The following is a 114818-nucleotide window of genomic DNA, read 5'->3' on the forward strand; positions in this document are numbered from 1 at the left end:
TGCAGATAGAAAGCGTCTTTTTTCCAATAGATATAGCTTTCCTTGAGCTGCACCCGTCCGGCACGGATGGCTTTCACTTCCCAGCCTTCCAACACCAAACCGGCCTCGATTTGGTCTTCGATAAAATAGTCGTGAAAAGCTTTTTTGTTGTTGGCAATACTCATAATTCTGATTCTATACTGTTTTCAGACGGCCTATTTTATAGCGGAACAGTGTAATTTTCCACACAGGCCGTCGGCGGCGTGGTCAAAATGCCTGAACCAGGCAGAAACGGGGCAGCGTTTCGCCATTAAGGGAAACGGTTTCGGCAAACATGGCCGACGGACGCACCCACAAACCGTAGTTGCCGTAAAGCGCACGGTACACCACCTGCTCTTCTTCGGTTTCACTGTGGCGGGCAACGCCGATAACTTCGTAAAGATTACCTTTATAGTGGCGGTAAATACCGGGGATGATGGCACTCATTGGATAATTAGTTTTGGAGAATGTTGAAAATAATAAAAACCGACGGGAAAACCCGCCGGTTTTTACGGCTGATACCTGAACACTCGCTTAGGCGGCTTGGATATTAGCAGCTTGTTTGCCTTTAGGGCCGGTGGTTACGTCGAAAGAAACACGTTGGCCTTCTTTCAAGGTTTTGAAACCTTCCATGTTGATCGCAGAGAAGTGAGCGAACAAATCTTCGCCGCCTTCATCCGGAGTGATGAAACCAAAACCTTTAGCGTCGTTAAACCATTTTACGATACCGGTTGCCATTAGAACTTCCTATACTTAAAAATTAACAAAAACAGCAAAATAAGGCAATACGGAAAACTTAAAAGTTTCGAGTTTCCCCAAAAAAACATTTATGCTTACTTCGAGTGCCAAGCTCTGCTTAACTGTCTTTTTACATTTGTTAAGGGGCTACGTCAAGCAATGATTGGGAAAAAGTGCAAAATTTATTAAAATAAGACAAAATGCAACAGTAAACGGCACATGCCGCCCAAACAATACCGATTTTAAGGAACATAAAATGAGTCATGCACACACCGACCGCGAACGCGGCGAAACTTTGGCCGAGGATCGGCAAACCGTCCGTCCGCCCAAACGCTTCGGCGTGTTTTTGCTGAATGACGACTACACTACTATGGATTTTGTGGTCGAAATATTGAGCGAAGTCTTTATGCTCGGACAAGAGCAGGCGGTGGCGGTGATGCTGCTGGTTCATCACGAGGGGAAAGGTTTGTGCGGCACTTATACCAAAGATATTGCGCAGACCAAACAGCAGCAGGTGATGCAGCGGGCAAAGGCAGCGGGGCACCCGCTGCAATGTATTGTAGAAGAGGTTTGAGCCATGATTTCACCTGAATTGGAACGGATTTTACAGCAGCTTTACAGCGATGCCCGCCGCCGGCGTTATGAATTAATCGGTTTGGAACAGCTTTTGCACACGCTGATGACGCAGGACGAACATGTTGCCGTGGTGTTGAAACAGTGCGGTGCCGATTTGGCACGCTTGGAGCAGCAGCTTGACACCAGCATGGAAGAAAACACGCCGAAAATCCCCGAAGGACGGGAAGATGACAGCGAAACGCAGCCGACTTTGGGTTTCCAGCGGGTGATTCAGCGGGCGATGGTGCATACCCAGTCGGCAGGCAAAGACAGCGTCGAGCCGCTGGACGTATTGGTGGCGCTGATGAACGAAACCGACAGCCATGCAGTGTATTTTCTGGCACAGCAAAACATCAACCGTTTGGAAATTCTGCGCTGCATCGCCCACGGTCTGGCAACCGAACAACGGTTTTCAGACGGCCTGATCGAGAACGAACATGCCGAAAGCGGCGGCGATGCTTTGGCGGATTATACTTTGAATCTGAACGAAGAAGTCCGTGCCGGACGAATCGACCCGCTAATCGGCAGAACGCACGAAATGGAGCGGCTGGTGCAGATTTTATGCCGCCGCCGCAAAAACAATCCGCTGCTGGTCGGCGAAGCGGGCGTGGGCAAAACGGCGCTGGCGGAGGGGCTGGCATATCGGGTGGTGCATGGCGATGTGCCGGATATTCTCAAAGAAACCGCGGTTTACGCCCTCGACATCGGCGCTTTGCTGGCGGGAACAAAATACCGCGGCGATTTTGAGGCACGGATTAAGGCAGTATTAAAACGGCTTGAAGCCGTGCCGAATGCCGTATTGCTGATTGACGAAATCCACACGCTGGTCGGTGCCGGCAGCACCGGCAGCAGCCATGTCGATGCCTCCAATCTGTTGAAACCGGCACTGGCAAAAGGCAGCCTGCGCTGTATCGGGGCGACCACTTATGACGAATACCGCACCGTTTTCGCCAAAGACCATGCCCTGAGCCGCCGTTTTCAAAAAGTGGACATTGCCGAGCCGAGCGTGGCGGAAACCGTGCAAATTCTCAACGGCTTGAAACCGGCATTTGAAGCCTTCCATCACATCCGCTACACGCAGGACGCTTTGACGGCGGCGGCGGAGCTGTCGGCACGCTACATCAACGAGCGTTTTTTGCCTGATAAAGCGATTGACGTGATGGACGAAGCCGGTGCGGCGCAGAAAATCCTACCGAAATCCAAGCAGAAAAAAATCATCGGCAAGGCTCAAATCGAAGCCGTGATTGCCAAAGTCGCCCGCATTCCCGAAAAAAACGTATCGCACGACGACAAACAGGTTTTGCAGTTTTTGGCACGGGATTTGAAAAATATGGTGTACGGGCAGGACAACGCCATCGAAGCCTTGGTGTCGGCGGTAAAAATGTCCCGTTCCGGCTTGGGCTTGCCCGACAAACCCATCGGCAGCTTTCTGTTTTCCGGCCCGACCGGTGTCGGCAAAACCGAAGTGGCCCGCCAGTTGGCATTTTCACTGGGCGTGCCGCTGCAACGCTTCGATATGTCGGAATATATGGAACGCCACGCCGTTTCCCGCCTAATCGGCTCGCCGCCCGGCTATGTCGGCTTCGAGCAGGGCGGTTTGCTGACCGAAGCGGTCAATAAGCAGCCGCATTGCGTTTTGCTGCTGGACGAAATCGAAAAAGCCCACCCCGATATTTTCAACATTTTATTGCAGGTAACCGATGCCGGTACGCTGACCGACAACAACGGCAAAAGTGCCGATTTCCGCAATGTGATTCTGATTATGACCACCAACGCCGGTGCGGAAAGCCTGAGCCACCCGAGCGTGGGCTTTACCGGCAAACGGGAACGGGGCGATGAAATGCAGGCCATCAACAAACTGTTTACGCCGGAATTCCGCAACCGCTTGGATGCCATTATCCCGTTTGCCCCGTTGGACGAAGACGTGATTGCCAAAGTGGTGGACAAATTCCTGCTGCAGCTCGAACACCAACTTTCCGAGAAAAAAGTCAGCGTAGAATTTACCGCCGCCATGCGCCGCTATCTGGCAGAAAAAGGCTTCGACCCGCAAATGGGCGCCCGCCCGATGCAGCGCCTGATTCAGGAAGAAATCCGCAAACCGCTGGCAGACGAACTGCTGTTCGGCAAACTGGCAGACGGCGGCAGCGTGTGTATCGACCGAGACAGTAAAACCGACAAAACGGTATTGAAGTTTGATTAATGATTGGCTGAATTTTGCTTCAGCAGATAAAATGAGGCCGTCTGAAAATTGGAACCCCGATTTTCAGACGGCCTTGTATCGTGAATCCACTATAGTATAGTCGGTAATTTGTGGTGAATTATTCCGCTTTCAAATCCACCAGCCTTGTTCCCGCTAAAAAGTCGTAGAGAAACTGGCGGTCGGGGTTGAGCCATGCAAAACCCCATGGAAGAATCAGCCAAAACAGTGAGGCGGCAAAGGCGGGCATGGGCGGGATACCGAACTGTTGGCGCAGGGCGGCGTATGCCAGCAGGGGGATAAAGACGATAAACACGCTGGCCCAGAGAAAACGGCTGCGCAGCTGCGGCAACGGCGGTTGCACGCCTTGTTGGTTGCAGAGGCCGATTTTCCAAGTCTGCATCGCCAGCGTTTGCCCTTTTTTCAGCCAGTTGCTGCGGAAATAATACCACCAACCCGCCTGCATCAGCAGGGCAGTAACCAATCCGGAAAGATAGGTTGAAACGGGATTAAGGGCAATGGCGGAGATACCGGCAACAATGGCGGTTACGGCGGTTACGGCGCTGACCAGCAGCAATTCGTACACCAAGGCGGCAAAGCGGCGTTTGAGGGGGGCGGTCGGAAACGGGGTCATAGCGCAGATTTACTTTTAAAATAGGACAAGGCGGCAAACTGAAGACAGTAGAGGTAATCTGATACAGTTAGCCAACGCCGCTCTATTCCGTGAATTAACTGTATTTCTAGCACACATTCCTAATTCATTCAGCCCGTCATAAACTAATGCAAGCTAAATGTCAGAAAGCCTGCCTGCGGTTAATCCGCAGACAGACTGCGTGCGTGTTCGTCTGAATCAGCGGTGCGGACGGCGCTGGCCTTTGGCCTGACGTGCCGCCATTTGGTTCATTTCCTGACGGCTCGGGCGTTTTTTGAACAGGGCGTGGGCTTCTTCCACCGAGCATTTTTGTGCCAGACAAATCAGGGTAACGGCATCTTTTTGGTGTTGGCCGCCGCTGTGGTACATCCGGCGCAGGTTGGCTTCGTTGAGTCGGCCTTTTTCAGGGTCGATGTCGAATTTTTTCAGGCGTTCGATAAATTGGCGCTGCTGGCGGCGGGAGGTCCAGAAAAAGCCGCCGACTGCTGCGGCTGCAATGATAACGGCCAATAAAATGGCCAGCGGCCATGAATCGACAATCAATACCAAAATCAGGCTCAAGACGGCGGTTGCCAGCAACAGCAGCCCGCCTAAGCGGATTTTTGTTTTTTTATCCATAGGTTAGGTTCCTTAAAAATTTGATGCCGTCTGAAAAGTGAAACGGCGGCACTCGATATAATGGGCGCTATTTTACCGTACTTTTTCAGTTTCCGCTGCTCTGTTTCATGCGGCCAATCCGGCAACCAGTTGTTTGAATTCCGCCCATGCGTCGCCGCTTTCTGCACCTTTGATCATACGGTCGATTTTGGCACAGGTTTTAAGCGCGTCCAGCAGTCGGGCAACGGAAATCCGTTTGGCGGTCTTTGGTGCCAGCGTCTGTTTTTCGCCCCACAGGCGCAGGCTGTTGCGCAGTGCGGCGACATTCTGCCCCTGCTTGAGGGCGGCGGTCAGCCGAATCAGCATCCGGATGTCTTCTGCCACCGCCCACAACAGCAATACCGGTTCTTCGCCCTCTTCTTCCAAACCATCCAACAGGCGGTTGGTGCGCACGGCATCGCCGCTCATCCATGCGCCTGCCAGTTGGAACACGTCAAAGCGTGCCACGTTGGCGACGGCGGCCTCGGCATCTTCGATATTCAGCACATGATTTTTCGGGTGCAGCAGCGCCAGTTTGTCGATTTCCTGTTTGGCGGCCAGCAGATTGCCTTCCACCCGTTCAGCAAACAGCGCCAAAGCGTCTGCCTCAATCGCCAAACCCTGCTTTTTCAGACGGCCTTGTATCCATTGCGGCAAGGCGGCGGTACTGACGGCTTTGGCTTCCAACACTTCGCCTTTGGCGGCCAATGCGCCAAACCATTTTGCCTGTGTCTGCGCCTTTTCCAGTTTGGGCAACAACACCACGGTTACGGTATCTTCGGGCAAATTGGCGGCTAGCGTCTGCAGGGCTTCGCCGCCGTTTTTGCCCGGTTTGCCGTTGGGAATATGGACTTCCAGCAGTTTCAAATCGGCAAACAGACCGATGCTGCCCGCCGACTGCAACAATTCCTGCCAATCAAAATGAGTATCGGCGGTATAGACTTCCCGATTGAGATAACCCTGTCGGCGGGCGGCGGCACGCAGAGCGTCCAGCGCTTCAATCCGCAGCAAATCTTCTTCGCCGTGAATGATATACAGCGGCTTCAGCGGTTTGCCGGTGTCGAGGGACGAAATATCCGCCATCAGTCTGCCGCTTTCATAAATGTCAGGCGGCGGACGATCTGTTCGGCGGCATCGGCGTACATTTCCGACCAAATGGTCTGCCCTTCTTCTTCCTTACCCAACACTTCGCTGTCGGTATAGTTCATGGTGCGGTGGGCATACACCTCAAACGGTTCGCCCAGCGGCTTGCCGTGTCGGCTTGCCTGCGCCCGCACATGCAGCGTCAGCAGATATTCGTTGATGTCGGCGGCACGGGTAATGGTGTACACCTCCCGGCGGTTATCAACATGGGTAACAGCAATGTCGGCTTGCGCCTGATTTACCGCCACCGGCATACCGTCGGCACGGCGCAAAGCGGTTTCCAACGCTGCCTGCAATGCGCCGCCGCTGACCGACCAATGCTGATACGGCAAATTGCCGGACAGGCCTTGGCTGCCTTTGAGATGGAATCCGCAGGCGGAAAGCAGCAATGCGGCGGCAATAACAATGATTTTTTTCATAAGGTTTTCTGTTTCCGAAAAATGGGGAACGGGCAATGCGGCAATCCGGAATTAAACGCCGCTTTTATCCAGCCAAATCAGGCTGACCATGCGGCCGGTCTGCCCGTCTCTGCGGTAGGAAAAAAAGGTATCCCGTTCCAAAACCGTGCAACGTTCGCCGCCGTAAACCAAATGCACGCCTTCCCTACGCAGCGTCATGCGTGCCAAGGCGTAAATATCGGCAAGGTATTTGCCGCCGCCGATGTCGCTGAATGCGGTTTCGGCTTCGGGCATCTGCCTGCAGAATGCGTCGGCAACGTCCTGCCCGACTTCAAATGCGTCCGGCCCGATGGCGGGACCGAGATAGGCCATGATTTCTTCGGGCGCAACCTTCATGGCACGCACGGTATTCTGCAACACGCCGCCCGCCAAGCCCCGCCAGCCGGCATGGGCGGCGGCAACCACCGTTCCGGCACGGTCGCAAAACAACACCGGCAAACAGTCTGCCGTCATGCTGGCGCAGGCGGCAAGGCCGCTGTCGTCCACTGAGGCATCGGCATCGGGCGTGTCGTGCAGCGCATCTGCGGCCCGCACCACGGTAGCGCTGTGGATTTGGTTGAGATACGCCACCGGCACGCCGACCTGCTGCTGCACAATTTCCCGATTTCGCTCAACGTGTTGCGGATTATCGCCGACATGCGCACCCACATTCAGCGAGGCAAACACGCCGCCACTGACACCGCCGTTGCGGGTGGTAATCAGGGTTTTCACAGATTTTGGCGCCGGCCAGTCTGCCGTCAGAAACGGCGTATTGGGAATGTGAATGCCCAAGGTTTCGTTTAATGTTTTCATATTGTTCCTTTTTCAGACGGCCTTGCCGTTTGAGGCCGTCTGAAAATGCACGCAATGCGGCGTTTAATCCCGAACGTACACCACTTCTACATCGTAGTCGTCTTCGTTCCAGTCATCGTCGTCATCGCAATCCAGCTTGTCCTGCCACTCTTCTTCGTGGCTCAGGGAAGAATCCAAACCGGCTTCCAAACGCAATACCGACAACAGATGATACATGTCTTGCGGCATCGGTGCTTCAAAAGAAACGGTTTCCTGCGTTTTCGGGTGGACAAAACTCAAGCGGTAGGCATGCAGCGCTTGGCGCGCGCCCAGACTTTTCACCGCCTCTTTCGCCACCTCGCTGCACGGGTGGCGGGGATTACCGTACACCGGATCGGCCGCCAGCGGGTGGTTGGCTTCCCGCATATGCACCCGAATCTGATGGGTGCGGCCGGTTTCCAAAGCACATTCAATATAGCTGTGCGCCGGATAACGTTCCAACACTTTAATATGGGTTACTGCGGGTTTGCCGCCGTATTTGACCACCGCCATTTTCAGGCGGTTGTGCGGATCGCGACCGATTAAGGTATCGATTTTGCCGTCAAACGGCACAACGCCGTTGGCAACGGCACGGTAAATCCGTTTCACCGTTCTCGCCTGAAGCTGCTGCACCAGCGCATTTTGTGCCGGCAAGGTTTTGGCCACCACCATCAGACCGCTGGTTTCTTTGTCCAAACGATGCACAATCCCCGCCCTCGGCACTTGCGACAATTCCGGACAATGCGCCAGCAGACCGTTGAGCAGCGTGCCGCTCCAGTTGCCCGCCGCCGGATGGACGACCAAACCCGCCGGTTTATTGACCACAATCACGGTATCGTCTTCGTAAACAATATCCAAATCCATGGCTTCGGGCGCAAACGCCAAATTTTCTTCACTCGGACGTACGGTAACTGTGATAAACTCCCCACCGATTAATTTATCTTTCGGCAAAGCCGGTTTATCGTTTACAATAACTGCGCCGTCTTTAATCCAGGCGGCAAGGCGGCTGCGGGAATAATCCGGCATCAGTTTTGCCAGTGCGGCATCCAAACGTAAACCCGCCATTTCCAAAGGTACGGTTAAATTAACACAACTTTCTGTTTCAGGGGCTGCCGAAAAGTCCGAATCATCGCTATAATCGGCTTCATTATCAAAGGAAGTATTTTGCATGAAAAAAATTCTTTTAGTAGTTTCTCTAAGTGTCGCACTCGCTGCCTGCGCCAATACGCAAAAAGGCACAGTCGATAAAGATGCCCAAATTACTCAGGATTGGAGTGTAGAACAACTCTATGCAGAAGCGCAAGACGAACTGAACAGCCACAATTATACCCGTGCCGTCAAACTCTACGAAATTTTGGAATCCCGCTTCCCGAGCAGCCGCCATTCGCAGCACTCGTTGCTGGATACTGCCTATGCCTATTATAAAGACGGCGAACGTGAAAAAGCGCTGGCCACGATTGCCCGCTTCCAGCGCCAGTATCCGCAGCACCCGAATATGGACTACGCCCTCTATCTGCAAGGTCTGACCGCTTTCAATGAAGACCAATCCTTCCTCAACAAGCTCGCCTCGCAAGACTGGGCCGACCGCGACCCGAAAGCCAACTTGGAAGCCTACCGTGTTTTTGCGCAACTGGTGGCACAATACCCCGACAGCAAATACACGCCCGATGCCGTCGTCCGCATGGCCAAACTGGTTGACGCACTGGCCGGCAACGAAATGGCGGTTGCCCGCTATTATCTGAAACGGGGTGCCTATATCGCCGCCTCGAGCCGGGCCCAAAAAATCGTCCAACGCTACCAAAACACCCGCTTTGTCGAAGAAGCGCTGGCGATGATGGAACTCTCATACAAAAAACTCGGCAAACCCCAGCTTGCCGAAGACACCCGCCGTGTGTTGGCACACAACTTCCCCAACAGCCCGTTTCTGCAACACGATTGGAAACCGGACGATATGCCTTGGTGGCGCTACTGGAAATAAGTTTCCGCAAAACAATACAAAAACCGCTTCCGATATGCTCGGAAGCGGTTTTTGTATTGTATCGCAAATTAACTGAATTGAATTTGCTGGTTCTCCCCCAATTCAATTCCAACCTGATTTTCAGACGGCCTCAACTCATCAGCTCAAGCCGTCTGAAAAGTGCTTATTGCTCTGATTCCCTGTCGGCGCGCTTGCCCAGCAACAATGCCGAGATAAAACCCAAGCCCAAGCCGAACATCACGTAATAAGCGGGCGACAGGGGCGAACCGGTCTGCTGGATCAGCCAAGTAACGATGAATTGGGCAAATCCGCCAATCAGCAAAACAGCGGTGTTATATGAAAGTGCCAAGCCCAAGCCCCGCACCTGCGGCGGAAACAGTCCCGCCATCACCGTGCTGAACACGGCGAAAAAGGCGGCAGCGCATACGCCGGCAATCAGTTGCACCGCAATCAGCTTTTCTGCGGAAGGTGCGCCCGACAGCCAAGCATATAAAGGATAAATCAGCAGCAGGAATGCGCCCAGCGACAGCGTTAAAATTTTTCTGCGGCCGATTTTGTCGGAAAGCAGGCCGAATAAAGGGGTCAGCAGCACCACCCACACCGCTCCGACCAGCTGTGCCTGAAATGCCTGTTCCAAGGTCAGCCCCAAAACTTTCACGGAATAAGTTACCAAATAGGTAAACGTGATATAAACCGTAACCGTTGCGGCGGCAACCAAACCAATGCCGATGAAAATTTCACGCCATGCGGCACGCAGGGTCGGCCAAACCGCCGTTTTTCCGCCCTCGTTCCGCTGCTGCTGTTTGGTTTGCTTGAATACTTCGGTTTCATCGAGCTTGCGGCGGATATAGACGGCAACCGGAATAATCACCAAACCGAAAATAAACGGAATCCGCCATGCCCACGCCTCGATTTCTGCCTGAGAAAACAAGGCGGTCATCAATGCACCGGCTGATGCGCCCAGCACCAAACCGATCATCTGCCCCGTCATCTGCCATGAGCCGTAAAATCCCCGCTTGCCTGGTGGTGCCATTTCAATCAGCAGTGCAGTGGCCGTGCCGAATTCGCCGCCTGCGGAAAAGCCCTGCATCAAACGTGCCGTCAATACCAGCAGCGGTGCCAGTATGCCGACAGCCTGATAAGTCGGTGCAAACGCAATCAGTGCCAGCGATACCGCCATCATGCCGGTTACCAACACCATCGCAGCCTTGCGCCCTTTGCGGTCGGCATATAATCCCAAAATTACGCCGCCAATCGGGCGCATAAAAAAGCCGACCCCAAAAATAGCGGTCATCAGCAAAATACTGTTGAGTTCCGAACCGGCGCTGCCGTCCGCCGCCGGTGTCGGGAAAAACAGGGTTGAAATAATCGGTGTCATAAATGCGAAAACGAGAAAATCATACCATTCCAACGCATTGCCGATAATTGCCGCCGCCAGATTGCGGATTTTGGCTGTTGTTGATTGCATCGTCTCTCCTTTGAATTTAGAATAGCTATACATTTCTTTACCAAGTTTCCCACGCTTTTAACATTTTGACAATATTTAACCGGCAATCTTGCATGGTCGGGAAATATATAATGCAGCAACGCAGGTTTCTGCGATACAAAGGAAAAAACCATGTCCGAAATCCTCACCAGCCGCCAATGGCTGGAAAAACTGGTCGCATTCGACACCACCAGCCGCCATTCCAATCTGGAATTAATCGAAACCGTCAAAAACTATTTGGAAAGCTACGGTTTGCGGGTATGGCTGGCGGGCAATCCCGAAGGCACCAAAGCCAATCTGTTTGCCACCCTGCCCGATTCAGACGGCAATACCCAAGGCGGCATTGCTTTGTCGGGACACACCGATGTCGTGCCGGTGGACGGTCAGCAATGGAGCAGCGATCCGTTTGTATTAACCGAACGGGAACAACGCCTCTATGGTCGAGGCTCATGCGATATGAAAGGCTTTATCGCCTCGGCACTGTCGTTGGTGCCGGAATGGGTGCAGCAGAAACGTGCCAAACCGATTCACTTCGCCCTCTCCTACGATGAAGAAGTCGGCTGCGCCGGCGCACCGGTGATGATTGAAGCCATTCAGCAAAAAGGCCAGCAGATTGACGGCTGCATTGTCGGCGAACCGACCAATATGCAGGTGATTGTGGCACACAAAGGCATCAACCTGTTCAAATGCAGCGTCCACGGCAAAGCCGCCCACTCCTCATTGACACCCAAAGGCTGCAACGCCATCGAATACGCCGCCAAACTAATCTGCCGCATTCGGGAAATCGCCGACCATTACCGGCAAAACGGCCCGTTTGACGAGCAATACGACGTTCCGTTCCCGACCATGACCACCAACCTGATTCAGGGCGGCATTGCGGTGAACACCATTCCCGAACAGTGCAGCTTCCAATACGAATTCCGCAACCTCCCCGGCATTCCCGCCGAAAAAATCCAACAGCAGGTTGAAGACTATATCCAAAACGAACTGCTGCCGAAAATGCGTCAGGAATACAGCAGCGCCGACATCGCCATCGACCGCCAAGCCTCCGCCCCCGCATTGGAAGCCGCCGAAGAAGCCGCCATCACCGCACTGGTTCGTGCCTTAAACGACGACCACACCATCCGCAAAGTCGCCTATGGTACAGAAGCCGGACTGTTCCAAAAAATCGGCATTCCCACCATCGTCTGCGGCCCCGGTAGTATCCAGCAGGCACACAAACCCGATGAATTTATCGAAATCGCCCAACTCGAAGCCTGCGACCGTTTTTTAAGAAAACTGGTTCAGGCAATGTGATAAGGGAATGATAATAAAGCCGTCTGAAAATCATGTTTTCAGACGGCTTTATCGTGCATTTACCAAAAAATATAGTTAAAACACCGAATTTTCTGTACAAATCGGCAAGCTAAGTTGATCCACCTGCACTTTGTTCCCCGTCCCGCTGGCGGGAAGGGGTTAGGGGAAGGGTGGCTCGCTGTGGTGTCATATTTTTTCGGTTGATTTACTATATAACAGCGTAACATACCCCTATCATGAATTACTCGGAAACTGAAAAGCCGTCTAAAAACTGAATTTTCAGACGGCTTTAAATTTGGTGCCGGCACCAAGAGTCGAACTCGGGACCCCCTGATTACAAGTCAGGTGCTCTACCAACTGAGCTATACCGGCTAAGAAGTCGGCATTATGCCGATAATCTGCCCATTTGGCAAGCGGTTTGAACGAGATTTTTACTGAATTTTATCAACCCGAATGATTTTTAAAGGAAATTAGTTTTATCAACCCGACTGCATTTCCTGCTCTAAGTCTTGATTGACGCATCATGCCGTCTGAAAACCGCTGCCTTTATTCAGACCGCATGGTGCATCACTTATTTTTCAGACGGCCTGCCGGTTACCATGCGGTTAATCTGCCAATCCAAAAATTCGGTGTAGGCACTACCCCGCTGAATCACAGCCTGATCGGCCTGCGGCACGGCTGCCGCCGCTGTTTCGGCAAGCAGCGGCGCTTTGCCGTTCCACGGGTAAAACATTTTGCTGACCTGATGATAAAAACCGTTGTCGGTAATCAGCACTTCCGGATTGTAGCCATAGCCGCACCATGCCGAATCGGACGTTGCGGCGGTCAGATTGCAGCCGGTTTGGTAATACGCCCGCTGCGACAGGCTGAGTGCATAAAGGGTCGGCATGATGTCTTTATGCGAACCGGCACGTTCGGGCCGGTAAACGGCGTTGCTTCGGTATGCCTGCGGCACATACAGATAAAACGGTACGCCGTGTCCCAATGCGGTTTCGTTCGGTTCGGGATAGCCGATGGCGCGCATATTGTGGTCGCCGGTCGCAGCGATAACGGTATCGGCGGCATGTTGTTTGACATGGCCGATAAATTTGCCGAGTTGGTCGTTGCTGTATCGGAAAGTGTTGAACACTTCGTTTAATTCCTTACCCGAAGCCAGCGCCGACAGCCGTTGCTGCTCGGCCGCCGTCAAGGCAAAATCCCGGGCTTGGTGTGGCGGCGGCAAGCGGTACGGCGGGTGGTTGGTTACCGACATCATCATGATGAATACCGGTTTGCCGCTGCTTTCTGCCTGCTGCAACACTTCTTCGGCATAGCGGAACATAAATTCGTCCGGCACGCCCCAAGTGGCGGCTTCAGCTTCCGGATAACGGGTTTTCAGTGTATTTTCGTCGATAAATTCATCTACGCCCAAATGCCGCAGAAAGGTATCGAAATCACGCCAGCCGCCGTTGCCCGCCGTGATATATACCGTGCGGTAACCTGCTTCGGCATACGGTTTAAACACATTGCTCGGAAATATTTTGTTTTTGGCATTGGACTGGCTCAAGTCCAAGCGTGGGCTGCGGACGAAAAAGCGGTGCAGCGTATCGCTGGTGCCGTCGCCTTCGGAAATAAATTTGCGGTACACCCAATCCTGCTGCCAATGGCTTTCCAAATCGCCGAGCAGGCGGCGTTGCGGGTTGTCGAATGAGAGAATGTGCGCACTCATGCTTTCCATCACCGCCAACACCACATTCGGCTGCCGTTTTTCTGCCGCCGGATTGACGGGAGTTAAAGACACAAACTGCTGCAAATCGGCTGAAGCATTTTTATCCAGCAGACGGCTGATAATCTGAATGCCGTCTGAATCCGACACTTTTTCAAAACGGCTGCTGTTGCGGTATTCCCGTGCCGCCCAATCCAAAGCGGTTAAAGCATTCGGCACCAATTTGTTGATACTGCTGTCTGCCGAGACCTGCGCCGCTGTTTGCCGCAGCGGAAATTTGCCGAACGAACCCCGTATTCCCACCGCCGTCAAAGCCACCGGCAACAATATCAATAACGCCCACGCCGCTTTCCCGACCGAACGCCCACCGGTCGGCAAACGCAGTTTCGGCAACAGTTTGGCAAACACCCAAGCCCCCGCCACTGCTCCGAGCAAACCCCGAATCACAGGATAATCCGACCACATGGTTTTCAAAACCGCTTTGGTATCTTCGTCAATCAATCCAAACACGAACACATCAAACGGCCTGCCATACACGCCGAAATAAAACCAGTTGCCGATTACCGCCGCCAACACCATCGCAAACAGAACGGTTAAGAGTTTAGGCAACAGTCGGCAATAATGCTGTACCCCGCCCCCGAACGTTACGGCGATGCCCGCCACAAGCGGCAACGCCACCAATACTGACGCATATTTGATGTCAAACAGCAGACCTTTCGTCAGCAGCGGTAGAAAATCGGCGGCAAACTGCTGCCGCACATTGTCCGAAACAAAATGAAACCACATCAGCAAACGTTCGCCCGTCAATACGGCCACCACGCTGCACCAGAAAATCAGGCAATTTTGCAATATGTTCCGATACCCGAAGAAACGCACTTTGTTATCCCTTTTGCAGACAGATTAAAAATATTCGGGCAAACGCTGCAAATGCCCTAACCCGAATTTTTCCCGATATTTCCGTTTATATTATTTAACAATATTGATTTTCAGACGGCCTTGCTTGCTTAGGCCGTCTGAAAATCAGAGATTTAACGATATTCCACCGACCATGCCACTTCGCTGCCGGCACGCATCGGCACTAATTCTTCGCTGCCGTAGGCAATGCTCGGTGGAACGCTTTGGCTGCGTTTGACCAGCGTCAGGGTGTCGGTATTTTCGGGCAAGCCGTAAAAACGGGCGCCGTTTTTTGAGGAGAAGGCTTCGAGTTTGTCCAAAGCGTCAGCCTGCTCGAATACTTCGGCGTAGAGTTCGATGGCGGTCATGGCGCTGAACATGCCGGCGCAGCCGCAGGCGTTTTCTTTGGCGGTTTTGGCGTGCGGTGCGGAATCTGTACCCAAAAAGAATTTATGCGATTTTTCGCCGGTAACGGCGGCAACGAGTGCCTGACGGTGGCTTTCCCGTTTCAAAACGGGCAAGCAGAAATGGTGCGGACGGACACCGCCGACCAGTAAGTCGTTGCGGTTGAGCAGTAAATGCTGCGGGGTAACCGAAGCGGCGACGTTATCACCCGCTTCCATTACCAATCGTGCTGCTTCGGCGGTGGTGATGTGTTCAAACACGACTTTCAATGTCGGCACTTTTGCCAAAACTGGTTTCATAATCCGTTCGATAAAGGCGGCTTCACGGTCGAAAATGTCGATTTCGGCATCGGTTACTTCGCCGTGAACCAGCAGTAATACGCCCTGCGCTGCCATTTCTTCCAATACGTCAATCAGTTTGAACAAATCGGTTACGCCGGAATCGGAATTGGTGGTTGCGCCTGCGGGATACAGTTTGAAGGCGACAATGCCTGCGGCTTTGGCTTCGCGCACGGTTTGCGGTGTGGTTTTGTCGGTCAGATACAGCGTCATCAGCGGTTCAAACGTGCTGCCTTCGGGCAATGCCGCCATAATGCGTTGCCGGTATGCCAGTGCGTCTGCCACGCCGACAACCGGCGGTTTGAGGTTGGGCATAATCACGGCACGTCCCATTTGGCGGGCGGTGTATGGTACAACGGCTTTCAGCGCTTCGCCGTCCCGCAGGTGCAGGTGCATATCGTCGGGACGGATAATGGTCAGGGTTTGCATGATCGGGTTCCTTATCGGAGATTGTAAATATTTGAGTTATCGGTCTGTTTTCAGAAAAACAGCAGGCCGTCTGAAAACCGGCGGGCGGATTTGGCCCTTATTTCCGGCGGACAACCAAAATAAAAACGTCGTTTTCGGTGCGGGATTCCAGCAATTCATGGCCGGTTTGGCGGCAAAATGCGGCGAAATCGTCCGGCGCACCGGCATCAGTGGCCTGTACCGTCAATACTTCGCCCGTCTGCATTTGCGCCAATGCTTTTTTGGCACGCAGAATCGGCAACGGGCATTTCAATCCGGTTAAATCCAAAGTTTGGTTCATGGTCAGTTCTCCGAAGCAGCGGCATATTCCTCAATATGGTGAATGCACGATAGAGCGCCGCCAATATTTAAGATTGGGTTAATTATACCCCACTTGCTTGCACCTGCACGATGTAGCCCCTAAAATAAGCCGTTTCAAACTCGGAGAACCACCATGCGCCGTTTCAGCCTGTTTGCGCTCGCCCTTTTGACCGCCGCTCCGGCGATGGCGGTCAATTTCAGTGAAAAAGACACTTTGGTCAATACCCGTTATCGGGAAACCGATGCCGAAAAAGCCGCACGGATATTTGAAGAACAGCAAACCGAGCTGCCGCCGCTGCCGGATACTGCCCAAGGCAACTGGCTGGAGGTTTATGTCGGCGAAGACTACGGCAAAACCGCTCTGATTCTGACCGACAGTATCCGTGTTATGCCCTCGCCCGACAGCAGTATCCGCTATGTGCTGAATGTCCGTTCCAGCCAAGGCTACGATAATTTGACGGCGGAAGGTTTGTTCTGCGCCAAATCGTCTTTCCAATTCGGCGGCGACAAACGTTCGTCCTACAAAATCTTCGGCTTCGGCGACACCGCCAACAAGCGCTGGATTCAGCCCCGCAACAATGAATGGAAACTTATCGGCTCGGCCCTCAGCCGCAACGACCGCCTGCACGGGGCTATTTATGAAGTCTTGTGTTCAGACGGCGCACCGGCCGATGTTGCAACCGTTATCGACCGCCTGCAGCAACGTGCGGGACGTTATGCCCCGTCGATGATTCGTTCGGATAAATAAAACAGGGGCCGGTTAAAATTGGTTGATTACAAAGATATACTAAATATGATAAGTTTATTATTTGTCAGCATATTTACTAACGTTAAATGCCATAACATGTAGCAGTTACTTCTGCTTTTTATGCTTCTTTTTACTTTCACCAAAAGAAAACGACACGACAGGTTACAAAATGAACACAAAATTAAATTTTTTTCGAGGATTGGTTTTTTTAATGCCTGCTACCTTAGCTTTTAGTGCAAGTGTAGCTGCAGCTTCTCCAGCAACCAGCAAATCCAAGTCGCCTAAAGCTCATCCGATATACTATATGAAATCAGATAGAATAGGCGGACCCTCGCTTGAAAAAAACAAGGAAGAAGCAAGGCGGCTCGCCGCAGAATGGGCGAGCAAACCCGAAAACCAGCAAGAGTCGCCGGCTGTGCAGGAAATTCGCAGACAGGTTCGTGAAATCGACAGCAGGCCGACAACGTCCTCCTTCACAAGTGAAGATAAAATGACTCCGGAAGAACTTGCCAGACATAGAGATTTTAAATCAGGGCGCATTGTATATCGCAAAATGCGCCCCGCACCAAGCAAATATGTTCCGGCCGCCTCTGGAAAAATAACTTCCCGTCTGCACTAGTTGCTGCTTTTCATCTGAAGTTACAGCTATTGAACAGGGGTATTTAAAAAATGTACGGTTTATTAAGTGAATTCACTATAGCTTTAACATAAGTATAGTGGGTTCACTTCAAAAGACTACGGCGTTGGCTCGCCTTGCCGTACTACTTGTACTGTCTGCGGCTCGCCGCCTTGTCCTCTTTTGAATTAAACCCACTATATCAGATTTTTCATTTCAACAAATTTTAACCAGTCCCATAAAACACATAATCAGAGGCCGTCTGAAAATCAGCTTTTCAGACGGCCTCTATTTCAATCGGCTAAATTCGATTAACCGTGCAATGCACGTTTATCCACTGCCAATGCGGCTTCGTGCAACACTTCTGACAAGGTCGGGTGGGCATGGATAATGCGGGCGATGTCTTCGCTGCTGGCGGAGAATTCCAGACTTGTTACGCCTTCGGACACCAATTCGCTGACTACCGGCCCGATCATATGTACACCCAAGATGCGGTCGGTTTTGGCATCTGCCAACACTTTGATGGTGCCTTTGGCTTTACCCATTGCCAACGCACGGCCGTTGGCGGCGAAGCCGGATGTACCTTTGCGGTATTCCACGCCTTCGGCTTTGAGCTGCTCTTCGGTTTTACCGACCCAAGCGATTTCGGGATCGGTGTAGATAACAAACGGAATGTTGTTGAAATCGATATGCGGTTTCTGACCGGCAATGCGTTCGGCAACTGCCACGCCTTCGTCGCTGGCTTTATGCGCCAACATCGGACCGCGCACCACGTCGCCGATGGCCCAGATATTGGCCACATTGGTGCGGCAATCGCCGTCCACTTTGATGAAACCGCGCTCGTCTTTTTCCAAGCCGACGGCTTCAGCGTTCAGACCCTTGGTATTCGGAATGCGGCCAATGGCCACAATCAGTTTGTCGAATACTTCGGTTTTCGCTTCGCCGTTGGACAATTCGTATTGTACGGTTACGCCGTTGTCGCCGGTGGTGATTTCACCGATTTTCACGCCCAGATGAATTGCCAAGCCTTGTTCTTTGGTGAAGTATTTAAACGCTTCTTTGGCAATTTGCTGGTCGGCGGCTGCCAAGAAAGTCGGTGCGGCTTCCAAAATGGTTACGTCTGCGCCGACACGTTTCCATACCGAACCCATTTCCAAACCAATCACGCCCGAACCGATGACACCGAGTTTTTTCGGCACTTCGGTCAGATTCAGTGCGCCTTCGTTGTCCAACACGTTCACGTTGTCGATAGCGATTTGCGGCAACGGACGAGGTACAGAGCCGGTGGCAACAATCACGTTTTTGGCTTCGATAACGGTTTTTTCGCCTTTGTTATCGACTTCGATTTGGTAAAAATCGCCGTTTTTACCGGCAAACGAACCGATACCGAACAGGCTGTCCACTTTGTTTTTTTGCAGCAGGAATTTCACGCCGCCGGTGAGTTTGGTAACGATGGCGTCTTTGCGTTCAATCATTTTGGCGGCATCGAATTTGAGTTCGCCCACGCTGATACCGTGTTCGGCAAAATCGTGTTGCGCCGCATGGAAATGCTCGGAAGACTGCAACAGGGCTTTGGAGGGAATACAGCCCACGTTCAGGCAAGTACCGCCCAAAGCAGGCGCAGTACCCGCTTTATTCACGCCCGCATCGATACAGGCGGTTTTGAAACCCAGTTGTGCGGCACGGATAGCGGCTACATAACCGCCGGGACCGGCACCGATTACGACTACATCATATTGAGACATATACAATCCTTTGATTCTTTGCCGCTGAAATATTTTATTTTCCACAAAGCGTCAGCCTGTTGTCAGGAAAATACCGTTCAGCGACAGTTTAATCCGCCCGAAACACGGTTTTCAGACGGCCTGATAAATAAATCTTCCAAAACGCTTCAGACGGCAACTACCCTTTCAGGTAATGGCCGTCTGAAAACGGATTACAGGTCCAACAGCAGGCGTGCAGGGTCTTCCAGCGCATCTTTGATGGCAACCAGTGTCAGCACGGCTTCGCGGCCGTCAATGATTCGGTGGTCGTAAGACAGGGCCAGATACATCATCGGACGCACCACAACCTGACCGTTTTCTACGACGGCACGCTCTTTAGTGGCGTGCATACCCAAAATCGCAGATTGCGGCGGGTTGATAATCGGGGTGGACATCATTGAGCCGAATGTACCGCCGTTGGTAATACTGAATGTACCGCCGGTCAAGTCTTCCAAGGCGATTTTGCCGTCTTTGGCTTTTACGGCGTAATCCACGATGGCTTTTTCGATGTCGGCAATGCTCATTTGATCGGCATCACGCAGAATCGGTACAACCAAACCGCGCGGGCTGCCGATGGCGATACCGATGTCGAAGTAGCCGTGGTAAACGATGTCGTTGCCGTCAACGGAAGCATTGACCACCGGATATTTTTTCAGCGCTGCAACAGCGGCTTTCACGAAGAAAGACATAAAGCCCAGTTTGGTGCCGTGTTCTTTCTCGAATTTTTCTTTGTATTTGGCACGCAGATCCATAATCGGCTTCATATTGACTTCGTTAAATGTAGTCAAAATGGCGTTTTCTTGTTGCGAAGCCAACAGACGTTCGGCCACACGGGCGCGCAGGCGGCTCATCGGTACACGTTGTTCCAAACGCTGACCGGCAGCCACCGGCGCTGCTGCAGGCACAGATGCAGCAGCCGGTTTGGCGGCGGCATTTTGCACGTCTTCTTTCAGCACCCGGCCATCACGACCCGAACCTTGCAGAGTATTGACATCAACGCCTTTTTCAGCGGCCAGTTTGGCAGCCGCAGGCATAGCGGCGGCATTGCCTTGTGCCGGAGCTGCGGCAACAGGAGCTTCAGCAGCCGGTGCTGCAGGTGCAGCTTCAGTGGCGGCCGGTGCTTCTGAAGCGGTAGCGGCGGTATCGATGCGTGCCAACAGTTGGTCGGCGGTAACGGTTTCACCGTCTTGTGCCACGATTTCCACCAATACACCGGCTTGCGGTGATGGTACTTCCAACACTACTTTGTCGGTTTCGATATCGATCAGGATTTCATCGCGGGCAACGGCTTCACCGACTTTTTTCTTCCATTCCAACAACGTACCTTCGGATACGCTTTCAGATAACATAGGAACTTTAACTTCAATAATCATTTTGTTTCTCCGGTTGCCGCCTTTTCAGACGGCCTGTGATGTTCTCTTGCGGCAACCCTGCCGCAAGCTCGGGATAAGGGATGGCGGCATTCTGCATTTTGCCGACAGAATGCCGTATCGGGTTACTTGGTCAAAGCCTCTTCTACCAACTGCTTCAACTGGGCAACGTGTTTGCTCATATAGCCGACAGCCGGTGCGGCGCTGCTCGGACGGCCTGCGTAAGACAGTTTTTGATTGTCTGCCAACACGCCTTCCAAACGGTGGCGGATTTGATAGAACGCACCTTGGTTTTTCGGCTCTTCCTGCGACCAGATAATCTGTTGTGCATTCGGATATTTCGCCAGTTCGGCTTTGAGTTCGTCATACGGGAACGGATACAGCTGTTCGACACGGACAATCGCCACATCGTTTTCCAAGCCACGCTCTTTGCGGCCTGCCGCCAAGTCATAATACACCTGACCGGCACACAGAACCACCCGCTTCACGCTCTCATTGCTGCTGCGTTCGGCAACATCGCCGATTACCGGACAGAAACGTGAGCCTTCGGTAAAGTTTTCCAGCGGACTCATGGCATCTTTGAAACGCAGCAGGCGTTTGGACATAAACACAACCAGCGGTTTGCGGTATGAACTCAACACTTGGCGTTGCAGCAGATGGAACATTTGCGACGCTTCAGACGGCATAATAATCTGCATATTGTTTTCGGAACACAGCTGCAGCCAGCGTTCGACACGGCCTGAAGAGTGTTCCGGGCCTTGACCGTCATAACCGTGCGGCAAAATGGTGGTCAGACCGCACAAACGGCCCCATTTGGTTTCGCCGGACGACAAGAATTGGTCAATTACCACTTGTGCGCCATTGGCAAAGTCGCCGAATTGGGCTTCCCAAATGGTCAGTTTGTCAGGTGCAGAGCAGGCAAAGCCGTATTCGTACGCCATCACGGCTTCTTCGTTCAAAATAGAATCGATTACCAGGAAATCGCCGGTGTTTTCGCCCATGTGGCGCAACGGAACATAAGCGCCGTCGTCCCATTTTTCACGTTTTTGATCGTGCAATACGGCATGGCGGTGCGAGAATGTACCGCGGCCGGAATCTTCGCCGGAAATGCGTACGCCCGCACCCTTGGTCACCAGATTGGCATAAGCGATGGTTTCCGCCATACCCCAGTCGATTGGTTGCTTGCCAGCCGCCATTGCTTTGCGGGCTTCAATTACCCGTTTGGCTGTTGAATGCAGGGCAAAACCTTCCGGAACGGCTGTGAATTTTTCTGCCAAGCGTTGGATATCGGCCGCCGGCAAACCGGTTTCGACATCTTCCCGCCAATCCTGACCTTGGTATTTCGACCAGTCGATTTGGGTGCGTTGGAAGTTGCTCAATGTGGTTTGTTCGACATGTTCGCCTTTATCCAAAGCATCACGGTATGCCTGAATATAATCATCGGCTTCTTTGGCGGTTACCACGCCTTCGGCAATCAGCTGCTCGACATATTTGGCACGCACGCCCGGATGCTGCGACACTTTTTTATACATCATCGGCTGGGTCAGGGTCGGATCATCGCCCTCGTTGTGTCCCCATTTACGGAAACATACCACATCAATTACGATGTCTTTATTGAATGTTTTGCGGTAGTCCAAGGCTGCTTGAATGGCAAAGCATACACGCTCGGGATCATCGCCATTGACGTGGATAACCGGCGCTGCCACCATTTTGGCGATGTCGGTACAATGCACGGTCGAGCGGGTATCCCGCACATCGGAAGTGGTAAAGCCGATTTGGTTGTTGATGACGATGTGAACCGTACCGCCGGTGGCGTAACCACGGGTTTTGGACAGGTTGAACGTTGCCTGATTGACACCCAAACCGATAAATGCAGAGTCGCCGTGAATCAATACCGGCAACACTTTATCCCGGCCGTTTTCGCCCAAACGCTGCTGTTTGGCACGGGCGGAACCTTCCACCACCGGATTGACGATTTCCAAATGCGACGGGTTAAATGCCAGCGATACATGCATCGGGCCGTTCGGCGTGGCAATATCGGAACTGAAACCCATATGGTATTTCACGTCGCCGCTTGGGTGTTTGATTTCGGCACGGCCTTCAAATTCGGCAAACAAATCGCCCGGTTTTTTACCCAAGGTATTAACCAACACATTCAGACGGCCTCGGTGTGCCATGCCGATGATGACTTCTTCCACGCCGTCTTTACCGGCATTTTGAATCAGGTAGTTCAAGCCGGAAATCACGCTTTCGCCGCCTTCGATACCGAAACGTTTTTGACCGACGTATTTGGTATGCAGGTAACGCTCAAGGGTTTCGGCTGCGGTTAATTCTTTCAGGATTTCACGTTTTTGCTCGACATTGAAGTGAGGAGTCGATAACACGCTTTCGAAATAATTGCGAATCCAGCGGCGCTCTTCGGTACTCGGAATGTGCATATATTCCAAAGCCAGATGACCGCAATAGGTTTGTTTAAGATTGTTGATGATGTCGGACAAGGCCATTTTGTCTTGGCCTAAAAAGTCGCCGTCGCCCATGCTGAACGGTATTGCCATATCAGCATCGGTCAAACCGTGGAATTTGGGATTCAGGGCATCGGAATCTTTTGACGGAATCCGTTTCAGAGGATCAAGCTGCGCCGAACCGACACCCTGTATGCGGTAAGCAGAAATCAAACGCAATACGCCTACCTGTTTTTTCATTATGGCTTCATCCATGGCTGCAGCATTGCCGCCGGAAGTTTTTTGTTTTGCCAAATTGGCAAAAGACTCCCGAATCGGGGCATGGGCAACATCTGTGCCTACTGCGCCTTTTTGCTTGGATAATTCGGTGAAATACTGTTTCCAGTTTTCTTCCACTGAATTGGGATTTTCCAAGAACTGCTCGTACAATTCCTCGATATAAGGCGCATTTGAGCCAAACAGATAAGAGAAATTGAGTTTATCGTCCATCATGGCGTGTGCTCTTTTCTTTAAAGTATGAACAAAGGGTAGAAGTCCGTGTAAATCGCAACGGATTTCAGGCCGTCTGAAAATAACACTTATTCTACCCTATTTTGAACCAAACTATCCATCCGAATATTGAAATTAAAACGGTTTCATTATGTTTTAATTAATCCGGTAGCTTATTCAGTTCCAACCAAACATATCTATTCCGTTAATTCATTACGATGTTGTCAATTAACGTTGGTCGGCCGGCACATAGTCGCGACGCTCGGAACCGGTATAAAGCTGACGCGGTCTGCCGATTTTCAGCGACGGGCTGCCGATCATTTCGTGCCAATGAGAAATCCAACCTACGCTGCGTGCCAAGGCAAAAATCACGGTAAACATTTCAGTCGGAATGCCCAATGCAGACAATACGATGCCTGAATAGAAATCGACATTCGGATACAGTTTGCGCTCGACAAAGAACGGATCTTTCAGGGCAATCTGTTCCAATTCCATTGCCAGTTTGAATTTAGGGCTGTCTTCCAGACCCAATTCTTTCAGCACTTCATAACAGGTCTCACGCATAATGTTGGCACGGGGATCCATGTTGCGGTAAACACGGTGGCCGAAGCCCATCAGGCGGTATTTGCGCTGTTTCACGCCTTCCATGTATTCGGCAACGTTGCTGACATCGCCGATTTCGTCCAACATATTCAGCACGGCTTCGTTTGCCCCGCCGTGAGAAGCACCCCACAAGCAGGCAATACCGGCCGCAATACAGGCAAACGGATTCGCACCCGAAGAGCCTGCCAGACGCACGGTAGAAGTCGAAGCATTTTGCTCGTGGTCGGCATGCAGGATAAAGATGCGGTCGAGCGCTCGAGCCAATACCGGATTCGGTTTATATTCTTCACATGGTGTGGCAAACATCATGTACAGGAAATTTTCGGCATAGCTGAGATTGTTTTTCGGATAATTGAACGGCAAGCCGTTTGAGTAACGGTAACACATTGCCGCAATAGTCGGAATTTTGGAAATCAGGCGGTAAATCGCAATTTTGCGGTGTTCCGGATCGGCAATGTCCAAGCTGTCTTGATAGAAAGCCGACAATGCACCGACTACACCCACCATCATGGCCATCGGATGCGCATCACGGCGGAAACCGCGGAAGAACCAAGTTAATTGCTCATGCACCATGGTGTGGTGGCGTACGATATTGTCAAACTCTTCTTTTTGCTCGGCAGTCGGCAACTCGCCGTAAATCAGCAAATAGCAGACTTCCAGATAATCGGAACGCTCCGCCAGTTGCTCAATCGGATAGCCTCGGTAATACAGCAAACCTTGGTCGCCATCAATATAGGTAATCTTAGATTCGCAGCTTGCGGTCGATACAAAGCCCGGGTCGAATGAAAACAGACCGGTATCTTTGGTTAAGTTGCGGATATCGACAACATCATTGCCTAATGTTGCTTTCAATACCGGAAGCTCTAAGGTTTCTTGGTTTGGGGTATTTAATTTTACTGATTGAGACATCATGCTGCTCCTTTGTGAAGTGGGCGTTACTCTGCCGTTTGGCAGGGCTTGTCCGGCTGTCCGTTTTAACATGAGGGCAGCCAAACGGCTGCACCCATGAATCTTCAAACAACCCTATTTTCAGACGGCATCTGAAAATATTTTTATCTCTACTGCTTTCTGCAACGGGAAAATCTAAGCCTGTCTGATTCGCTGCAACATCGGAATCAAGTGGGCTTTATCGGTTTGCGCAGAACCGTTAATCAGTGCCAGAAGTTCCTGATCTTGAAATTCCAAAATTTCAACCAATTGCGCCAATTCCTGATTGTTCAGCTGCTCAAATTCCCGTTCCATAAACCGGCCGAAGACCAAATCCAGCTCCAACAGTCCCCGGCGGGTTTGAAAACGGATTTTCCGTTTTGCAGTATCATCAAACTCGATCATACTCAGATTGCCCGTTTCAACATAATTTCTTTAATCTTACCGATTGCACGGGTCGGATTCAAGTGTTTAGGGCATACGTCCACACAGTTCATAATGGTATGACAGCGGAACAGGCGGTATGGATCGTTCAGATTGTCCAAACGTTCGTTGGTAATGGTATCACGGCTGTCGGCAATAAAGCGGTAGGCATTCAGCAAACCGGACGGACCGACGAATTTATCCGGATTCCACCAGAACGAAGGACAGGCGGTCGAGCAGCAGGCGCACAAAATACATTCATACAAACCGTCCAACTCTTTACGCTCTTCCTGAGTTTGCAGGCGCTCTTTATCCGCATCAATCGGCGTATCATTGACCACATAAGGTTTAATCGAATGATATTGTTTGAAAAACTGGGTCATATCGACAATTAGATCCCGAATAACCGGCAAGCCCGGCAACGGACGGATTTGAACCGGCTGCTTCAGGCTGCGGATGTCGGTAAGACAGGCCAAGCCGTTTTTGCCGTTGATGTTCATACCGTCTGATCCGCAAATACCTTCACGGCAAGAGCGGCGGAAAGACAAGGTATCGTCTTGCGCTTTCAGTTTGACCAGAGCATCCAAAAGTTTTACATCGCTTGGCTCGATTTCAAGCTCGTAGGCCTGCATATAGGGTTTGGCATCTACATCGGGATTGTAGCGGTAAATTTCAAAACGGACTTTTTCCATAAAAAGTGTTCCTTTGTTGCAGCAGCCCGAATAATATTCTTATTGATTTCGGGCTGTCGGTATCGGTTGGAATGGCTGACGTTTTCAGACGGCATATCCGTTGGGAGGCCGTCTGAAAAGTGCTGCTTATCAATCAATAAACACGTTTTGCCGGCTCGATATAATCAACAGTCAGCGGTTTGGTGTGTACCGGTTTGTAAGTCAGCGTATTGGTCAGCGGATGATACAGAGTGTGTTTCATCCAGTTTTCATCATCACGCTCAGGGTGGTCGTCAGAAGCATGAGCGCCTCGAGATTCCTTACGGGCTTCCGCAGAAACCAGCGTTGCCTTGGCTACTTCGATCAGATTGTCCAATTCCAAGGCCTCGATACGGGCGGTATTCCATACTTGGCTCTTGTCTTTGATTTCGGTGCGTTTGACACGCTCGGCAATCGCCATAACTTTTTGCACGCCTTCACGCAGAATTTCATCGGTACGGAACACGCCGGCATGAAGTTGAACAGAGCGTTGCAGTTCACGGCGCAATTCGTCCACATTTTCACCGTCGGTCTGATTGTTCAGACGATCCAAACGCTGGGCAGTCAGCGCACTGGCATTTTCCGGCAACTCTTTCCAACCTTCTTGCTCTTTGATGAATTTAATCATGCTGTCGCCGGCAGATTTACCGAATACAACCAAGTCCAGCAATGAGTTGGTACCCAGACGGTTGGCACCGTGTACAGACGCACAGGCACACTCACCCGCTGCATACAGACCTTTTACCGGCACTTCGTATTCATCGCCTTGCGGCACAATCACTTCGCCCAGATAGTTGGTCGGAATACCGCCCATCATATAGTGCGTGGTCGGTACCACCGGAATCGGGTCTTTAATCGGGTCGATACCGGCAAACTGAATGGAAATCTCACGGATGCCCGGCAGTTTTTCCATAATTTTTTCTGCGCCGATATGGTCGATTTTTAGCAATACATGGTCTTTATTTTTACCGCAGCCACGGCCTTCGTAGATTTCCATCGCCATCGCACGGGATACCACGTCTCGGGAAGCCAAATCTTTTACGGTCGGTGCATAACGTTCCATAAAGCGTTCGCCGTTGGCATTCAGCAGAATACCGCCCTCACCGCGCACGCCTTCGGTAATCAACACACCTGCTCCGGCCACACCGGTCGGGTGGAATTGCCAGAACTCCATATCTTCCAAAGGAATACCGGCACGGGCGCAAATGCCCAAGCCGTCGCCGGTATTCATATAGGCATTGGTAGAAGAAGCATAAATACGGCCGCCGCCGCCGGTTGCGAACATCACAGCTTTAGCATGGAAAATGTACACGTCGCCGGTTTCCATTTCCATAGCGGTTACACCGACCACATCGCCGTCTTCGTTGCGAATCAAGTCCAAAGCCGTCCACTCGACAAAGAACTGGGTATTGGCACGGACGTTTTGCTGATACAGTGTGTGCAGCATGGCATGACCGGTACGGTCGGCAACGGCACAGGCACGCTCTACCGCACGTTTACCGTGTTCGGCGGTATGACCGCCAAACGGACGCTGGTAGATTTTGCCGCTTTCGACACGGTCAAACGGCATACCCATGTGTTCCAACTCAATCACCGCTTCCGGAGCGGCACGGCACATAAATTCAATCGCATCTTGGTCGCCCAGCCAGTCGGAACCTTTTACGGTATCGTACATGTGCCAGTCCCAACGGTCTTCCTGCACATTACCCAAAGAAGCGGAAATACCGCCTTGCGCCGCAACAGTGTGCGAACGGGTCGGGAATACTTTTGACAATACGGCACAATTCAAACCTGATTTTGATAATTGGAGGGCTGCGCGTAAACCTGCACCACCACCGCCGACAATTACGGCATCGAACTTACGAACAGGAAAACTCATTTTTACCCCCAGATTACTTTAACCGAATAAATCAAACAACCTACCAACCAAACGATGGTTGCCACCTGCAGAAACAGACGCACTCCGAATGGTTTGATATAGTCCATCCATAAATCGCGGATACCCACCCAAGCATGAAGAAACAGGGCGGTAAAACTCAACTGGGTAAACACTTTTACCCAAGTTTGGTCGAAAAACGCCTGCCATGCCGCATATTCTTTCGGCAGCAGCAGCAAAAACGCTACCAATACCACGGTATAAATCAGCATAATCACAGCAGTTGCACGCTGCATTGCCCAATCACGCAAACCGTAGTGGGCGCCGGTTAATTTACGATCTACCATAATAAAGCTCCAATCACCACAGTTAATACCAAAGCGGCTGCAAATACTGTTTTCGCCGTTGCACGGGCAGTATTCAGCGCCAGACCTTTATGGGCATCCAAGAGCAAAAAGCGGATACCGGCAAGCATGTGGTGCATATAGGCCCACAATACGCCGATTAAGGCCAGCTTAACCAAAGGATGCGCCACAAACTGGCGGTAAGACTCAAAGTCTTCCTGATGGCTCAGCGTACCCGACAGCAGCCATAATAAAACAGGCAGGGTAATAAATAAGACAACACCGCTGATACGGTGCAAAATAGAAACAATCCCCGGTATGGGCAAACGGATCTTAGGAAGGTCCAGAAACACGGGACGTGATTTGGCAGGCATGTTATTTCCTCTGCAATTATTTTTCTCAAAACCGAGCAGCTTATTACTACACAAAACTACACCCTATATAATTTACATCTTTTAGCACAATTTGAACAGTCTAATTTGCAAACAAATCGATAAATTTTATGAAATCTCATTCAAACGTCTCGATTTTGCTAGGTTTTATTTACTAGAAAATCTAGTTCTTCAGTATGATTCTGCAAAATATTTACTTTCAAATGATTGTTTACAATCCACTCTTTTGCACAAATTCAAATGGCTCTCGAAAACAGGCTGCTGATACATCTGCGCAACAACCTATCAATATGGACTAATGGGCATTTGGGATGACTTCCAGAGAACTTAGCTCCTAATGGACAAAAGGGATGATTTCTCATCCCTTTTCCTATTCCGAAATACCCAAAAAGTTCTCAATAAACAGCTTCTTCCCTTCAATCCCCAGTCCCAGATGACAGCGGTTTTTAATCTTTAATTCACCAAATTTACCTTCTAGCCGATTGGTCGTAGTCGGGATTGCCAATTCCTTATTCTGTTCACATGTAAACAGATAGATACTATATAGTGAATTAACCGAATTTCCAGCACGTTCCAAACCCAACACGCCCGTCATTCCGACGAAAGTCGGAATCCATCCAGGCGGCTTAGGTAACTGTTTTTTTCTTGACGGTTTCCGAACCTGATAGATGGATTCCGACTTTCGTCGGAATGACGAATCTGCTTGAAAATCGTACAGTTTATTAAGTGGATTTACTATAAGCCCCCCAACAAATCAAGCCTTATCCAGACACATTTTCGCATAGCGTTCTTCGTTAAAGGGTTGTTGGTACTTCAATACAGATTGGGCAATGGTCACGAGTTTACGCATCAGAGCCACAATCACGGCTTTTTTCGCCAGTTTATTACGCTCCAGCAAGCGTTGGACAAACGGGCTGTAAATACTGTCTTTATGTATGCCGAAGCAAAACACCATCGCAGGCATATAGAGTATCTTCCTCAAATCACTCTGTCCGATACGGGAGATACCGACCCGCTTATCTACACTCGTTCCCGATTGTCTGACCATCGGGGTCAGTCCGGCGTAGGTCGCAGCAGCCCTTCCATTTTTAAACCGAGTGCCGTCGCCCAGTATGGCGAGCAGCCAACAGGCTGTGGTTTTGCCGATGGCGGGAATACTGCTCAACAGACGATGGTTGTGTTTCAACTGCTCATCCTGTTTCACCAACTGATGAATATGCGTTTCAACAGTTTTGACTTCGCACTCAAGAAAAGCAATCAGACGTTCGGACGAAACCATTGCATACTCGTCCAACAGCATCTGCAGCCGGACTTTTTCTTTGGTCAGCGCTGCTTTTAAATGTTCGAGATGGCGAAGTTGGCGCAATAAGGCTTTTTCGTTATTGCCCTTCGGTTGCCACAGGTCAAATTCATGAACATAGCTTTCGGCTAAGCGGGCAAGTAATTTGGCATCCGCTTTGTCGGTTTTGGAACGTAAGTTCAAACCTTTGGCAAAGTTGGCGGCACATTTGGGATTAATCACCACTACTGAATGTCCGGCCGTATATAAGTATTCGCACAACCTTTCGTGATAGACGTTTGTCGCTTCCATCACGATATAGAGCGGCTTATCCGAAAAGCTGTTCAGCCATTCGCTCAGAGCAGCAAATCCTTTCGGATGGTTCTCAAACTGGTGGTGTTGATACACTTTTGCGGATTTTTTGACTGCGACATCGAACTTTAACTTGGCAATATCGATGCCGATAAAATAAAATGGGGTGTCCATCATGCTCCTAACCTTGTGAATGCAGACTATGCACAGCATGTCTATGATACTATTCGGGGTGTTTGGACATTGAAAACAGGCTTTTATCTACGTCGCGGGCTTTGAAGCCCAAGGTTGGCGTACAACTCTATTTTCAATCCCGCCCCTGATAGCTGCTTCTGTCGGGGGCTTTTTATTTTATCTTGTGGTTGGTGTTTCTTATACAAGGTGTGGTTAGCGAGGCACGAGCGTAACCCAACAAAATCTTATGTTTTAAGGTATTTCCAATCGTGTTGGGTCGCGACCCAACCTACGCCCGTTCTCTTTCTTAAGTGAATTTTCTATCGTCAAAAATGTTGACAATATGCCGCAGATGGTCTGACCAAATCGTTAAAAATCTCAAAAATTTACAAAATCGTCTATTTATTTTTTATTTTAAATCAAATATATATTTTAAAACCTATTAAATCGGTGCAGAAAAACGCTATTAATCATTTATTTTTCATTGCATTTTTTAACACTTTATGCTGAAATGTTTTGTGTACAACAGGCAAATCGATGATGTGCCTGATTTGCCTGATAACAGACCATAGGAGAAAAATATGGAAGCGTTAAAGCAGTTTTTTGATACAGTAGGCGGCTGGGTGTGGGGGCCGGTGATGCTGTGCCTGCTGGTCGGCACCGGCATACTGCTCACCGTATGCCTGAAAGGCCTGCAGTTTACCATGCTCGGCTATGCGCTCAAGCAAGCGTTCATGCCGCATAAACCCAAACACGACGGCAGCGACCACGAAGGCGATATTTCCCACTTCGGCGCACTAATGACCGCACTCTCCGCCACCATCGGTACCGGTAATATTGCCGGTGTTGCCACTGCGGTTGTTGCCGGCGGCCCCGGTGCAGTATTCTGGATGTGGATTACCGCCATTTTCGGTATGGCGACCAAATACGGCGAAGGCGTGTTGGCAGTGAAATACCGTGTCAGCAACAAAAAAGGCGAAATGTCCGGCGGTCCGATGTATTACATTGAAAAAGGCTTGGGCAAAAACTGGAAATGGATGGCATACGCCTTCGCTCTGTTCGGCACGCTTGCTTCATTCGGTATCGGCAGCTCGGTTCAATCCAATTCGGTGGCACAAGCCGTGGAAACCAGTTTCCATATCGCCCCCGCCTATACCGGCGTGGTCTTGACTATTTTCACCGCCATTGTCGTTTTGGGCGGTATTCAGGGGATTGCCAAAGCCTCATCATTTATTGTGCCTGCTATGGCCATCTTCTATGTGGTCGGCGGCTTGGTGATTATCGCCTTCAATCTCGATTTGGTGATGCCGGCGCTCAATATCATCTTCTCTGATGCCTTTACCGGACAAGCCGTTGCGGGCGGCGCACTGGGTACGGTAATCCGCTACGGCGTAGCCCGCGGTGTATTCTCAAACGAAGCCGGTATGGGTTCGGCACCGATTGCCGCCGCAGCCGCCAAATCCGACCATCCGGTACGCCAAGGTTTGGTGTCGATGACCGGCACATTCTTAGATACCATTGTCGTATGTTCGATTACCGGCATTGTTTTGGTAATGGGACTGCTTGGCGCAGGTGGGGAATTTATCAAACCGGAAACCAGCGGCGCAGCCTTAACCACCATTGCCTTCGGCAAAATGCTTCCCGGTGTCGGCAACTGGATTGTAACCATCGGCTTGATTTTCTTTGCCTATTCCACCATTTTGGGCTGGTGCTACTACGGTGAAAAATGTGCAACTTATGTATTCGGCGACAAATTCGCCAATATCTACCGAGTGATTTACGTTGCTTCCGTGATGATGGGTACCGTTATGAGCCTCGACTTCGTATGGCTCGCCGCAGACACCTTCAACGGCTTGATGGCACTCCCCAACCTGATTGCCTTACTGCTGTTGGCAAAAGTGATCGTCAGCGAAACCCGAGATTTCAAAGCCAAAATCAAAAGCGGAGAATTGCCGCATTGATTGGGTAACACTCAAAAACATAAAAAATCCATATTCTCAAATTGGGAATATGGATTTTTATTATGTGTACTGAATTTGGTAATACAATTTATAGAAAGGCCGTCTGAAAACGGGGTTAAAGTGGCCACGCCAAACTTAATTTAGGCATCGGGCAGCCGCCACATCCACAGTGCAGTTGTGATGCAGACTAGAGAACAGGCAGCGCCGAGCCACCAGTATTGCGGGAAACGCCAAAACAGCATAGCACAGGAAACCGCCATCATTGAAAATGCCAGATATTTGGCTTTGCGGGGAACGGCACGGCGGCTTTCCCAATTTTGCACCATCGGGCCGAAATAGCGGTGCTGCTTCAGCCAACGGTGGAATTTGGGTGAGGCTTTTGCCCAGCAGGCGGCAGCCAGCAACACAAACGGCGTGGTCGGTAATACCGGCAGAAATATGCCGATAATGCCCAAAAGCAGGGCGATTGCGCCGAATGTCCAAAAAATATAGCGCAAAATCATGGCTTAATCCGTTTTGTCCGAAGCCGTACCGTTTGCCTGATGAAACGGGCAGGCGGGTAAATCAAGTTCCGCCCAGCCGCTGTGTCCCATTTTATTCAACAACTCGATATTGCGTTCAAAAATCGCCGCCGCATCAGGAAATGCCTGCGCCGCTTTGCTGATGCTGTCTTCACGGATTAAATGCAGGGTCGGATAGGGTGAGCGGTTGGTGTAATTGCTGATGTCGTCCGCTTCGGTATCGGCGAATTGAAACTGCGGATGAAACGGCGCAATCTGAATCACGCCTTCCAAACCGTTTTCCACCACAGCAGAATCGGCAAGGTCAAGCATATCGTTGAAAACCAAAAAATCGTGAAACAGAGCGGGGTGAACCAATAATGTGGTTTCCAGCTCATCGGCAGGCGTTTGCCCCAAAAGTTGCAGCTCGCGATCCAAGTCTTCCAAAAAACCGTCCAAATGCTTGGCTTGGCTGACGGCAATCCGCACCAGATTTTTCACATGCGGCGCTTTGGCAAACGGGCAGAGATTCAGACCGATAACAGCTTTTTCCAGCCATTCACGGGTATGGGCGGCAACGGTTTCATCATCAGGAGGCGTGTACATAATCGGAACTTATTGATAATAATGGTTATCAATTATAGCAGAGGCAAGTAAAAGGCGGAACAAACGGCGGGATGGTTTACATTTAGGACTATAGTGAATCCACTTAAAAATCCATACAATTTTCCGATACCCCCGTCATTCCGACGAAAGTCGGAATCCATCTATCAGATTCAGAAACTGTCAAGAAAAAACAGTTTCCTAAGCCGCTGAAATAGATTCCGACTTTCGTCGGAATGACGGGCATGTTGGGTTTAGAATGTGCTGGAAATTTGGTTGATTCACTATATATCTTTGCCTGCCGTTTTGACGGCCGTTTTTGACCAGGGTGTTTTTGAGGCAAAAGGGGCATTTTTTGTATTTATTGGTAAAAAATCATGTTTTCAGACGGCATCAGTTAAATCAATTTCAAAACAGCCAAATGATACAAACAACAAAAAAGCCCAAACGATTGTTTGAGCTGGAATATTTGGTGCCCGGAGCCGGAATCGAACCGGCACGACCTGTTTAGGGTCGACGGATTTTAAGTCCGTTGTGTCTACCTATTTCACCACCCGGGCGCAGATGGATATAAAACTGGAGGCGGGGGCACGGATTTTAACCGGCCTACATAAGGATTGCACTCCTTATGGCATAAACACTCTGCCACCCCGCCGGAAGAATATGGAGGCGAGAGTCGGAATCGAACCGGCGTAGACGGATTTGCAATCCGCTGCATAACCACTTTGCTATCTCGCCAAAGAAATACCTATAGAAACATAGGATTTAACTTGGAGCGGGAAACGAGTCTCGAACTCGCGACCTCAACCTTGGCAAGGTTGCGCTCTACCAACTGAGCTATTCCCGCAATTTTTTAAAACGTATCATTAAAAGAGTGGAGCGGGAAACGAGTCTCGAACTCGCGACCTCAACCTTGGCAAGGTTGCGCTCTACCAACTGAGCTATTCCCGCATTTTGGAATGATACATTTAGATAACTTGGAGCGGGAAACGAGTCTCGAACTCGCGACCTCAACCTTGGCAAGGTTGCGCTCTACCAACTGAGCTATTCCCGCATTCATTAAATCTGAGTGGAGCGGGAAACGAGTCTCGAACTCGCGACCTCAACCTTGGCAAGGTTGCGCTCTACCAACTGAGCTATTCCCGCTCAAATTTAATGTTTGCCACTCTCCGTAGCAAAGAAGCCGCTATTATTATGGATTTCATTTCGGCCGTCAAGCATTTTTTCGTTTATTTTTTACTTTTTGATAACTTCCTGCCACGCCATTTTCAGGTAGTAAAACATCGACCACACGGTCAGCATAGCGGCAACACACATTAAAATATTGCCAATCATAATGAAATCAAAACGATAAAATTCATTATCCCCCAACAGCAGTAAAAATATCGCCAGCATTTGCGCCGCCGTTTTTAATTTGCCGATGGTGGCTACGGCAACGCTGTTGCGTCTGCCCATCTGCGCCATCCATTCCCTTAAGGCGGAAATGGTGATTTCCCGACCGATAATGATAATGGCGAAAATCACATACGTCCGCTGTTCGGCAACCAGCAACAGCAGCGCCACCGCCACCATCAGTTTATCGGCAACCGGATCGAGAAATGCGCCGAAATCGGAAGTTTGCCGCCACAATCGGGCTAAAAATCCGTCAAACCAATCGGTTACGGCGGCAACGGCAAAAATCAGGGCGGCGGCAAGGTTTACGGTTTGCGGTTCAATCCATGTGGTCGGCAAATAAAATAAAACCGTGAATATCGGAATCAGCAAGACCCGAGTCCATGTCAGCAAAATGGGAATATTCCAAGGCATTGTGCCGGTTCTCCTACTTAATATTTTATTGTCAATGAAAATGAAATCCGCCAATCTTGCGTTATTTGCGGTAAAACGGCAACGGCCAATATTTCGGCAAACCAGTTCGGCGGGTCGGGTCTGCCAGAAAGGGCTGCAGAATATTTCGGTACGCAGCCAGTTGGGGGGTATGGCGGTTGGCCGGTAAATAGCGGGCGGCATAATAATGTGCCAGAAAATCCGCCTGCTGTTCCATATTCAAGTCTGAAAAACAGGTGATTTCCGACAAGGGCGGATAACGGTATGCCCTGCTGCGGAAATATCCGCCGACCGCCATCAGCAGCAGCCCCGCCCACCATGTCCGGAAGCCTTTTTGATATTGCCAGACATGGGTTAATTCGTGAATCAGCCACATTTGGTATGCCACATCAGCGCAGGCAAAATCGGGCGGGAAATGGTTGCGCGGGAAATAAATATGGCCGTTGGGCGAAACGGCATTACGGCTGTGCGGCAAACCGGGTATGCCCCGATAAATTCTGATTTTCCGGTAATCGAGGCCGTCTGAAAACACCTTTTTGGCACAGGCAATTTCAGACGGCGTTAAATAGCGCCAGCGTTCAGCCACAACGTTGCTTCCGTTTCTGCCAGCGGCGGCATGTATGGCACCGCCACACCAGCAATACGCTGAAATAAGCGGTCAGCGCCAAGCTCAAGCCCAACACGGGAACGCCAATCAATAAAGGTTTGCCTGCGCCCAGCAGCCATTGCCACAGTTCGGCCAGAAAACTGCTGCCGTGCCAATCGGGGAACGCCCATTCTGCTTCACCGCCGCCCAAAATCGATGCGCCGATTCGGTAGGCGGCATAATAAAGCGGCATATAGGTCAGCGGATTGGTATAAAGCGTGGTAAACACTGCCACCGGTAAATTGGTGCGCAAAATATAGGCAACCATCAGGGCGCTGAGCATTTGCGTCGGCCCCGGCATCAGGCCGCAGAACATGCCCACCGCCACTGCCAATGCCGCCTGCCTGCGGTTGAGCTGCCAAAAATACGGCTTGTCAAACAACGGCGCAAACGGTTTGCTCCAGCGTGAAGCAAAAATCTGCTCTCTCGAAGGAAGATGTTGGCGCAGGGATTTTTTGGGTGTTTTGTTCATAAACAGTCGGCATCGTTTCCAGTGCACGAAAGCCGTCTGAAAACGAACATCATCGCAATAGTGGAATAAATACAGAACCCTACTTATTTTCCGCTCGCAATCATGCGATTTTCAGACGGCCTGTCTGCTATTCCGAAGCCTTGTTTTCAGGTGCAAACAGTTTGTTCATGGCCGTCAGATTGATGGCATTGCCCTGACTGACGATCCATTTTTCTTCCACCCGCCAAATGCCCGCCTGATCTTCCACCCGCACATACCAATGGTTGGCATGCGGCAAGGGTTTGAACACGGCATCGTATTCGGCACGCATTTTGCTGTTGTCCGGCGAGGCGGCTTTCAACGCCACCACTTGGTCGTCGGCTTTTTTGGTCGGGTGCAGCAACACCAGATTCAAAGGCGCTTTCGGATCGAAGTCGCCGCTAACAAATACTTTCGCTGCATCAGCATCGGGCGACACCAACACTTGCACCTGAATATGACGCTTAACCGCTTCTTCGTCCCGCCGTAACTCAATGTCGATGTGTTTACCGTCTTTATAATAATCATCGCTGACCAAATCGGTCATGTGTTCTTTGGCAACGAAAAACATCGCTACGCTGGCAATCACGACAAAAATCGGCCCCGCCATCAATACCCACGGCCAAATGTGTTTGTACCAAGGCTTGGCGGACTTGCTCTGTTTGGACATCATATTTTCTTATTCTCCAATAAATACAGCGTCTTCGGTAATCACGGTTTGCTCTTCAGCGCCGCTTTCGTGATAACGGAAGGTAAATTGCAGCGGGTGGCTGCCTTTGTCGGCATATTCCGGAATGGTGGATACCTGAACCGGCACGGTAACGGTTTCCCGAGGCGCAATTTTGATGCCGTCCTCCGGCAAGCCGGTCAGAGCAATATCTTCAAAACCGCTGACAGAAGCCGTTAATACCTGCTCCCGCTCGCTGTTGTTGATAATCCGCAGATTATAGGCATTTTCCAGCCAGCCTTTGCTGTTTTCCCGCACCATCACGCCACGGTCTTTCAAAATATCCACTTCGACCATTTTGCGGTGGGAAATGCCGACCAGAAATGCAATCACCACCACCGCCAATACCGCACCGTAACCCGCAACCCGCGGTCGTTTCAGGCGTTTTTTAATATCTTTTTCTTCGTATTCGTGTTCCAGCGCACCCTCGGTGGTATAGCGGATCAGGCCTCGGGGATAATTCATTTTATCCATGATTTCATCGCAGGCATCGATACAGGCGGCGCAGCCGATACATTGGTATTGCAGGCCGTTGCGGATGTCGATACCGACCGGACACACCTGAACGCACATGGCACAGTTGATACAGTCGCCCAAACCGGCTTCTTTGGGATCGACATTTTTCTTACGTGCGCCGCGCAGTTCGCCCCGTTCGACATCATAAGAAATAATCAACGTATCCTTATCAAACATGGCGCTTTGGAAACGGGCATACGGACACATATGCAGGCACACTTTTTCCCGCATGATGTGGGCGAAGAAAAAGGTAACAAAACCGTAAAACGCAGCAGCAAAAATCGCACCGCCGCCGGCATTGAATGTAAACAGCGCCGGTACAAATTCCCGAATCGGGTTGAACCAGCCGGCAAAGGTAATGCCCGTCCAAGCGCAAAACAGGAAAATCAGCAGGTATTTGGTGGCTTTGATGCGGATTTTTTCAAAATTCCACGGCGCTTTTTCCAGTTTCAAACGTTTGTTGCGGTCGCCCTCCACCAAGTTGTCGATCCACAACATGATTTCGGTATAAACCGTTTGCGGACAGGAATAGCCGCACCACAACCGCCCTGCAATCGTCGTCCACCAAAACAGGCCGAAGGCGCAAATCATCAGCAGCAGCGCCAGATAAATCAAATCGCCCATGCCCAGCGACAGGCCGAAAATATAGAAATGGCGGTCGGGAATATCAAACAATACCGCCTGACGGCCGCTCCAGTTGAACCACGGAATCACATAAAATACAAACTGGGTGGCCAAAACCGCCAAAATCCGCAGCTTGGCAAACCGCCCTTCCGCCTTTTTCGGGTGAATCCGCTCGCCGGCGGGGTGAATCTGAATCACGCTCGCCTGCGAATGAACCGCTTTTTTTCGAGAAGACCCGTCTTGTTCGGCTTGGCGGGCGAGTTTATTCTCATTTTCTGGTTGCATATCGGCGTTCCTTAAAATAATCGGCCTTTGTCGTACCGTACGGCCATTCAGGTCGGGCGGCGTTGCTGTTTTCAGACGGCCTTCGGGCGTTTACCGCCCTAAAATCAAATTTCTGAAATCATATCACTTAACCGCCTGCCAAAGCAAAATTATCCGCCACGTCCAAGCCCCAAACAGCGTATCCAAACCACTGATTTGATATGATAATTATTCTCAATAAGTAATTAATGAACTGATGTACTGCTACCAAGTTTTTGAATATGTTCCCGTATAGTGAATTACCCAAAAAATATTACAACCAAGTGAACCACCCTTCCCGCCAGTGAGACGGGGAACAATGTGTAGCGTGCTTGCCTAAGCATGCACGTATTCTTTAAATTCCACATGAATGCCGTCTGAAAACCGTAGGTTTCGCCAAAACGAGGGTAACGAGTTTCTGCGCAGCTAAAACCGAAGGTTTCGCTAAAACGAGCAAAGCGAGTTTCTGCGCAGCTAAAATCATGTTTTCAGACGGCCTCAAACGATACAAAAAAAGCCCGACGGGAAATCCGTCGGGCTTTTTGATGATCGGTTCATGCAAAGATTATTCGCCCAAATCCAAAACGGCGGAGGTGTAAACGTTTTGCACGTCGTCGAGATTTTCCAATGCGTCCAGAAGTTTCTGCATTTTAACGGCATCTTCGCCGGTCAAGACGGTTTCGTTTTGCGCACGCATGGTTACGTCGCCGTCTTGGGAAGTGAAGCCTGCGGCTTCCAATGCGGCTTTCACACCCGCCCAGTCGTTAGGGGCGGTAACCACTTCGATAATGCCTTCATCATCGACAATCACATCTTCGGCACCGGCTTCCAGAGCGGCTTCCATCAGTGCATCTTCATCGGCATCGGTAAATACCAGATAGCCTTGGTGAACGAAGTTGAACGCTACGCAGCCGTCGGTACCCAGATTGCCGCCGTTTTTGCTGAAGGCATGGCGCACGTCGGCAACGGTACGGGTTTTGTTGTCGGTCATGCAGTCCACCATCAGCGCTGCACCGCCGATGCCGTAGCCTTCGTAGCGCAGTTCGACATATTCCACGCCTTCCAGATTGCCGGTACCTTTGTCGATGGCACGTTGGACGTTGTCTTTGGGCATATTGGCATCCCACGCTTTGTCCATAGCCAAACGCAGGCGGGGGTTGGAAGCAGGGTCGCCGCCGCCGAGTTTGGCGGCTACGGTAATCTCTTTAATCAGTTTGGTAAAAATTTTGCCGCGTTGGGCATCGACACGGGCTTTTTTGTGTTGGATATTCGCCCACTTGCTATGGCCTGCCATGTAGATTCCTTTCGTTTTCCGCAACTTATCGCTGCAGCCTGAGTTAATTTTCAAGCGGTGGATTTTATCATAGTTTTACAGCACTGAAAAATGCCTGTTGTCGGGAAAGCGGAATTATGAATATTTTAATTATCCAAACTTTGCGGTATGATAGCCGCCGAATGCCGTCGTCGTAATGATGATTTTCAGACGGCCTTCCCCGCCCTTGCGGCCTGCTCGCTGCAATGGATACGGGAACGGTTTGCGGCGGGACAGTCGCCCGCTGCTTAATCTTATTTCTTATAAAGGTATTATTTATGGAAGCTCAACTGTCTGCACTGGTGGGTGCGGTCAATACTGTCCTGTGGGACTATTTACTGATTTATGCGCTGCTCGGTATCGGGCTGTTTTTCACGGTTTATCTGGGTGCGCCGCAAATTACCAGACTGGGAACAGGATTCAAATCGGTGTTCGGCGGCCTGTTTTCCAAATCGGGCAAGGATACCGACCAAAAATCGCTTTCTCAATTTCAGGCTTTGGCGGTGGCAATTTCCGCTCAAATCGGTACGGGCAACGTTGCCGGTGTCGCCACAGCGATTACGGCGGGCGGCCCCGGTGCGGTGTTTTGGATGTGGCTTTCTGCCGTTTTGGGCATGTCCACGATTTTCGCCGAAGCGGTGTTGGCACAAAAATACCGTGTCATCAGCCAAGGTAAATATATCGGCGGCCCGGCGTTTTATATCACCCACGGTTTGTCGCCGAAAATCGGAAAAGGGGCGGCACGCTTTCTGTCGGGCTTGTTCTCGGTTGCCCTGATTCTGGCCTTGGGCTTTATCGGCAACGCCACGCAGGCCAATTCGATTGCGTCGGCGGTAACGGTGGCGTTTAATCTTCCGGCCTTGGGGGTCGGGATTGCGCTGGCGCTACTGACCGGTTTGATTGTAATCGGCGGAGTGAACCGCATTGCCAATGTTGCCCAGTTTGTCGTGCCGTTTATGGCGCTGATTTATATTGTGTGCGCCGTGGTGATTCTGTTCCAATATGCCGATCATATTTATCCGATGATGCACGATATTTTCACCGCTGCATTCAATCCTGAAGCAGTTTTGGGCGGCGCTGCCGGTATCGGTATGTGCGAAGCCATCCGCTTCGGCGTGGCACGGGGGCTGTTTTCCAACGAAGCCGGTATGGGTTCGACCCCGCACGCCCACGCTACTGCAGATGTCAAACACCCTGTCCAACAAGGCATGGCGGCATTTATCGGCGTGTTTATCGATACCTTGCTGGTCTGCACCGCCACCGCTCTGATTATCCTGCTGACCGATGCCGGACGTTCGGGCTATCAGGGCGCAGCGCTGACCCAATATGCGTTTACCACAGCTTTCCCCGGCTTCGGTAGCCAACTGCTCGCCATCTGCCTGACTTTCTTTGCTTTTACCACCATTATCGGCTGGTATTATTTCGGCGAATCCAACATCCGCTTCTTATTCCGAGGCAAACACTTGGTGGTTTATCGGGGCTTGGTGCTGCTGGCGATTGTATTGGGAACGCTGGGCAAAGTCGATTTGGTGTGGAGCTTATCGGATATGTTCAACGGCTTTATGGTAATTCCGAACCTGATTGCCCTCTTCCTGCTGCGCCGTGAAATCCGTGCCGTTTACGATGATTATCTGACGCAGAAAAAAACCGGCGGTGAACCGATTTACCGATATGAAACGCACGAGTTTCACGAAAAATCCTGATAGCAAATTCACTATCTGAAACCAAAAAACCTTTCCGGCTATGGCTCGGAAAGGTTTTTTTGAGTGAGGCCGTCTGAAAATGCGGCTTCAAATCACATAAAAATAAATACAGACAAACTGCGCCAAGCTGCCTGCCATCACAAAAATATGCCAGATGCCGTGGCCGTGTTTGATTTTGGTATCATTAACAAACCAATAAATCCCCATGCTGTATAACACGCCGCCGGCTACCAGCCAAAACAGCCCCGCCGTTTCCAAAGCCTGCACCAGCGGATAAAGCGCCACCACAATCAGCCAGCCCATCACCACATAAATCAGCATCGACAGCAGCCGTTTTTCACTTTTACGCCCCAGCGTCAGTTCCTGAATAATGCCGAACAGCGCCAACCCCCACGACACGCCGAACAAACTCCAGCCCCAGCCACCCCGCAGCGTAACCAGTGTAAACGGCGTATAACTGCCCGCAATCAAAAGATAAATCATACAGTGATCTACCTTTTGCAAAATCAGTTTCAGCTTAGGCTTGGGGATACTGTGATACAGCGTCGAGCCGAGATACAGCAGGCACAAGCACAAACCGTACACCAGCGCACCGGCAAATTTATAGCCGTCAAAATGCGCCACCGCCTTGCTCATCAGCAACGCCGTTCCCGTTACCGCCATCATCGTACCGACCAGATGGCTGTATGCGTTGAAGCGCTCTCCCTGATACATAAACGTATTCTCATTCAAATAAAAAGGCTTACAGTGTACGGCAAAACGTTCAGATTGCGAATCAGGCAAATCATAAAAACAGGTTAAACCCCCGAATGCCCGCCCGATATTGTGTACTCCCTTTAAACACAGCCAACGCCGTTTATTCCAAAGCGGCTTCGCAATACGCCCGATAACGTTCCGCCAAACCATATAAAATCACCGCCGTCAGCCCCCAAATATCATAATCACGATACGGCAAAACCGGCGAATCAATGCTTTTTCCATTGTAATTCAACACACGGCTGCGATAATTTTCAGGATTGAGCGCCAATACCAGCGGCAAATAAAATACTTCCGCCACTTCGGCTGCATTCACCTCAATTTTCGGACTGCGGCGGCACAACGCAGGAACGGCATAAACTTCATAACCCGACGGCGTATAATCGGGCGGCAATACGGGAAACGTCTGCCACTCATGCGCCGCAATCCCGATTTCTTCCGCCGTTTCCCGCAAAGCCGTCGCCGTCAGACTCACGTCCAGCCCTTCCCTGCCGCCGCCCGCCAAAGCAATCTGCCCGCCGTGGTGCCGCAGCGAAGCCGCACGGCGGGTCAGCACAATCTGCCATTGCTGCTGATGATACACGCACGCCAACAACACCGCCGCCTGCTTGAAACATCTGTTTTCAATATCCAAAATACCGTTGCGGGCAAGCTGGGTCGGGCTGGCATAATCCGCAGCTTTGATAAGGAAATCACTAAGTTTTTCGGCGTTCATATCGGCTGATGGGAAAATGGAAAACATCATCTTATCACACCGGTTAAGCGGAAAAATATAGTGAATTAACTGAATTTCTCACACATTCCAAACTCAACACGCCCATTATTCCAACCAACGTAAGCCGGAATAATGGGTATTTGAAATATCGTATGGTTGATTAAGCGGATTGACTATAGTAAATCAATCAAAAAAATATGACACCACAGCGAACCACCCTTTCCCAATTCCTTCCAGCCAGCGGGATGGAGAACGGTGTGTAGCGTGCTTGCCTAAGCATGCACGTGTTCTTTAAATTCCACATGAATGCCGTCTGAAACGAAGGTAACGAGTTTCTGCGCAGCTAGAACCGTAGGTTTCGCCAAAACGAGCGTAGCGGGTTTCTGCAAAGCTAAAATCAGATTTTCAGACGGCTTCGACATAAAACTCACAGAACAGGTGCGTGTTTTGGCGCACACCTTACAAGTGCCGGATTAAATGGTATGGATTATTTAGTTAATCCACTATATAAACATCATTAAGCCGTCTGAAAATCAAGTTTTCAGACGGCCTATTTCTATTCTGTTTCCAAACAGTCAGACATAAAGAAAAAGGCTTCCGAAACTTGGAAGCCTTTTTCAAAATCTGGCACGCCCACGGGGAATCGAACCCCGGTTACCGCCGTGAAAGGGCGATGTCCTAACCGCTAGACGATGGGCGCAGAATTCTCAAGTGGCGCACCCGGAGCGATTCGAACGCCCGACCCTCTGGTTCGTAGCCAGATACTCTATCCAACTGAGCTACGGGTGCTTGCTTAAGAAAGATTGAATTATATATAGCCGGTTATTTTGCGTCAAGCCCTTTGCTGGAAAAAAATCAAAAAAAGTGTAAAATGCCGCTTTGTTGTTTGAATTTACAGGAAAAGAAAATGGCGGATATTTCGCACTGGCCTGCTCTGGCGGCGGTATTTTCCCGCTTCGGCCTGCCGGTTGCCGTGGTGGATTTGGAATCTACGGGCGGCAATTTTTATCAGGACAGGATCACCGAAATCGCCCTGATTCGTTTTGAAAACGGCAAAATCCGGCGCTATGAACAGCTGGTTAATCCGCAGCAGCCGATTTCGGAATTTATTGAAAACCTGACCGGTATTTCCAATGAAACCGTCGCCCATGCGCCGGCTTTTGCCGACATCGCCGCGGATTTGCTGCCGTTGTTGCAGCATTCGCTGGTAGTTGCCCACAACAGCCGTTTCGACCATACTTTTCTGCGCCATGAGTTTGCCCGTGCCGGTATCGATTTTGCCGGTCCGGCATTATGCACCGTCCAACTTTCCCGCCGACTGTATCCCCAAGAATACAAACATAATTTAGACAGCATTATCGAGCGTTTCGATATTCCGGTTGCCAACCGCCATCGGGCGATGACCGATGTTGTCGCATTGTGCGACTTTTTGGAACGCAGCCTGCAAGAACACTCACCCGATGAATGGCTGCAGCAAAGCCAATCGCTGCTGCGCCCCGCCATGCTGCCTTCAACCTTGCCGCCCGATTTGCAGGGGCAAATCTATGCCCTGCCCGACAGCGCCGGTGCTGCGGTATGGCTGGACGCACACAGTCAGGCATTATCGGTGGAAGCCTACGAACACGCCTATTCGGAAATTTCGGCTGCGTTCAGCCGCAAAAAACTGCCGCCCTATCTCCAAGCCGCCGCCCAAATCCGCTTTATGCCCGCCATAGGTACGCTGCACGCCTTGTGGCTCAAGGCACAGGCGGCACTGGAACACCGGCTGATGCCGTCTAAAAACGGCAAATACTTTTTCACCGTACAATTTACTCCGTCCGCCCAAGGCGTATTGCAGGCAAAAATCGTTCCCCTCAACAACGGTTGGCACGAACGCAAACCAAATGGTCTGTTTCTGCACAAAAAAGCCGCCAAACGTGCTTTGGCGGACTGGGCGCAAACCCACGATCTTTGCCCTGCCTTGCTCGATATTCTGCCGACCACCTACGCCGCCAACCAGCCCTGCCCCTTGCAGGCACTCGGAAGCTGCGACGGCAACTGCCGCTCAAGTTCAGGTATCGAGCGGCACAACCGTTTAATCGAACAATACGCACCGCAACTGCCCGTTGCCGACTGGGGCAAGCTGCATGAATTTGATGTAACCGAACGCCACCCCTTAAACGGCAAAAGCATCACCTTCCGCTGCAGCGGCGGTGCCATCGCCCTGCCCGACGGCCGCTGGTATTTTGACGACACCCTCCACGCCGCCCTCAAAGCTGCCGTGAAGAAAAATAAAGCTGATATTCAGCCGGTAAAATAACGGCTGAATATCCTGTAAACGTTCTCAAAATATATAGACAAAACAGCGTTTTCGCTATATGTTGCGGTTCACTGATTAAAAGAATTCAAACCATGACTCCGAAAATCATTTTTTTCGACATCGACGACACGCTCTACCGCAAATACACCGACACTCTACGGCCCTCCGTCTTGCAGGCGATGAATGCTCTCAAGGCCAAAGGCATACTCACCGCCATCGCCACCGGCCGCACGCCTGCCGCTTTTCCCGAAAAAATCAAACAGCTTATCCGCCAATGCGGTATGGATATGCTGATTTCCATCAACGGTCAATATATTGAATACCAAGGGAAAATGTTGCAATCCTATCCGATGGACGAAGCCGACATTCACGCCGTTATCGCTGTTTTGCAGCGGAAAAACATTCCCTATGCGTTTGTCGGTACACAGCATATTGCCGTATCCGAACGCAATACGCTGACCGAAAACACGCTTGCCAGTATTCTGACCGTCTGCCCCGAAGACCCGCATTATTACCAGAAGCATGAAGTGTACCAAATGCTGGCATTCTATCCGCCGCAACAAGATGGAGAAATCAGCCCCGACATCGAAGCACTCGGCCTGAAAACCGTCCGCTGGCATGAAAACGCCGTCGATATCCTGCGCAGCGGCGGCTCAAAAGCCGTCGGCATTGCCCACTCCGTTGCCAAACTGGGCATAGCAATGCAGGACGTAATGGCGTTCGGCGACGGTATGAACGACATTGAAATGCTGCAAACCGTCGGCTTCGGCGTTGCCATGGGCAACGGCGAACCCCAAGCCAAAGCCGCCGCCCGCCATGTCTGCCCGAGCGTCGATGAAGACGGCGTGTATCGGGGGCTGCAGGAATTGGGGATTATTGATTAAATGCCACCGCCAAAACGAAGCCGTCTGAAAACTTGATTTTCAGACGGCTTCGTTTGCATTGTGCAAATATAGTGAATCAACCAAATTTCCAGCACATTCTAAACCCAACATGTCCGTCATTCCGACGAAAGTCGGAATCTATTTCAGCGGCTTAGGCAACTGTTTTTTCTTTACAGTTTCTGAATCTGACAGATGGATTCCGACTTTCGTCGGAATGACGGGGGTATCGGAAAATTGTATGGATTTTTAAGTGGATTCACTATAGTTTCCGCTGTTGACGGCAATTAAATCTATTTGTTACCACAATAAAAATATTCATTTTCATCTGCTTAATAAAGAATATCCTGAAGAGTGGTTCGATTGGCTGAATCAAAAATTAGCACTTTTAGGCAGCTGTATTGAAAACGTCAAAATTCAAGGCAACTTTGCCGAGAATCATCATCTTCCCCATATCAATGAAGCGACTTATTATCGGCTGTTGATTCCGACTTTGGCTGCTGAAAAAGCCCTGTATTTGGATTGTGATTTGGTCGTTAATACAGATTTATTACCACTGTATCAGACTGATTTGGGCGATAATTATCTGGCTGCAACGGTGGACGGGGTATTAAATTATACTGATCATTTTTATTATGAATTCCCTGATTTAAAGCCCTATTTTAATTCGGGTATTCTGTTGTTTAATCAAGACAAATGGAAAAAGGAAGGTTTGGTTGAAAAAGCCTTGGCGATGGCGGGACAATATAATAATTTCTATAGTCAATCTACCTAAAATAAATTACAATTTAGCCGACATTGATTCACCCAATTCCTCCCCATGACCTACTCAACAGACTTCCGCAAACTCGCCCTAGCCAAACTCAAACAAGGCCTTTCCATCCGCAAAGCAGCCAAAGAACTCGGTATCGGCAGCGATACCCTGTTCAGATGGACAAAGAACCCTGTCCCCAAAGCCTACCCCAAAGACAGAAAACCTTTCAAAATCACAAAAGAAGCACTGTTTCTGGATGTAGAACAATACCCCGATGCCTATTGCTACGAACGGGCAGAGCGGTTTAACTGTTCAACCAGTGCTATTCATAAAGCACTGCAAAAATACGGTATCAGCCGAAAAAAAGACCAATAAACACCCAAAGGCAAATGTCCGGCTCAGAAGACGGTTTATCAGACTCAAACACCGTTTTCATCTGAAAAAACGTCCGATTGTCTGTTTGGATGAAAGTGGATTCAGAACCTCCGTCCACCGTCCTTATGGGTATGCACCCAAAGGCAGCCTTTGCATCAATACTTATGACTGGCAGGGACATAATCAGACCAATGCCATCGGTGCGCTATAGTGAATCCACTTAAAAATCCATACAATTTTCCGATACCCCCGTCATTCCGACGAAAGTCGGAATCCATCTGTCAGATTCAGAAACTGTAAAGAAAAAACAGTTGCCTAAGCCGCTGAAATAGATTCCGACTTTCGTCGGAATGACGGGCATGTTGGGTTTAGAGTGTGCTGGAAATTTGGTTGATTCACTATATATGGCGGACGGCTGTTTGCGGTCGGTTTGTTTGACTGCAGTATCAACAGCAGGATATTTGATACTTGGGTAGAACAGCTGCTGATACCGCAGCTTCCGGATAACAGTGTGGTGGTCATGGATAATGCGGCGTTTCATAAGGGTAAGGCCGAAGCGTTATTGAAGGATAAAGGCCATACTGTCTTGTGGCTTCCTCCTTACAGTCCCGACTTAAATCCGATTGAGAAGAAGTGGGCTTGGTTAAAGGCCAGACGGAGGAAGTTTGGGGTGATGTCTGTGGATGAGTTGTTTAGGGGTGTTATTTAAATTTGGTGGATTCACTATACATTTTCAAATCGGCTGAAAAAAAGATATTTAACGGTTGATTGGTCAACATGATAAGCCTAAAAAACAGAATGCAAAAAATTTTTCCCAACTATATCTGAAAACTAGGCCGTCTGAAAATCAGATTTTCAGACGGCCTAGTTTTCAATCAAACCAAATATTTGTATTGATTACAGCGCTGCCAATGCGGCGTTGAATGTGGCGCTTGGGCGCATGGCTTGGGCGGCGGCTTGGGCATCGGCGGCGTAATAGCCTTGGATATCGACTGCTTTGCCCTGAACTTCTGCCAATTCTGCGGTGATTTTGGCTTCGTTTTCGCTCAAGGTGGCGGCCAATGGTGCGAATTTGGCTTTCAATTCGGCATCTTGGTTTTGTGCGGCCAAGGCTTGCGCCCAATAGAGGGCAATGTAGAAATGGCTGCCTCGGTTGTCGAGTTCGCCGGCTTTGCGTTTCGGCGATTTGTCGTTCAGCAGTAATTGTTCGGTTGCTGCGTCCAAGGTGTCTGCCAATACTTGGGCTTTGCTGTTGCCGGTTTTTTGTGCCAGATGTTCCAGCGATACTGCCAGTGCCAAAAATTCGCCCAAAGAGTCCCAACGCAGGTGGTTTTCTTCGAGGAATTGTTGGACGTGTTTCGGTGCAGAGCCGCCGGCACCGGTTTCAAACATGCCGCCGCCGTTCATCAGTGGCACGATGGAGAGCATTTTGGCGCTGGTACCCAGTTCCAAAATCGGGAACAGGTCGGTCAGGTAGTCGCGCAATACGTTGCCGGTTACGGAGATGGTGTCCTCACCGTTTTTCAGGCGCTGCAGGGTGAATTTGGTGGCTTCTACCGGCGCTAGGATGCGGATATCCAAGCCGTTGGTGTCCAAATCGGCCAGATAGGTATTGACTTTGTTAATCAGGCTCTTGTCGTGCGGACGGTTTTCATCAAGCCAGAATACGGCGGGGGTGTTGCTCAGGCGTGAACGGTTTACGGCGAGTTGAACCCAGTCTTTTACCGGTGCGTCTTTGGTTTGGCACATGCGCCAGATGTCGCCGGCTTCGACTTCGTGCTGCATCAGTACTTTGCCGGAAGCGTCCACTACTTCTACTTTGCCGTCGGCTTGGATTTCAAAGGTTTTGTCGTGTGAGCCGTATTCTTCGGCGGCTTGCGCCATCAGGCCGACATTCGGCACAGTACCCATGGTGGTCGGGTCGAATGCGCCGTTTTCACGACAGAAGTCGATGGTTGCCTGATATACGCCGGCATAGCTGCTGTCCGGAATCACGGCTTTGGTGTCTTGGGCTTTGCCTTCTTTGTCCCACATGCGGCCGGAATTGCGGATCATGGCCGGCATGGAAGCGTCCACAATCACATCGCTCGGAACGTGCAGATTGGTAATGCCCTTGTCGGAATCAACCATGGCCAAATCAGGATTGGCGGCGTAAACGGCGGCGATTTCGGCTTCGACGGCGGCACGGGTTTCAGACGGCAATTTGTCGAGGTTGGCCAGCAGATTGCCGAAACCGTTGTTTACATTGACACCGGCGGCGGCAAGTTCTGCGCCGAATTTTTCAAATACCGGTGCAAAAAAGGCTTTAACGGCGTGTCCGAAAATAATCGGATCGGACACTTTCATCATGGTGGCTTTCATGTGCAGCGAGAACAATACGCCTTTGGCTTTGGCATCTTGCACTTGTTCTGCCAAAAATGCCAGCAGGGCTTTTTTGCTCATCACGGTGGCATCGATAATTTCGCCTGCTTTCAGCGCCACCGGTTTGCGCAGGGCTTTTTGATTGCCCTGTTTGTCGGTGAACAGAATCGATACTTCGCCCGCTTCGGGTACGGTAACAGATTGTTCGTTATGGAAAAAGTCGCCGCTTTGCATGGTGGAAACGTGGGTTTTGGAATCTTTGCTCCAAGCGCCCATGCTGTGCGGATTTTTCTTGGCAAAATTTTTCACAGCTTTCGGAGCGCGGCGGTCAGAGTTGCCTTCGCGCAAAACAGGGTTTACGGCACTGCCTTTAATGCGGTCGTAACGTTCGCGAACGGCTTTTTCTTCGTCGGTTTGCGGGTCGGCCGGAAAATCGGGAACGGCAAAGCCCTTGCTCTGTAATTCTTTAATGGCGGCGGTCAGCTGCGGCACGGAAGCGCTGATGTTCGGCAATTTGATTACGTTGGCATCAGGCTGTTTGACCAGTTCGCCCAGTTCTGCCAAGGCATCGACTACACGCTGCTCAGGCTGCAGAAATTCGGAGAATTGCGCCAAAATACGGCCTGCCAGCGAAATATCGCTGGTTTTTACGTCCACGCCGGCTTCTTTGGTAAACGCCTGCACAATCGGCAACAGGGATTGGGTTGCCAATGCAGGCGCTTCGTCGGTATGGGTATAGATAATGGTGGCTTTGCTAGTCATAGATATTCTCTTGTAGGTTGTTGGGGTTTTTCTTTTATACACCCGATGCAGCAGTTTGTGCCTTTCGGTATGCAATAGCGGTTTTATTATGGCATATTTTGCAGAATATGGGGAAGATTTTGGATATGGCTTATTTGTTGTCTGTTTTCAGACGGCAATATCGTGAAATAATCAGAAAAAGATTATAGTGAAATAACCTAAAAAATATGACACCGCAGCGAGCCACCCTTCCCCTAACCCCTTCCCTCCAGCGGGACGGGGAACAGTGTGCAGGTGGCATTAGCTTACTGGCTTGTACAGAAAATTCAGCGTTTTAACTATATACAACGCAGCGAACCACTCATTCCCTAAGCCCTTCCCGCTTTAGTGAACTCACTTTCTTAACAACATGCCGTCTGAAAACTGTTTATGTCTGTTTTCAGACGGCCTTACATAAAAACGGATACCCGTTTCAGGTATCCGTTTTTTGTTTTCACTGTATTACAGCGAACGTGCCACTTCGACAATGTCGAAACATTCGAGTTGGTCGCCTTCCAAGATTTCGTTGTAGCCCTTAATCATCAGGCCGCATTCAAAGCCCATGCGGACTTCTTTAACGTCGTCTTTAAAGCGTTTCAACGAAGAAAGTTCGCCGGTATGAATCACCACGTTGTTGCGGATCAGGCGGACGTGGGAATCCCGTTTCACTACGCCGTCGGTTACCATACAGCCTGCGATGTTGCCGACTTTGGATACGCTGATAACTTGGCGGATTTCCACAGTACCGGTGATTTGTTCTTTCTCTTCCGGTGCCAACATGCCGCTCATCGCTGCTTTCACATCGTCAATCGCATCGTAGATGATGTTGTAGTAGCGGATTTCGACGCTTTCGTTTTCCGCCAGTTTGCGGGCGGAAGCGTCGGCACGCACGTTAAAGCCGATGATGAATGCGCCGGAAGCAATCGCCAGATTGACATCGCTCTCGGTAATACCGCCCACGCCGCTGTGCAATACGTTCACTTTCACTTCGTCGGTGGACAGTTTTTTCAGGCTGCCCGACAAGGCTTCGTACGAACCCTGTACGTCGGCTTTGATAATCACCGACAGGGATTGGGCTTGGTTTTCGCCCATATTGTTGAACATATTTTCCAGTTTCGCCGCCTGCTGTTTCGCCAGACGAACATCACGGTATTTGCCTTGGCGGAACAGGGCGATTTCGCGGGCTTTTTTCTCGTCGGCCAACACCATAGCGTCTTCGCCGGCGTTCGGCACATCGGACAGACCAAGAATTTCGACAGGAATGGAAGGACCGGCTTCAGTAATTTGTTTGCCGTTTTCATCGGTCATGGCACGGATTTTACCGAATGCCGTACCCGCCAGCAGCATATCGCCTTTTTTCAGCGTACCACTTTGCACCAGCAGCGTTGCCACTGCACCACGGCCTTTGTCCAAGCGGGCTTCGACAATAATGCCTTTGGCCGGCGCTTCCACAGGTGCGGTCAGTTCCAGCACTTCGGCTTCCAGCAGCACGGCTTCCAGCAACGCATCAATATTCAGACCCTGTTTGGCCGATACATCGACAAACTGCACATCGCCGCCCCACTCGTCCGGCACGACTTCGTGCGCCGTCAATTCTTGGCGGATACGTTCCGGATTGGCGGAATCTTTATCGATTTTATTGACGGCAACCACCATCGGCACGCCCGCCGCTTTGGCATGGGCAATCGCCTCGATGGTTTGCGGCATCACGCCGTCGTCGGCGGCCACCACCAGAATCACAATGTCGGTCGCTTTCGCACCGCGGGCGCGCATGGCGGTAAACGCTTCGTGGCCCGGAGTATCCAAGAAAGTAATCACGCCGCGAGGGGTTTCAACGTGGTAGGCACCGATATGCTGGGTAATGCCGCCCGCTTCGCCCTGTACCACTTTGGCACGGCGGATATAGTCGAGCAGCGAGGTTTTACCGTGATCGACGTGGCCCATAACAGTTACCACCGGCGGACGTGGCAAGGCTTCGGCTTCCACCGCTTCCGCACCTTCGTCCAAGAAGGCTTCCGGATCGTCGGCGGCGGCCGGTTTGCCGATATGGCCCAATTCTTCCACCACAATCAAGGCGGTGTCTTGGTCGATGGATTGGTTGATGGTTACCATCATGCCCATTTTCATCAGGGCTTTGACTACTTCCACGCCTTTGACCGCCATTTTGTGTGCCAAATCGGCAACGGTAATGGTTTCGGGAACCAAAACTTCGTGTACCACAGGCTCGGTCGGTGCTTGGAAAGCATGTTGGTTCGGCTCAAGTTTGAGCTGTTTTTTGCCTTTTTTACCGCCGCGTACACGCTCTTCCTGAGCGGTATTGCGGCCGTTGCGGCCTTTGGCGGCCTTACCGCGCGGACGTTCGTCGTCGTGGTTGCGGCGTTCGTCTTTTTTGGCTTTGCCTGCGGCGGGTTTTTCAACAACAGCAGCAGGGGCATTTTCAGACGGCTTGCTCGGTTTGGCAGTACGGTTTTCCATCGACTTGCCTTGCTCGGCGGCTTTGGCATCCTGCAATGCCTGCTGTTTTACCGCTTCACGGCGTGCCTGACGTTCTTGTTTTTCACGCAGCAGGGCTTCCTGATGCGCACGCAGGGCGGCGGCACGGCGTGCTTCTTCGTCACGCTGTGCCTGTTCTTCGGCACTGACCACCGGCTGCGGCGTTTCTACCGGAGCGGCTTTTTTCACGTCTTTGCCTTTGGCGGCTTTTTCCGCTTTCGGTTTGGCGTTTTTGGCTTTTTCAGACGGCTTGTCTGCTTTTTCCGCTGCTTTTTCTACCGGTTTTTCAACTGGTTCCGCAGCAGCTTTGGTTTCGCTTTGTGCTTTTGCCGCTTTCAGTTTTTCCGCTTCGGCTTGGGCTTTGGCTTTTTCGGCCGCTGCTTTTTCGGCGGCTTCCCGCTCGGCCTGTTCTTTGGCGGCTTTTTCCGCTTCGGCCTTCTGCTGCGCCTCGGCTTTTTGTTTGGCTTGGGCGGCAAGTTCTTCGGCTGACGGAATCGCTACTGTGCGGCGGCTGCGGCGGGTTTCCACTTTCACGCCCGCTACTTGGCTGACTTCGGTTTTGGTACGGCGTACGCTCAATACCTGCCCGGCATCACGGCCGTTTTTCTTTTGCAGATAAGCGTTGAGCAGCTGTTTGTCTTCCAGCGTCAGACTGTCGCCGCCGCTGTTTTTTTCAACACCGGCACTTTTCAGCTGTTGCAATAAATCATCAACCGGTTTGTTCAGTTCGGCGGCAAATTGTTCTACTGTCGTGTTATTCATCTATCTACCCCCTTATTGGTTTTCGGCAAACCAGTGTTCCCGTGCCGCCAAAATCACTTTTTTGGCTTCTTCTTCGGTAATACCGGTAATTTCAATCAATTCATCCACTGCCAACTCTGCCAGATCGTCCCGGTTGGTGATACCGGCCTGCGCCAAGTCGTGCAGCATATCGGTATCCATACCGTCGAGCGTGCGCATGTCTTCCGCCACTTCGTCCAGTTTTTCTTCCGAAGCAATCGCCAGCGTCAGAATCGCATCACGGGCACGGTTGCGCAGGGCTTCTACCAATTCTTCATCGAAGCCGTCGATTTCCAGCAGTTCGGCGGCCGGCACATACGCTACTTCTTCCAAAGTGGCAAAGCCTTCCTGCACCAGAATATCGGCGGTTTCTTCGTCAAGGTTCAGATGTTCGGTAAACAGGCTGCGGATTGCAGCGTCTTCGGCGGCGTTGCGCTCGTCTGCTTCGGCAACCGTCATAATATTCAGCTGCCAGCCGGTCAAATCGGATGCCAAACGTACGTTTTGACCGCCCCGACCGATGGCCAGCGCCAGCTGGTCTTCCGCCACAATCACATCGACAGAATGTTTGTCTTCGTCAATCAGAATGCGGGTAACTTCCGCAGGCGACAGGGCGTTAATCACAAACTGTGCGGTTTCCGGCGACCACAGCACCACATCGATACGCTCGCCGGACAATTCGTTGGAAACGGCATTGACACGGGAACCCCGCACGCCGATACAGGTGCCTTGCGGATCAATGCGTTGATCGTTGGCTTTCACCGCCACTTTGGCACGCTGACCCGGATCACGGGCAACTTCACGGATTTCCAACAGGCCGTCGGCAATTTCCGGCACTTCCATTTCATACAGTTTCGCCAGAAAATCTTTAGACGTACGGCTCAAAATCACCTGTTTGCGGCCGGTGTTGCCGATTTCGTCCACCCGCAGAAACAGCGTGCGGATACGGTCGCCGGTGCGGAAGTTTTCACGGGGAATCATTTGTTCCCTCGGCAACAAAGCGTCCAAACGACCGATTTCGACAATAATGCCGTGGCGCTCGATGCGTTTCACCGTACCCATTACAATGTCTTCTTTGCGGGCCAAGAATTCGTTGAGAATCTGTTCCCGCTCGGCATCGCGGATGCGCTGCAGAATAATCTGTTTGGCGGTTTGTGCAGCTTGGCGGCCGAAGCCTTCGTTTTCGAGCTGCTCTTCGTAATATTCGCCGATTTGAATGGTTGTACCCGGAATTTCTTCCTGAATTTCTTCGATGGTTTTTTCCACGTCCGGATAGGTATAGTCTTCGTCGGCAACAATCAGCCAGCGGCGGAAGGTGCGGTATTCGCCGGTTTCACGGTCGATTTCCACACGCACGTCCATGTGTTCCCGGTTGGCTTTTTTCTTGGCGGCGGTGGACAGGGCAAATTCCAATGCCTCAAACACCACTTCCGCTTCTACGTTTTTCTCACTCGCCAGCGCTTCGGCCAGCTGCAACATTTCACGACTCATCTTGTTCAATCTCCAGTATCCGGTATGTTTTAAAATTTAAATTCGGGACGCAGACGCGCTTTGTCGATATTGCCGATTTCGATGGCAACGGTTTTGCCGTCAAACGAAAGGCTGACGGTGTCGTTTTCGCAGCCTTCGATTTTGCCGATAAAGTTTTTCTGTCCGTCAATCGGCAAACGGGTTTTGATTTTTGCCTGCTGTCCGGCAAAGCGTACGAAATCGGCGGCTTTTTTCAGCGGACGGTCCAAACCGGGGCTGGAAATTTCCAGACGTTTGTAGTCCACGTCTTCCACCATAAAGACACGGCTCAGGTGGTTGCTGACGGTGGCGCAGTCTTCAACGGTAATACCGCCTTCTTTGTCGATAAAAATGCGCAAATCGCCCTGCGCCGTCAATTCGAAATCCACCAGCTCATAGCCCAAGCCCGGTAGGGTTTTGTCAAGAATGTTTTGGATATCCATACTGCTCCAAAGGGTAGAAACAAAAAAAATGGCTCGAGGCCATTTTTCGATAAACTGTCGTTAAAATCGTTTGTTCCCGCACTACACCGGCATGTTTTGCCTAAAGAAACAAATGTTTTCAACTTTATGAAAAATTGCGGCTATTATAACCTGTTTCCGCAAAAAAAAGAAGCATTGATTTTAATCGGCTTTTTCCCGCTTTGACAGAGACCGGAAAACGGCATTTTCAGACGGCCTCGCCAACGCCGCCGCACTTGCGCAAACGCCCGGCTGTCTCTACAATCAAAACCCGTCTGTTTTGATTCTACAAAGGCCGAACCATGTCTGCCCCTGCGATTTACAACTTCTCCGCCGGCCCCGCCGTGTTGCCCGAAGCGGTGCTGCGTACCGCCCAACAGGAAATGCTGGATTACAACGGCACCGGTTTTCCGGTGATGTCGATGAGCCACCGCTCGGAAATGTTTATGAGCATTCTCCATCATGCCGAACAGGATTTGCGCCAACTTTTAAATATTCCGAACAACTATAAAATCCTGTTTTTACAAGGCGGCGCAACCACGCAGTTTAATATGGCGGCGATGAATCTGGCGCACGGTTTCAAACGTGCCGACGCAGTGGTAACAGGCAACTGGAGCCGCATTGCCTACGAACAGATGCAGCTTTTGGGCGATACGCAGATTCATTTGGCGGCACACGGCGGCGAGTTGTTTGACTATACCGACCTCCCCGCCCCCGATACTTGGGATATTGCGCCCGATTCGGCTTTTGTACATTTTGCCATCAACGAAACCGTCAATGGTCTGCAATATCAAGATGTACCCAAACTTTCAGACGGCATGCCGCCTTTGGTGTGCGATATGTCGAGCGAAATCCTGTCCCGCAGCTTTAATGTCGCCGATTACGGGCTGATTTACGCCGGTGCGCAAAAAAACATCGGCCCGTCCGGCGCAACCGTGGTGATTATTCGGGAAGATTTGCTAGAGCGTTGCCCGAAAAACATACCCAATGTGTTCAGCTATCGCGCCCATATCGAGAAAAACGGCATGTACAACACCCCCGCCACCTATCCGATTTACATTTCCGGCTTGGTATTCCGCTGGCTGCAAAGTCAGGGCGGCGTAAAAAAAATCGAACAGATCAACCGCATCAAAGCCGAAACGCTCTATTCCGCCATCGACAACAGCGGCGGTTTCTACACCAACAAAATCCACCCGAACGCCCGCTCCAAAATGAACGTCGTGTTCCAAACCCAAAGCAGCGAATTGGACAAAACCTTTGTTTTAGAAGCCGAACTGGCGGGGCTGAAACTGCTCAAAGGCTATCCTTCGGTCGGTGGGATGCGGGCCAGCATTTACAACGCCATGCCGCTCGAAGGCGTGCAGGCACTGCGTGATTTTATGCTGGATTTCCAACGCCGCTACGGCTGAAAACCGCCATCCGCCGCAAACAGGCCGTCTGAAAACGAACAAGTGGCATTTCCCACTGCGAGAACCCGATTTTCAGACGGCCTCAACGATGAGAACGGCTTTCAACAACCCACCGCACACGGCACTCCGTGTTATCCATTCTCATCATACATCACACAAAATTTGAATTTTTCACAAAGGTTTAACTTTCATTATGGACGCTTTGCAACTGCTGACTACCCGCCGTTCTTCCAAAAAACTGGCCGCACCCGCTCCGAGTGCCGAGCAAATCGAACTCATGCTCCAAGCCGCCACCCAAGTGCCGGATCACGGCAATATGCGGCCGTTCCGCTTTACCGTGATTCAGAGCGAAGACGGTCTGCAACGCTTCCGCTCGCTGCTGCGTCAAACCGTTACCGAATTGAATTTCGGCGAAGAATCCATGATTAAGGCTGAAAAAATCGGCAATATGGCACCGCTGGTAATCGGTGTCGGCTTCCGCCCCAACAAAGAAGTCGCCAAACCCAAACCCGAATGGGAACAAATGCTTAGCGCCGGTTGCGCCGCCTACGCCCTGCAACTGGCCGCCAATGCCCAAGGTTTCGACAACGTCTGGATTACCGGCCTGTGGACCAACAGCCCGTTGATGCGGGAAGCCTTCGGCTGCGGCGAAAAAGACAAAATCATCGGCCTGATTATGATCGGCACGCCGGCCGAAGAAACCGGCGGCGGCAAAAATACCGATTTATCGGAATTTGTGCAATATTGGTAAGGTTTGATTGAAAACAGGCCGTCTGAAAACCGGACAATCGGTTTTTCAGACGGCCTTTGTTTATTTATTCGATGGCGGGATTGGTTTTCCAATGGCGGCTTAACTGAATTTTGAACACATTCAAAATTCACCCCGCCCGTTATTCCGGCTTTCGTCTTTATACAGAAATTCGGCATTTCACCGATTAGCTTTCTTCCGCCGCCTCGTAAGCCTCGACAATTTTCTGCACCAAAGGATGGCGTACCACGTCTTCGCTGGTAAAGGTATGGAAATACAGCCCTTCCACATGGCGCAGTTTTTCCTGAGCGTCTTTCAAACCCGATTTGATGTTGCGGGGCAAATCGATTTGGCTGATGTCGCCGGTAATCACGGCTTTTGCGCCGAAACCGATGCGGGTCAGAAACATTTTCATCTGTTCGGGCGTGGTGTTTTGCGCCTCGTCCAAAATCACATAAGCGCCGTTGAGCGTACGCCCCCGCATATAGGCCAGCGGGGCAATTTCAATCAGACCTTTTTCCATCAGTTTGCTGACCCGATCGAAGCCCATTAAGTCATATAAAGCGTCGTACAGCGGCCGCAGATAGGGATCGACTTTCTGCGCCAAGTCGCCCGGCAGGAAACCCAGTTTCTCGCCCGCTTCCACCGCCGGACGCACCAACACAATCCGTTCGATTTGGTGTTTTTCCATCGCATCAACCGCCGCCGCCACCGCCAGATAGGTTTTCCCCGTACCGGCGGGGCCGAGGCCGAATACGACATCATGATTGAGCAGCGCACGGATATAGCCGTTTTGACGGGGCGTGCGGCCGCCGATACTCCCCCGCTTGGTGCGGAAATAATATTGTTGGTCGCGGTGTTGTTCCTGATGCTGCGCATCTGCGGTTTTGGCTTCCACCGCCGCCAACTGAATGGCTTCTGCTTCCAATTCGCCCTGCTCCGCCTGTTCCGCCAATGCCAGCAACGCCCGCCGCCCGGCATGTGCCAGCACACCCATAAAGGTAAAATGCTCGAAACGGCGGCTGATTTGGATATCCAGCGCTTTTGCCAATATTTCGAGATTGCTGTCCAAGGCACCGCACAGGCGCTGCAATACGGCATTGTCGATTTCTTCAAACTGCAAATGGACGGTATGTGTCATGAAACCAATATTCCCTGTCGAATCGGTAAAACCGCTATTATACGCCTGAATAGCACATGCAAAGCAAACATTTACCCGCCCACTGTTGAGCGGAAAATATTCGAAAATACGATTATTTTGCGCCCCAAACCTTATCGTTTTACCGTTTTCAGCAAAATTTGTTTAAAAAATCCCTGCTTTTGCAGCCGTTTTATGCTACATTTTGATTGTCAATATTTTAACGTTTCAAGATAAAAGGCAATCGGTTAGAATACTGTTTATAAAAACGCAACCCAAGCCGCCAGCCTTTGCACAATAAAATCAGGAGAAAACCATGCCCTCACCGCTTTCATTTATCCGCAACGATATTCAGGCCATGCAGGCGTATCAGATTGCGGATTTGCCGGAAAACTTTATCAAGTTGGACGCAATGGAAAGCCCGCATCACCCGTTTGCACACAATCCGGAATTATTGGCGCAATGGCAGATGCTGCTGGGCAATGCACCGATTCACCTGTATCCCAATCCGGCCGCCAGCGGTTTGCAGTCGGCGCTGCGGCAGGCGTTCGGCATTCCCGAAGCGGCGCAGATTGCACTGGGCAACGGTTCGGACGAACTCATCCAGTTTCTGACCATGCTGGTGGCCAAACCCGGAGCAAAAGTTTTGGGTGTCGAGCCGAGTTTTGTGATGTACCGCCACAATGCGGCGCTTTACGGCATGGAGTATATCGGCGTACCGCTCAAAGAAGATTTTACTCTGGACTTGGCGGCGGTGTTGTCAGCCGTGCAAACCCATAATCCGGCGCTGATTTTCCTTGCTTATCCCAACAATCCGACCGGTGTCTGCTTCAAGCGTGAAGAAATCGAAGCCGTGATTGCCGCCGCACAGGGCATTGTGGTGGTGGACGAAGCCTACGGCGCATTCAACAACGACAGTTTCCTTACGCAGGCGGGCAGCATTGAGAATTTGGTGGTGATGCGTACCATCAGCAAAATCGGTTTTGCCGGACTGCGTATCGGCTATGCCGCCGGCAGCCCGATGGTGATGAACGAACTGGCGAAAATCCTACCGCCCTACAATATGAACCAGCTCAGTCTGGCCAGCGCCAAATTCGCCATGCAGCACGCCGAAACCATCAACCGCACCGTTTCCGAACTGAAGGCCGAACGCGAACGCATGTATGCCGCATTATCGCAAATAAGCCGTCTGAAAACCTTCCCGAGCCAAGCCAACTTTCTAACCGTGCGTGTTCCCGATGCGCTCGAACTGTTTGAAACGCTCAAACAACACCGCATCCTGATTAAAAAGCTGCACGGCACCCACCCGCTGCTGGAACAGTGCGTACGCATTACCGTCGGCTCGCCGCAGCAAAACGATGCCGTGTTGGCAGTTATCCGCAAGCTCTACGGCTGACCTGTTCCCTTTATTTTATTGTCAAACAAATATCACGAGTTTTTTATGAACACCGTCCAATTACATTTACAAAACTTGCACCTGCTGATTGAAGAAGCCGGTTCTCTAAGCGCCCTTGCCCGCCAGTGCGGCTACGGCAAATCCGCTTCCCTGTCGCAACTCAAACGCCGCCTCGAAAGCCAATCCGGCGACGACAGCGCACGGGGCATCCGCCCGTCGCTGGCCGCCAAGCTGGAAAAAAGCATGAACAAACGCAAAGGCTGGCTCAACCGGGACCACAGCAAAGACTTGGAAAAAGCCCGTGCGGCCGAACAGACGGCTCAAGAAACCGAAAACCCGACCATGCCGTCTGAAAACGCCGTTTCCTTTACCGCCGCAGCGGGCGACCGCACCGCCACCGTTACCCGCAACACCAGCGAAACCCAAATTACCGTGTCCGTCAATCTCGACGGCAGCGGCTGCGGCCGTTTCGACACCGGCGTACCGTTTCTCGAACACATGCTCGACCAAATCGCCCGCCACGGCATGATCGACATCGACATCACTTGCAAAGGCGATCTGCACATCGACGACCACCACACCGTAGAAGACATCGGCATTACCTTGGGTCAGGCGCTGAAACAGGCCTTGGGCGACAAAACCGGCATCCGCCGCTACGGCCACGCCTATGTGCCGCTTGACGAAGCCCTGAGCCGTGTCGTGCTGGACTTGTCCGGCCGCCCCGGTTTGGTGTACAACATCGAATACACCCGTGCCTTAATCGGCCGCTTCGATGTCGATTTGTTCAGCGAATTTTTCCAAGGCTTGGTCAACCACAGCATGATAACGCTGCACATCGACAACCTGCGCGGCCGCAATGCCCACCATCAGGCAGAAACCGTATTCAAAGCCTTCGGCAGAGCGCTGCGCATGGCCGTGGAACACGATGAACGCATGGCCGGAAAAATGCCTTCCACCAAAGGCACACTGACCGCATAACCCAAACTATGCCGTCTGAAAACGAGCAAAGCGAGTTTCTGCGAAGCTAAAACCGAAGGTTTCGCCAAAACAAGCAAGGCGAGTTTCTGCGAAGCTAAAACCAAAAATTTCGCCAAAACAAGCAAAGCAAATTTCTGCGAAACCGAAACACCGTTTTTCAGACGGCCTACCCGCCCCACTTTACACCAAAACAAGGAGAAACATCATGCAGGAACACAATAAAATCGGCTGGATCGGCATGGGCCAAATGGGCATTCCGATGGTAAACCGTCTGCTCGACAACGGCATCGAAGTCGGCGTATTCAACCGTGCGCCGCAAAAAACCGCCGAAGCCGCCGCCAAAGGCGCTAAAGTTTACCCGTCCGCCCAAACCTTGGTGCAGGATTATCCGGTCATCTTCCTGATGGTATCCGACTACGCCGCCGTAAACGACATTGTCGAATCGCTGAAAAACGACTTGTCTGGCAAAATCATCGTCAATATGAGCACCATCGCCCCCAGCGAAAACCTGAAAATCAAAGCCGCCGTCGAAGCCTACGGTGGACAATTCGCCGAAGCGCCGGTATCCGGCTCGGTCGGCCCCGCCACCAACGGCACCCTGCTGATTCTGTTCGGCGGCGACGAAGCCGTGTTGAATCCGCTGCAAAAAGCCTTTTCCTTCCTCGGCAAAAAAACCTTCCATTTCGGCGCAGTCGGCAAAGGTTCGGGCGCTAAATTGGTACTCAATTCCCTGCTCGGCATTTTCGGCGAAGCATACAGCGAAGCCATGCTGATGGCACGCCAGTTCGGCATCAACACCGACACCATCGTCGAAGCCATCGGCGGCTCGGCCATGGATTCGCCGATGTTCCAAACCAAAAAATCCCTGTGGGCCAACGGCGAATTTCCGCCGGCATTCGCCCTCAAACACGCCAGCAAAGACCTCAACCTCGCCTGCATGGAAGCCGCTGCAGCCGGCAGCCGCCTACCCGCAGTGGAAACCGTTGCCGAAAGCTACCGCCAAGCGGTTCAATCGGGCTACGGCGAGCAAGACGTTTCCGGCGTATATCTGAAACTGGCGGAACAATAAACCGCAAGCCGTCTGAAAACACGACCCGTTTTTCAGACGGCCTCTCTACCTGAAATTGCTGACAATACCCGCATTGCAGGCCGTATTTTGTTACAATACGCAGATCATTTATCTATAAACAAAAGATTCAGCATAATGAAAACCGCTATCATAGATTACGGCATGGGCAATCTGCATTCGGTACTCAAATCGGTGCAGGCCGCACAAAAAATGTCCGGCAGCCCCATGGAAATTTATCTGACCGACCAACCCGAACAGGTTGCCGCCGCCGATAAAATCATTTTCCCCGGACAGGGTGCAATGCCCGACTGCATGGCGGCGCTGCAGCGCAGCGGCCTGCGCGAAGCCGTGGCCGACGGTTTGAAAAACAAACCTTTTTTCGGCATCTGCGTCGGGGCGCAACTTTTGTTTGAACACAGCGAAGAAGGCGACACCGCCGGTTTGGGCTGGTTTGAGGGCGAAGTCAGACGCTTTGCCGCCAATCAGCACGATGCCGGGGGCAACCGGCTGAAAGTGCCGCACATGGGCTGGAACACCGTCCGCCAAACCCGCCCGCACCCGCTGTTTGCCGACATCGCCCAAGACACCCGCTTCTATTTCGTCCACAGCTATTATTTTGCGCCGAAGCAGCAGGAAATCGTGTTGGGCAGCAGCGAATATCCGCACGAATTTGCCTGCATTGTCGGCAAAGACAATGTATTTGCCACCCAGTTTCACACCGAAAAAAGCCACGACGGCGGCCTTTTGCTGCTGCGTAATTTTTTAAACTGGCGGCCTTAGCCGTTTGGATTTTGCTGAAATTTCAGACGGCCTCGCAAACACCATTTACCACAGGAAACCAACCATGCTGCTCATTCCGGCAATCGATTTGAAAGACGGACAATGCGTCCGCCTGAAACAGGGTCTGATGGATCAGGCCACCGTATTTTCCGACACACCGGCGCAAACCGCCGCCCACTGGTTCAAACAGGGCGCACGCCGCCTGCATTTGGTCGATCTCAACGGCGCTTTTGCCGGCGAGCCGAAAAATTTTCCGGCGATTAAAGAGATTCTTGCCGAAGTTGCCAAAGACATCCCCGTGCAGTTGGGCGGCGGTATCCGTGATTTGGCAACTATCGAAAAATATCTGGATTTGGGGCTGACCGATGTGATTATCGGCACGGCGGCGGTGAAAAATCCGGCATTCGTCCGAGAAGCCTGTCAGGCATTCCCCGACCGGATTATTGTCGGCTTGGATGCCAAAGACGGCATGGTCGCCATCGACGGCTGGGCTACGGTTACCGAACATCATGTTATTGATTTGGCAAAACGTTTTGAAGACGACGGCGTAAACAGCATCATCTACACCGACATCGGCCGCGACGGCATGATGAGCGGCGTGAACATCGAAGCCACCGTCAAACTGGCGGAATCGGTCGCCATTCCGGTGATTGCTTCCGGCGGACTGACCAATCTGGACGACATTCGGGCATTGTGTGCCGTCGAACACAGCGGCGTGCAGGGTGCGATTACCGGCCGGGCTATTTACGAAGGCAGCATTGACTTTGCCGAAGCCCAGCAGCTTGCCGATACGCTGGCCGCCCGCTAACCCGTTTTCAGACGGCCTGATTTCAACCACAGGAAACCCGATATGGCATTGGCAAAACGCATTATTCCCTGTTTGGACGTTAATAACGGCCGTGTCGTCAAAGGCGTGAATTTTCTCGGCCTGCGCGATGCGGGTAATCCGGTTGACGTTGCCAAACGCTACAACGACGAAGGGGCGGACGAACTGACGTTTCTCGACATCACCGCCTCGTCCGACAACCGAGACACCATTTTGCACGTCATCGAAGAAGTCGCCTCGCAAGTCTTTATTCCGCTGACCGTCGGCGGCGGCGTACGCTCGGTGGCCGATGTGCGCCGCCTGCTCAACGCCGGTGCCGACAAAGCCAGCATCAACACCGCCGCCGTAACCAATCCCGATTTAGTCAATGAAGCCAGCGGCTTTTTCGGCTCGCAGGCGATTGTGGTGGCGATTGATGCCAAAGCAGTCAATCCCGAAAACACCCGCTGGGAAATCTTCACCCACGGCGGCCGCAGCCCGACCGGCTTGGACGCTGTCGAATGGGCGGTGGAAATGCAGCGGCGGGGCGCAGGCGAAATCCTGCTTACCTCGATGGATCGGGACGGCACCAAAGCAGGCTTCAACCTCCCGCTGACCCGTGCCGTCAGCGAAGCCGTGGATATTCCCGTGATTGCTTCCGGCGGGGTCGGCAACGTGCAGCACCTGATTGACGGCATTCGGGAAGGCAAGGCGGATGCCGTGTTGGCCGCCAGCATTTTCCATTTCGGCGAAGTCAGCATACACGAAGCCAAAGCCGCCATGCAGGCGGCGGGTATCGAAGTCCGGCTGTAATGCAGGCCGTCTGAAAATCAAGAGAACGCAATCATGGAACTCGATTTAAATTTAGGCCAATACCTGCTGATCGGCGCACTCGGCTTGGTTGCCGGTGTCATCAATATGATGGCGGGCGGCGGCTCGAACCTGATTTTGCCGGTATTGATGGTGTTCGGCATTCCCGCCGACATCGCCAACGGCACCAACCGTGTCGGCGTATTCATGCAGTCGGTTTCCGGCGTGTTCGGTTTCCATAAAGCCAAACGCCTACCGACCGAGGATTTGCCCGCCATCATCTGGCCGACCATGGTCGGCGGCCTGATTGGCGCATTGTGCGCCTCGTTTGCCCCCGTTGCCGTATTGAAACCGCTGCTGCTGCTGACCATGCTCGGCGTTGCCGCCTTGGTTGCCTTCAACCCCAACCTGCTGGTACACGCCCACGGTGTCGAACCCGTCCGGGTTGCCGACCGTCCCAATGCCCGATTGGCACTGATTGTTGTCGGCATGTACGGCGGTTTTGTGCAGGCGGCCACCGGCTTTATCCTGCTCCCCGTTCTCGCCGGCCTGCTGCGCTACGACCTTGTCCGTGCCAACGCCCTCAAAGTCTGCTGCACGCTCGGCTTTACGCTGGTGGCGCTGGCCATCTTCATCTCACGGGGACAAGTGATGTGGGATGTCGGGCTGGTGCTGGCCGTCTGCAGCGCCATCGGTGCCAGACTCGGCGTGAAAACCGCCATCAAGCTCAAGCAGGAAACCCTGCGCAAAATTTTATTTGTCATGACCTTGGTCGCCGTAGTTCTGGCACTGTTCGGCTAACCAACAGGCCGTCTGAAAACCGCAGGTTTCGCTAAAACGGGCAAACCACATTTTCAGACGGCCTCCCCTATCCAATATAAGAAAGCAACAAAATGTCGATTGAAACAATCCTGCAAGGCGTGAAATTTGACGAAAAAGGACTGGTTTGCGCCATCGCCCAAGATTGGCAAAGCAAACGGGTATTGATGGTCGCATGGATGAACGCCGAAGCCCTGCAGAAAACCGCCGAAACCGGTTTTGCCCATTATTACAGCCGCTCCCGCCAAAAACAGTGGCTCAAAGGCGAAGAATCCGGCCACACCCAAAAAGTACACGAACTACGGCTCGACTGCGACGGCGACGCTGTTGTTATGCTGATCGAACAAAACGGCGGCATCGCCTGCCACACCGGCCGGGAAAGCTGCTTCTACAAAATATGGCAAAACGGCGCATGGCATACCGCCGACCCTGTTTTGAAAAACGAAGCGGATATTTACGGCGGCAAACACCCTTAAACCCATGCCGTCTGAAAACGAGCAAAGCGAGTTTCTGCGCAACTAAAACCGTAGGTTCCGCCAAAACAGTTTTTCAGACGGCCTTACCCCATTTTCCAAGCCCCAAAACCATGAACGAAAACATTTTAAGCGAAATCCAAAACGTGATTGATTCACGCAAAGGCCAAAACCCTGACACCTCTTATGTTGCCCAACTGCTACACAAAGGCGGCGACAAAATCCTGAAAAAAGTCATCGAAGAAGCCGGCGAAGTATTGATGGCCTCCAAAGACAACGACCCCGCCCACCTGATTTACGAAACCGCCGACCTTTGGTTTCACAGCATGGTCTTGCTGGCACACCACGGTTTGCGTGTCGAAGATGTCGTCAGCGAACTCGCCCGCCGCCAAGGTTTGTCGGGGCTGGCCGAAAAAGCCGCTCGCACAGAACGCTGAAACTGTATTACAATCATGCCTATTCTACCGAAGTCCCACCACATACCAAAAACGATTCGGAAGCCACTATGAACAACTGCATTTTCTGCAAAATCGCCGCCGGCGAAATCCCGTCGGCAAAAGTATATGAAGACAGCGACATGCTGTGTTTCAAAGACATCAATCCGGCAGCACCGGTACACCTGCTGCTGATTCCCAAAATCCATTTCGACTCGCTGGCGCACGCCCAAGCCGAACACCAAACCCTGCTCGGCAAAATGATGCTCAAAGTGCCGCAAATCGCCGCAGAAGCAGGTCTGAGCAACGGTTTCAAAACCTTAATCAACACCGGCAAAGGCGGCGGGCAGGAAGTGTTCCACCTGCATATCCACATTATGGGTACACCGGCATAACGCAGCCTCAGTGCAAACCGTATTCACATTTATTTCACCTAAACAAAGGAAACCATTATGGGCAGCTTTTCCCTCTGGCATTGGATTATCGTTCTGATTATTGTCGTATTGGTGTTCGGTACCAAAAAACTACGCAATGTCGGCAAAGACTTAGGCGGCGCAGTACATGATTTCAAACAAGGCCTCAACGAAGGCACCGATGCTCCAAACGCCAAAAAAGACGACGTAATCGAACATAAAAAAGACGAAGACAAAGCCTGATTTCCATGTTTGATTTTGGATTAAGCGAACTTCTGCTGACCGGCGTTATCGCCCTGATTGTCTTAGGTCCGGAGCGGCTGCCCAAAGCCGCCCGTATGGCGGGCAATCTGGTCGGGAAACTGCAGCGTCTGGTCAGCAGTGTCAAACAGGAATTGAGCGTACAGGCGGAATTGGACGAGTTGCGGCAGGCAAAACAGGAATTCGAACAGGCCACCCAAGCCTTCCAAACGCAGCTTAAAGATACCGGCGACGGCCTCAACAGCAGCCTCGGCGAGATTTCAGACGGCCTCAAACCGTGGGAACGCCTGCCCGAGCAGCGTACGCCCGCCGATTTCGGCATGGATACCGCCGCCGATACGGCCGATACAATCGATACCGCCGCTGCTGAAACGCCTGAAGTGCCGACAGATGAAAACGGCCAGCCGATTGCCCCTCCAGCCGCCGCAGACGACGGCGATCAGGCGTGGAAACAATACCTGCTCGGCGGCGGCAGCCGCAACGTTCAGGAAGTCAGCTATGCAGAAATCCCAAGCACTGCTGCGGTTTCGTCAGGACTGCATACGCCGTCTCTGCGCCAGCAGGCGCTGCGCCGCAAACGGGACGCACGCCCGAGATTCCGTCCGCAACCCAAACTTCGTGTCCGCAAAAAGTGAGTAAACGGTGTCTGAACCTTCCAACGAACAAGTTACCCAGCCTTTAATCGAACACCTGCTGGAACTGCGCCGCCGCATGATGTGGATCGTCGGCGCGACCCTGCTCTGCTTTATCGCACTGATGCCTTTTTCCCAGCAGCTTTATTCGTTTGCCGCCGAGCCGCTGATGGCCAATCTTCCGGCCGACACCAGCATGATTGCCACCGATGTAATCGCCCCGTTTTTCGTGCCGGTCAAAGTAACCCTGATGGCGGCATTCCTGCTGTCGCTGCCGCACACGCTGTATCAGATTTGGGCATTTGTCGCACCGGCGCTCTACCAAAACGAAAAACGCCTGATTACGCCGCTGGTTTTATCCAGCTTCCTGCTGTTTTTTACCGGCATGGCGTTTGCCTATTATCTGGTGTTCCCCGTTATCTTCAAATTTTTAGCGGGCGTAACGCCGGTCGGTGTGAACATGGCGACCGACATCGACAAATACCTGTCGTTTATCTTGGGTATGTTTGTCGCCTTCGGCACGACTTTTGAAGTACCGGTTGTGGTGGTCTTACTGGCACGCATGGGCATTGTGGACGTGAAACAGCTCAAAGCCGCCCGCCCGTATGTGGTGGTCGGTGCCTTTATCGTCGCCGCCGTGATTACCCCGCCTGATGTGATTTCGCAAATCCTGCTCGCCGTGCCGCTGATTGCGCTTTACGAAGCCGGTATCTGGTTCAGCCGCTTTATCAGCGTCCGTGTTCGGGAACTGGAAGAAAGCAGGGAAGACAGTGATACCGAGTGATCACAGCCATATTTTTACCATATATAGTGAATTCACTATAGGCCGTCTGAAAATGCGATTTCCATCATCGCCGAGACCGCATTTTCAGACGGCCTGTTTCCCACCATTCCGATACTCCAGCACTATGAAACCCGACACCCTCCGCCATTGGTCTTATTTTTCCGCCTGCGCCAGCCTGATTGCACTGATTGCCCTCAGCCTGTCGTGGGAACTCTGGCTTTCGCCGCTGCGCAGCGGCGGTTCGTGGCTGGCATTGAAAGCCTTGGTGTTGTGTCTGCCGCTGCCGGGTATTCTCAAAGGCAAAATCTACACTTATCAATACAGCTCGATGCTGATTCTGATTTATTTCGCCGAAGCCGTGATGCGGATTTTCGATGCGCAAACCACCAGCCGTCTCTGCGCCGCTGCCGCCGTTTTGCTCTGCACGGTATTTTTCGCCTCCTGCCTGATTTTCGTTAAACAGTCCAAACAGAGAGCATAAATGTTTTCCCGCTTTTCAGACGGCCTCGCCGAGCGCTGCAGCCGTGATTTGCTGCCGCTTTATCTGTGTTTCGGCTGGATTGCCGTTGCCCCGTTTCTCTCGCTTTACCGTGTCGGCCCTTTATCCAGTTTTTATCTCGAAACCGCCTCGCTGCTGGGCGCAGTGTGCCTGCTGTTGCTGAGTGCCGCCAAAGGCCTGCTCAATGTCCGTCTGCCGCAAACCGCCGTCGGCCTAGTGATTCTGGCGGCATACTGGTGGCTGCAGGCACGCTTGATGAATCTAACTTATCCGGGCATGAGCGACATTGTGGTTTGGGGCTTTATCATCCTCGCCGCCGCCCAATGGTCGTTGCAGGGTTGGGTCAAACGTTACGGACAGACGGAAATCGCCGCCGCTTTGGCGTGGGCGCTGCTGATTGGTGCATTACTGCAGGCAACGGTGGCGTTTATGCAGTTTAAAGGCTGGGCAAACGCCGACTGGCTTAAAGGCATTATTGCCTACAGCGGCCGCGACAATATCAACGGCCAGCTCGGTCAGCGCAACCATCTCGGCCATTATTTGATGTGGGGGCTGCTTGCCTGCGCCTATTTGTGGTCGGAAAAACGGCTGAACCCTTGGTTCGGCTGCCTGCTGATGTTTGCATTGGCCGCCGTTTTGGGCTTGGTCAATTCACGCACCATTTTGGGCTATCTGATTGCCGTCGGCATGTTATTGCCGCTGTGGCGGATTTGGTTGGGCAAAGCCGCCAACCGCAGCGTGATTATTTTCGCACTCGCCCTGTTTGCCGCCGCCCTGTGCCAATATGCAGCCGGGCCGCTGTTGGAATGGCTGTCCGACACGCCTTACGAAACCGCACTCGAACGTGCCGCCAACAGCAGTTTTGAAGGTTCGGCACGCCAAACCGAATGGCTCAAAGCATGGCTCGCATTCAAAAACGCCCCGCTCTTCGGCCACGGCTGGAACGGCTATGCCGCCGCCGGTTTCGAACTTCACGCCCAAACCCAACAATTCAGCAACAATATCCTCAATGTACTGTTTACCCATTCGCATAATTTGGTTTTGCAACTGCTGGCCGAAATGGGGCTGGCGGGAACATTATTGGTCGGCGCAACCCTGCTTGCCGGTGCATTCGCCCTGCTGCGCCGTCCGTGCGGCAACGCCTCGTTTTTTGCACTGGCACTGATTGCCGTTTCCCTGTGCCACAGTATGCTGGAATATCCCTTGTGGTATTTCTATTTCCTCACGCCTTTTGCCCTCTTTTTCGCCCTCGCCCCCGCCCGCACCGCCGAAACCCTGCCGCCAAACCTGCTGCGCCGTGCAACGGCTGCCGTTTTCGCTTTGTGTCTGCTCGGCGGCATTGCCCGCACCACTTACGATTATTACCAACTGACCGGTTACGCCCGTATCAGCAAACAGTCTTCGCCGCAGCAAAATCAAACGCAAATCGAAGGGCTGCGCCGCATTGCCGCCGAAAACGCCATGCTGCGTTATTATGCCGAACTCGCCCTCTCCCGCCGTGCCGATCCGAGTGATGCCTTCCTGCCGGACTGGGCGGCGGCAACCGCAATCCGTTCCCTGAGCTACCGCCCGTATGCCACTGCCTATCAGGTCGGGCTGTACCAATACCGCCAAGGCGACACTGTTCAGGGTCGGGAATGGCTGGCAAAAATCTACCGCTATTATCCGTATATGATGCCGTTTTACACCGGAAAAATCGACCGCCTGCCGGTTTACCGCCCGCTGTTGGGCGAAATCCTGAACGCCTGCCAAACCTTTATCAGCCAACCCAAACATCCGACCACCAAACCCTGCAAAACCGGAAAATAGGCCGTCTGAAAATCGGCAAAGTAAATTTTCAGACGGCTAAACCCTTTGTTTTATCTAAATAAACACTTCACCGTACAGTACAGACCGAGCAAACGGTTTTTATCAATCTAAAATGTAAAGCCAAGCCCCGCCATTGCAAAAAAGCGAAAATACCGCTGATAAGAAACTATCAAAAAAACACCATTGCATGTTAAGATGGCATTTATCCGAATTTCGCCGCCGCCCTGCGGCCGCATATTGTGAAACACAACAGTCAGGCCACATCAGCGCATCTGACCGGCTGTTTCACCATACAACCACGAAAAGGAAAGAATCATGAGCCGAGTATTATTGGTAGATGATGACGCTTTATTGACCGAATTACTCACCGAATACCTGACCGCCGAAGGTCTGAACGTACACAGCGTATCCGACGGCGAAGCCGGTGTTCAGGAAATCCTGTCCGGCCAATACGACGTAGTCGTGCTGGATTCCATGATGCCGAAAATGAACGGCTTGGACGTGTTGAAAAACGTCCGCAGCCAAAGCACCATTCCGGTGATTATGCTTACCGCCAAAGGCGACGACATCGACCGCATTATCGGTTTGGAAATGGGTGCCGACGATTATGTACCGAAACCCTGCACTCCGCGCGAACTCTTGGCCCGTATCAACGCCATTCTGCGCCGGGCTCAACAAAGCAGCGAACAGGGCGGCACGCCCAACAGCATTGCCGTCAGCGATGTGGTGCTTTACCCGGCCAAACGTCAGGCAACCATCGGCGACAAACCGCTCGAATTGACCAGCACCGAATTCAACCTGCTGGAAGTGTTGATGCGCCATGCCGGACAAGTGGTCAGCAAAGAAACCCTGTCGCTCGAAGCGCTCGACCGCAAGCTGGCAAAATTCGACCGCAGCATCGACGTGCATATTTCCAGCATCCGCCACAAGCTGGGCGATGCCTCGCTGATTCAGACCGTCCGCGGCTTAGGTTATCTGTTTGTCAAAAACTAAGCACCGGCTGATGCGATGAGATTGTTCCAACACATCTTCGCCACATTTTGCGCGGTCATTATCTGTGCGATTTTTGTGGCGAGTTTTTCTTTCTGGCTGGTACAAAGCACCTTGGCGGAGAATCAGTTCAAACAGCGCCGCACCATCGAAACGGCGCTGATGAACAGCATGATTACCGCTTTCCGTTCGCGGGGCGACAGCGGCGCACGGGAAATCCTGATCGAATGGAAAGACAATCCCGTGTCCAATGTCGTATTCGTCATTGCCGGCGACGAACGCAAAGACATTCTTGCCCGCACGATAGACAATAAAACCATCGAGCGGGCGCGTTCGTTTGCAATGGAAAACCCCAAATCCGAGCTGGTGCATATCGAATACGACCGCTTCGGCGAAGAATACCTGTTTTTCATCAAAGGCTGGGACAACCGCCAAGCCAAGCGCCTACCCAGCCCGCTGTTTATCCCCGGCCTGCCGCTGGCACCGATTTGGCATGAATTTATCATTCTGTCGTTTATCATTCTGGTCGGGCTGTTTATGGCCTATATTCTGGCCAACAACATCACCAAGCCGATACGCATACTCGGCCGGGGCATGAACCGTGTCGCCAACGGCGATCTGGAAACCCGCATTGCTGCCGAAGTCGGCAATCGGGGCGACGAATTGGCGCAGCTTGCCGGACAATTCGACCAAATGGCGGAAAAACTGGAAAAACTGGTTGCCAAAGAACGCCACCTGCTGCACCACGTTTCCCACGAAATGCGCTCGCCGCTGGCACGAATGCAGGCAATCCTCGGCTTAATTCAGACCCAGCCGCACAAGCAGGAACAATACATCAAACGTTTGGAAGGCGAGCTGACCCGCATGGACACGCTGGTCGGCGAGCTGCTGACCCTGTCCCGACTGGAAACGTCTAATATTCCGCTAGAAAAAGAGCCGCTCAAGCTGATTCCGTTTTTAGAAAACCTGATTGAAGACAGCCAAAGCATCGCCGTGCAAAACCGCCAGCAGGTTGTATTGGAAACCGAGGCCAAAATTCCGGCAAACGCCACCGTCTGCGCCAATGAAAGCTATCTTTACCGTGCATTCGACAACGTAATCCGCAATGCCATGAATTACAGCCCCGAAGGAAGCACCATCAGCGTGCATATCCGCCAAGAAGGCAAACTCTGGCTGGTGGACGTAACCGACAACGGCCCCGGCGTGAGCGAAGCCCAGCTGCCACACATTTTCACGGCGTTTTACCGTGCCGATTCCAGCGCCAACAAACCCGGCACGGGCTTGGGGCTGGCACTGACCCAGCACATTATTGGCCAGCACCAAGGGCAAATCAGCGCCGAAAACGTGCAGCCCAACGGCCTGCGTATCCGCTTCAGCCTGCCCAAAGCCAAAGCCGCCGACAAAGTCCGCAAAAAACCGGCCTAACGGCACCACAGGCCGTCTGAAAATCCACACACCCATTTTCAGACGGCCTGCGTTTATCTTTATATAAAAATATAAAACAGTTTGCCACCTTACCGACAATAAAACCAAAACGCCAACGGAGAAACAACATGCCTCAAGCCATGCCCGGTTATTTCTTCACCCCCAAACACATCGTTTTGGTCGGTGCCAGCGAACGTGCCGACAGTCTCGGCGAACAGATTCTCACCTCGCTGCTCGGTTCGCCGTTTGACGGCACCATCACGCCGGTCAATCTGCGCCACAGATTTGTCGCCGGTATCAGAGCCTACACTTCGCCCGCCCACATTCCCGAAGGCGCCGATTTGGTGATTGCCGTTACCCCGCCCGACAGCTACGAAGCCCTGTTTAAAGCCTGCCGCAAAAAACAGCTTCACCACATTATTCTGATTCAAGACTGGCCGACCCTGCCCGAAGAGGCATGGCGCACCGCCCGCCAGCTGATTAAAAAATACCACGGCGAAGAATTAAGCATCAGCGTCTGCAATCCCGCCGGTTTCCAACTGCCCACCCAAGGGCTGAATGCCGGTATTCAAGACGATTATCCGGCCGGACACGTCGCCTTTCTCAGCGGCGACGATGCCGTCAGCCACGAAGTAACCCAAATGCTTCGGCGTATGAAACAGGGGCTTTCCCGCCATATCAGCCTGAATTTCGCCCTCACGCCCGTCAGCGCCGCCGACTGGCTCAACCGCTTCGGCCACAACCGCCACACCCGTGTCGCCGTTATTCACTACAACACCCTCGAAAACCCCCGCAAACTGTTCAGCGCCGTGCGCTACTTCGCCCGCCACACGCCCGTTATCCTGTATTGCACCCACGCCGCCGACAAAACCGAAAAAGCCGTATTAAACTGCTTGGCACGCCACAATAATTTCCTGCCCGTGTTTACCCCCGAACACCTCGAAAGCACTCTGCACGCCTATCTGGCGGAACTCAAGCCCGTGCAGCAGCTGACCGCATTGGCCAACACTCCGGCCGCATGGCTGCAGCCAACCGCCGAAAAATACGCCGTCCGCCTGCAATTACCGACCCGCAAACCCCGCCTCAACCAAGGCAATCTCGGCACTTACGCCACCGCCTCGGCCTACCGCAGCGCCGCCGTCGAACAGCTGCAAAAACCCGACTGCCAAGCTCTGCTCGCCGTGATTGCCGCCGACAGCGAACATCACGAAACCGCCGTCAGCCGGGTTTTAAAAAACCTTGCCCGCACGTCCGACAAACCCCTGCTTATCAGCAGCCGGTTTTCAGACGGCCTGCTGCACTTCTCCCATCCCGAACAGGCATTGCAGGCGCTTTCACTGGCCAATACGGTGGCACAACTGCAGCAGGAGCAGCAACAAACCGCACCGCCCGCCGCCGATAATCTGAAAACACCCGACCCTCAGGCCGTCCGCCAAGCAATTGAGAGCAGCAGTCCGTCCAAACTGGTGCAGGCGCTGCATCTGCCCAAATGCCAAAACCAGTGCCGGCACGAAGCCGTACGCCTGACCGCCTTCGTCCACCCACATTACGGTTGGACGGTCAGCGCCGTTTACCAAGGCAAAACGGCCGCCGTGCTGCCGCCGTTCAGCAGTTTGGATGCCCAATTTCTCGCCCAAACCGCCGACATCGTCGAATTTTCCCAAGAAATCAACCAGTTTCTCCACAGCCTGTCGGCATTGACAGAAACCGCCGACGATTTCGGCAACATCAGCCTCTGTTTCGGCAACGGTCAAACGGTCAGCAATATCCACTTTAAAAACAAAGCCGCCGCCAAACTCAAAACTGCCCAACGCCCGACCGCCGCCGAAATTTTCCGCAGTTTCAACATCAACAGCGCTACCGAATTTATCCGCCAAACCAGCGAAAGCGCAGCCGAACTGCTGTCCCACAAACCCGCGGCACCGCCCAAACCTGTCGGCATACAAAACGTCCGCGCGCCCTATCCCGCAGACAGCGGCAACTGGCAAACCACCGACGGAAAAACCGTATTTATCCGTCCGTTCCGCCCCGAAGATGCGGCCGCCAAACAGCAGTTTATCCGCAAACTGCCGCCCGAATCCCGCCAAACCCGCTTTATGGCTGCCATCAACGAGCTACCGCCCGCCACGCTGGCACGTTTCAGCCGCCTTGACTATCACGCCGAAGGTGCATATATCGCCGAAAATTCAGACGGCATCGCCGCCGTCAGCCGTTTCAGCCGCCTGACCCGGGACGAATGCGAATTCGGCATCACCGTTGCCGAAAAAATGCGCAGCAGCGGTTTGTCCGCCGAAATGATGCGGCGGATTATCCTTTTAGCAACACAACAAGGCTACAAGAGTATGAGTGCCGAAATCCTGAAAAGCAACACCGCCATGCTGAAACTTGCTGAAAAATCAGGCTTTACGCTCACCCCGTCCGCCGAAGACAAACAGCTTTATCAGGCCAAGCTGCGGCTTTTGCCGGACGAAACCGCCGACAGACACAACTTCCCACAAAAAAACTTGCACAAAAACCACAAATTATCCTAAAATAGGCAGTTTCTATATATCCGAATTTATCGAAGGACAAAAAATGGTAGTTATCCGCTTGGCCCGTGGTGGTTCAAAACACCGCCCTTTCTACAACGTTATCGTAACTGATTCACGCAACCGCCGCGACGGCCGCTTCATCGAGCGTGTCGGTTTCTACAATCCTGTTGCCAACGAAAAACAAGAACGCGTACGCTTCCAAGCCGACCGCCTGAACCACTGGATCGCCCAAGGTGCGCAAGTGAGCGATGCCGTTGCCAAACTGATCAAAGAGCAAAAAGTTGCTGCTTAATTGATTTTGCATGATGACTGACACTCAACAATGGGTAGCCATGGGCTACATTAAAGGCGTATTCGGCATCAAAGGCTGGCTGAAAATTGCCGCCAATACCGAATACAGCGACAGCCTCTTGGACTACCCTGAGTGGCAACTGCGCAAAGACGGCAAAACCCTGACCGTTGTTTTGGAAGCAGGCAAAGTAATGGGCGATGAACTTCAAGTTAAATTTGAAGGCATCGACGACCGTGATCAGGCATTTTCCCTGCGCGGTTATACCATTGAAATCCCACGGGAATCATTTGCCCCGACCGAAGAAGACGAATATTACTGGGCCGATTTGGTCGGTATGACTGTCAGCAACAAATCGGGTATCGTCTTAGGCACAGTGAAAAACCTGATGGAAACCGGTGCCAACGATGTTTTGGTCGTAGAAGGCGAATACGGACAGAAGCTGATTCCGTTCGTTTCCCAATACATCGAAAACGTCGATACCGGCAACCATACCATCACCGCAGACTGGGATTTGGATTACTGATGTTGATTCAAGCCATTACCCTGTTTCCGGAAATGTTTGACAGCATTACCGGACATGGCGTAACCGGTCGTGCAAACAAACAGAATTTGTGGCGGTTTCAAAGCATCAACCCCCGTCAGTTTGCCGACAACAAACTCGGCTATATTGACGACCGCCCTTTCGGCGGCGGTCCCGGCATGATTATGATGGCACCGCCCCTGCAGAAAGCGGTTGAAGCTGCCAAAAACGCCTCAGCAGAAAAAGCCAGAGTAATTTATCTTAGCCCGCAGGGGCGGCTTTTCAATCAGCAGAAAGCACAAGAATTGGCGCAACTGCCACATCTGATTCTGCTGTGCGGACGCTACGAAGGCATTGACGAACGCCTACTGCAAAGCAGCGTGGACGAAGAAATCAGCATGGGCGACTTTGTCGTCTCCGGCGGCGAACTGCCCGCCATGATGCTGATGGATGCCGTATTGCGGCTGATTCCCGGCGTATTGGGCGATATCCGCTCCGCCGAGCAGGACTCGTTTTCAGACGGCCTGTTGGACTGCCCGCATTACACCAAACCTTTAGAATTTCAAGGCATGGGCGTACCCGAAGTATTACGCTCCGGAAACCATGGCTTGATTGCCGAGTGGCGGTTGAAACAATCGCTGCAACGCACCTTGGAACGCCGACCGGATTTACTGGAAAAGCGTCGTTTAATCCCAAAGGAATCCCGCCTCTTACAGGAAATTCTGCAAGAGCAACGGGAAATCCAATCATAACTTAGGAAAAAACATGAATCTGATTCAACAGTTAGAGCAAGAAGAAATCGCTCGCCTGAACAAAGAAATCCCTGAATTCGCCCCGGGCGACACCGTAGTCGTATCCGTACGCGTAGTCGAAGGCAGCCGCAGCCGTCTGCAAGCCTACGAAGGCGTAGTAATCGCCCGCCGCAACCGTGGCCTGAACAGCAACTTCATCGTACGCAAAATTTCCAGCGGCGAAGGCGTTGAGCGTACATTCCAACTGTACTCTCCTAACGTAGAAAAAATCGAAGTAAAACGCCGCGGTGACGTTCGCCGTGCGAAACTGTACTACCTGCGCGGCCTGACCGGTAAAGCCGCCCGCATTAAAGAAAAACTGCCTGCACGCAAAGGCTAAAACACACAAACCCGCTGAATCAGCGGGTTTTTTATTGTCCGGTTTATTTCAGATTTATAGTTTGAATCCCAAATTTTCTATACCAATCAGATAAGCAATAAACCGTCTATCGTAAATTAGCCGAAAAAGTATTATATATAGTAAATCAACTGAAAAAATATGACACCACAGCGAGCCACCCTTCCCCTAGCCCCTTCCCGCCAGCGAGAAGGGGAACAGAGTGCAGGTGGACACCACATATTCCGACTGCCATTAGCTTGCCGATTTGTACAGAAAATTCGGTGTTTTAACTATAGTGATGTCTGCGGATGAATTGCTTAGGGATGTTATTTAAATTTGGTGGATTTACTTATTACCGTTTCCACTTTCTGGCTTAATTTGACGAGCGTGAAGGAAAAATAGGGACAGCCAGACAGTGGCATCAACAACCTGAGTGATGTAAACGATATTTAGGGTGTACAGGGAAGAGGCTGCTCCTGAATTCCGATACTTTTCCAGTTATTCCAATATAATAAATTCAATTTAAAAGTGAATTCACGATAGCAAATCACCCCGCCCAACGATATAATCCCCATTCCCCCATTTTCAGACGGCCTATCATCATGTTACTCACCCTGCAAGACTTTCCCCGCCAAGACCCCGCCGAATTTCTCTACACCCTCAGCGCCGCCTGTCTCGAACACACCGAGCGCCTCGGCGATACCGATATGGCGTGTCTGAACGACGAACAGCACACCCTCACCGCCTACTGCTATCTCGACAGCCAAGTGCAGGAAGGCGGTTTTGTGCAACTGATTGCCGAAGGCTACGGCGAATACATTTTCAACAACCCTCTTGCCGACAGCCTGCGCCGCTGGCGGATCAAACCCACGCCGAAAATCCTCGACCAAGCCAAATCCCTGTATCAGAAACACGGCGGCGATATTGAAAAACTGTCCGAAAACGGCACGCCTTTGGACGAAATCCGCAAACAATTCCCCGAATTTGAAGAGCTGGACGGCGACTACTACGAAACCGCCGACACCGACCTCGCTGCTGCAGCCGGGTATGTCGCAGCAAATTGGGCAAAATTTGCCGAGCTGGCTGAGTAATATGAAATTATGGACTAATGGACATTTGGGATGATTTTCAGAGAACTTAGCTCCTAATGGACAAAAGGGATGATTTCTCATCCCTTTTCCTATTCCGAAATACCTAAAAAGTTCTCAATAAACAGCTTCTTCCCTTCAATCCCCAGTCCCGGATAACAGCGGATTTTAATCTTTAATTCACCAAACAAATAATCCCGGTATGTTTCGTCCCAACCCTCCAATGCCTGTTTGAAAGCAACTGCATCTGTATAAAAGATATTGTCGCTCAGTCGTTTTAACGCCCGGGAAGCGGCCGATTTCGGTTTTGAAGTCAGATAGCGGCGTATGGTTTGTTGTTGGTGGAACTGACACAATTGGAACGGTATATCGGGAAACAGAGCCGTAATACCTTTAAAGCCGTCTGCAATAATGCTTTGAATATGGATGCCTTTGTCGATAATGGAACATAAACCTTGGTGGTAATGGGCAAGTATTTCATGTCGGACATAGCTGATATGGACGATGCTGCCGTCCAAACTGTTCATAAATACGGTAACGCCGAAGCTGCGTCCGAAATAAGTTGTATTCATTACGATGTTGGCAACCGGATGGGGAAGACGGGAGTGAATCAGCGAAGCCTATCTGATGCGACGGCGGATGGTTTTGATGCGGCAGTGATGGTGTTGTGCCAGATGGGAACAGGTTTGTTTGTGATGGATATATTGGTACAGTAAAAGCCGGTTATCCGGTCTTTCATTCTGTGGGCGATACCGTTTGCATTGGGAACATTTATATCTTTGCCTGCCGTTTTTACGGCCGTTTTTGACCAGGGTGTTTTTGAGGCAAAAGGGGCATTTTTTGTATTTATTGGTAAAGAATCGCTGAAAGTACCATAATTCGGTGCTTTCAGCGATTTTTATCATCTCAAATGTCCATTAGTCCGAAATTTTTAATCTCCCAACAATATTTTTCAAACACTCAACAGAACAAATTGAACACATTGATTGGAAATAAAAAATAATTTATTATATTTCAATATCAATATTTCTTTAGAGGAGTTTTTTATGCTGAAAAAGACATTATTAACCTTAGCCAGCCTGTTTTTATTAAACGGGTGTGCTTCTATGAAGCAAAACAATGTTACCGCTGGAGATGTCGTTACTGATACTATTGCCGCTCCCTTTGCAGTTTTAGGGTTGGCATTTGGCGTTCTTGATGATATTGATCGATGGACACAAGGCAAAGATCCTCAATCAACTAAAGCGGTCATTGAGTCTATGAAAAATATCAAACGCCGATATAAAAGTGATTACCCTACATTAGAAGATCAAATTGATTTAAGCCCAACCAGCCTAAAGCGGGCTTGGGAAATATTCAATAATTATCAAGATTATAGCAGTAGATTTAATTCCCTGTCTAATAGCATTCCTTCTTTATTAGTAGAACAAGAAAAATATGAATCTAACAAAGATCAATATAGCAAAAAAATTGCATCGCTAAATTCCGAAATACAAAGTTTGAAATCACAAATACAATCGATTCCGGAATTAAAGAAAAAAATGCTAGCTACCAAATATAGCTCTTATTCTGAATGTCAATCAGTCTATGCAGGTGATTTTATTGTCCCACCAAGTATCAATGGCACGTCAAGCTACCACCATTTTCCACAATATCAAACTGTATGTCATGAAGTAGCGCGTACCGCACAAGAACACAAAGAACATCAAAAAGAATCTTTACTATCATATGATAGAGAAATAAAAAATTTAAAAGAAAAAATTATAAAAAAACTGCATGACAAAGAAAAATTGTTAGATGAAAGACAAAAAAATTATGAGAAAGCTAAATATAAGCTACAAAATACACAAAATGAAAAGAAAAAATCTGAAGAATATTTCAAAAAATTTGAACTTCTTGCTCAACAAGAATGCCAACGCCTGACAAAAGGAAAAGATATTAAGTACAGCTACTTTGACCATTCTGTCAAACGTTATCGCAATTATATATTACCAGGAAATATAAACTGTTTAGAAAACTTATTTTCTCACCAAGAATATCAACAATTATCTCCTGAAAAACGGGAATCATTAAGAAGGGGAATAATGTATTTTTAGGATTAAGGATTTGAGGTAAAAGCTGTTTATTCTGAATAAAGAAAAATGAAAGGGGCTGTCCTAGATAACTAGAACAGCCCCTAAATATATAAAGCCGAGTCTGCAAGCTCGGCTTTTCACCTAAACTTTTCCTTTTCTACAACGATGCCGTTTGCTATTTTTCAATCTCAAACTGCTTTTCAGACGGCATAATCTGCTTCCAAAGCAATCAATTAGAATAGATACTCAGTTTTCTATCCCGTTCCGCTGCCTTTCAGCGTTTCTGCACATTGGCGACCAAAACAGCCTTTTTTGCACATTTTGCTAGACATTTGGCGGCAAGTTCGGGAAAATAAGCCAATCAAACGGCTGCATATTGCGCTGCGGTAATCGGGTTGTTGCGACAAAATCCGAATAAAAATACCGCCTGCCGCATTTTTTGCCGTTGCTCATCTGCGTCTCAACAACTTTATCTTAATAACACCTACGGCCTGTTTTATCCGGCCTGTAAGAAGGAATCAAAATGGATCTGCGTAAACTGAAAAAACTGATTGATTTGGTTGAAGAATCAGGCATTGCCGAGATTGAAGTTACCGAGGGCGAAGAAAAAGTCCGCATTACCCGCACCATCGCTGCGCCGCAGCCGGTTTATTCTGCCGCTCCGGTTTCCTTACCGGCTGCTCCCGCCGCTGCGCCTGCTGCTGCGGCAACCCCTGCTGCTCCTGCGGCTGCACCGGCTGCCGATTTGAGCAGTGCGCAAAAATCGCCGATGGTCGGCACGTTCTACCGTGCGCCCGGCCCGAATGCGCCGGCATTTGTGGAAGTCGGCCAAACCGTTAAGGCGGGCGACACTTTGTGCATCATCGAAGCGATGAAGCTGATGAACGAAATCGAAGCGGAAAAATCCGGCGTGGTTAAAGAAATTCTGGTCGAAAACGGTACGCCTGTGGAATACGGCGAGCCGCTGTTCATCATCGAATAATCCCGTTTTCAGACGGCCTCAAGCGGGCCGTCCGGACATTGTTTTCTCTGTAAAACAGGAAAAGATTATGTTGAAAAAAGTATTAATCGCCAATCGGGGCGAAATCGCCCTGCGTGTTTTGCGTGCCTGTCGGGAAATGGGCATTGCCACCGTTGCCGTGCATTCCGAAGCGGATAAAGACAGCCTGCACGTCAAGCTGGCGGACGAATCGGTCTGCATCGGCCCTGCCGCTTCGGCGCAAAGTTATCTGAATATTCCGGCGCTGATTGCTGCTGCCGAAGTAACCGGTGCCGATGCGATTCACCCCGGCTACGGCTTTTTGGCGGAAAACGCCAATTTTGCCGAACAGGTCGAGCAGTCCGGCTTTATCTTTATCGGTCCGAAAGCCGATACCATCCGTCTGATGGGCGACAAAGTGTCGGCCAAACATGCGATGATTGAAGCGGGCGTGCCTTGCGTGCCGGGTTCGGACGGTGCATTGTCCGACAATCCCGATGAGATTCTGAAAACTGCCGATAAAGTCGGTTATCCGGTGATTATCAAAGCCTCCGGCGGCGGCGGCGGTCGGGGTATGCGTGTGGTCGAGAAAAAAGAAGACCTGCTCAAATCAGTGGAAATGACCAAGGCTGAAGCCGGTGCCGCATTCGGCAATCCGATGGTGTATATGGAACGCTATCTGCAACGCCCGCGCCATATCGAAATCCAAGTCTTGGCCGACGAACACGGCAATGCGCTTTATCTGGCCGAGCGGGACTGCTCGATGCAGCGCCGCCATCAGAAAGTAATCGAAGAAGCGCCTGCACCGGGCATTACCGAGGAAGAACGCCGCAAAATCGGCGAAGCCTGCGCCGATGCCTGCAAACGTATCGGCTACCGTGGTGCGGGTACATTCGAATTTCTGTATGAAAACGGCGAATTTTTCTTTATCGAAATGAACACCCGTGTTCAAGTAGAACATCCCGTTACCGAGCTGATTACCGGCGTGGACATCGTTCAGGAACAAATCCGCATTGCCGGCGGCGAGCCGCTGCCGTACACGCAGGACGACATCAAAATCCAAGGCCATGCCTTTGAATGCCGTATCAACGCCGAAGACCCGTACAACTTTATTCCGAGTCCGGGTCTGATTGAAAGCTGCCACCTGCCGGGCGGTTTAGGCGTGCGTGTAGACAGCCACATCTACCAAGGCTACCGCATTCCGCCGCACTACGACAGCCTGATCGGTAAAATCTGCGTACTCGGCAAAACCCGCACACAAGCCATGGCAAAAATGCGTGTCGCCCTTGCCGAACTGGCGGTAACCGGCATCAAAACCAATACCGCCCTGCACCGCGACCTGTTTGCCGATCCGGGCTTCGAGCAAGGCGGTGTCAGCATTCACTATCTCGAACAGTGGCTGGAAAAACGCAAACAGCAGCATGATTGTTCCCGATAGCTGCAACATGCTTTGATACACAGCAAACCGACAGCAAATAAATGTTCGTGTTTGGTTTTATCGTTAAAACACCGGATTTTCCATACAAAAGCAGGCGTAGGTTGTGGTTAGCGAGGCACGAGCGTAACCCAACAAAACCTTATGTTTTAAAGTATTTACAATCGTGTCGGGTCTCGACCCGACCTACGCCCTGTTTAAAAGCCGTATGAATAATTCAGTGTATTTACGATACGCCGTCTGAAAACAAGCGTAGCGAGTTTCTGCGCAGCTAAAATCGACTTTTCAGACGGCTCATTCCTAAGAAAGCCCCCTCCCCATGTCTTACCAACAAATTACCATCCCCGTCAACGACACCGTTGCCGAACGCCTTGCCGATGCCCTGATGGAACACGGCGCACTCTCCGCCGCCATCGAAGACGCTTACGCCGGCACGGAAAACGAACAGGCGATTTTCGGCGAACCGGGTATGCCGACCGAACAAATCTGGCAACAAAGCAAAGTTATCGCCCTTTTCGGCGGCGAAGACGATGCCGCCGCCATCGTCCGCCAAGCCGCCGCAGCCTGCGGATTGGGCGAACTTCCCTGCCACAGCGAAATTCTCGAAGAACAAGATTGGGTACGCCTGACCCAAGCCCAGTTTGACCCGATCCAAATCTCCGACCGCCTGTGGATTACCCCCTCATGGCACGAAGTACCCGATGCCGATGCCGTCAATCTCCAACTCGACCCCGGCCTCGCCTTCGGCACCGGAAGCCACCCGACCACCCGCCTCTGCCTGCAATGGCTGGACAACGAGCTTAAAGGCGGCGAAAGCGTTTTAGACTACGGCTGCGGTTCCGGCATTCTCGCCATCGCCGCCCTCAAACTCGGCGCAGGTTCCGCCGTCGGTGTCGATATTGACGAACAGGCCATCCGTGCCAGCAACGACAACGCCGCCCAAAACAACGTCGCCGCACAATTCCACCTGCCCGACAGCCTGCCCGAAGGCCAATTCGATGTCGTCGTCGCCAACATTCTCGCCAACCCGCTGCGTATGCTCGGCGAAATGCTCGCCAACCGCACCAAAACCGGAGGCCGCATCGTCCTCTCCGGCCTGTTGGACGAACAAATCACCGAACTGAGCGACATCTACGCCCAATGGTTCGACATGCAGCCCGCCCAAACCGAAGACGGCTGGGCCCGCCTGAGCGGTATCAAACGCTGATTCGGCCATCGCCTGATAAACCAAGGCCGTCTGAAAACGAGGGTAACGAGTTTCTGCGAAGCTAAAATCCGATTTTCAGACGGCCTTGGTTATATATAGTCAATCCACTTAATAATCCATACAATTTAAATCCGATACTTGTAGGGTGCGAGCCAAAGCACGCACCTGTTCTGTGAGTTTTATAGTCAATCCACTTAAAAATCCATACAATTTCCAAATACACTCGTCATTCCGACGAAAGTCGGAATCTATCTGTCAGATTCAGAAACCATAAAGAAAAAACAGTTACCTAAACCGCCGAAATGGATTCCGACTTTCGTCGGAATGACGGGCGTGTTGGGTTTGGAATGTACTAGAAATTGGGTTGATTTACTATATAGTTAAAACACCAAATTTTCTGTACAAATTGGCAAGCTAAGTTGGTCCACCGGCACTTTGTTCCCCGTCCCGCTGGCGGGAAGGGGCTAGGGGAAGGGTGGCTCGTTGTAGCGTCATATTTTTTCGGTTGATTTACTATAGTCAAAGCCGTCTGAAAATCTAATTTTAGCTTCGCAGAAACTCGTTACCCTCGTTTTCAGACGGCATTGATGTGGAATTTAAGAACACGTGCCTGCTTAGGCAAGCACGCTACACACGATTCCCCGTCCCGCTGGCGGGAAGGGGTTAGGGGAAGGGTGGTTCACTTGGGTTGTAATATTTTTTGGTGAATTCACTATAGTTAATTCACTTAATAAAGAGAACGGGCGTAGGTTGGGTCGAGGCTCAACACGATTGCAAATACCTTGAAACATAAGATTTTGTTGGGTTACGCCCGTGCCTCGCTAACCACAATCTTCGCCTGCTTTTGTATGAAAAATTCGGTATTTTAACTATACAAAAACGGGCAACCTTATTCTTCCGCCCTGCCCAAAATCATCGCATCGCCATAGCTGAAGAAACGGTATTGCTGTTCGACCGCATGGCGGTAAACGTTGCGGATGTGTTCCATGCCCGATAATGCGCTGACCAGCATCAGCAGCGTGGATTTCGGCAAGTGGAAATTGGTAATCAAACGATCAACCACTTTGAAACGGTAGCCCGGCGTGATAAAAATATCCGTATCGCCCTGCCCCGCTTTCAGACGGCCTTCGGCACGGGCGGCGGATTCCAAGGCACGCATGGATGTTGTTCCGACTGCCCAGATTTTGTTTCCCCGACTCTGCGCCGCCTCGATTTTGTCCACCACCGACTGCGGCACATCAAACCATTCGCTGTGCATTTTATGGTCGGCAATATTCTCCACCCGCACCGGCTGGAATGTTCCCGCACCGACATGCAGCGTTACCTCCGCCATTTCCACGCCTTTTGCCGCCAGCTTCGCCAGCAGTTCCTCAGTAAAATGCAGACCCGCCGTCGGCGCAGCCACCGCCCCCTGATATTTGGCATACACCGTCTGATAACGGCTGTCGTCCTCATCATCGGCGGCACGCTCGATATAAGGCGGTAGCGGAAGGCGGCCGTTTTCCTCCAACAAACGATACACCGATTCGCTGCCCGCAAAACGCAGGCAAAACAGTTCCCCCGCCCGCTCCAGCATCACCGCCTGCACGCCGCCCTCAAAAATCAGCTCCGTCCCCGGTTTCGGCGACTTGGACGAACGGATATGCGCCAGCGCCGTATGCTCGTCCAACACCCGCTCAATCAACGCCTCGATTTTACCGCCGCTTGCCTTCTGCCCGAATAAGCGTGCCTTCATCACCTTGGTATTGTTAAACACCAACACATCGCCCGCCGCCACATAATCGGCAACATCGGCAAACGCCGCATCCCGAATCGGAAGCGACGGCAAGGCCACCAGCAAACGGCTGCTGCCCCGCACTTCTGGCGGATATTGGGCAATCAATTCATCAGGCAATTCAAAATCAAAATCGGCAATATTCATCAGTAGCTTCCGCATAGTCAAACGACCGCTATTATATAGCGAATCCCCACCCCCCGCATGGCTTTTCAGGGCTAACGTCAGGCCGTCTGAAAATGAGCGTAGCGAGTTTCTGCGCAGCTAAAACGGTATTCTGCCGTAGGGTGCGGGTTACCGCACCGCTTTGCTTTATTGCTTCAATCTTCATTCAATGGTGCGATTACTCGCACCCTACCTGATTTCAGTAGCAACTGTATTTTTCACCCCGTCGGGCAAAAATACAAAAACGGTTAGTCTGAAGGCCGGTCTGAACAAAACCGGCAATACTTCAACATGATCAAACAGCACTCACTGCCGCCAAACGATCCCGCATCATCGCATTCAGAATCGTCAGCAGCTTACGCATACAGGCCGTTACCGCCACTTTGTACGGCTTACCCCGCAAACGCAGACGTTGGTAGAAGTCCTTAATCCTCGGTTCGTAGTGTGCCGCCACCATCGCCGCCATATACAGCGTTTTGCGTACAGCACTGCGCCCGCCGAAACAGCGGCTTTTAAACTTCATTGTGCCGCTTTCTTTCACATAAGGGGCGACACCTACCAAACCGGCAATCTGTTTATGCGATACTCTGCCCAATTCCGGCAACATCGCACATAAGGTCGCCGCAGTGGTCGGACCGATACCTTTGATGCTTTGCAGCAGACTGCTTTTGTCGCCAAAATGAGTGTCGTTATGTTCTTCGATCTGTTTGTCCAAAGCAGCAATCAGTATGTCGAAATGTGCGATCAGTGCTTCAACACTTTGAATCTGTGTTTCATGTACCTGCTGCAAACGGTTTTTTTCGGCACTGCGCATTTCAACCAGTTGAGTGCGGCGGCTGATTAAGGCTTCGAGGATTTCTTCTGCCTCACTCGGCGGCGTATAGAGCTGCCGTTCCCAATCGGGCTTTTGTGTGATTACCTGTGCGTAAAACGCCAACATTTTGGCATCGGCCGCATCGGTTTTGGTGAGTGATTGCGACTGTGCGAATTGGTGCGTCTGACGGGGATTGGCAATGATGACTTTGAATCCTGCCCGGTGCAGTGCTTTGGCCAATGGGATTTCCAGTCCGCCGGTGCTTTCCATCACAACCAGTGAGACCTGATGTTTTTTCAGGTATTCGATGGTGTGGAGAAAGCCTTTTTGGTTGTTGGTCTCGGTTTTGGTCTTTTTGGAAGACGTGATGCCGATAACGAAGTTTCGTTTGGCGATGTCGATACCGCCGTAGTTTTGGGTACTCATCATAAACCTGTCTTGCATTCGGTTGTGTTGTCGGGCAACTGTCCGGTTGTGTTGATGGGTTGCCCGGCTTCCCTAAGCTACACAGCGGTTGTTGAACCTTGGGTGCGCACGGGTGGCGGCCGGGCGGGTGTTGCTTGTTATGATACTGGAAGTTGGATATACAAGGGTGCGGGTTACCGCACCGCTTTGCCTTGTTTCCTCAATCCTCATTCAATATGGTGCGATGGCTCGCACCCCACCCGATTTTCAGACGGCCTCAATCCGCCCAAAAAACATATTTATGCCGCAAAACCTACTTTTTCCAAGCCATTGATAACAAACCATAAATTTCCCGAAAAATGCCAAAATTCAAGCCATTTTACCCTGAAGGCATTATTTTTCCATTAAAAACAATTAAATAGCATTAAATTAAAATAACCTATTGAAAAAAAAAAAAAAAAAATACAATGCGGTTTTCGTCAAAAAAAGGAAGAAAAATGAAGCAAATCCCCCTCTTATTCGCCCTGCTGGGCGCATTGGCCGTCAGCGACATCGCCGCCGCTAAGTTGGTGAAAATACATAGCTATACCACCACGAAAGGTAGTAAAAGCAGAGCCACCTTTTATTACGATAGCGCCTCCATCCGCCGGGAATCGCTGCGCCTTGCCAACGGTAATATCGAGCCGATTGTTACCGTGAAACTGATGTGGCAATACCAACCGGCTTGGGATCAAAACAACGACGGCAATAAAGTCAGTAAACATGAGCAGATCAGCCAATATACCTGCCGCCCTGTAGATGGTCAGTATTACCTGAGAACCATTCAACTCATCGACAACGGCACCCGCTACCGTTATCAAGCAGATGATCCGAATGCCGAATAGAAATCGCTTGATGACAACAGCAGCCTCGCAGATATATTCTGCAAATAAGCCCTCTGCGGCGGCAAGCCTGCCGCCTGTTATCTACCCCGCCCGTATCGGCTTTGCCGACGGGTCGCTTAATTTAAAAGGAAAAAAATGATGAGTAATGAAAGTATTTCTAAAAATGAATTTACTATAATTATGGTGGCTTCAATCCTAGTGTTTCTCTGTTTATGCTGGCTACTCTCTGCATTCGATACACCACAAGCAAACATAATATCGTTTCTCACCGGGCTAATAACGAGCCTTCTATGCCCATGGATGTTACAAAGAATTTATAACTTTCTTAATTCCCTTACTAGTGAACAAAAAACGAAAAGATTTTTGTCTTTAGTCGGTATCGTTTTTTTGCCCTTTGTCGGAGCTGGATTCATTTTCATATTTACTAAGTTCAGTGGGTTTACAAAACAGCCGAGCAACAATCCTATGGCTGCATACTTATTCAGCAACTTAGGCGGTATATTCTACGGTTGTCTGGTTAATTTCAAAAACAGACAAAAATCCGAGCAAATCAAAACCTCAAAGTGAGTTGATATAGCCCAAACACCCTATTTTCCATACAAAATCAAGCGTAGGTTGTGGTTAGCGAGGCCGAGCGTAACCCAACAACACCTTATATTTTAAGAGATTTCCAATCGTGTTGGGTCGCGACCCAACCTACGCTCTGTTTGCAATACTGTATGGATTGTACGTGTTTTGACGATAAAACCGATATTGAACCCAATCAAACAAGGAAAAAAATCATGACTAAAGTAAATCAAGCCCTGCTCTCTGTTACCCTGCTTGCTCTCAGCGCTGTCGGCTTTGCCGCAGAAAATGACTGGCGGCCTGCGCCTGAGTATGACTTTACAGTCGAAAACTCTAAAGCGTCTTATATGATTAATCTGAATCCGAAATACATCAGCTTTGAAAATGCCAAATTTAAAGACGGAAGCACAATTCCTACGCTGATCTTTACTTATGGGATTACCTATACCCCGCCGTTGGCGGACGGCCAAGATGCCTCAATTTATATCGAGCAGCATTCCTGCAGCAGCGAGTCGGGGAAAAGCGGTTTCAGTAAAACACGGCACTATGAAAAGCATTACACCAGCGATAAGGTTAGTAAATGGGATTTCCATGCGCCGAAATGGGAAAAAGATACTTCTGCGATGAATACGTTTGCCCAAAAGGCCTGCCGAAATTGGGCAAACCGGAAAAAATAATGGGTTTGCAGGCGGCTTTGCGGGCTGCCTGCGGCCGGTTTGATTTGGAAAGGATGTGTGATGAATCATGTGATGAAAATGTTGGCGGCGGCTTGTTGTGCGCTGCTGCTGGCTGCCTGCGCTGCGTTGCCTGCGGCGGATGCGGGGCGGGCGGATTATGAAAAGATGCTGGCTTGGAATGCGGCGCACGAGCCGGTGGTGAATGCGCTGCAAGGCCGTTTGCAGCAGAAGATGGATGCGGGCAATACGGCGGAATTGGAGGCGGAAATCAAGGTGTTTGCGGCGACGATTAAGCAGATGTTGGCGGATTTGGACCGTTTGGAAATCCGCAATCCGCTGGTGGCGGAATTTCAGGCGAAATCCCGGGAAAGTCTGGTGTTGTCTGCGCTGCTGATGGGTCAGGGCGTGGCGGCGATTCTGCATCCGCAGCAGCAGGAGAATATTGTGGCGCAAACGCTGAATCAGGTGAATCAGATGTCTTCGATTAATCAGAATGTTGCGGAATTGAAAAAGGCGGCTTTGGAAATGAACCGGCTGGCTGCCCGACTGAATAAGATGTATCCGAAAAAGTGATGTTTTTGGAAAAAATGATGTTTTTGATTGAAAGGAAAATTATGATGAAAAAATCTGCTTTATTGCTGCCTCTGCTCGCTGCGCTGCTTGCGGCGCAACCGGCTGTCGCCGATGATAATCGGGCGGTGTTGGCAAAATCTTGGGAAAAGGATGATTTGGGAAGCAAGCGTTTTCCGCTTGATTATTCGTCAAGTTGGGAAAGCGCTGCAACCAAGGGCGACCGCTGGAAGCCGCTTGAATATAGTCTGCCCAATGGAGGATATGCGACTTTTACTTGGGATGAGAGCCAAATGAATGTAGCTATGAACCGCAATACGGCCAGAATGGGGAAACTCCGGTATTTTGAGGGGGAAGAAAGAAAAGGGGAAGATATTTATATTGAGGTTAGCCTGATTAAGCAGTTTACCCCGGCCCACCGTTTCAAACATATCGGCAAAACCGCCGATTTCAGCGAACAGCGGATTCGGATTTCCTGCACCCGACGGCGGGTGGCAACGCTGGCTGAAGTGTATTTTCTGGGCAAGAAAATGGTCTATCAAAACCTGACCCTGCCCGACCCTTTAATCTGGCGTGAGTTTCTGCACCATGAGCCGGAGAAATATATTCAAGACGAACTCTGCCAAATGATTCATCTTCAGGGTTTTAGAGCGTTTGATAAGTTATAGTTCATCCATTTTAAACGTATGCCGGCGTTGGTTCGCCTAGTCGTATTTTTAGTGAATTTACTATAAATTTTGAGAATTGATAAAGTGCAGCTGCTTTTAGGCTGCACTTTTTTGTTTTTGGGCGGCATTGAGAGAACAGGCCGTCTGAAAACCGCAGGTTTCGCCAAAACGAGCGTAGCGAGTTTCTGCGCAGCTAAAACCGCAGGTTTTGCCCAAACGGGGGTAACGGGTTTCTGCGAAGCGAAAATCAGGTAGGGTGCGGGTAACCGCACCATATTGAATGAAGATTTAAGCAACAAAGCAAAGCGGTGCGGTAACCCGCACCCTACGACTTTTTTGTTTTTGGGCGGCATTGAGAGAACAGGCCGTCTGAAAACTCGATTTTCAGACGGCCTCAAGCAATACGGCAAACCGGTTTTGGTTTATGCTTCGGGCAATTTTCCCCGCAGTGAGAAGGTATAGGCTTCGGTGATTTCCAAATCAATCATTTGGTTAATCATGTCCGGCGTGCCGTTGAAATTGACCACACGGTTGTTGGCGGTGCGTGCCTGAAGCTGGTCGGGGTCTTTTTTGGAAATGCCTTCGACCAGACAGCGTTGCACGGTGCCGACCATGGTTTGGTTGATGCGGGCGGTTTCGGCTTCGATGACTTCGTTTAAGGCTTCCAAACGGCGGACTTTTTCTTCGTGCGGCGTGTCGTCGTGCAGATTGGCGGCGGGTGTGCCGGGGCGGGGGCTGTAAATAAAGACGAAGCTCAAATCAAAGGCGATGTCTTTTACCAGTTTGAGGGTTTGTTCAAACTCTCGTTCGGTTTCGCCGGGGAAGCCGACGATGAAGTCGCTGCTCAGGCACAAATCGGGGCGGATGGCCCGCAGTTTGCGGATAATCGATTTGTATTCCAAGGCGGTGTAGCCCCGTTTCATGGCCGACAATACCCGATCCGAGCCGCTTTGAATCGGCAGGTGCAGGTGGGACACCAGCTTGGGCAGGTCTCGATAGCATTCGATAATCGAGTCGGAAAATTCGCGCGGGTGGCTGGTGGTGAACCGCATTCTTTCGATGCCGGGGATTTCATGCACGATGCGCAGCAGGGTGGCGAAGTCGCAGATTTCTCCGTTTTCCATTTCGCCCCGATAGGCGTTGACGTTTTGTCCCAACAGGTTGATTTCTTTCACGCCCTGCTGTGCCAAGCCGGCGATTTCGGTTAAAACGTCGTTGAGCGGGCGGGAAAATTCTTCGCCCCGGGTATAAGGTACAACGCAGAACGAGCAGTATTTGGAACAGCCTTCCATAATCGAGATAAAGGCGCTACCGCCCTCTACTCTGGCGGGCGGCAGGTGGTCGAATTTTTCGATTTCGGGGAAGGAAATATCGACTTGGGCATGACCGGTGGTTTCTTTGTCCACAATCATTTTCGGCAGGCGGTGCAGCGTTTGCGGGCCGAACACCACGTCCACATAGGGTGCGCGTTTGATGATGGTTTCGCCCTCTTGCGAGGCCACGCAGCCGGCCACGCCGATAATCAGGTTGGGATTTTTTTCTTTCAGGGGGCGCACCCGTCCTAAGTCGGAAAAGACTTTTTCCTGCGCTTTTTCACGCACAGAACAGGTGTTGAACAGGATAATGTCGGCTTCGTCGGCTTCGTTTACCTGCTCGATGCCGCCGTGTTCCTCGGCCAAAACCGCCAGCATTTTTTCGCTGTCGTATTCGTTCATCTGGCAGCCGAAGGTGCGGATAAATACTTTTTTCATGGTTGTGTTTTCTTTCAGGTTGCCCGTAATTGCGGGGCTGAGGTGGTTATCGTGAATTTGCGGTGCGGTTTTCAGACGGCCTTGCGCCTGAACAACGGAAAGCCGAAAATTATAACACAATCAAAAAAATATAGCGGACAAACTTTTTTCCGAGGCCGTCTGAAAATCAGTGCTAAAATACGGCACAAAACAAAACGCACCCGTCCCGTTTTTCAGACGGCCTACGAAAGGATTTTATATGAACCGCAACGAACAATTATTCAACCGTGCCAAAGCCATCATCCCCGGCGGCGTGAATTCCCCCGTACGGGCATTCGGCAGCGTCGGCGGTATTCCCCGCTTTATCAAAAAAGCCGAAGGCGCTTATGTTTGGGACGAAAACGATACCCGCTACATCGACTATGTCGGCTCTTGGGGGCCTGCGATTGTCGGCCACGCCCACCCCGAAGTGATTGAAGCCGTGCGGGAAGCCGCATTGGGTGGTTTGTCGTTCGGCGCACCGACCGAAGGCGAAATCGCCATCGCCGAAGAAATCGCCAAAATCCTACCGAGCGTCGAACAAGTCCGCCTTGTCAGCTCCGGCACTGAGGCCACCATGTCCGCCATCCGTTTGGCACGGGGCTTTACCGGCCGCGACAAAATCATCAAATTTGAAGGCTGCTACCACGGCCATTCCGACAGCCTCTTGGTCAAAGCAGGCAGCGGCCTCTTAACCTTCGGCAATCCGAGTTCCGCCGGCGTACCCGCCGATTTCACCAAACATACTTTGGTACTCGAATACAACAACGTCGCCCAACTCGAAGAAACCTTCGCCCAAGCCGGCAGCGAAATCGCCTGCGTGATTTTAGAACCCTTTGTCGGCAACATGAACTTGGTAAGGCCGTCTGAAAACTTCATCAAAGCCCTGCGTTCGCTGACCGAACAGCACGGCACGGTATTGATTTACGACGAAGTGATGACCGGATTTCGGGTCGCACTAGGTGGCGCACAATCGCTGCACGGCATCACGCCCGACCTGACCACCATGGGTAAAGTTATCGGCGGCGGCATGCCCTTGGCAGCGTTTGGCGGCCGCAAAGACATCATGGCGGCGATTTCCCCGCTCGGCGGCGTTTATCAGGCAGGCACACTGTCGGGCAACCCGATTGCCGTTGCCGCCGGCCTGAAAACACTGGAAATCATCCAGCGCCCCGGTTTCTACGAAAACCTCAACGCCCGCACCGAACAGTTGGTCAAAGGCTTTGCCCAAGCCGCCCAAGCCAACGGCATCGCATTCAGCACCGATTTTGTCGGCGGCATGTTCGGCCTCTATTTCGCCGACAAACGCCCGCAAAACTACGCCGACATGACCCACACCGACATCGAAGCCTTCAAACGCTTCTTCCACGGTATGCTCGACCGAGGCATCGCCTTCGGCCCTTCCGCCTACGAAGCCTGCTTCATGTCCGCCGCCCACACGCCCGAACTGATCGAACAAACCGTGGCAACGGCGCAGGAAGTATTTAAAGAAATGGCAGCGTAACACGGTTTGACGGTATAACCGACCAAACAAAGGCCGTCTGAAAACGCAGTTTTGCAGTTTTCAGACGGCTTAAATGTGGAATTTAAAGAACACGTGCGTGCTTTGGCACGCACGCTACGAGTGTCGGATTAAATTGTAGCACTATTGGCTAGCACGCTACACCAAATTCACCGGTAGCGTGCTTGCCTAAGCATGCACGGGTTTGGGTTTATCGTGAATTTACTTTAAAAATATGACAACACAAGCCACCTTTTCCCGATTTTAGCGAAACCTTCGGTTTTAGCTTCGCAGAAACTCGCTTTGCTCGTTTTCAGACGGCTTGAATGTGAAATTTAAAGAACATGTGCGTGCTGCGGCACGCACGCTACGACACACTCAACAGTAGTATGCCGAAAAGTCGTAGTGTGCTTGCCTAAGCATGCACGGGTTTGGGTTTATCGTGAATTTACTTTAAAAATATGACAACACAAGCCACCTTTTCCCGATTTTAGCGAAACCTTCGGTTTTAGCTTCGCAGAAACTCGCTTTGCTCGTTTTCAGACGGCTTGAATGTGAAATTTAAAGAACACGTGCGTGCTGCGGCACGCACGCTACGACACACTCAACAGTAGTATGCCGAAAAGTCGTAGTGTGCATGCCTAAGCATGCACGTGTCTGTTTACATATATCGTGAATTAGCCAAATTTCCAGTACATTCTCAACCCAACATGCCCGTCATTCCGACGAAAGTCGGAATCCATTTCGGCGGCTTAGGCAACTGTGTTTTCTTTACGGTTTCTGAATCTGACAGATGGATTCCGACTTTCGTCGGAATGACGAGTATGTTTGAAAATCGTTCGGTTTATTAAGTGGATTCACTATAGTGAAAAAACCGTTTTCAGACGGCCTGCGCCCTCAAACTATTCCCAGACATTAGCCTTTTCCACTTCCGCCCAAGCCTGCAGTATCAGCGTGCCGTCGTTGTCTTTCAGCAGATTAGCGTCTGAGAGCATACGCCGCCAGGTGCGGGCGTTTTTCAGGCCGTGCATCAGGCCCAAGGTATGGCGGGCGATGTGGCGCAGGATTGTTCCCCGTCCGGCTTGGATTTGGGTTTGGCTGTAACGGTAGATCCGTTCGACCAGTTCGGCGTATGCAATGGGGGCGCGGTCGTCTTGGTAAAACAGCCTGTCCCAGTGCCGCATAATCATCGGGTTGTGATAGGCTTCCCGACCGACCATCACGCCATCGACGTGTTGCAGATGGGCGGCGATTTCTTCGTTGGTGGTTACGCCGCCGTTGAGCAGGATTTCCAAATCGGGAAATTCCTGTTTGAGGCGGTAAACATATTCGTATTTGAGCGGCGGCACTTCCCGGTTTTCTTTAGGCGAAAGCCCGTCCAGCCAAGCATTTCGGGCGTGGACGATAAAGGTGCGGCAGGCGGTTTTGCGTTGCAGCGTGCCGACAAAATCGGCAACGGTTTGATATTCGGTCTGTCGGTCCACGCCGATACGGTGTTTGACGGTTACGGGAATCTGCACAGCGTCCTGCATGGCGTTCAAACAATCCGCTACCAAATCGACTTCGTTCATCAAGCAAGCGCCGAATGCGCCTTTCTGCACCCTTGGGCTGGGGCAGCCGCAGTTGAGATTGACTTCATTGTAACCATATTGCTCGGCGGCTTTGGCAGCTTGGGCCAAATCGGCCGGTTCGCTACCACCCAGTTGCAGGGCGACGGGCTGCTCGCCTTCGTTGAACATCAAAAAGCGTTGCGCATCGCCGTAGATAATCGCACCGGCGTTAATCATTTCGCTGTAAAGCCAAGTATGGCGGCTGATTTGGCGTGCCATATAGCGGTAATGGCGGTCGGTCCAATCAAGCATCGGGGCAACCGATAAACGGCGGCTTGGGGATTGGGTTTGCGGAGCGAAAGTTGTCTGTTCCATGTTTTTTCGTCTGTCTGTATGGTGGGCGGAACTATATCACAGCTTGGCGGTCTGCTCCATACGACACGGTAAGGGAATAAAAAACACGCATAAAACAAGCCGTCTGAAAATCGATTTTCAGACGGCCTGTGATTCATCGGCTTAAAACAGTGAATCCAACTGTTTGTTGCTGTTGCCCTGCGCAGCGGATGGTGCCGGAGCGGCCGGTTTTTCATCTACCTGCGTTACCTGACTGCTACCAGAACGGGCATCATCGCCTTGTTTTTTCGGTGCCGGTTTGCGAACCGGGCGGGGAACACTACCCCGGTTGTCGAGTTTCAAATCAGAGCTGGTTACTTGGCGCTCTTTCATATAATACTCGCCACTGCGGCTGACCACGCCGTCGGGGGCTTTCATGCCTTTGGCATCAGTTCCTTTCAGGGCGAAACGCATATATTCCGCCCATACCGGTACGGCGATTGTGCCGCCGTAGCCCGCACGGCCCATGCTTTTCGGTTTGTCGAAACCGACATACACGGCAGTTACCACGCTAGGGTTGAAGCCGACAAACCATGCGTCTTTGTTGTCGTTGGTCGTACCGGTTTTACCGGCAATATCCGAACGGCCGATGGTGTTGGCGCTGCGGGCAGTACCGACACGCACTACGTCCTGCATGATTTTATACATGATGTAGGCATTGCGGGGGTCGATGACCTGCGGTGCGTTTTCACCGGCAACCAACGGCTGCATCTGCGCCCGCAGGCGGCCTTGGCTGTCGTAAATTTTGTCGATGACGTAGGCGGACACTTTATAGCCGCCGTTGGCAAACACGCTGTAGCCCTCGGCAATCCGCAGCGGCGTGGTTTCGCCCGTACCCAGCGCCATTGACAGTGAAGCCGGAATTTCAGACGGCTTGAAGCCGAAGCGTTGGATATATTGTTGGGCGTAGCCGATGCCGATAGACATCAAAATGCGGATCGACACCATGTTTTTCGACGCTGTCAGTGCCTGACGCAGGGTGATATAGCCTGCATAGCGGCCGTCGGCGTTTTTCGGCATCCACACCGAGCCGTTTTTGCCTTTGCCCGGCAGCGCCAGCGGCGCATCGTTGATTTGGGTGGACGCTGTCATGCCTTTGGCAATGGCGGCGGAATAGACAAACGGTTTGAAGGTCGAACCGGGCTGGCGCATGGCTTGGGTAGCACGGTTGAAGGCTTTGCTGTGGAAATCGTAGCCGCCGACCAAGGCACGCACGGCACCGGTTTTGGCATCCAACGAAACCAGCGCCCCCTGCAACAGCGGTTCTTGCACAATTACCCAACTGTCGCCGCTGCCTTTAACCCGAATCACCGAGCCTCGGCGGATACGCTGATCGCCCATTTTTTTGTTTTCAATCGCACGGGCGGCAAAACCGATTGCGCCGCCGCTCAAGGTTACTTTCCGGCCGCTAGGAAGCTGAATCTGCAGGCTGCGTTTGGCAGTTTGCAAGACCACGGCAGGCACCATTTTATCAACCGTGTATAAGGTGGAAAGATGCTGACTGACAGTTTCTTCCACATCATCGGTTTTGCTCAAATCGATATAGCTTTCCGCACCGCGATAGCTGCTGCCCCGGTCGAAATTGCGCAACACACGGCGCAGCGCTTCGGTGGCGACCCGCTGGTTTTCGGTATTGACCGTCGTATAAACCCTAAAACCTTGGGTATAGGCTTCTTCGCCGTATTTTTCATACAGTTCCTGACGCACCATTTCGGCGACGTACAGCGCATTTTGATCGATTTTCTGCACAAAACGCTCGTAATGCAGCTCTTCTTTCAAAGCCTGATCACGCTGTTGCAGGGTAATCATTTTTTCCTCATACATATTGTTGAGGATATAGTTCTGACGCTGCTTGGCACGCTCAGGATTGACAATCGGATTGTAGGCGGACGGCGCTTTCGGCAGCCCCGCCAGCATACTGGCTTCCGCCAAGCTCAAATCCTGCACTTTTTTATTGAAATAGATTTGCGATGCCGAAGCAAAGCCGTAAGCACGCTGACCCAGATAAATCTGGTTGAAATACAGTTCGAGAATCTGGTCTTTGCTCAAAGCCTGCTCGATTTTATACGCCAGCAGCGCTTCGTTGAATTTGCGGGTAAACGTACGCTCGCTGCTCAGGTAGAAATTTTTGGCCACCTGCTGGGTAATGGTACTTGCGCCCGACTGCACGCCGCCGGCCACCACGTTGCCGACAATGGCACGCAATACGCCGAACACGTCCACGCCCCAGTGGTCGTAGAACCGTTTATCCTCGGCGGCAATCACGGCGTTTTTCAACACATCGGGAAAATCGGAAATTTTGGTAAATTCACGGCGTTCTTCGCCATACAGACCAATCACTTTACCGTCCGCCGAATACACCGTCAGCGGCATTTTCGGCTGATAGTTGTGCAGGCTTTCAACCGAAGGCAGCTTCGGATAAGTAACCAAAATGGCAATCGCAATCAGGCCGACGCCGAAGATTGCCAAACCGATTGTCAGGCCGAACAGGCCTTTTATCATTTTTCTAATCATGTTTTCATACCTACCGTTGCCGGCATCTCGGAAAAGGTTGCGCCGGGGCATTTTGTTACCCGAACGGCGGATTTTATTCAAACATCAGTTTAAAAATTGTTTGAAAAATAAAGGAAACTGCTGTCAATTTCTGAAATTTTACCATTTTCAGACAATCTGCAATGGGATTCTTGTCTAAAACACAAAATTAGACGACCATATAGCAAACAAATATTTTCCGGCGGTTTTGCCGCAGCGGAAAATCGGTTTATGGGCGATAGTATATAAAAAATAACGCCGATACTGAAACAAAATATTTTCTACTTTCTCAGAGCAAACCGTCTTCGCTGACCCGAAACAGACTTCAGGGAAGCCTTACCTATGCGTTTGTCCGCCCCGTTCAAAAAACTTTTTCCCTTTTTGCGCCGCCCGTCCGACACCGGCTTCAATACGGCTGCGGGCATAGACATTGAACAAAACGCTGTCAAAGCAGTGCTGCTCTCGGGCAGCCGTTTGGAACACATCTGCGTGGAACATTATCTGATTGTCCCGCTGGCGGAAGATACCGTAAAAGGCGACAAAATTCAGGATTACGAGCGACTTGTTACATATCTGCAACAAATCCGTCCGACTTTGGGCGCTTGCCGCCGCATTGCCGCCGCCCTACCCGACAGCCTGACCGCCACCGAAGAGCTGCATTGTCCGCCCGATACATCTGTTGCAGAAATCGAAACCCTGATTGAAAGCGGACTGTTGCCGTCGGCAGCCGCCGAATCCGTCCGTTACGACTACCACATCAGCGCCGCACCCGAAGCGCAGCATATTGTCGCCGTGTCCGCCAAACAAGACGACATCGAATTGCGGGCAGAACTCTTCGAACAGGCAGGGCTGGCTTTATCGGTACTGGATACCGACCTGCTCGCCCAACATCATGCCTTCCTGTTTTGGCTCAACCTGTGCGCCCCCGAACTGCTCGCAGAAAAAACCGTATTTGTCGGCATTTACAGCGTCCAAACCTATGTATTAATTGTGCAGCACGGGCGGATACTCTACCGGCAGGAAACCCAGTCCGGCGCAGCCATGCCGTCTGAAAATGATATATCCGAAACCTTCAATATTCAGACGGCCTACACCATCCAGCGAGCATTGCAGTTTTACGCCAGCACGCAGGATACCGAACCGCCGAGCGCAATCCACCATATTTTCCTGACCGGTGCCGCCGCCCAAAATCCGGATTTGGCAGCAACCGTCAGCCGGATTTGCGGCATTTCCGCCCAAACGCTGCACCCTGTCGCCCACGCCAAATTCGGCAGCACGCTCAACTCTGCGCAACTGCAACACGATGCGCCCGAACTGACCATCGCATTCGGCCTTGCCTTGCGGGGGCTGCACCATGATTGAACTGATCGCCATCAACCTGCTTCCCTACCGCCAAGCACTGGAAACACAACGCAAACGGCAGTTTGCCCTATTAATGTCAGCGGCGGCGGCGCTGGCCTGCACGGTTTCGCTGGCAGGCTATTTGTTGCTGGAGCACGCCGTATCGCAACAAACGGCACGCAACCGCTTTCTTGAACACGCCGCTTCCACACTCGATCAGGATTTGGCACGCCTGCGGCAGCTGCAAAACGAAAAAGATGCTTTAATCCGCCAACGGCAGCATGTTGAACAATGGCAGCGGCAAACCGAACAAACCGCCCGCCTACCCGATATTTTGGGCGGCATTTTGCCCGAACAGGCCTATTTAACCGACCTGACCGCCGACAGCCCCCACCAGTACCGCATCAGCGGAAAAGCCGCAGGCGAAGCGGAAGCCACTGCTTTTTTGGCCGCCTTAAACCGCACGCCGCAGATACGTTCCCCCGAATTGGCAGACTTAAAAGCCGACGGCACGCAGCAGGCGTTTACCGTCAAATTTTCCCTTACCGCCGAACCGCCCACCGGCCAACCTTCGGAGCCATAATCCATGACGGCACGCCATTGGACGCAAACCGATTTGAAAGAACTCTATTTATTAAGCCTACCCGCCCGCCTGCTGCTGGCAGGCTTGGCAGCGGCCGGAATTTTGGCGGCGGCGTATTTTTTCCTGTTTTCAGGACAACTCGAACAGCTGACCCGACAACAAGCCGCCGAAAAAACTTTAAAAAACGAGTTTGTCCGCAAAAGCCAAACCGCCGCCCGTTTGCCGCAGCTTCAAACCGAACTGCAGACGCTTCGTACCGAAATGGAACAGCCGGCCAGACGTATGCCGTCTGAAAACGATGTTCCGGCGCTGATTCGGGAGCTTTACCAAGCCGCAGAAACATTCGGTCTGCAGGTCGAAAGTATCCGCCCGCAAACGCCCGCAAGCAGCGGCGGCCTGAGCAAACGCCCGTTCCAAATGGTGCTAATCGGCACGTTCCCCGATACCAACCGTTTTCTGCACCGCATCGGAAAGCTGTCTTATTTCACCGCTTTGGAATCGGTCAGCATTCATGCGGGCGATTCGACAGGCCGTCTGAAAACGAGTGTTGTCATTGTTACCTATACTGCAAAATAAAATTCAATAAAAACAAATAATAAAGGAGAAACCAATGAAACCCATTTTGCTTGCCGCACTAACGATACCGATACTCTGCGGCTGTTCGCAAAACCACGAAGATTTGCAGGCGTGGACGGAGCAAGTCCGCCGACAAGCCGCCGCCCCAACCGTTTCGCAAGCGCAACCGGCCGCCGCAGGCGAAGCGGCAGAGCATGTTTCCGCAACCGATATTTTCAATCCGCAACGCATCGCTCACACATCTCTTGCCGCCGAACACTCCGCCACCGCCGAGCGTCCTCCGCAAAGCATCTTGGAAACGCTGGATTTGGGCAGCGTACGTTATGTAGGCCGTCTGAAAAGCGGCAAGCGGATTAAAGGCTATCTTCAGGCAGACGGTTATGTGTACACCGTTACTGTCGGGCAGCGTATCGGCAGCAGCACCGTCCGCCGCATCGACCCCGAACGTATGCTGGTCGGCGAAACCGTTTTACCGCTGACGCAGGCGGTATCGGCTGCGCCGGAAAACACCGTTGCCGCCGCAAACCATACACAGGAGGACACGCCATGAAACGCCGCCTGCTTGCCTGTCTGTTGCCGGTTCTGCTTTTTCAGACGGCCTTGATTCACGCCGCCGAACCGAACCCGCCTTCGCCGTGGGCCGCCAAAACCTTTAAAGGCCGCAAAATCTCGCTGGATTTCCAAAACATCGACATCCGCACCATTTTACAGATTCTCGCCAAAGAATCAGGCATGAACATCATCGCCAGCGACACCGTCAGCGGCAAAATGACGCTGGTACTCAAAGAAGTGCCGTGGGATCAGGCATTGGATTTGGTGATTCAGACCCGCAATCTCGATATGCGGCGGCAGGGCAACATCATTAATATCGCCACTCGGGAAGAACTGCTGGCAAGGGACAAAACCCTGCTGCAGGCAGAAAAAGACATTGCCGAACTCGGTTCGCTCGCCTCGCAAACCTTCCAACTCAAATATAAAAACGTGGACGAGTTCCGCAAAATCCTGCATTTGGACGACACCGCTCAACGCAGCAGCGCCGAGGGCAAACACCGCAGCAACACCTTGCTCAGCAGCCGGGGCAGCGTGCTAATCGATCCGGCCACCAATACCTTAATCGTAACCGACACCCGTGCCGTATTAGAAAAATTCCGCAAACTGATTCAGGAATTGGACGTGGCCACCCGCCAAGTGATGGTAGAAGCCCGCATTGTCGAAGCAACAGAAGGTTTTTCACGCGACATCGGCATCAAATTCGGCGCAACCGCCGTCCACGGCCGCAACAGTTGGGCCAACAGCTGGGACAACGCCCTTGCCAACAGCAACACCGTCCGCAGCGACAATATTGCCGCATACAATCAGTCTCTTAGCGGTAATGGTACGCAATACAACCGCACACCGCTGCTGGCCGTTCCCAACATCAACCTACCTGGTGCCGCCGTCAGCTCCGGCATTGCCCTGATTCGGGCGGCGGGTTCGAGCATTTTGGGGCTGGAACTTTCCGCCTCCGAACAGCTCGGCAAAAGCAAGACCTTGTCCAATCCCCGCATTCTGACCCAAGACAGACAGGAAGCCGCCATCGAAGCGGGTACGGAAATCCCCTATCAGGAAGCCACATCGGGCGGAGCCACCGCCATCGCCTTTAAAAAAGCCGTGCTGGGACTGACCGTCAAACCCAATATCACGCCCGACGGACAGATTATCCTCAACGTCAAAATCAACAAAGACACGCCTACCGACTGCACCGTTGATTCGCTCGCCACCAAATGTATCAGCACCAAAAGCCTGACCACACAGGCCATGGTCGAAAACGGCGGCACGCTGATTGTCGGCGGCATTTACGAAGAAGAAAGCGGCAACGCCGTCCGCAAAGTTCCGATATTGGGCGACATTCCCGTATTGGGCAACCTGTTCAAATCCAAAGGGCGGCACGAAAACCGCAGGGAACTACTGATTTTCATCACCCCGCAGATTATGCAGGAAGGCAGCGACAGCGTATTTTATTAACCGGCTAACATTTTTCCGCCAATCTCGGCTAAAATAACACCCCATGAACACACCACGCAACCTTATCCTTATCGGCCTGATGGGTGCCGGCAAAAGCACCTTGGGCAAACAGGCCGCCCAAGCGCTGGGCCGGCCGTTTTACGACAGCGACCAAGAAATCTGCGCCTGCTCCGGCGTATCGATTCCGACCATTTTCGAATTGGAAGGCGAACAAGGCTTCCGCAACCGTGAAACCGCCGTGCTGAAAAAACTCACCGCCTTGGAAAACATCGTTCTCGCCACCGGCGGCGGAGCCGTATTACGGGAAGAAAACCGCTCGTTGCTGCACCAATCGGGCATCATCGTCTATCTGCACGCCGAACCCGAAACCCTGCTCGAACGCACCCGCCACGACACCAACCGCCCGCTGCTGCAGGTAAACGACCCCTTGGCGGCGCTGCAAGACCTGTACCGCCGGCGGGACAGCATTTACCGTGAAGCGGCGCACATCATCATCGAGTCGGACAACCGCCAACACACCCTGCAAAAGCTGCTGGCAGCCTGGCAGAATCAAGATTAAGACCGGACAGAAAGCGTTATCATGCACACTCTTACCGTTCAAACCCCGTCGCACCAATATCCGATTTTCATCGGCAACGGCCTAATCGATCAGGCACACGAACTGCTGCGCCCCTATTTGGGCAAAAAAGCCGCCGTCATTACCAACGAAACCGTCGCCCCGCTTTACCTTGCCAAAATTCAGACGGCCTTGGATACGCTGGGCATCGACCATTTCAGCATTATCCTCCCCGACGGCGAAGCCTACAAAAACTGGGAAACGCTCAACCTGATTTTTGACGGCCTGATGCAAAACCGTGCCGAACGCAAAACCACACTGATTGCCTTAGGCGGCGGTGTCATCGGCGACATGGTCGGCTTTGCCGCCGCCACCTACCAGCGCGGCACGCCGTTTATCCAGATTCCGACCACCCTGTTGAGCCAAGTCGATTCCTCAGTCGGCGGCAAAACCGCCATCAACCACCCGCTCGGCAAAAACATGATCGGTGCGTTTTACCAGCCACAGGCCGTATTGGCCGACCTGAACACCCTGCACACCCTGCCGCAGCGTGAACTTTCCGCCGGCATGGCCGAAGTCATCAAATACGGCGCACTGGGCGACAGCAGATTTTTCCGCTGGCTGGAAGAAAACATGGCGGATTTAATGGCGCAGCAACCCGAAAAACTCGCCCAAGCCGTGTACCACTGCTGCAAAATGAAAGCCGACATCGTCGCCCAAGACGAAACCGAACAAGGCATCCGGGCATGGCTCAACCTCGGCCACACTTTCGGCCACGCCATCGAAGCCGAAATGGGCTACGGTGTCTGGCTACACGGCGAAGCCGTCGCCGCCGGCTGCGTCTTGGCCGGCCGCCTGTCCGAAATACTGTGCAAAACGCAGCCTGAAGACACCGAACGCATTGCCAAGCTGATGACCGCCGCCCGCCTGCCCGCCGAGCCGCCGAAATTCCCGTTTGAACGCTGGCTGGAACACATGCGCCACGACAAAAAAGTCAGCAGCGGCGTAATGCGTTTTATCGGCCTCAACCGCTTGGGCGAGGCCAACATCACCGAAATCAACGATATGGAAATCCTGCGCCAAACCCTGCAGCCGTATCTCTGAACCACCCCAACCAAGGCCGTCTGAAAATCGGGTTTCCCATTTTCAGACGGCTTTGTTTTTGCTTTTCAAACAAATATAGTTAAAACACCAAATTTTCCATACAAAAGCAGGCGTAGTTTGTGGTTAGCGAGGCACGAGCGTAATCCAACAAAATCTTATGTTTCAAGGTATTTTCAATCGTGTTGGGTCTCGACCCAACCTTGTATAAGAAACACCAACCACAAGATAAAATAAAAAGCCCCCGACAGAAGCAGCTATCAGGGGCGGGATTGAAAACAGAGTTGTACGCCAACCTTGGGCTTCAAAGCCCGCGACGTAGATAAAAGCCTGTTTTCAATGTCCAAACACCCCGAATAGTATCATAGACATGCTGTGCATAGTCTGCATTCACAAGGTTAGGAGCATGATGGACACCCCATTTTATTTTATCGGCATCGATATTGCCAAGTTAAAGTTCGATGTTGCGGTTAAAAAATCCGCAAAAGTGTATCAACACCACCAGTTTGAGAACCATCCGCAAGGTTTTGCTGCTTTGAGCGAATGGCTGAACAGCTTTTCGGATAAGCCGCTCTATATCGTGATGGAAGCGACAAACGTCTATCACGAAAGGTTGTGCGAATACTTATATGCGGCCGGACATTCGGTAGTCGTGATTAATCCCAAATGTGCCGCCAACTTTGCCAAAGGTTTGAACTTACGTTCCAAAACCGACAAAGCGGATGCCAAATTACTTGCCCGCTTAGCCGAAAGCTATGTTCATGAGTTTGACCTGTGGCAACCGAAGGGCAATAACGAAAAAGCCTTATTGCGCCAACTTCGTCATCTCGAACATTTAAAAACAGCGCTGACCAAAGAAAAAGTCCGGCTGCAGATGCTGTTGGACGAGTATGCAATGGCTTCGTCCGAACGTCTGATTGCTTTTCTTGAGTGCGAAGTCAAAACCGTTGAAACGCATATTCATCAGTTGGTGAAACAGGATGATCAGTTGAAACACAACCATCATCTGCTGAGCAGTATTCCCGCCATCAGCAAAACCACAGCCTGTTGGCTGCTCGCCATACTGGGCGACGGCACTCGGTTTAAAAACGGACGTGCTGCTGCGACCTACGCCGGACTGACCCCGATGGTCAGACAATCGGGAACGAGTGTAGATAAGCGGGTCGGTATCTCCCGTATCGGACAGAGTGATTTGAGGAAGATACTCTATATGCCGGCCGTGTCGTTTTGCTTTGGCAAATATAAGGACAGTATTTACAGCTCGTTTGTCCAACGCTTGCTGGAGCGTAATAAACTGGCGAAAAAAGCCGTGATTGTGGCTTTGATGCGTAAACTCGTGACCATTGCCCAATCTGTATTGAAGTACCAACAACCCTTTAACGAAGAACGCTATGCGAAAATGTGTCTGGATAAGGCTTGATTTATTGGGGGGCTTATAGTATCTACGCCCGTTCTCTTTAATTAAGTGAATTAACTATAGTACGGGACAGGTTTTGTCCGGATTGTTGTTTAATCCGGTTACAAAAACCGTTCTCTTTGAGCCGGGCGAGCCAATGCTGTAATCTTTTAAAGTGAATTCACGATAACAGTGAAAACGGTTATTTTCCACACCCGCCCCTTACGGCGTACGCCCGAATAATTACTACACCCTATTACATTCATCCGTGTTTTTGTATATAGTTACGCTATCGTGCATTCACTTTAAAACAGTACCGTGCCGACCCGTCCTTTTTTAAAGTGAATCCACGCTATCCGAATATTGTTCCCCAACCCACACAAAAAGGAAAAACAATGTCTCATTCCGCAGCAAAAGAAACCCTCAATCCGTTTGAAATTGCCCAAAAACAAGTGAAAGCCGCCTGCGACCGTCTGAATGCCGATCCGGCCGTGTACGAAATCCTGAAAAACCCGATGCGCACGCTGGAAGTGAATTTTCCGGTCAAACTCGACGACGGCTGCGTCAAAACCTTTACCGGCTACCGTGCGCAGCACAACAACGCCGTCGGCCCGTTTAAAGGCGGCGTACGCTTCCATCCGAATGTAAATCTCGACGAAGTCAAAGCCCTTTCCACATGGATGACGTTCAAATGCTGCGTGGCAGGCATTCCCTACGGCGGCGGCAAAGGCGGTATCACACTTGATCCGAAAGACTATTCCGAAGCCGAATTGGAACGCATTTCCCGTGCCTACGCCGAAGCCATTTCCCCGCTGATCGGCGAAAAAATCGATATTCCCGCTCCCGATGTCAACACCAACGGCAAAATCATGTCGTGGATGGTTGATGCCTACGAAAACATCGTTAAAAAATCCGCACCGGGCGTATTTACCGGCAAACCGGTAGAATTCGGCGGCTCGCTGGCCCGCACCGAAGCCACCGGCTACGGCGTGAATTTCGCCGCCGTCCAAGCCTTGGCCAAACTGGGCAAAGACGTAAAAGGCGCTACCTACGCCATTCAAGGCTTCGGCAATGTCGGCTACCACACCGGCTATTACGCCCACCAAGCCGGTGCCAAAGTGGTTGCCATTTCCACCGTTGATGTGGCCATCTACAACGAAAACGGCTTGGATATGGATGCCATCATCAAAGAATTCCAAGCCAACGGCTTTGTAACCAACGAAGCGGGTTACGGCAAAGAAATCACCAACGCCGAACTGCTCGCCTTGGATGTGGACGTATTGGCACCTTGCGCACTGGAAAACCAAATCACCTCTGAAAACGCCGCCCAAGTGCGTGCCAAAATCGTGGTCGAAGGTGCCAACGGTCCGACCACGCCCGAAGCCGATGCCATTCTCCACCAAAACGGCGTTTTGGTCGTACCCGACATTCTCGCCAACTGCGGCGGCGTGGTCGTATCCTATTTCGAATGGGTGCAAAACCTGCAAGGCTATTATTGGGAATTTGACGAAGTTCAGGAAAAAGAAACCGTGGTGCTGCGCCGTGCCTTCAACGACATTTGGAATCTTGCCCAAGAATACCAAGTCGATTTGCGTACCGCTTCCTATATGATGAGCATCCGCCGTGTCGAAAAAGCCATGAAACTGCGCGGCTGGTATTAATCCCGTGCCAAATAAAGCAGGCGGAACATTCCGCCTGCTTTTTTATAGCGGACTGAATCCGGAAAGGCCGTCTGAAAACGCAATCTATCGGTTTTCAGACGGCCTTTGCGCTGCTCAAAACAATGTTTTCGCCCCGCCCGTTTCCAAGCCGCCAAAAATCCCGTATCATCAAAAATTCAGCAACCGTTTTTCATCAGGCTAGTCTTATGTGTCAATTACTCGGCATGAACTGCAACACGCCTACCGATATTATGTTTTCGTTTGAAGGCTTCCGCCGCCGCGGCGGCATTACCGACCATCACGCCGACGGTTTCGGTATCGGTTTTTTTGAAGGCAAAGGCGTGCGGCTGTTTCACGACGACAAACCCAGCGCCGATTCGCCGGTGGCCGATTTGGTGCGTGCCTACCAGATTAAATCGGAAAACGTGATTGCCCACATCCGCAAAGCCTCGCAAGGACAGACTTCGCTGGCCAATACCCATCCGTTTATGCGGGAAATGTGGGGCGAATACTGGCTGTTTGCCCACAACGGCCACCTGCTGGATTTTTATCCCGAACAGGGCGTGTTTTACAAAGCGGTCGGCAGCACCGATTCCGAACGGGCGTTTTGCTATATTTTAAACAGCCTGCGCAGCCGTTTTCCCGAAAAACCCGACGAAGAAACCCTGTTTGCGGCGATTGCCGCTCTGACCGCCGAAATCCGCAGCCACGGCCTGTTTAACTTTGTGATGTCCAACGGCGACTGTCTGTTTGCCCACGCCAGCACGCTGCTGCACTATATCGTACGCAAAGCCCCGTTCGGCAAAGCACGGCTGCTGGACGACGACGTGATGATCGATTTTGCCGAAGTAACCACGCCCAACGACAAAGTCGCCGTCATCGCCACGCTTCCGCTGACCCGCGACGAATCATGGCTGCAACTGGCGGTAAACGAATTGGCGATGTTCCAACACGGCGACATCGTCCGCTCCGACAAACCCGCCGAACCGGTGTATATGAGTACCGAAGAAGGCCTCGCCATCGCCCGTGCGGTCGGGGTATCGGTTTAAATAAAAAAACCGCCTGCAACAGCAGGCGGAAAAAACATTTGTTTTTATTGGCGGGAAATAATCATTGACTAAACAGCATTATCAACGCTAAGATAATCCGAGCATCAATAGTGATGTTCATAATGAAATTTCCGATCGAGATGGTAAGTAGTTGGAAGTGTTATTTTCCAGACAAGGCGGCGAGCTGAAGACAGTATGAATAATACGGCAAAGCAAGCCAACGCCGTATGGGAAATAACAATTTCAACTATAGTTTCATTTTGAAACCGCTCCTTTCTAAGGCCGGTTTCGCAACAAAGCCCCACCTCCAATGGGGCTTTGTTGTTTCCAGCCCCGCAGCAATCTTAGCACGCACTGATTAACCGTCTCAATCGTTTTTTCATTTTCAGACGGCCTTTTCCGCAGCGCCGCCTATACGCCGCTCTACCGATACGCTACAATATCCGGTTTACACACCGACTGTCTGCTACATGAAATGTCCGTTTTGCCAACACGCCAACACTCAGGTTACTGATTCCCGCCTTTTGGACGAATCCAACAGTATCCGCCGCCGCCGCCGCTGTCCGGCCTGCGGCCAGCGTTTCAGCACTTTTGAAACTGTGGAAATGCGGATGCCGCAGGTGTTGAAAAGCAACGGTTGCCGTGTGTCGTTTAACCCGCACAAGCTGCACACCAGCCTGGCCCGTGCTTTGCACAAGCGGCCGGTGTCGGCGGAAAAAATCGATGAAACGGTGGCGCTGATCGAGCAGCGTATCTACCGCCTCGGCGTGAAGGAAATCCCGTCCCGCATGATTGGCGAAATGGCAATGGAAGAATTGCTGAAAATCGACCAAGTGGCATATGTCCGTTTTGCATCGGTGTATAAAAGTTTCCACGACGTTTCCGAATTTGCCCGGGCGATTGCCCTGTTGCCGCCGAACGGCGATACGCCGACGGTTTCAAAATAATCTCCATTTCCCGTTTCCATGGTTTCAGGCCGCCTGAAAACCGGCAAAACGGATTTTTACAAAGCCAAACCATGTTCGACCAAACCGATATTCAAATGATGCAGCACGCCCTTTCCCTCGCACGGTTGGGGCGTTTTTCCACTTCGCCCAATCCCCGTGTCGGCTGCGTGATTGCACAAGGCGGCCAGATTGTCGGACAGGGCTTCCATATCCGTGCGGGCGGGCCGCATGCCGAAGTCCACGCCCTGCGTCAGGCGGGTGATTTCGCCGTCGGCGCAACCGCCTATGTTACGCTTGAACCGTGCAGCCACTACGGCCGCACGCCGCCCTGCGCCGAAGCCCTGATTCAGTCGGGTATCAAACGGGTAGTAGCGGCGATGACCGACCCCAATCCGCTGGTAGCGGGAAACGGCTTGGCCATGCTGCGTGCCGCCGGTATCGAAACCCGCTCCGGTTTGCTGGAACACGAAGCCCGCACACTCAATCGGGGGTTTTTATCCCGAATCGAACGCCAACGCCCGTTTGTCAAACTCAAATGCGCCGCCTCGCTCGACGGCAAAACCGCACTTTCAGACGGCCGCAGCCAATGGATTACCGGCGATGCCGCCCGTGAAGATGTGCAGATTCTGCGTGCCGAAAGCTGCGCCGTTTTAACCGGAATAGGCACCGTATTGGCCGACAATCCCCGCCTGACCGTCCGCAGTTTCCCGACCCTGCGCCAACCGGCACGCATTATCTTGGACAGCCGCCTGCAAACGCCGCCGGACTGCCATCTCATCACCGACACCGCCGCCCCGACCCTGATCGCCACCTTAATCGACGATCCCGAACGGCACACACCCTATCTGCAGCAGCCGCATGTCCGGATCATCAGGCCGTCTGAAAATGCCGCCGGACAAATCGACTTGGCGGATTTGTGCCGGATACTGGCGCAGCAAGGCATAGGCGAGCTGATGATCGAAGCCGGTGCCACCCTCAACGGCGCATGGCTGCAATCGGGTTTGGTGGACGAAATCGTTTATTACCAGTCTGCCAAAATCTTGGGCAACCCTGCCCGAACGCCGTTTGCCCTGAACGAACAGCCGCAGGCACTCGCCGCCCCCGCCGCATGGCACAGCCTCAGCGTGGAAATATTGGGCAACGACATCAAATGGGTGCTGGCACGGGCGGACAGTGCAGCATAGCCATGCCGTCTGAAAACGGTATCATGGTGAACTGCCCCCCAATACTTGGACAAGTTAAGAATCTTTCTCAAACAGCCTTTTCAAGCTGGGTTCTGTAGCCGACAGGACTCAGCTTTTTTAAGTTTAAACTAATCCGCTCATGATTGTAGTAACGTATGTAATCATCTATTACCTCTGTCAGCTCTGCCACCGACAACGCACCTTCCTGATAGAAGCTCTCTTCTTTTAATGTACCGAAGAAACGCTCCATCGGCGCATTGTCCCAGCAATTTCCTTTGCGCGACATGCTTTGCACCATTCCTTTCTCAGCCAGTTTCGCCCGATAAGCCCCGGTGCGGTAAAGCACACCCCGGTCGGAATGCAGCAGCGGCGTTTGGCCTTTCAGACGACCAAATGCTTTATCCAACATTTGCGCCACCATTTTACTGTTTGCTCTGCGGCCTAAAGAATAGGCCGCAATCTCCCGATTAAACACATCCAATATCGGCGACAAGTAAAGCTTCCCGTCTGTGCATTTGAACTCCGTCACATCGGTCAGCCATTTGTCTGCCGGTTTGCCGGCAGTAAATTCACGATTAAGAATATTATCCGAAGCCTCTCCTGTTACCTGCGGACGGTAGGCTTTTTTGCTGCGGACTTTGGCTTTCAGTCCCAACAAACCCATAATGCGCTGCACTTTCTTTTTGTTCCACGACAATACGGCGGCAATCCGCCGATGACCGTAGCGGCCTTTGTGTCGGCGATAGACTTCACTTACTGCGGTTTTGGCCGCCGCATCGGGATCGGCTTTGCCGATATGGTAATGAAAGCTGCTTTTGGGAATGCCGGCACTGTGCAGCAGATATTTCAGCGGGTGCTTCGCTCTCAACGTTTGAACGGTTTCGCAGCTTTGGCGGCGTTCTTTTCGTTGAGGGCTTTCATGTGCTTTAGGTAGTCGTTCTCCGCCCTCATGTAACGTAACTCTTCAATCAGTTCCGCCCGGGTTTTTTGGTGGTCGGGTTTGTCGGCGATAAACGGGTTTTTGCGTTTGGTCTTCATAAACGTAGCCTGCGGGTGTTGAAGTGCGGCGATACCGCCTTGCCGATAGGCGGCTATCCAACGGCGCAGGTGGGTGCGCAAGACGTTGAAGTGCTCTGCGGTGCGCTGTTGGCTGTGCACTTGGTGATAATGGAGTACGGCTCGGTATTTGAAGTGTAGGTTATATTTGGACATAAGAAAACTGCACCTTTTAAAGTTGGAGGGGTGTCCAACTTTTGGGGTGCAGTTCATGGTTTTCAGACGGCCTTTTAGTGAAATAACCCCAAAGCCATACAAAGCGGCAAGACGAAGCCAACGATATAGTGTTTTGAGGTTATTTCACTATATCTTGATTTTCCATTTGAATCCTACTGTACAAAGGCTTATGATTACACGTTTGCCGCCCTATCGTGAACGCACTTGAAAAGAATAACGGCGTTTGCCCGCCTTATCCCGCTTTTAGCGAATTCACATATTCCAGAGAAACACCATGAACAATCAAACCATTCAAAAATTCGCCGACAAAAGCGCCAAAATCGGCATTGTCGGCTTGGGCTATGTCGGCCTGCCGCTGATGTTGCGCTATGCCGACATCGGCTACACGGTTCTCGGTTTCGACATCGACCGTGAAAAAGTCGGCAAATTAAACCGGGGCGAAAGCTATATCGAACACATCGCCGCCGACAAAATCGCTGCCGCCCGCAGCAAAGGTTTTGAAGCCACCACCGACTTTTCCCGTATCGGCGAAGTCGAAGCCGTAATTTTGTGCGTACCGACACCGCTCAACCGCTACCGAGAGCCGGACATCAGCTTCGTTACCGACACCGCCGATGCCATCAAACCTTATCTGCGTGCCGGACAAGTGGTGTCGCTCGAATCGACCACCTACCCCGGCACGACCGAAGAAGAACTGTTGCCCCGCATTGAAGAGGGCGGCCTGAAAGTCGGTAAAGATATTTTCTTGGTGTATTCGCCCGAACGGGAAGACCCGGGCAATCCGCATTTTGAAACCCGCACCATTCCCAAAGTCATCGGCGGCCACACCGGCGCATGTTTGGAAGTCGGGCTGGCACTCTACCGCCCCGCCATCGATACGGTGGTGCCGGTGAGTTCCACCAAAGCCGCCGAATTGACCAAACTGTTGGAAAATATCCACCGTGCCGTCAATATCGGTTTGGTGAACGAGATGAAAATCGTGGCGGACAAAATGGACATCGACATTCACGAAGTCATCAATGCCGCCGCCACCAAACCGTTCGGTTTCGTCGCCTATTATCCCGGCCCGGGGCTGGGCGGCCACTGCATTCCCATCGACCCTTTCTACCTGACGTGGAAAGCACGGGAATACGGTGTCAATACCCGTTTTATCGAGCTGGCGGGCGAAGTCAATTCCTATATGCCCGATTATGTGATTGAAAAAGTTACGCTGGCGCTCAACCGCCAAAGCAAGGCCGTCAATCGCAGCAAAATCCTGATTTTGGGCATTGCCTACAAGAAAAACGTGGACGATATGCGGGAAAGCCCGTCTGTCGAAATTATGGAACGTCTGGCCAAACTCGGTGCCGACATCGCCTATTCCGACCCGCACGTCGCCGAGTTTCCCGACATCGCCGGACACGCCCGCTTCGAGCTTTCCAGCACGCCGCTGACACCGCAGACGCTGGCGGGCTTCGACTGCGTGGTGCTGACCACCGACCACGATAAATTCGACTACACCATGATTGCCGAACACGCCAAACTGATTGTGGACACCCGCGGCCGCTTTCCGTCCGGCCGCCCCAACGTGGTGAAAGCCTGATAAAGGCCGTCTGAAAACGGAATTGTGCAAAAACACAACCCAGTATAGTGAAATCATTTATCCGTTATCAAACTAGACGTTATATCCGTTTTCAGACGGCTTCTCTTTTAACCATTCCCCCATCATGCCCAAACTGCACAAAATCCTTGCCTACGCCCTCGGCCCGATCGGTAGCGCCGCTTTCGGTATCGTATCGCTGCCGCTGATGTCGTGGCATTTTTCCGCCGCCGACATCGGTAGTGTGGCCTTGCTGCAAACCGTTGCCGGACTGGGGATTTTGCTGTTCGGGCTGGGTTTGGATCAGGCGTATATCCGGGAATACCACGCCGCTGCCGACAAAGCCGCATTGCTGAAAACGGTGTTGCCGCTGCCGCTGGTTTTGGCGGCGTTTTTTCTGATGTCCGGCAA

General features: G+C 51.7%; 112 protein-coding genes, 9 tRNA genes and 1 pseudogene (2 of these 122 only partly in view). 64 read left to right on the forward strand and 58 right to left on the reverse strand.

The features are described 5' to 3' along the window. The 3 genes from smpB to PJU73_RS05715 all read right to left on the reverse strand — a co-directional run. On the reverse strand, positions 1 to 164 hold the 5' portion of the coding sequence (gene smpB / locus PJU73_RS05705; RefSeq protein ID WP_237091410.1) for an SsrA-binding protein SmpB. 283 nt of this gene lie to the left of the window's left edge; only the first 164 of its 447 coding nucleotides appear in the window; its start codon is at positions 162 to 164; its stop codon lies beyond the left edge, outside the window. Positions 165 to 246: 82 nt separating this feature from the next. Next, a complete protein-coding gene (locus PJU73_RS05710) occupies positions 247 to 465 on the reverse strand; it encodes a DUF1653 domain-containing protein (RefSeq protein WP_237091411.1) in 219 nt (72 codons plus the stop codon). An 87-nt stretch (positions 466 to 552) separates the two neighbouring features. Beyond that, positions 553 to 756, reverse strand: a complete 204-nt coding sequence (locus tag PJU73_RS05715; RefSeq protein ID WP_002217533.1) for a cold-shock protein — start codon at positions 754 to 756, stop codon at positions 553 to 555. Positions 757 to 1012: 256 nt separating this feature from the next. On the opposite strand from PJU73_RS05715, the gene clpS reads away from it, so the two are divergent. Together clpS and clpA are read left to right on the forward strand one after the other, a co-directional pair. After that, the gene (gene clpS, locus PJU73_RS05720; RefSeq protein ID WP_237091412.1) at positions 1013 to 1330 is read left to right on the forward strand and encodes an ATP-dependent Clp protease adapter ClpS; all 318 of its coding nucleotides are present in this window, start codon (positions 1013 to 1015) and stop codon (positions 1328 to 1330) included. Positions 1331 to 1333: 3 nt separating this feature from the next. Then, positions 1334 to 3571, forward strand: coding sequence for an ATP-dependent Clp protease ATP-binding subunit ClpA (gene clpA / locus PJU73_RS05725; RefSeq protein ID WP_237091413.1), 2238 nt, complete (start codon positions 1334 to 1336; stop codon positions 3569 to 3571). 118 nt (positions 3572 to 3689) lie between these two features. On the opposite strand, the gene PJU73_RS05730 is transcribed toward clpA, so the two are convergent. From PJU73_RS05730 to rluD, 6 genes are all read right to left on the reverse strand, one after another. Next, positions 3690 to 4202 carry an RDD family protein gene (locus PJU73_RS05730; protein ID WP_237091414.1) on the reverse strand — a complete coding sequence of 171 codons (513 nt, stop codon included), beginning with the start codon at positions 4200 to 4202 and terminating at the stop codon, positions 3690 to 3692. Between the two features lie 216 nt (positions 4203 to 4418). Further along, a complete protein-coding gene (locus tag PJU73_RS05735) occupies positions 4419 to 4838 on the reverse strand; it encodes a hypothetical protein (RefSeq protein ID WP_237091415.1) in 420 nt (139 codons plus the stop codon). Positions 4839 to 4943: 105 nt separating this feature from the next. Then, positions 4944 to 5939: a DNA polymerase III subunit delta gene (gene holA / locus PJU73_RS05740; protein WP_237091416.1), complete on the reverse strand. Its 996-nt coding sequence runs from the start codon at positions 5937 to 5939 to the stop codon at positions 4944 to 4946. Continuing rightward, entirely contained in the window at positions 5939 to 6418 is a 480-nt protein-coding gene (locus tag PJU73_RS05745) for an LPS-assembly lipoprotein LptE (protein WP_237091417.1), read from the reverse strand. The genes holA and PJU73_RS05745 overlap by 1 nt, the downstream gene beginning before the upstream one ends. 51 nt (positions 6419 to 6469) lie before the next feature. After that, positions 6470 to 7249, reverse strand: coding sequence for a peptidoglycan editing factor PgeF (gene pgeF / locus PJU73_RS05750; RefSeq protein WP_237091418.1), 780 nt, complete (start codon positions 7247 to 7249; stop codon positions 6470 to 6472). 63 nt (positions 7250 to 7312) lie between these two features. Beyond that, entirely contained in the window at positions 7313 to 8437 is a 1125-nt protein-coding gene (gene rluD / locus PJU73_RS05755) for a 23S rRNA pseudouridine(1911/1915/1917) synthase RluD (RefSeq protein ID WP_237091419.1), read from the reverse strand. On the opposite strand from rluD, the gene PJU73_RS05760 reads away from it, so the two are divergent. Beyond that, positions 8436 to 9245 (forward strand): outer membrane protein assembly factor BamD, encoded by an 810-nt coding sequence (locus PJU73_RS05760; RefSeq protein ID WP_237091420.1) that lies wholly within the window; start codon positions 8436 to 8438, stop codon positions 9243 to 9245. The genes rluD and PJU73_RS05760 overlap by 2 nt on opposite strands. 163 nt (positions 9246 to 9408) lie before the next feature. Here the strand turns inward: PJU73_RS05760 and PJU73_RS05765 are convergent, their stop codons facing one another. Further along, positions 9409 to 10713 (reverse strand): MFS transporter, encoded by a 1305-nt coding sequence (locus tag PJU73_RS05765; protein WP_237091421.1) that lies wholly within the window; start codon positions 10711 to 10713, stop codon positions 9409 to 9411. Between the two features lie 150 nt (positions 10714 to 10863). Here PJU73_RS05765 and argE point away from each other — a divergent pair, with 150 nt between their 5' ends. Beyond that, positions 10864 to 12027, forward strand: a complete 1164-nt coding sequence (gene argE, locus PJU73_RS05770; protein WP_237091422.1) for an acetylornithine deacetylase — start codon at positions 10864 to 10866, stop codon at positions 12025 to 12027. Between the two features lie 296 nt (positions 12028 to 12323). Here argE and PJU73_RS05775 read toward each other — a convergent pair. The 4 genes from PJU73_RS05775 to PJU73_RS05790 all read right to left on the reverse strand — a co-directional run bounded on the left by PJU73_RS05775 (position 12324) and on the right by PJU73_RS05790 (position 16117). Continuing rightward, positions 12324 to 12399: transfer RNA gene (locus PJU73_RS05775), tRNA-Thr, on the reverse strand. A 199-nt stretch (positions 12400 to 12598) separates the two neighbouring features. Then, a complete protein-coding gene (locus tag PJU73_RS05780; RefSeq protein WP_237091423.1) occupies positions 12599 to 14581 on the reverse strand; it encodes an LTA synthase family protein in 1983 nt (660 codons plus the stop codon). A 179-nt stretch (positions 14582 to 14760) separates the two neighbouring features. Next, positions 14761 to 15798 (reverse strand): dihydroorotase, encoded by a 1038-nt coding sequence (pyrC, locus tag PJU73_RS05785; protein ID WP_237091424.1) that lies wholly within the window; start codon positions 15796 to 15798, stop codon positions 14761 to 14763. Positions 15799 to 15895: 97 nt separating this feature from the next. Continuing rightward, complete coding sequence (locus PJU73_RS05790) at positions 15896 to 16117, reverse strand: sulfurtransferase TusA family protein (RefSeq protein WP_237091425.1); 222 nt, start codon at positions 16115 to 16117, stop codon at positions 15896 to 15898. 153 nt (positions 16118 to 16270) lie between these two features. On the opposite strand from PJU73_RS05790, the gene PJU73_RS05795 reads away from it, so the two are divergent. Together PJU73_RS05795 and PJU73_RS05800 are read left to right on the forward strand one after the other, a co-directional pair. Then, on the forward strand, positions 16271 to 16885 hold the full coding sequence (locus PJU73_RS05795) for a CNP1-like family protein (protein ID WP_237091426.1): 615 nt from the start codon (positions 16271 to 16273) through the stop codon (positions 16883 to 16885). Positions 16886 to 17054: 169 nt separating this feature from the next. Next, a complete protein-coding gene (locus tag PJU73_RS05800; RefSeq protein ID WP_237091427.1) occupies positions 17055 to 17504 on the forward strand; it encodes a hypothetical protein in 450 nt (149 codons plus the stop codon). A 308-nt stretch (positions 17505 to 17812) separates the two neighbouring features. Here the strand turns inward: PJU73_RS05800 and lpdA are convergent, their stop codons facing one another. From lpdA to PJU73_RS05850, 10 genes are all read right to left on the reverse strand, one after another. Further along, positions 17813 to 19246, reverse strand: coding sequence for a dihydrolipoyl dehydrogenase (lpdA, locus tag PJU73_RS05805; protein WP_237091428.1), 1434 nt, complete (start codon positions 19244 to 19246; stop codon positions 17813 to 17815). Between the two features lie 191 nt (positions 19247 to 19437). Then, complete coding sequence (gene odhB / locus PJU73_RS05810) at positions 19438 to 20637, reverse strand: 2-oxoglutarate dehydrogenase complex dihydrolipoyllysine-residue succinyltransferase (RefSeq protein WP_237091429.1); 1200 nt, start codon at positions 20635 to 20637, stop codon at positions 19438 to 19440. Between the two features lie 122 nt (positions 20638 to 20759). Next, entirely contained in the window at positions 20760 to 23588 is a 2829-nt protein-coding gene (locus PJU73_RS05815) for a 2-oxoglutarate dehydrogenase E1 component (protein WP_237091430.1), read from the reverse strand. A gap of 225 nt (positions 23589 to 23813) precedes the next feature. Then, a complete protein-coding gene (gene gltA / locus PJU73_RS05820) occupies positions 23814 to 25097 on the reverse strand; it encodes a citrate synthase (RefSeq protein WP_237091439.1) in 1284 nt (427 codons plus the stop codon). Positions 25098 to 25271: 174 nt separating this feature from the next. Further along, the gene (locus PJU73_RS05825) at positions 25272 to 25520 is read right to left on the reverse strand and encodes an FAD assembly factor SdhE (protein WP_237091431.1); all 249 of its coding nucleotides are present in this window, start codon (positions 25518 to 25520) and stop codon (positions 25272 to 25274) included. 2 nt (positions 25521 to 25522) lie between these two features. Next, positions 25523 to 26230 (reverse strand): succinate dehydrogenase iron-sulfur subunit, encoded by a 708-nt coding sequence (locus tag PJU73_RS05830; RefSeq protein ID WP_237091432.1) that lies wholly within the window; start codon positions 26228 to 26230, stop codon positions 25523 to 25525. A 133-nt stretch (positions 26231 to 26363) separates the two neighbouring features. Next, on the reverse strand, positions 26364 to 28127 hold the full coding sequence (sdhA, locus tag PJU73_RS05835) for a succinate dehydrogenase flavoprotein subunit (protein ID WP_237091433.1): 1764 nt from the start codon (positions 28125 to 28127) through the stop codon (positions 26364 to 26366). Positions 28128 to 28129: 2 nt separating this feature from the next. After that, positions 28130 to 28471 (reverse strand): succinate dehydrogenase, hydrophobic membrane anchor protein, encoded by a 342-nt coding sequence (gene sdhD / locus PJU73_RS05840; protein ID WP_237091434.1) that lies wholly within the window; start codon positions 28469 to 28471, stop codon positions 28130 to 28132. Next, on the reverse strand, positions 28465 to 28842 hold the full coding sequence (gene sdhC, locus PJU73_RS05845; RefSeq protein WP_237091435.1) for a succinate dehydrogenase, cytochrome b556 subunit: 378 nt from the start codon (positions 28840 to 28842) through the stop codon (positions 28465 to 28467). The genes sdhD and sdhC overlap by 7 nt, the downstream gene beginning before the upstream one ends. Positions 28843 to 29614: 772 nt before the next feature. Continuing rightward, a complete protein-coding gene (locus PJU73_RS05850; RefSeq protein WP_272606686.1) occupies positions 29615 to 30628 on the reverse strand; it encodes an IS110 family RNA-guided transposase in 1014 nt (337 codons plus the stop codon). Positions 30629 to 31206: 578 nt separating this feature from the next. On the opposite strand from PJU73_RS05850, the gene PJU73_RS05855 reads away from it, so the two are divergent. After that, positions 31207 to 32586 (forward strand): alanine/glycine:cation symporter family protein, encoded by a 1380-nt coding sequence (locus PJU73_RS05855; protein WP_237091961.1) that lies wholly within the window; start codon positions 31207 to 31209, stop codon positions 32584 to 32586. A 140-nt stretch (positions 32587 to 32726) separates the two neighbouring features. Here PJU73_RS05855 and PJU73_RS05860 read toward each other — a convergent pair whose 3' ends face one another. From PJU73_RS05860 to PJU73_RS05930, 15 genes are all read right to left on the reverse strand, one after another. Continuing rightward, positions 32727 to 33089, reverse strand: a complete 363-nt coding sequence (locus tag PJU73_RS05860; protein ID WP_272903554.1) for a YbaN family protein — start codon at positions 33087 to 33089, stop codon at positions 32727 to 32729. Between the two features lie 3 nt (positions 33090 to 33092). Continuing rightward, positions 33093 to 33692, reverse strand: coding sequence for a DUF1415 domain-containing protein (locus PJU73_RS05865; RefSeq protein ID WP_237091960.1), 600 nt, complete (start codon positions 33690 to 33692; stop codon positions 33093 to 33095). A 198-nt stretch (positions 33693 to 33890) separates the two neighbouring features. Continuing rightward, complete coding sequence (locus tag PJU73_RS09650; RefSeq protein ID WP_443094056.1) at positions 33891 to 34016, reverse strand: hypothetical protein; 126 nt, start codon at positions 34014 to 34016, stop codon at positions 33891 to 33893. Positions 34017 to 34159: 143 nt separating this feature from the next. After that, positions 34160 to 34249, reverse strand: a tRNA-Leu gene (locus PJU73_RS05875). A gap of 104 nt (positions 34250 to 34353) precedes the next feature. Next, a tRNA-Cys gene (locus PJU73_RS05880) sits at positions 34354 to 34427 on the reverse strand. Between the two features lie 33 nt (positions 34428 to 34460). Further along, positions 34461 to 34536, reverse strand: a tRNA-Gly gene (locus tag PJU73_RS05885). Positions 34537 to 34564: 28 nt separating this feature from the next. Beyond that, positions 34565 to 34640 (reverse strand) — tRNA-Gly (locus tag PJU73_RS05890). A 27-nt stretch (positions 34641 to 34667) separates the two neighbouring features. Continuing rightward, positions 34668 to 34743: transfer RNA gene (locus PJU73_RS05895), tRNA-Gly, on the reverse strand. A gap of 16 nt (positions 34744 to 34759) precedes the next feature. Beyond that, a tRNA-Gly gene (locus PJU73_RS05900) sits at positions 34760 to 34835 on the reverse strand. Positions 34836 to 34925: 90 nt separating this feature from the next. Continuing rightward, positions 34926 to 35495, reverse strand: a complete 570-nt coding sequence (gene pgsA / locus PJU73_RS05905; protein ID WP_237091958.1) for a CDP-diacylglycerol--glycerol-3-phosphate 3-phosphatidyltransferase — start codon at positions 35493 to 35495, stop codon at positions 34926 to 34928. A gap of 61 nt (positions 35496 to 35556) precedes the next feature. Further along, on the reverse strand, positions 35557 to 36099 hold the full coding sequence (locus PJU73_RS05910; protein ID WP_237091957.1) for a type IV secretion protein Rhs: 543 nt from the start codon (positions 36097 to 36099) through the stop codon (positions 35557 to 35559). After that, the gene (locus tag PJU73_RS05915) at positions 36092 to 36631 is read right to left on the reverse strand and encodes a DUF2062 domain-containing protein (RefSeq protein ID WP_237091956.1); all 540 of its coding nucleotides are present in this window, start codon (positions 36629 to 36631) and stop codon (positions 36092 to 36094) included. Before PJU73_RS05915 ends, PJU73_RS05910 begins: the two co-directional genes overlap by 8 nt. Positions 36632 to 36758: 127 nt before the next feature. Further along, a complete protein-coding gene (locus PJU73_RS05920) occupies positions 36759 to 37319 on the reverse strand; it encodes a FixH family protein (RefSeq protein ID WP_237091962.1) in 561 nt (186 codons plus the stop codon). A gap of 9 nt (positions 37320 to 37328) precedes the next feature. Further along, positions 37329 to 38801: a cytochrome c oxidase accessory protein CcoG gene (gene ccoG, locus PJU73_RS05925; protein ID WP_237091955.1), complete on the reverse strand. Its 1473-nt coding sequence runs from the start codon at positions 38799 to 38801 to the stop codon at positions 37329 to 37331. Positions 38802 to 39384: 583 nt separating this feature from the next. Further along, positions 39385 to 40113: a YebC/PmpR family DNA-binding transcriptional regulator gene (locus PJU73_RS05930; RefSeq protein ID WP_237091954.1), complete on the reverse strand. Its 729-nt coding sequence runs from the start codon at positions 40111 to 40113 to the stop codon at positions 39385 to 39387. A 147-nt stretch (positions 40114 to 40260) separates the two neighbouring features. Here PJU73_RS05930 and PJU73_RS05935 point away from each other — a divergent pair, with 147 nt between their 5' ends. Together PJU73_RS05935 and PJU73_RS05940 are read left to right on the forward strand one after the other, a co-directional pair. Further along, positions 40261 to 40383 carry a hypothetical protein gene (locus PJU73_RS05935; protein ID WP_272606687.1) on the forward strand — a complete coding sequence of 41 codons (123 nt, stop codon included), beginning with the start codon at positions 40261 to 40263 and terminating at the stop codon, positions 40381 to 40383. Positions 40384 to 40409: 26 nt separating this feature from the next. Further along, on the forward strand, positions 40410 to 41834 hold the full coding sequence (locus PJU73_RS05940) for an alanine/glycine:cation symporter family protein (protein ID WP_237091953.1): 1425 nt from the start codon (positions 40410 to 40412) through the stop codon (positions 41832 to 41834). Positions 41835 to 41921: 87 nt separating this feature from the next. Here PJU73_RS05940 and trhA read toward each other — a convergent pair whose 3' ends face one another. From trhA to PJU73_RS05960, 4 genes are all read right to left on the reverse strand, one after another. Then, positions 41922 to 42548, reverse strand: coding sequence for a PAQR family membrane homeostasis protein TrhA (gene trhA, locus PJU73_RS05945; protein WP_237091952.1), 627 nt, complete (start codon positions 42546 to 42548; stop codon positions 41922 to 41924). A 142-nt stretch (positions 42549 to 42690) separates the two neighbouring features. Next, a complete protein-coding gene (locus PJU73_RS05950) occupies positions 42691 to 43335 on the reverse strand; it encodes an NUDIX hydrolase (protein WP_237091951.1) in 645 nt (214 codons plus the stop codon). A 595-nt stretch (positions 43336 to 43930) separates the two neighbouring features. After that, positions 43931 to 44005, reverse strand: a tRNA-Glu gene (locus PJU73_RS05955). 12 nt (positions 44006 to 44017) lie between these two features. Further along, a tRNA-Arg gene (locus PJU73_RS05960) sits at positions 44018 to 44094 on the reverse strand. A 118-nt stretch (positions 44095 to 44212) separates the two neighbouring features. Between PJU73_RS05960 and PJU73_RS05965 the strand changes: the two genes are divergently transcribed. From PJU73_RS05965 to PJU73_RS05980, 4 genes are all read left to right on the forward strand, one after another. Further along, positions 44213 to 45604 (forward strand): 3'-5' exonuclease family protein, encoded by a 1392-nt coding sequence (locus PJU73_RS05965; RefSeq protein ID WP_237091950.1) that lies wholly within the window; start codon positions 44213 to 44215, stop codon positions 45602 to 45604. 92 nt (positions 45605 to 45696) lie between these two features. Then, positions 45697 to 46488 carry a Cof-type HAD-IIB family hydrolase gene (locus PJU73_RS05970; RefSeq protein ID WP_237091949.1) on the forward strand — a complete coding sequence of 264 codons (792 nt, stop codon included), beginning with the start codon at positions 45697 to 45699 and terminating at the stop codon, positions 46486 to 46488. A gap of 274 nt (positions 46489 to 46762) precedes the next feature. Next, complete coding sequence (locus tag PJU73_RS05975; protein ID WP_237091765.1) at positions 46763 to 47260, forward strand: glycosyltransferase; 498 nt, start codon at positions 46763 to 46765, stop codon at positions 47258 to 47260. A gap of 45 nt (positions 47261 to 47305) precedes the next feature. After that, positions 47306 to 47614 carry an IS630 transposase-related protein gene (locus tag PJU73_RS05980; protein WP_237091766.1) on the forward strand — a complete coding sequence of 103 codons (309 nt, stop codon included), beginning with the start codon at positions 47306 to 47308 and terminating at the stop codon, positions 47612 to 47614. A 220-nt stretch (positions 47615 to 47834) separates the two neighbouring features. Here PJU73_RS05980 and PJU73_RS05985 read toward each other — a convergent pair whose 3' ends face one another. After that, a complete protein-coding gene (locus PJU73_RS05985) occupies positions 47835 to 48155 on the reverse strand; it encodes a hypothetical protein (protein ID WP_237091764.1) in 321 nt (106 codons plus the stop codon). Between PJU73_RS05985 and PJU73_RS09610 the strand changes: the two genes are divergently transcribed. Beyond that, entirely contained in the window at positions 48045 to 48323 is a 279-nt protein-coding gene (locus tag PJU73_RS09610) for a transposase (RefSeq protein ID WP_371871512.1), read from the forward strand. The genes PJU73_RS05985 and PJU73_RS09610 overlap by 111 nt on opposite strands. Positions 48324 to 48511: 188 nt before the next feature. On the opposite strand, the gene PJU73_RS05990 is transcribed toward PJU73_RS09610, so the two are convergent. The 4 genes from PJU73_RS05990 to rimP form a co-directional block, all read right to left on the reverse strand. Next, positions 48512 to 50737 (reverse strand): NADP-dependent isocitrate dehydrogenase, encoded by a 2226-nt coding sequence (locus PJU73_RS05990; RefSeq protein WP_237091763.1) that lies wholly within the window; start codon positions 50735 to 50737, stop codon positions 48512 to 48514. A 480-nt stretch (positions 50738 to 51217) separates the two neighbouring features. Beyond that, complete coding sequence (infB, locus tag PJU73_RS05995; RefSeq protein WP_237091762.1) at positions 51218 to 54010, reverse strand: translation initiation factor IF-2; 2793 nt, start codon at positions 54008 to 54010, stop codon at positions 51218 to 51220. Positions 54011 to 54022: 12 nt separating this feature from the next. Next, entirely contained in the window at positions 54023 to 55519 is a 1497-nt protein-coding gene (nusA, locus tag PJU73_RS06000) for a transcription termination factor NusA (RefSeq protein ID WP_237091761.1), read from the reverse strand. A gap of 29 nt (positions 55520 to 55548) precedes the next feature. Continuing rightward, positions 55549 to 55980: a ribosome maturation factor RimP gene (gene rimP / locus PJU73_RS06005; RefSeq protein ID WP_237091760.1), complete on the reverse strand. Its 432-nt coding sequence runs from the start codon at positions 55978 to 55980 to the stop codon at positions 55549 to 55551. Between the two features lie 320 nt (positions 55981 to 56300). Here rimP and serC point away from each other — a divergent pair, with 320 nt between their 5' ends. After that, positions 56301 to 57407 carry a phosphoserine transaminase gene (serC, locus tag PJU73_RS06010; protein WP_237091759.1) on the forward strand — a complete coding sequence of 369 codons (1107 nt, stop codon included), beginning with the start codon at positions 56301 to 56303 and terminating at the stop codon, positions 57405 to 57407. A gap of 193 nt (positions 57408 to 57600) precedes the next feature. Beyond that, the gene (locus tag PJU73_RS06015; protein ID WP_237091758.1) at positions 57601 to 58158 is read left to right on the forward strand and encodes a nitroreductase family protein; all 558 of its coding nucleotides are present in this window, start codon (positions 57601 to 57603) and stop codon (positions 58156 to 58158) included. Between the two features lie 184 nt (positions 58159 to 58342). Here PJU73_RS06015 and PJU73_RS06020 read toward each other — a convergent pair whose 3' ends face one another. Beyond that, positions 58343 to 59296 (reverse strand): PhoH family protein, encoded by a 954-nt coding sequence (locus PJU73_RS06020; protein ID WP_237091757.1) that lies wholly within the window; start codon positions 59294 to 59296, stop codon positions 58343 to 58345. A 313-nt stretch (positions 59297 to 59609) separates the two neighbouring features. Between PJU73_RS06020 and hisC the strand changes: the two genes are divergently transcribed. From hisC to PJU73_RS06135, 23 genes are all read left to right on the forward strand, one after another. After that, a complete protein-coding gene (gene hisC / locus PJU73_RS06025) occupies positions 59610 to 60689 on the forward strand; it encodes a histidinol-phosphate transaminase (protein WP_237091756.1) in 1080 nt (359 codons plus the stop codon). A gap of 45 nt (positions 60690 to 60734) precedes the next feature. Beyond that, positions 60735 to 61667 carry an imidazoleglycerol-phosphate dehydratase HisB gene (gene hisB / locus PJU73_RS06030; protein WP_237091755.1) on the forward strand — a complete coding sequence of 311 codons (933 nt, stop codon included), beginning with the start codon at positions 60735 to 60737 and terminating at the stop codon, positions 61665 to 61667. 205 nt (positions 61668 to 61872) lie between these two features. Further along, positions 61873 to 62736: an NAD(P)-dependent oxidoreductase gene (locus PJU73_RS06035; RefSeq protein WP_237091754.1), complete on the forward strand. Its 864-nt coding sequence runs from the start codon at positions 61873 to 61875 to the stop codon at positions 62734 to 62736. A gap of 135 nt (positions 62737 to 62871) precedes the next feature. Further along, positions 62872 to 63516: an imidazole glycerol phosphate synthase subunit HisH gene (gene hisH, locus PJU73_RS06040; RefSeq protein ID WP_237091753.1), complete on the forward strand. Its 645-nt coding sequence runs from the start codon at positions 62872 to 62874 to the stop codon at positions 63514 to 63516. 64 nt (positions 63517 to 63580) lie between these two features. Then, positions 63581 to 64324 (forward strand): 1-(5-phosphoribosyl)-5-[(5-phosphoribosylamino)methylideneamino]imidazole-4-carboxamide isomerase, encoded by a 744-nt coding sequence (hisA, locus tag PJU73_RS06045; protein WP_237091752.1) that lies wholly within the window; start codon positions 63581 to 63583, stop codon positions 64322 to 64324. 42 nt (positions 64325 to 64366) lie between these two features. Next, positions 64367 to 65134: an imidazole glycerol phosphate synthase subunit HisF gene (gene hisF / locus PJU73_RS06050; protein WP_237091751.1), complete on the forward strand. Its 768-nt coding sequence runs from the start codon at positions 64367 to 64369 to the stop codon at positions 65132 to 65134. Positions 65135 to 65167: 33 nt separating this feature from the next. After that, a complete protein-coding gene (locus PJU73_RS06055; protein WP_237091750.1) occupies positions 65168 to 65932 on the forward strand; it encodes a sulfite exporter TauE/SafE family protein in 765 nt (254 codons plus the stop codon). Positions 65933 to 66024: 92 nt separating this feature from the next. Then, on the forward strand, positions 66025 to 66426 hold the full coding sequence (gene hisI / locus PJU73_RS06060; RefSeq protein WP_237091749.1) for a phosphoribosyl-AMP cyclohydrolase: 402 nt from the start codon (positions 66025 to 66027) through the stop codon (positions 66424 to 66426). 110 nt (positions 66427 to 66536) lie between these two features. Next, positions 66537 to 66860, forward strand: coding sequence for a phosphoribosyl-ATP diphosphatase (locus PJU73_RS06065; protein WP_237091748.1), 324 nt, complete (start codon positions 66537 to 66539; stop codon positions 66858 to 66860). Positions 66861 to 66928: 68 nt separating this feature from the next. Next, positions 66929 to 67252, forward strand: coding sequence for a histidine triad nucleotide-binding protein (locus PJU73_RS06070; RefSeq protein ID WP_237091747.1), 324 nt, complete (start codon positions 66929 to 66931; stop codon positions 67250 to 67252). 57 nt (positions 67253 to 67309) lie between these two features. Then, positions 67310 to 67513, forward strand: coding sequence for a Sec-independent protein translocase subunit TatA (tatA, locus tag PJU73_RS06075; RefSeq protein WP_237091746.1), 204 nt, complete (start codon positions 67310 to 67312; stop codon positions 67511 to 67513). A gap of 5 nt (positions 67514 to 67518) precedes the next feature. Beyond that, positions 67519 to 68166 carry a Sec-independent protein translocase protein TatB gene (gene tatB, locus PJU73_RS06080; RefSeq protein WP_237091745.1) on the forward strand — a complete coding sequence of 216 codons (648 nt, stop codon included), beginning with the start codon at positions 67519 to 67521 and terminating at the stop codon, positions 68164 to 68166. Between the two features lie 7 nt (positions 68167 to 68173). Then, a complete protein-coding gene (tatC, locus tag PJU73_RS06085; protein ID WP_237091744.1) occupies positions 68174 to 68947 on the forward strand; it encodes a twin-arginine translocase subunit TatC in 774 nt (257 codons plus the stop codon). 124 nt (positions 68948 to 69071) lie between these two features. Next, on the forward strand, positions 69072 to 69428 hold the full coding sequence (locus PJU73_RS06090; protein WP_237091743.1) for a DUF2069 domain-containing protein: 357 nt from the start codon (positions 69072 to 69074) through the stop codon (positions 69426 to 69428). Then, positions 69429 to 71255: a PglL family O-oligosaccharyltransferase gene (locus PJU73_RS06095; RefSeq protein WP_237091742.1), complete on the forward strand. Its 1827-nt coding sequence runs from the start codon at positions 69429 to 69431 to the stop codon at positions 71253 to 71255. A gap of 315 nt (positions 71256 to 71570) precedes the next feature. Next, positions 71571 to 72248 (forward strand): response regulator transcription factor, encoded by a 678-nt coding sequence (locus PJU73_RS06100; RefSeq protein WP_237091741.1) that lies wholly within the window; start codon positions 71571 to 71573, stop codon positions 72246 to 72248. 15 nt (positions 72249 to 72263) lie between these two features. After that, complete coding sequence (locus PJU73_RS06105) at positions 72264 to 73670, forward strand: sensor histidine kinase (protein WP_237091740.1); 1407 nt, start codon at positions 72264 to 72266, stop codon at positions 73668 to 73670. Positions 73671 to 73798: 128 nt separating this feature from the next. Beyond that, entirely contained in the window at positions 73799 to 76201 is a 2403-nt protein-coding gene (locus tag PJU73_RS06110; protein WP_237091739.1) for a bifunctional acetate--CoA ligase family protein/GNAT family N-acetyltransferase, read from the forward strand. 43 nt (positions 76202 to 76244) lie between these two features. Next, positions 76245 to 76493, forward strand: a complete 249-nt coding sequence (rpsP, locus tag PJU73_RS06115; protein ID WP_237091738.1) for a 30S ribosomal protein S16 — start codon at positions 76245 to 76247, stop codon at positions 76491 to 76493. 13 nt (positions 76494 to 76506) lie between these two features. Continuing rightward, positions 76507 to 77016, forward strand: a complete 510-nt coding sequence (gene rimM, locus PJU73_RS06120; protein WP_237091768.1) for a ribosome maturation factor RimM — start codon at positions 76507 to 76509, stop codon at positions 77014 to 77016. Next, positions 77016 to 77765, forward strand: a complete 750-nt coding sequence (trmD, locus tag PJU73_RS06125) for a tRNA (guanosine(37)-N1)-methyltransferase TrmD (RefSeq protein ID WP_237091737.1) — start codon at positions 77016 to 77018, stop codon at positions 77763 to 77765. The genes rimM and trmD overlap by 1 nt, the downstream gene beginning before the upstream one ends. A 13-nt stretch (positions 77766 to 77778) precedes the next feature. Further along, on the forward strand, positions 77779 to 78144 hold the full coding sequence (gene rplS, locus PJU73_RS06130; protein WP_237091736.1) for a 50S ribosomal protein L19: 366 nt from the start codon (positions 77779 to 77781) through the stop codon (positions 78142 to 78144). 602 nt (positions 78145 to 78746) lie between these two features. Continuing rightward, positions 78747 to 79235, forward strand: a complete 489-nt coding sequence (locus PJU73_RS06135; protein WP_272606688.1) for a DMP19 family protein — start codon at positions 78747 to 78749, stop codon at positions 79233 to 79235. An 89-nt stretch (positions 79236 to 79324) separates the two neighbouring features. Here the strand turns inward: PJU73_RS06135 and PJU73_RS06140 are convergent, their stop codons facing one another. Beyond that, the gene (locus tag PJU73_RS06140) at positions 79325 to 79804 is read right to left on the reverse strand and encodes a hypothetical protein (protein ID WP_272606689.1); all 480 of its coding nucleotides are present in this window, start codon (positions 79802 to 79804) and stop codon (positions 79325 to 79327) included. Between the two features lie 48 nt (positions 79805 to 79852). Further along, entirely contained in the window at positions 79853 to 80137 is a 285-nt protein-coding gene (locus tag PJU73_RS09655) for a transposase-like zinc-binding domain-containing protein (protein ID WP_443094071.1), read from the reverse strand. 141 nt (positions 80138 to 80278) lie between these two features. Here PJU73_RS09655 and PJU73_RS06145 point away from each other — a divergent pair, with 141 nt between their 5' ends. The 4 genes from PJU73_RS06145 (at position 80279) to prmA (ending at position 84928) form a co-directional block, all read left to right on the forward strand. Next, positions 80279 to 81328, forward strand: a complete 1050-nt coding sequence (locus tag PJU73_RS06145) for a hypothetical protein (RefSeq protein WP_237092014.1) — start codon at positions 80279 to 80281, stop codon at positions 81326 to 81328. 502 nt (positions 81329 to 81830) lie between these two features. Further along, positions 81831 to 82289, forward strand: coding sequence for an acetyl-CoA carboxylase biotin carboxyl carrier protein (gene accB, locus PJU73_RS06150; RefSeq protein WP_237092013.1), 459 nt, complete (start codon positions 81831 to 81833; stop codon positions 82287 to 82289). A gap of 67 nt (positions 82290 to 82356) precedes the next feature. Then, the gene (gene accC / locus PJU73_RS06155) at positions 82357 to 83724 is read left to right on the forward strand and encodes an acetyl-CoA carboxylase biotin carboxylase subunit (protein WP_237092012.1); all 1368 of its coding nucleotides are present in this window, start codon (positions 82357 to 82359) and stop codon (positions 83722 to 83724) included. 316 nt (positions 83725 to 84040) lie between these two features. Beyond that, positions 84041 to 84928, forward strand: coding sequence for a 50S ribosomal protein L11 methyltransferase (prmA, locus tag PJU73_RS06160; protein ID WP_237092011.1), 888 nt, complete (start codon positions 84041 to 84043; stop codon positions 84926 to 84928). A gap of 889 nt (positions 84929 to 85817) precedes the next feature. On the opposite strand, the gene queA is transcribed toward prmA, so the two are convergent. Continuing rightward, positions 85818 to 86849: a tRNA preQ1(34) S-adenosylmethionine ribosyltransferase-isomerase QueA gene (gene queA / locus PJU73_RS06165; protein ID WP_237092010.1), complete on the reverse strand. Its 1032-nt coding sequence runs from the start codon at positions 86847 to 86849 to the stop codon at positions 85818 to 85820. Between the two features lie 313 nt (positions 86850 to 87162). Then, entirely contained in the window at positions 87163 to 88125 is a 963-nt protein-coding gene (locus tag PJU73_RS06170) for an IS110 family RNA-guided transposase (RefSeq protein ID WP_443094072.1), read from the reverse strand. 458 nt (positions 88126 to 88583) lie between these two features. Here PJU73_RS06170 and PJU73_RS06175 point away from each other — a divergent pair, with 458 nt between their 5' ends. The 6 genes from PJU73_RS06175 (at position 88584) to PJU73_RS06200 (ending at position 91707) form a co-directional block, all read left to right on the forward strand. After that, positions 88584 to 88970: a hypothetical protein gene (locus PJU73_RS06175; RefSeq protein WP_237091947.1), complete on the forward strand. Its 387-nt coding sequence runs from the start codon at positions 88584 to 88586 to the stop codon at positions 88968 to 88970. Between the two features lie 135 nt (positions 88971 to 89105). After that, complete coding sequence (locus PJU73_RS06180) at positions 89106 to 89537, forward strand: hypothetical protein (RefSeq protein WP_237091946.1); 432 nt, start codon at positions 89106 to 89108, stop codon at positions 89535 to 89537. Between the two features lie 152 nt (positions 89538 to 89689). Continuing rightward, a complete protein-coding gene (locus tag PJU73_RS06185) occupies positions 89690 to 90214 on the forward strand; it encodes a hypothetical protein (RefSeq protein ID WP_237091945.1) in 525 nt (174 codons plus the stop codon). A 60-nt stretch (positions 90215 to 90274) separates the two neighbouring features. Continuing rightward, positions 90275 to 90787 (forward strand): PM1805 family lipoprotein, encoded by a 513-nt coding sequence (locus PJU73_RS06190; protein WP_237091944.1) that lies wholly within the window; start codon positions 90275 to 90277, stop codon positions 90785 to 90787. Beyond that, entirely contained in the window at positions 90787 to 91452 is a 666-nt protein-coding gene (locus PJU73_RS06195; RefSeq protein WP_237091943.1) for a hypothetical protein, read from the forward strand. Before PJU73_RS06190 ends, PJU73_RS06195 begins: the two co-directional genes overlap by 1 nt. Before the next feature lie 84 nt (positions 91453 to 91536). After that, positions 91537 to 91707 (forward strand): hypothetical protein, encoded by a 171-nt coding sequence (locus PJU73_RS06200; protein ID WP_237091942.1) that lies wholly within the window; start codon positions 91537 to 91539, stop codon positions 91705 to 91707. 167 nt (positions 91708 to 91874) lie between these two features. Here PJU73_RS06200 and miaB read toward each other — a convergent pair whose 3' ends face one another. Then, entirely contained in the window at positions 91875 to 93203 is a 1329-nt protein-coding gene (miaB, locus tag PJU73_RS06205) for a tRNA (N6-isopentenyl adenosine(37)-C2)-methylthiotransferase MiaB (RefSeq protein WP_237091941.1), read from the reverse strand. A 238-nt stretch (positions 93204 to 93441) separates the two neighbouring features. On the opposite strand from miaB, the gene hemL reads away from it, so the two are divergent. Continuing rightward, complete coding sequence (hemL, locus tag PJU73_RS06210; RefSeq protein ID WP_237091940.1) at positions 93442 to 94725, forward strand: glutamate-1-semialdehyde 2,1-aminomutase; 1284 nt, start codon at positions 93442 to 93444, stop codon at positions 94723 to 94725. A gap of 899 nt (positions 94726 to 95624) precedes the next feature. On the opposite strand, the gene dusA is transcribed toward hemL, so the two are convergent. Next, a complete protein-coding gene (dusA, locus tag PJU73_RS06215) occupies positions 95625 to 96647 on the reverse strand; it encodes a tRNA dihydrouridine(20/20a) synthase DusA (RefSeq protein WP_237091939.1) in 1023 nt (340 codons plus the stop codon). 141 nt (positions 96648 to 96788) lie between these two features. Beyond that, positions 96789 to 99179: a penicillin-binding protein 1A gene (locus PJU73_RS06220; RefSeq protein WP_237091948.1), complete on the reverse strand. Its 2391-nt coding sequence runs from the start codon at positions 99177 to 99179 to the stop codon at positions 96789 to 96791. 360 nt (positions 99180 to 99539) lie between these two features. Here PJU73_RS06220 and pilM point away from each other — a divergent pair, with 360 nt between their 5' ends. The 12 genes and pseudogenes from pilM to ribD all read left to right on the forward strand — a co-directional run bounded on the left by pilM (position 99540) and on the right by ribD (position 111595). Continuing rightward, complete coding sequence (gene pilM, locus PJU73_RS06225) at positions 99540 to 100559, forward strand: type IV pilus biogenesis protein PilM (RefSeq protein WP_237091938.1); 1020 nt, start codon at positions 99540 to 99542, stop codon at positions 100557 to 100559. Beyond that, positions 100552 to 101121, forward strand: a complete 570-nt coding sequence (locus PJU73_RS06230; protein ID WP_237091937.1) for a PilN domain-containing protein — start codon at positions 100552 to 100554, stop codon at positions 101119 to 101121. Before pilM ends, PJU73_RS06230 begins: the two co-directional genes overlap by 8 nt. Positions 101122 to 101124: 3 nt before the next feature. Beyond that, complete coding sequence (locus tag PJU73_RS06235) at positions 101125 to 101697, forward strand: type IV pilus inner membrane component PilO (RefSeq protein WP_237091936.1); 573 nt, start codon at positions 101125 to 101127, stop codon at positions 101695 to 101697. A 34-nt stretch (positions 101698 to 101731) separates the two neighbouring features. After that, positions 101732 to 102247, forward strand: coding sequence for a pilus assembly protein PilP (locus PJU73_RS06240; protein ID WP_237091935.1), 516 nt, complete (start codon positions 101732 to 101734; stop codon positions 102245 to 102247). Positions 102248 to 102336: 89 nt separating this feature from the next. Continuing rightward, positions 102337 to 103701: pseudogene (locus PJU73_RS06245) on the forward strand (type IV pilus secretin PilQ); the annotation flags it as partial. Between the two features lie 43 nt (positions 103702 to 103744). Further along, positions 103745 to 104260 carry a shikimate kinase gene (locus PJU73_RS06250; protein WP_237091934.1) on the forward strand — a complete coding sequence of 172 codons (516 nt, stop codon included), beginning with the start codon at positions 103745 to 103747 and terminating at the stop codon, positions 104258 to 104260. A gap of 21 nt (positions 104261 to 104281) precedes the next feature. Next, the gene (gene aroB, locus PJU73_RS06255; protein WP_237091933.1) at positions 104282 to 105361 is read left to right on the forward strand and encodes a 3-dehydroquinate synthase; all 1080 of its coding nucleotides are present in this window, start codon (positions 104282 to 104284) and stop codon (positions 105359 to 105361) included. A 403-nt stretch (positions 105362 to 105764) separates the two neighbouring features. Continuing rightward, on the forward strand, positions 105765 to 106778 hold the full coding sequence (locus tag PJU73_RS06260) for an IS110 family RNA-guided transposase (RefSeq protein ID WP_272606690.1): 1014 nt from the start codon (positions 105765 to 105767) through the stop codon (positions 106776 to 106778). A 371-nt stretch (positions 106779 to 107149) separates the two neighbouring features. Then, positions 107150 to 108415, forward strand: coding sequence for a Glu/Leu/Phe/Val family dehydrogenase (locus PJU73_RS06265; protein WP_237092020.1), 1266 nt, complete (start codon positions 107150 to 107152; stop codon positions 108413 to 108415). A gap of 206 nt (positions 108416 to 108621) precedes the next feature. Continuing rightward, positions 108622 to 109464, forward strand: a complete 843-nt coding sequence (locus tag PJU73_RS06270; RefSeq protein ID WP_237092019.1) for a class II glutamine amidotransferase — start codon at positions 108622 to 108624, stop codon at positions 109462 to 109464. A 470-nt stretch (positions 109465 to 109934) separates the two neighbouring features. Continuing rightward, a complete protein-coding gene (gene nrdR, locus PJU73_RS06275; RefSeq protein WP_237092018.1) occupies positions 109935 to 110411 on the forward strand; it encodes a transcriptional regulator NrdR in 477 nt (158 codons plus the stop codon). A 71-nt stretch (positions 110412 to 110482) separates the two neighbouring features. Next, on the forward strand, positions 110483 to 111595 hold the full coding sequence (gene ribD, locus PJU73_RS06280; protein WP_237092017.1) for a bifunctional diaminohydroxyphosphoribosylaminopyrimidine deaminase/5-amino-6-(5-phosphoribosylamino)uracil reductase RibD: 1113 nt from the start codon (positions 110483 to 110485) through the stop codon (positions 111593 to 111595). Between the two features lie 67 nt (positions 111596 to 111662). On the opposite strand, the gene PJU73_RS06285 is transcribed toward ribD, so the two are convergent. Then, a complete protein-coding gene (locus tag PJU73_RS06285; protein ID WP_237092029.1) occupies positions 111663 to 112463 on the reverse strand; it encodes an IS3 family transposase in 801 nt (266 codons plus the stop codon). Then, on the reverse strand, positions 112460 to 112807 hold the full coding sequence (locus tag PJU73_RS06290; protein ID WP_272606691.1) for a helix-turn-helix domain-containing protein: 348 nt from the start codon (positions 112805 to 112807) through the stop codon (positions 112460 to 112462). Before PJU73_RS06290 ends, PJU73_RS06285 begins: the two co-directional genes overlap by 4 nt. Positions 112808 to 113102: 295 nt before the next feature. Between PJU73_RS06290 and PJU73_RS06295 the strand changes: the two genes are divergently transcribed. Both PJU73_RS06295 and PJU73_RS06300 read left to right on the forward strand, forming a co-directional pair. Next, positions 113103 to 114410, forward strand: a complete 1308-nt coding sequence (locus PJU73_RS06295; protein WP_237091574.1) for a nucleotide sugar dehydrogenase — start codon at positions 113103 to 113105, stop codon at positions 114408 to 114410. Between the two features lie 124 nt (positions 114411 to 114534). Further along, a protein-coding gene (locus PJU73_RS06300) for a lipopolysaccharide biosynthesis protein (RefSeq protein ID WP_237091573.1) crosses the window boundary here: on the forward strand, positions 114535 to 114818 show its 5' end (the start). Its footprint extends 1105 nt past the window's final position; 284 of the gene's 1389 nt are visible here — the first part of the coding sequence; its start codon is at positions 114535 to 114537; its stop codon lies off the right edge, out of view.

This window comes from Neisseria lisongii (assembly GCF_028463985.1).
In the GTDB taxonomy this organism is placed as follows: Bacteria; Pseudomonadota; Gammaproteobacteria; order Burkholderiales; family Neisseriaceae; genus Neisseria; species Neisseria lisongii.

Bases quoted from the DNA above. Each gene is read 5' to 3' on its own strand.
- PJU73_RS06240 (WP_237091935.1), top strand. From the start codon at position 101,732: ATGAAACCCATTTTGCTTGCCGCACTAACGATACCGATACTCTGCGGC.
- PJU73_RS05825 (WP_237091431.1), bottom strand. From the start codon at position 25,520: ATGATCGAGTTTGATGATACTGCAAAACGGAAAATCCGTTTTCAAACC.
- PJU73_RS06260 (WP_272606690.1), top strand. From the start codon at position 105,765: ATGATGGACACCCCATTTTATTTTATCGGCATCGATATTGCCAAGTTA.
- PJU73_RS09655 (WP_443094071.1), bottom strand. From the start codon at position 80,137: ATGATAAAAATCGCTGAAAGCACCGAATTATGGTACTTTCAGCGATTC.
- holA (WP_237091416.1), bottom strand. From the start codon at position 5,939: ATGGCGGATATTTCGTCCCTCGACACCGGCAAACCGCTGAAGCCGCTG.
- hisA (WP_237091752.1), top strand. From the start codon at position 63,581: ATGCTGCTCATTCCGGCAATCGATTTGAAAGACGGACAATGCGTCCGC.
- PJU73_RS05735 (WP_237091415.1), bottom strand. From the start codon at position 4,838: ATGGATAAAAAAACAAAAATCCGCTTAGGCGGGCTGCTGTTGCTGGCA.
- clpA (WP_237091413.1), top strand. From the start codon at position 1,334: ATGATTTCACCTGAATTGGAACGGATTTTACAGCAGCTTTACAGCGAT.
- PJU73_RS06035 (WP_237091754.1), top strand. From the start codon at position 61,873: ATGCAGGAACACAATAAAATCGGCTGGATCGGCATGGGCCAAATGGGC.
- tatA (WP_237091746.1), top strand. From the start codon at position 67,310: ATGGGCAGCTTTTCCCTCTGGCATTGGATTATCGTTCTGATTATTGTC.
- pyrC (WP_237091424.1), bottom strand. From the start codon at position 15,798: ATGCAAACCCTGACCATTATCCGTCCCGACGATATGCACCTGCACCTG.
- PJU73_RS05930 (WP_237091954.1), bottom strand. From the start codon at position 40,113: ATGGCAGGCCATAGCAAGTGGGCGAATATCCAACACAAAAAAGCCCGT.
- PJU73_RS06105 (WP_237091740.1), top strand. From the start codon at position 72,264: ATGAGATTGTTCCAACACATCTTCGCCACATTTTGCGCGGTCATTATC.
- PJU73_RS05790 (WP_237091425.1), bottom strand. From the start codon at position 16,117: ATGAACCAAACTTTGGATTTAACCGGATTGAAATGCCCGTTGCCGATT.
- PJU73_RS06185 (WP_237091945.1), top strand. From the start codon at position 89,690: ATGGATTGTACGTGTTTTGACGATAAAACCGATATTGAACCCAATCAA.
- PJU73_RS05935 (WP_272606687.1), top strand. From the start codon at position 40,261: ATGATAGCCGCCGAATGCCGTCGTCGTAATGATGATTTTCAGACGGCC.
- PJU73_RS05815 (WP_237091430.1), bottom strand. From the start codon at position 23,588: ATGATGGACGATAAACTCAATTTCTCTTATCTGTTTGGCTCAAATGCG.
- queA (WP_237092010.1), bottom strand. From the start codon at position 86,849: ATGAATATTGCCGATTTTGATTTTGAATTGCCTGATGAATTGATTGCC.
- PJU73_RS06190 (WP_237091944.1), top strand. From the start codon at position 90,275: ATGAATCATGTGATGAAAATGTTGGCGGCGGCTTGTTGTGCGCTGCTG.
- PJU73_RS05760 (WP_237091420.1), top strand. From the start codon at position 8,436: ATGAAAAAAATTCTTTTAGTAGTTTCTCTAAGTGTCGCACTCGCTGCC.
- PJU73_RS05970 (WP_237091949.1), top strand. From the start codon at position 45,697: ATGACTCCGAAAATCATTTTTTTCGACATCGACGACACGCTCTACCGC.
- PJU73_RS05710 (WP_237091411.1), bottom strand. From the start codon at position 465: ATGAGTGCCATCATCCCCGGTATTTACCGCCACTATAAAGGTAATCTT.
- hemL (WP_237091940.1), top strand. From the start codon at position 93,442: ATGAACCGCAACGAACAATTATTCAACCGTGCCAAAGCCATCATCCCC.
- PJU73_RS06110 (WP_237091739.1), top strand. From the start codon at position 73,799: ATGCCTCAAGCCATGCCCGGTTATTTCTTCACCCCCAAACACATCGTT.
- PJU73_RS05795 (WP_237091426.1), top strand. From the start codon at position 16,271: ATGCGCCGTTTCAGCCTGTTTGCGCTCGCCCTTTTGACCGCCGCTCCG.
- PJU73_RS05965 (WP_237091950.1), top strand. From the start codon at position 44,213: ATGGCGGATATTTCGCACTGGCCTGCTCTGGCGGCGGTATTTTCCCGC.
- PJU73_RS06235 (WP_237091936.1), top strand. From the start codon at position 101,125: ATGACGGCACGCCATTGGACGCAAACCGATTTGAAAGAACTCTATTTA.
- PJU73_RS06220 (WP_237091948.1), bottom strand. From the start codon at position 99,179: ATGATTAGAAAAATGATAAAAGGCCTGTTCGGCCTGACAATCGGTTTG.
- odhB (WP_237091429.1), bottom strand. From the start codon at position 20,637: ATGATTATTGAAGTTAAAGTTCCTATGTTATCTGAAAGCGTATCCGAA.
- pgsA (WP_237091958.1), bottom strand. From the start codon at position 35,495: ATGCCTTGGAATATTCCCATTTTGCTGACATGGACTCGGGTCTTGCTG.
- tatB (WP_237091745.1), top strand. From the start codon at position 67,519: ATGTTTGATTTTGGATTAAGCGAACTTCTGCTGACCGGCGTTATCGCC.
- PJU73_RS05745 (WP_237091417.1), bottom strand. From the start codon at position 6,418: ATGAAAAAAATCATTGTTATTGCCGCCGCATTGCTGCTTTCCGCCTGC.
- miaB (WP_237091941.1), bottom strand. From the start codon at position 93,203: ATGAAAAAAGTATTTATCCGCACCTTCGGCTGCCAGATGAACGAATAC.
- PJU73_RS06170 (WP_443094072.1), bottom strand. From the start codon at position 88,125: ATGCAAGACAGGTTTATGATGAGTACCCAAAACTACGGCGGTATCGAC.
- rpsP (WP_237091738.1), top strand. From the start codon at position 76,245: ATGGTAGTTATCCGCTTGGCCCGTGGTGGTTCAAAACACCGCCCTTTC.
- PJU73_RS06270 (WP_237092019.1), top strand. From the start codon at position 108,622: ATGTGTCAATTACTCGGCATGAACTGCAACACGCCTACCGATATTATG.
- PJU73_RS05865 (WP_237091960.1), bottom strand. From the start codon at position 33,692: ATGTACACGCCTCCTGATGATGAAACCGTTGCCGCCCATACCCGTGAA.
- PJU73_RS05855 (WP_237091961.1), top strand. From the start codon at position 31,207: ATGGAAGCGTTAAAGCAGTTTTTTGATACAGTAGGCGGCTGGGTGTGG.
- accC (WP_237092012.1), top strand. From the start codon at position 82,357: ATGTTGAAAAAAGTATTAATCGCCAATCGGGGCGAAATCGCCCTGCGT.
- PJU73_RS05940 (WP_237091953.1), top strand. From the start codon at position 40,410: ATGGAAGCTCAACTGTCTGCACTGGTGGGTGCGGTCAATACTGTCCTG.
- PJU73_RS06015 (WP_237091758.1), top strand. From the start codon at position 57,601: ATGGACGCTTTGCAACTGCTGACTACCCGCCGTTCTTCCAAAAAACTG.
- PJU73_RS05730 (WP_237091414.1), bottom strand. From the start codon at position 4,202: ATGACCCCGTTTCCGACCGCCCCCCTCAAACGCCGCTTTGCCGCCTTG.
- rluD (WP_237091419.1), bottom strand. From the start codon at position 8,437: ATGCAAAATACTTCCTTTGATAATGAAGCCGATTATAGCGATGATTCG.
- infB (WP_237091762.1), bottom strand. From the start codon at position 54,010: ATGAATAACACGACAGTAGAACAATTTGCCGCCGAACTGAACAAACCG.
- PJU73_RS06290 (WP_272606691.1), bottom strand. From the start codon at position 112,807: ATGTCCAAATATAACCTACACTTCAAATACCGAGCCGTACTCCATTAT.
- PJU73_RS05980 (WP_237091766.1), top strand. From the start codon at position 47,306: ATGACCTACTCAACAGACTTCCGCAAACTCGCCCTAGCCAAACTCAAA.
- PJU73_RS06140 (WP_272606689.1), bottom strand. From the start codon at position 79,804: ATGAATACAACTTATTTCGGACGCAGCTTCGGCGTTACCGTATTTATG.
- gltA (WP_237091439.1), bottom strand. From the start codon at position 25,097: ATGTCTCAATCAGTAAAATTAAATACCCCAAACCAAGAAACCTTAGAG.
- ribD (WP_237092017.1), top strand. From the start codon at position 110,483: ATGTTCGACCAAACCGATATTCAAATGATGCAGCACGCCCTTTCCCTC.
- PJU73_RS05920 (WP_237091962.1), bottom strand. From the start codon at position 37,319: ATGTCCAAACAGAGCAAGTCCGCCAAGCCTTGGTACAAACACATTTGG.
- PJU73_RS05990 (WP_237091763.1), bottom strand. From the start codon at position 50,737: ATGACTAGCAAAGCCACCATTATCTATACCCATACCGACGAAGCGCCT.
- rimP (WP_237091760.1), bottom strand. From the start codon at position 55,980: ATGGATATCCAAAACATTCTTGACAAAACCCTACCGGGCTTGGGCTAT.
- serC (WP_237091759.1), top strand. From the start codon at position 56,301: ATGTCTGCCCCTGCGATTTACAACTTCTCCGCCGGCCCCGCCGTGTTG.
- PJU73_RS06095 (WP_237091742.1), top strand. From the start codon at position 69,429: ATGTTTTCCCGCTTTTCAGACGGCCTCGCCGAGCGCTGCAGCCGTGAT.
- PJU73_RS05800 (WP_237091427.1), top strand. From the start codon at position 17,055: ATGAACACAAAATTAAATTTTTTTCGAGGATTGGTTTTTTTAATGCCT.
- PJU73_RS05715 (WP_002217533.1), bottom strand. From the start codon at position 756: ATGGCAACCGGTATCGTAAAATGGTTTAACGACGCTAAAGGTTTTGGT.
- argE (WP_237091422.1), top strand. From the start codon at position 10,864: ATGTCCGAAATCCTCACCAGCCGCCAATGGCTGGAAAAACTGGTCGCA.
- PJU73_RS06065 (WP_237091748.1), top strand. From the start codon at position 66,537: ATGAACGAAAACATTTTAAGCGAAATCCAAAACGTGATTGATTCACGC.
- accB (WP_237092013.1), top strand. From the start codon at position 81,831: ATGGATCTGCGTAAACTGAAAAAACTGATTGATTTGGTTGAAGAATCA.
- PJU73_RS06055 (WP_237091750.1), top strand. From the start codon at position 65,168: ATGGAACTCGATTTAAATTTAGGCCAATACCTGCTGATCGGCGCACTC.
- PJU73_RS05765 (WP_237091421.1), bottom strand. From the start codon at position 10,713: ATGCAATCAACAACAGCCAAAATCCGCAATCTGGCGGCGGCAATTATC.
- PJU73_RS06100 (WP_237091741.1), top strand. From the start codon at position 71,571: ATGAGCCGAGTATTATTGGTAGATGATGACGCTTTATTGACCGAATTA.
- rplS (WP_237091736.1), top strand. From the start codon at position 77,779: ATGAATCTGATTCAACAGTTAGAGCAAGAAGAAATCGCTCGCCTGAAC.
- hisC (WP_237091756.1), top strand. From the start codon at position 59,610: ATGCCCTCACCGCTTTCATTTATCCGCAACGATATTCAGGCCATGCAG.
- trmD (WP_237091737.1), top strand. From the start codon at position 77,016: ATGTTGATTCAAGCCATTACCCTGTTTCCGGAAATGTTTGACAGCATT.
- hisB (WP_237091755.1), top strand. From the start codon at position 60,735: ATGAACACCGTCCAATTACATTTACAAAACTTGCACCTGCTGATTGAA.
- PJU73_RS06230 (WP_237091937.1), top strand. From the start codon at position 100,552: ATGATTGAACTGATCGCCATCAACCTGCTTCCCTACCGCCAAGCACTG.
- PJU73_RS06145 (WP_237092014.1), top strand. From the start codon at position 80,279: ATGCTGAAAAAGACATTATTAACCTTAGCCAGCCTGTTTTTATTAAAC.
- PJU73_RS06175 (WP_237091947.1), top strand. From the start codon at position 88,584: ATGAAGCAAATCCCCCTCTTATTCGCCCTGCTGGGCGCATTGGCCGTC.
- nusA (WP_237091761.1), bottom strand. From the start codon at position 55,519: ATGAGTCGTGAAATGTTGCAGCTGGCCGAAGCGCTGGCGAGTGAGAAA.
- sdhA (WP_237091433.1), bottom strand. From the start codon at position 28,127: ATGAGTTTTCCTGTTCGTAAGTTCGATGCCGTAATTGTCGGCGGTGGT.
- PJU73_RS06070 (WP_237091747.1), top strand. From the start codon at position 66,929: ATGAACAACTGCATTTTCTGCAAAATCGCCGCCGGCGAAATCCCGTCG.
- PJU73_RS06265 (WP_237092020.1), top strand. From the start codon at position 107,150: ATGTCTCATTCCGCAGCAAAAGAAACCCTCAATCCGTTTGAAATTGCC.
- clpS (WP_237091412.1), top strand. From the start codon at position 1,013: ATGAGTCATGCACACACCGACCGCGAACGCGGCGAAACTTTGGCCGAG.
- prmA (WP_237092011.1), top strand. From the start codon at position 84,041: ATGTCTTACCAACAAATTACCATCCCCGTCAACGACACCGTTGCCGAA.
- pilM (WP_237091938.1), top strand. From the start codon at position 99,540: ATGCGTTTGTCCGCCCCGTTCAAAAAACTTTTTCCCTTTTTGCGCCGC.
- hisF (WP_237091751.1), top strand. From the start codon at position 64,367: ATGGCATTGGCAAAACGCATTATTCCCTGTTTGGACGTTAATAACGGC.
- PJU73_RS06020 (WP_237091757.1), bottom strand. From the start codon at position 59,296: ATGACACATACCGTCCATTTGCAGTTTGAAGAAATCGACAATGCCGTA.
- dusA (WP_237091939.1), bottom strand. From the start codon at position 96,647: ATGGAACAGACAACTTTCGCTCCGCAAACCCAATCCCCAAGCCGCCGT.
- PJU73_RS06180 (WP_237091946.1), top strand. From the start codon at position 89,106: ATGATGAGTAATGAAAGTATTTCTAAAAATGAATTTACTATAATTATG.
- hisI (WP_237091749.1), top strand. From the start codon at position 66,025: ATGTCGATTGAAACAATCCTGCAAGGCGTGAAATTTGACGAAAAAGGA.
- PJU73_RS05915 (WP_237091956.1), bottom strand. From the start codon at position 36,631: ATGAACAAAACACCCAAAAAATCCCTGCGCCAACATCTTCCTTCGAGA.
- PJU73_RS06135 (WP_272606688.1), top strand. From the start codon at position 78,747: ATGTTACTCACCCTGCAAGACTTTCCCCGCCAAGACCCCGCCGAATTT.
- PJU73_RS05830 (WP_237091432.1), bottom strand. From the start codon at position 26,230: ATGGAAAAAGTCCGTTTTGAAATTTACCGCTACAATCCCGATGTAGAT.
- PJU73_RS06250 (WP_237091934.1), top strand. From the start codon at position 103,745: ATGAACACACCACGCAACCTTATCCTTATCGGCCTGATGGGTGCCGGC.
- rimM (WP_237091768.1), top strand. From the start codon at position 76,507: ATGACTGACACTCAACAATGGGTAGCCATGGGCTACATTAAAGGCGTA.
- ccoG (WP_237091955.1), bottom strand. From the start codon at position 38,801: ATGCAACCAGAAAATGAGAATAAACTCGCCCGCCAAGCCGAACAAGAC.
- PJU73_RS05985 (WP_237091764.1), bottom strand. From the start codon at position 48,155: ATGAAACGCCGCATTATCCATGACCACCACACTGTTATCCGGAAGCTG.
- sdhD (WP_237091434.1), bottom strand. From the start codon at position 28,471: ATGGTAGATCGTAAATTAACCGGCGCCCACTACGGTTTGCGTGATTGG.
- PJU73_RS06090 (WP_237091743.1), top strand. From the start codon at position 69,072: ATGAAACCCGACACCCTCCGCCATTGGTCTTATTTTTCCGCCTGCGCC.
- sdhC (WP_237091435.1), bottom strand. From the start codon at position 28,842: ATGCCTGCCAAATCACGTCCCGTGTTTCTGGACCTTCCTAAGATCCGT.
- PJU73_RS05850 (WP_272606686.1), bottom strand. From the start codon at position 30,628: ATGATGGACACCCCATTTTATTTTATCGGCATCGATATTGCCAAGTTA.
- pgeF (WP_237091418.1), bottom strand. From the start codon at position 7,249: ATGAAAACATTAAACGAAACCTTGGGCATTCACATTCCCAATACGCCG.
- aroB (WP_237091933.1), top strand. From the start codon at position 104,282: ATGCACACTCTTACCGTTCAAACCCCGTCGCACCAATATCCGATTTTC.
- PJU73_RS05860 (WP_272903554.1), bottom strand. From the start codon at position 33,089: ATGATTTTGCGCTATATTTTTTGGACATTCGGCGCAATCGCCCTGCTT.
- hisH (WP_237091753.1), top strand. From the start codon at position 62,872: ATGAAAACCGCTATCATAGATTACGGCATGGGCAATCTGCATTCGGTA.
- lpdA (WP_237091428.1), bottom strand. From the start codon at position 19,246: ATGTCTCAATATGATGTAGTCGTAATCGGTGCCGGTCCCGGCGGTTAT.
- trhA (WP_237091952.1), bottom strand. From the start codon at position 42,548: ATGTATCAGGGAGAGCGCTTCAACGCATACAGCCATCTGGTCGGTACG.
- PJU73_RS06195 (WP_237091943.1), top strand. From the start codon at position 90,787: ATGTTTTTGGAAAAAATGATGTTTTTGATTGAAAGGAAAATTATGATG.
- nrdR (WP_237092018.1), top strand. From the start codon at position 109,935: ATGAAATGTCCGTTTTGCCAACACGCCAACACTCAGGTTACTGATTCC.
- PJU73_RS05950 (WP_237091951.1), bottom strand. From the start codon at position 43,335: ATGATGTTTTCCATTTTCCCATCAGCCGATATGAACGCCGAAAAACTT.
- PJU73_RS06295 (WP_237091574.1), top strand. From the start codon at position 113,103: ATGAACAATCAAACCATTCAAAAATTCGCCGACAAAAGCGCCAAAATC.